The following is a 115343-nucleotide window of genomic DNA, read 5'->3' as shown; positions in this document are numbered from 1 at the left end:
TGGAGCTTGATGAAGTTGCTGGGTGTGCGCCGCAACGTCGTACAAACCTGGCTGTATATCGAAGTGGCCTTGATGTTCGGCTCCGGCATTTTAGGCTTGGGCCATCATTATTTCTGGATCGGCACGCCGGAGTACTGGTTTACCATCGGCGGCTTCTTCTCCGCGCTGGAACCGATTCCCTTAGTCGCCATGGTGGTGCATTCGATTTACGATGCCGGCGCGCATAAATTCAAAAACAGCAACCACCCTGCCCTGGCTTGGATCATCGCTCACGCCTTCGGTAACTTCCTCGGCGCCGGCGTTTGGGGCTTTATGCACACGCTGCCGCAAATCAATTTGTATACCCATGGCACCCAATGGTCGGCCTCGCACGGTCATTTGGCCTTCTTCGGCGCTTATGCGACGATCAACATCGCCTTCTTCTACCTGGCGGCGCAACAAGCGCGCGGTAATGTCTGGATGGGCGGAGAGCTAGCCAATGGCTGGCGTTGGAAAGCCGCGGCGATTTTGCTGAACTTGGGCGTGATGGGCATGACAGTGGCTTTATTGATCGCCGGCTACGAACAATCCTTTATCGAACGGGCGGTCGAAGGCTCAACCTGGGCCGGCTATTTTGCCGCACAAAATCACCCTTGGTTCATGCAAGCAATGATTTGGCGGATGGTATTCGGTTTGATGACCGCAGTAGGTGGCGTCTTATTATTCTGGGATTTACTGGAAATCGGCAAGGGCGAGCAACGGCCGGCGGCGGTTATTGACAGCGAAGCAGTAACCCATTAGATCAACGGTGCGGCTTGCCGCTGGGCAAATCCGCCTAGTCTTCGTAAGCTTAAGGCGAATACGCTGCCGTATTCGCCTTATAAAGGCTTTATCTCAAACCGGAGAACATTGCGGACACGCGGTTGGCTTGGCAAATCTCTCACCGGCCTTCTTCGCCGCACTGGTCACGCTGCTGATCGAACCCAGATAATAAATGGCCTCTTTAGCAGGTAGCAAAGAGCAGCTGGATTTATGAATCAGGTGATCGCCATTTTCTTGCGCGCTTATCTCAATAAAAAACTCTGCCATTGTCTATTCCTCTTGATATAGGTTTTATAAATACCGGTCCGAACCGGTAGAACCGTGTTCAAAAATCGAACTTCTGTAGACCATCGAACATTCGGCCTGAGCGATGTTATGAAAATGACATGAATCACAGCTAATCCAGGCCATTTTGCGGCTCAGTTAACTGGCAGCAAGAAATAGACCAGAACAGGTCATATTGAAAACCAAAACCAGCCGGTACACCAGCCCCGCTCATTCAGCGTTAAGCGACACCTTATTGGGGGTATGTGTTAAACAACATAAAGCACCCGACAAATAAGATTCCTCCTTACCGTTAACGCCACACAAACACTATTAATCCAAGCATCTGCTGATAGTCGCCCCCACGCAGACTGGCCTATCGCCTTTCCGTTATTTAAGCCCTATCTCAGTGGCTGATTGTTGCATTCAAAATTTCTTCTACAATTTCTACTCAGTTTTCACGTTATGAATACAGGGGGAATGCGTATGCTGAATCGTTTTTCGATAGCCACCAAACTTCAACTGATGTCTTGGTTTGCGTCTCTACTGCTGGCCGGCCTGGCGTTACTTGGCTATCACGCATTAAATTTTCTCGGAGATGCAGCACACCGTATGGGACAAGGAAAAGATATTGTCGCCGACATTCTACCGCCCCCTTTATTTCTGGTTGAAGCTCAGTTAATGGCCGAACAGCTTTACCATGACAAAGATAAAGAACCGAAGTATGTGCGATTAAAAGAACTGAAAATCGAGTATGACACCCGCAATCGCTATTGGGAGTCCACACAGGGTATTCCCGCCCAACTAAAACAAGCCATATTGGGCACGCAACGCGAACAAGCTGATCAGTGGTGGAAAGAATTGGAGGAACGCTATATTCCAGCAATCAAGGAAGGTGATGTAAAAACAATGGACCTGGCGATGGAACGCCTGGATCAACAGTACGAACGACATCACGAAGCATTGGAAGAAACAGTCAAAATTTCCAACCAATATTCCAATGAAACCTTGGCAAACCTTAACCAGACCGTCGACAGCACAACCTGGTATCTGGTGGGACTGGCATTACTGGGCGCAATAGCGTTCGTGATAATGGCCTACGTGATTATTCACCAAATCCGTTACAGCCTTGATCAAGCGGAAAAAGTCACTGGGGCTATCGCCGCCGGCGACCTGACGGTGGTAATTCCCGATGTAGGCGACGATGAAATCGGACAACTTCTCAGAAAGTTGGCGGAGATGCGCAAGAACTTACACAATCTAATCTCCGATATGCACAACGGCGTATTCCAACTTAATCGATATTCGGCGGACCTGTTAGAGGCCGCCGCGCAAGAATCGATTATCGCCAATAACGGTTACGAGGCAGCTTGCAGCATGGCGGCCACTATCGAACAGCTCTCGGTATCGCTCGAACAAGTCAACGGTAATGCGCTGGACGCCAAGCAGGTTGCGTTCGAATCAGGACAGCGCGCCGAGTCATCCACAAAAGTCATTAGCTCCACCGCCAAAGAGATGCAAAAAATTTCAGCCATTGTTGTAAATGCGGCCGACTACATTCGCAATCTGGAAGCAATCAGCTCGGAAATAACCAGTATTGTTGATGTGATTCACGGTGTCGCCGAACAAACCAATCTGCTTGCTCTGAACGCCGCGATTGAAGCCGCTCGAGCCGGCGAATACGGCCGAGGTTTCGCAGTGGTTGCAGACGAAGTAAGAACCCTTGCCGAGCGCACCAGCACATCCAGCGGTGAAATTAAATTAATGGTGGAAAAAATTCGTCAAGCCTCCAAAGCCGCCGTGCAGGCTATGGAAAGTGGTGTAACCGGCGTTGAATCCGGCGTGGCGCTTTCCAGCCAGGCGGGCCAATCGGTCAACGAAATTCTCGATGCCCAATACCGCGTCACATTGTCGGTAGACGGGATTAGTGGCGCACTGGGCCAGCAATCGGCTGCTACACGCGATATGGCTGATCGGGTGGAACAGATCTCGCAAAATGCCAATTCGCTGGCTAAAACTGTAGAGAAAACCAAGCAAAGCGCGGAACAATTGGCACAACAGGCGGCAAGCCTAGATAAGTTGGCAGCACGATTCAAATTGTAAGAAGACTGTGCTTTTCAGACGCAAACTTAAAATTTATCCAAGCTTGGGGCACTTGGATGCACGTTAATCTTAGCCTGCAAAACCTCAAACTGAAGAATCTCACTTAACCAACAATACCCGTCCCAGGAGGCTTCCATTTTCCAGAGCCATCGTTGGCCCGGCACCGCAACGCTCGATCAACCCTGCAAGTTGCTGCCCCAGCACTTCATGCCGTTGTTGTTCGCCCAACATCGCCTGTTTGATCTCCGCTCTCACCTCCGCCAAAGCCTGCTGCAAACCTTTCTGTAAGCCTTTCAACGCCGCTTTCTGCAAGGATGGCTGGATTTTTTTGTGCAAGAAAAACGGAATAAGCCAACTCAAGCCAATCAGCAACACGCTATGCACCGCAAAGTCAGTACCCAAATAAGCAGTGGCAGTGGCGTCGGCGGCACTGTGGTAGTAGCCGGAGAATACTTGATAGCCCACTGCGCCCATCGCCGCCAGAGGCAAGACAGTTTCGCAGATCGCGGTGAATTTCAACAGGAAACGCTGAGCGCCGTTGCCGGGCTGCAATAACGCCTGTCGGCCAGCCAATTCGGTTTGGGCGGTGAGATTTTTGTCGGTGTGCTCGCGCACATTTTGTAACGCGTTCTTCAAGGGCTTGCTGGGAATATTGGCTTGCGCGGCTTGCAACACCAATTCGTCCAGCAAATCGTTCAGGCGGTTCTGCGCCCAGTCGTCCCACAATTTGATGTCCGCTGTTTGGCCCAAGTTCTCCGCCCAGAATTGCGCGAGTTGCTTGATCGGCCAGGCTAGACCTTGTTGCAAGCTGGCTTCGGTATGCTGCCATAGTGCATCGAAGTTCTGCTGTAATTGCACGTAGTCTTGCGCGGAAAAATCCTCGGCCAGTTGTTGCAAGGTCTGCTTTAGGTGCTGGCGGCGCAATTGTTCGCTGCGCTGTTCCAATTGGGCGACGCTATGCTGTCCAGAGAGTTGCCGCAACTGCTCCAGCAATGCGGCGAACTCGTCGCCGTCCGGTTCGCTGCAACTGGTGCGAAAGATTAAAGGATCGGTAAAACCGGCCTTACCCAGCTGCTGTTTAAAATCGTCGTATTGCACCGACTGGCCACGATCCCACTGATTCATCACAAACAGCCAGGCGTGTTTCGCACCTTCCGCCAGCAGCAGCTGCCAGGCTTTGTTATCGCGGTAGCGCTCTGGGCTGACTACATAGAGTAAAGCGTCGATATGCGGCAGCCATTCCAGTACCAAACGTTTGTTGCCGAGTTCAACGCTGTCGAAATCCGGCATATCAATCCAGACGATATGGCTGTTTGCCGCATCGTTGTGCTGGCTGATCTTGATGCTGTCCAAGGGCAGCCCGGCCGGCAACTTGTTAATCGCCAGGCTTTGATGGTGATACAAGGTCACTTCCCGCGAAGTGGGGCGCTCGATGCCGGCCCGGGCAATGGCTTGCCCTGCCAAACGATTCAACAAACTGCTTTTACCGACACCGGTGCCGCCCATGAAGGCAACAATCAACGGTCTGCTATCCGGATCGGATTGACTCGCGGCAAAGAGGCTTTCCGTACTGCGTGCGTCTATCGTGGTCAATAATTGCGCCCGTTCCGCACTCAATCGGCCTTCGGCTTGCGCGGCTGCGGCCCATTGCCGGGCTTGAGTCAGCAATTCAGAGTAATCGTAAGCCATGTTTCTTCTCTTTCAGCGCCAGTTCCGCGGCGTGGCATTGTTGTTCGGAGATATTAAAGCGGGTGGGCGACAGCACGCCTTGCGGCAACAAATACAAGCGCTGTTTCAGGCAGGCCTCGAACAGCGCGGTTTTCACGGTATTGAGCTGATGCTGTTTTAATTCGGCTTCGACCTTATGCATGTAGCTGCCGATGGCGCTTTCGGCTAATAAGGACGTAATGGTCAGCATCAATGGGGTAATCACCAAATCATGAATACCGATACCGCCGGCCTGGATCGCCAGCAATAAAGCGCCGGCATCCGTGGTGACGCGGGTAGCGCGCAGGCTGTTCAAAACCATAGGCTGTTCTTGCAGTTTTACGTATAAACGCTGCGCCGAGGCTTCTACATCCTGTTGAAAATCGCTGTGATAATCCGTCACCGCCTGGCGATAAATCTGTAACAAATCGCCGCGTTTTTGTCTCAGCGCCATCGCGGTTTCTTTCCACCAGCGACTATCGGCCGGCTCGGTTTCGGTTTTCTCCAGCAAACGGTCGGCGATTTGAATCAACAGATGCTCGCCTAACTGATTCAGTACCCCGAGTTCCTGATTGGGATTGATAGGTGTGCCGCCGCCCAAGGCAAATAATTTACGAAACGGCCAGGTCATGGCCCTTCGGGTCTTGCCCAAGGCCTTGGCGATGCCGGGGATTTCCAGCAAGGTCAGCAGATTTAACAAAGCGTTTTGAAAGGTTTCGTAATGATGCGGATGGTTCAGATAATCGCGCTGGTACTCCTTAACTGCCTGCGCCAACGCTTGATCGACCAGGGTTTGCCAATGATGCTGAGCATGGTGCTCGGCGAACACCGGTTGTAGCCAGTCCAGCCAATAGCGGCTAAGTAATTGCTGCTGACGAGCGGCGTGTTTATGCCGGGTAACCTTTTTCGCCAGATCCGCGAATGCGTGCGCAGCCGACTGCGGCCAGCTCGGCACGGCCGGGGCTTTTTGGAATAATAAGGGCACCACGATAGGCAAAGTATCTTGCCGGGTTTGCAGCCACTTTTGCCGCAGCGAATCCAGAATCACCGGCTCGCTGCCTTCGTTAAGTTTATTCACGCAAATCAAGGTAGGCTGCTGGAAAACCTCGATGGCTTTCATCATTTCCCAAACCGATTGATCGGCGTATTTTTCTTTACTCACCACCAGTACCACGATGTCCGCCAGCGCGATGGTGCGGATCACGCCTTCCCGATAATCAGCGGCGTCTATTGAATCGAAATCAGGCGTATCCCAGCAGACGCAAGCCGGCAACAAAGCCGAGGCGCCGGGGCTTGGACTCAAGGAATAGCAATCGTATCTTCCCGGCCGCAGCTCAGTTTGCTCCAAACGTTGAAAGCGGCCGAAATAATGTTGCATGCCGTCGCAGTCGTCGGGCGTCAGGCCGTGGCAAAAGCCTTGGGCCTGTACCGTGTAACCGGCCAGCGGACTCACGCCGGCGGCGTTGGCATCTAACAGCAGATTAACGACGGAACTTTTACCGGCCTGCGTCGGCCCGATCACGGCGATTTGCAGCGGAAAACCGGGGTTTTGGTCCAGCAGCTCGCCTTTGCGAATAAAGGCTTCGCCGTGCAACAATTGCTCTATACGTTGCTGATAATCCAGGTACTGGGGATTTTTTTTATCCAGCTGCTGTAGCACAGTTTGGTAACGCTGTTTGAGAAGTTGGATAAATTCCAGCATGTGGTAAGCTTGTGTTTTTAATTACCGAGTAATTTGGTTTGTTTGGTAACCCGCGTTGCAACCATTATAAATACAAAATTCGGGTTTGTTTATTTAGCCACTGGGGGGCTGCATCATGAAAAAAGCGTCAACTGTTTTGGTTTTTTTAACCTGTGCACTTTTGGCTGGTTGCAATAAAAGCAATCAAATCAACGGCAGCAGTTTAAAAACGGTCAATCGATCAATCAGTCAAATCAAGGAAAAATTGCCGCTAGACCAACGCATCGAGTTTGAAGTGTCTTTCTGGACCTTACGCGATGAAATCCGCAATAACAAGGAGTTTTTGGACGCTATCGATGGCAAGACACCGGAACAATTGGTGGAATCTGGCAAAGAGTTATTTGCCAAACGTAAAGCTGCCGGCAGCAAAGACTACGAAAAGTACGACAACTGGGACCAAATGATTTCCCAATACTCGCAAGAACGTATCGATCAAAACCGCAAGAAAACCCCTGACCAACGTGACAAAAACCCACCGGCACGGGTCGATTACAAAATGCACTCCATGTAATTTATCTGCGCACCGGGGCCGGCAGTTGTTTCTGTTCCACCAGAACCGCAACAAACTGGCTGGCCTCGCTGATGGTTTTCTCCATCACCTCGATCAATCTCGAAATATCCACACCAATTTCCATGAACTCGTGCCGCAGTGCAGCGATGGCATGGGCGTTCAGGTTGTGTTTTAAAAACAGCACCTGATCCTGAAACGCCGCCAATACCGGATGCATGCGGTTTTCCGCAGTTTGCAAGGCTTTTAACAACCGAGCGTATTGTTGCCGAGATTTTTTCAACTGCTGCTGGCTGCGCGCCTTCAAGGCCCGGTTGCTATATAAAGCCAGCTCGGCTTCCCATTCGTTGAACAGAGCCTCGCTAATCTCTTCCACTGCCTGAATCCTTTGACTGACTTGATCGGCCTTACCCTTGCATAGATCGTAGCGGCGCTTAAGCTGCTGATAGCGTTGTTCCATCGAACTATCCTGCACATTGACGATGCTTTTAAATTTATCCAGTGCATCGACGAATTGATCCCGGCTGTCCTTCAAGCTCTCGCAAGCCTGCCCAACCTGCATCACTACGATGTCGCGCTTTTGATGACCCAACAAGGACTCGCGGCTTTGGTAGTAAGCCTTGCGCAAACGTTTGTTCAGAATGGCTTTGATAAAATTAATCATGGTGGGACAGGAAACGGTCTTTATTAATCACTTTGATTTTGTAGTGTGCCTGGGCGGTGAAGCGTGGAAAAGCAGCGTCGAGTATGCCTTGTTGCTGTAAGCCCAGCAAACTCGCTTGCTCCGGAATCGCCGCCGATTTAACGATAATTAGCTCATCGGCGTTGATATAGCCAGCCAACCAGGCCGCCAAACTATCGGACGTTATATCCCAACTAGCGGCAATCCCGGCTTGATCTAATTGCTCGACTTGCGGAGACCAGATCAGCACCGGTTTGAGTTGCGACGCACAACGTATACTTTCCGCATCGGCGACGATTACAAACTCGGGCATTAGGCTCTGGATCAACAAGGCCATTTGCTGCATCGCCAGAATTGCCATCCGGTGTGCGGCGATATCGTCGAAACGCCATTGACTTTGCGCGATACGCACTTGTTCAGCAAACGGTCCGCCGCCGGGCACAATAACAATTGGGCCGGCGCGATTTGCGATTGCTGCCAAACAAGCGGGCAAGGCTGCTGTTTCCAGTAAGCTGCCGCCCAGCTTGATCACACAAGTCATGCGCTGAATTGTTTGAGCAACTGCAATAAGGCGGCGGCCTTGTCGAAGCATTCCTGATATTCTTCGTCCAGCACCGAGTCGTTGACAATGCCACCACCCGCCCAAAAACGTATCGTGCCGTGATTGTGGACCAGAGTACGAATCGCGATATTGGTATCCATATTGCCGTCAAAGCCTATATAACCAATTGCACCGCAATAGATGCCGCGCCGATGCGGTTCCAACTCCTCGATGATCTCCATCGCGCGGATCTTCGGCGCGCCGGTAATCGAGCCACCCGGGAAACAGCTGCGCAATAAATCGATGGCATGTTGACCGGCGGCAAGCTGGCCCGTGACGGTGCTTACCAAATGATGTACGGTGGTATAGCTTTCTACCGAGAACAGACTAGGCACCCATACCGAACCCTTCTTGCAGCTTTTGCCCAAATCGTTGCGCAACAGATCGACGATCATCACATTCTCAGCCCGGTCTTTGGTGCTGGATACTAAGTCTTCGATCTGCGCCTGATCTTCTTCCCAGTCGCTTCGACGCGGCCTGGTACCTTTGATGGGTTTGGTTTCCACCGCGCCGTCGGTAACTTTTAAAAAGCGTTCCGGCGAAGAACTTAAAACCTGCACATCCGGGAAATTGAGATAGGCACTAAAAGGTGCGGCGTTGATCTGCCGCAATACTTGATAAGCTTGCCAGGGGTCGCCCTGACAAGGGCTTTCGAAGCGCTGGGTCAAATTAATCTGATAACAATCGCCCTCTTTCAAATAATGTTTGATACGCCGAAAAGCCGTGGTGTAAGCATCTTTGTCCATATTGGCAACCGGCGCGTGCAGCACTTTAAATTCCGCAGTGTCAGCCGGTTTAGAAATCGCGCTGAATTCGGCGATTAGTCTTTGCTGCTCGCTTTCCGGTAAATCGATACTGACCAACCAGCTTTGCCGACGCTGATGATCGACAATCACCGCCCAGCGGTAAATGCCCACCGCCATTTCCGGCAGTTGTTCGGCGTCGGCGGCCATAGCCGGCAGTCGCTCTATGCGTCTGGCAAGATCGTAAGCAAAATAACCGATGGCCCCACCGTTGAACGGCAAACCGTCCACACTGGCCAACGGCACACCTAATTGCTGTTTCAATAACTCGAAAGGATCCTCCGCGCTTTCGCTAATCACGCCATCGCGCTCGATAAGGGTAATATTGCCACGCGTTTGCAGGGTTGCGATTGGGGCGTAGGCGATGATGTCGAACCTATCCTGCTTGCTATGCGGCTGGGTGCTATCCAGAAATACTGCCCAAGGCTGCTGCGCCAGCGGGGCAAATAATGTTGCACTGTCTTGAAAATAAGGCAGCGATTGTTTGATGGGTTTTGCTAAAGGCATTAAGGGGTGCTGTTAAACGGCCGGAATGTGCCGCAAGGACATGATTTGCAATACACCGATTTTACCCCAGCCACCGGCTTTAACCAAACCGGCCGGCAAGATAAGCCACGGCGGCGGCCGGCGCGCAGTCGGCAGCATCAATACCATTGGTTTTAGGGGTTGATGACAGCAAATCGTTAAAGTCCAGATACTCAACTCCCAAATCTCGAGCAATGTCCCGCGCCAAAAATCGGCCGACGCCAGCACCGACAAATTGGATTGCCGAGCGCGATTTTGCCTTTTGCAACTGCCTGACACACGCCTGACTAATTTTGTGATGTTGCTTGGCTTTAAGCTGCTCGGCAAATGCCGCCCAGAGTGCGTGATCGCTCTCACTGAACTCGTAACCGGTCAGTCGCGACAAGCGCCGGGCGCTGGCCGAAACCGACTTTTCCGCGCCATCGGCGGTATCGCTCTGATCGTGAGCTTCGTTTAAATCGCCGGTCAAGCGATACACATCGGCCATTGTCGCAAAATACTCGGCCATCAAGCCCATTTGTTGACCGTTGAATTCCGCTTCTTGCGCAATTGCCATTACCGCCGTGCGGACAATGCCGGTATACACTAGCTCGCCGCAGACCAAGCGCTGATAGTCGGTAAAGCCTTGGACTTTGAGCTGATGATTTTCGACCAGCAAAATATCGGTAGTGGTACTGCCTATATCCACAAATAAGGCATTTGGCAGGCGCTTTGCCACCAGTAACAAGCTGGCTAACCAGTTAGCGGAGGCGATGTCCATGCAATCGGCCGACTGAATTTGCGCTGCCGGCAAAAAGCCGCGCAAGCCGGCAAATACAGATACCCTCTCGGCGTTGAAATGCTCGCAAACTGCCTGAACGATAGCATTGACCCCCTGCTCGCGACTGGTAAAACAATCCACTAGCTCGCCGGTCATCGTCACGGCATGCTGGCAAGCTTGCAAATCGAATTGGCCGGCTAAATCGGCCAAGGTACCATGCAAGAAATCCACGCCCTTCCATAGCGGACAAGCCTGCTGAGCAACTGCCTGGACATGCCCGGACTCATCGAGCAACGCCAATTTGACGTGCGCACCGCCAATGTCCCAACCTGCAATCTGTTTGTTCATTCTGCTTTTTAATTGATACTGATTTGAACCGTTTCATTTCGACAGGCCTGCAACACCGGGTCGGCATGCCGCAGGCGCAAAACCTGTTCGGCGACGTTGATGCCGGTCGCTTGCTGGATACCGGCAAAGGAACTGGTCAAACGCGGATTGATTTCCAAAACTAATGGACCTAATTCGGCGTTCTCGATAACATCAATACCAACATAGCCCCACAAGCCAGGCATGGCTTCGGCGATTTGCTTTATCAGCTTATGATAAAAATCCAGCTTATCGGTTTGCATATTGACTAAACAGCCTTGCAAACTGAATCTGCCTTGCTCCAAAACGATTTCCTGGTGGTTGTAGCAGATAAGCCAGGCTTGACCATGCTTGAACAAACAAGACAAACTGGCGGCCTGACCGTTGGTATAGGGTTGTAAAACGTAATGTTGCGGCTCACTCAATCCGGCAACGGCGGTTGCCAACTGCTCGGCTTTAATTACAAAACTATCCATGCAACCAACGCCGTCGGCGATTTTCACTACGACATTATCGTCTGGGCCATCCATCCCCTGACCAAGTAAACGAGTTTCCACCATCGGAATTGCCCGTTTTACCAGCACTTGGTAGGTCGCAAATTTATCGGCACAGATTGCCAGCGTCGCTGGGTTGGATAATAAAACCTCGACGTTCGCGGCAATAGCAAGCTCGGCTAAGCTTTGCAAAACACCGTCAGTTTCCGGCGCGATTGGCCAAAACAAATCGGTTTCATAAAGTAAATCCCGCAGCAGCGCAAAGATGTCGCCATTGGCATTTACTCTTACAATTTCCACTTGCGTCAGCATATCCGGTCTGGCACAACGTTCGTCAAGCGGTATGCATAGCTGAATATTTTCCAGACACTTCAGTTCGGCGATTAAAGCCTGTAACATCATCGCGCCTTCCGTCGCCAACGAAGCAGGCAATGCCTGTCCGACCAAACCGCCGCCGGTAATATATTCAAATACTAGAATTTTCAATTCTAAAACTCGCTTGGCCTATGCAGATTATTCCAGTCATTGATTTGAAAGACGGCCTGGTGGTCCATGCCGCAGGAGGCGACCGCAGTCGTTATCAACCCGTACATCACACTTCCTCACTATGCGATAGCAGCGTGATAACCGAGGTCGTGACCCATTTTTTAAAGCTGCATCCATTTCAAACGTTTTATATTGCAGACCTAGATGCTATTGGCAGCAACGGCAATCACAACAATGCCATCGACGTCTTGCTTAGCCAATATCCAAACAAGGAGTTTTGGCTGGATAACGGCAGCAGCCCCCAAACCGTATCTATGGCCACTCAACCCAGCAAGTGCAAACCGGTCATCGGTACCGAATCGCAAATACTGCCAGTTTCTTTAAAAAACACCGATCTCATCCTGTCGCTGGATTTTAAACATAACCAGGCTTTAGGTCATCCGAGTTGGCTTGAAAGTCCTGAACTGTGGCCGGACAACGTTGTGGTGATGACCTTGGATTTGGTAGGCAGCAATAAGGGCCCGGACTTTGCAAAACTCAGCCGGCTTTGCAAGGATCATCCCGATAAACATTTTGTCGCCGCTGGTGGGGTCCGGGACGTTACAGATCTCATGCGACTAGAAACTATCGGCATTGCCGCTGTGCTATTGGCCAGCGCCCTGCATAACGGCAGTATCGACGCCGTCGCACTGGAAAAATTTAGGCAAAAAAATACCCCGGCAAGCCGGGGTATCTTCGACAGCCTTTGAAACTAAAAACTTAAACGTTGTTAGCAGCAAATGGGTGTTTTGCACCAGATTTAGCAGCAACTACTTCTTTAGCAGTTGGAGTGCCGGCAACAGCGCGAGCGATTGCTTCTTTGGTAGCTTTGTAGTTGAATTCTTCGATTTTTGCATCGTCTTCAGCCAACCAGTGGATGAAAACACCTACAGAAATGAACAAATCGTCAGCTTCATCAGCAGGAATAGTGCCGTCTTCAACGGAATCAGCAACCGCCATAGCAACAGCGCGTTGAGCTGGTCCAAACATTTGAACGGCTTGTTTTGCACCTTTGATGGTTACTTTGTTGAACAGGATGGTTGCTGGTTTAACCAACAGGTTAGGAGCAACAACAGCCAACAGAGTTGAAAAACCGTCTTTGTTGTTTGTCAAAGCGTTTGCGAAAGCAGTTTCAGCTGCTGAGCCGCGTGGGCCGATGATCAAATCGATGTGAGCAATTTCGTTGCCTTCACCAACCAAAGATTCGCCAACGCGCAAGTTATTGATTTTTGCCATTTTAAATTTATCCCCTAAAGATAAGATTGAACCAAAAAAATAGACACTTTCGTGTCTCAAGATTGTAGTTTCTGCTTAGTTCCCTCTATAACCCACCGGTTCCTTCACCGATAAGTTGTTCCAGAAGCACCACCAGTACTGTCGCTACAGTTATGTCAGCTGTTGTACCCGGATTGATCCTTTGTGCCTTAAAAGCTTTGTCCAGATCATACAATACTGGCAAAAGCTCTTCAGGCTCACAAGCTGTTTGCATTGCTCTATCGAGCTTTTGCATCTCAGCCTTGATCCACTCTGAATACCGCTCTCCATACTTCCGCTCAATATGACTATCGGGATATTGAGCCAACATTGCGGCAAAAACCGCTAACGCCGCCCAAGCACAATCGCCAGACAAAACGAAAGCACGATTATATCGTAAAACGCCGAAATCAAAAACGTCTTTAAAAATAGTTGCGTATTGCAGCGCGATTCTATCCCTGTCGGCGGCGAATGCCATGGCTTCCGTCAGCGTCACATCGGCGGGTTTCTGAACATCGTGTTGCGCGGAATCGCCCAAGCCGGCCGGAGCGGCCAAGGTGACAGCTTTAAAGACCCAATCGGCATCCCCGCGGCTGGTATTTTCCAATAATTGCCGTAAACCATCGCGCAAGTTCTCGCCGGATGCCAGCTTAGCAGCGACTTGCAACAAGGGTGCACACAACAGAATAATGCCCAAATTGGTATTGCACGCCACTGCTTCTCGGGTTGCCTTGACGGCGTAATAAATTTTTTCGCCCAAGCCGTATTCCGGATTGGTGATCGGCTCGCTACTGACGCGAGCACTGACGCGGAAATCTTCGACCGTCATATCGTCTGCGGCACTATAAACGCTGACATTGCCTGGCTTGAACGCTTGCAGCTCGATTTCACAGGCTTGCAGGTAAACGTCCATCAATTGCTGCCGACTCAGCATACTTGGTCCTGTACACAATAACGATCAATTAAATCGGCCACCAGGCATTCGGCGATATTAATATCGCAAACGCTTTGCAAGCCTTTCCAGGCCGGCACGCTGTTTACTTCAATCACCCGATAATCACCTTCGACATCCTGGATCACGTCCACACCGGCGTAATCCATTTTTAACGCGGCGACTGCAGCAATCGCCAGTTCTGCCAAATCGGGTTCCAGTTCAATACATTCGCAAGACGCGCCTCTGGCTACATTATTCAGCCAGGAAATTCCGCGCCGACGCATCGCAGCGACCGCCCTGCCGTTAATCACGAACACCCGAACATCGGAATAACCGTCGCCCGCGCATTCGACAAAGCGCTGCAAATAATAAATACCGCGACTGCTGGTCAACCACAACAAATCGGTGGATTTTTCGATACGCCGAATGCCCTCGCCTTGCGAACCGAATAAGGGCTTACTGATTAGATAATAGCCTTCACGTAACTGTTGCTCAGCAATTACCAATGCTGCGTCACGATCCCGCAACACCCAGGTCTGTGCGGTTGCCAAGCCAACGTGTTGCAATAAAAAACTGGTCATACCCTTATCGACGCTACGCTCGATCGCGCCGGCATCGTTATATACCGGCACCCCCAGTATCTTTAAGGCGTGCAAGACATCCAAATAAAACACCACCTCTTCCAGTGAACCGCCGGGCACGCCGCGCACGAATACCGCCGACGGCAATTCTTGCTCAAAACCCGGCATTAAAATGGGTAAATCGGCGACCGTTAACTGCAATTTGCAGGCAGTCAGCGATACATAGTCGGCGGCATAACCGCGCTCGGCAAAAGCCAAGCACAACTGCTTGCCATGCCAACCGGGATCATCGGTAATTATTGCAATTCGGCGCAAGGGAAGTGTGTCGAAAAAGTTAGCGATACAAGCTAACCGACCCTGCGCGGCAAGGCCAGTCAGATGTGGAAAAGAGTTAGAGCGAATTAAGCCCCGAACGAAAGGTCAAGCAAGGCATTGTCCAATTTACCGGCGCGGAAACTTTTGCCGGATTCGACCGCGGTGACGATAACGCTGGCAGGGCTGAACAACATCGCATCCACTTTGAAGAAATCATATTCGTAGGCTTTGAAAATTTCAGCAAACGGCTTGCCGTAATCTTTTGATGTCGAACTTGGCAATTCCTTAGCCAATTTTTCCGCCGCTTCATCACTGCCTTTCACGAACAAATGCACTTGGCCGGCAAACAAAATCGCGTCATTGGTACGCCCCATCGCTTTAACAAAGTTAGGATGCGGAGGACAAATCGGCGCACTGCCGGAACCGTCGACGATGTTTTCCAACGGGAAATGCAATGCATGGGCTTTGTGCATTGCCACTTCCAACACCCGGCCGACTACTTGTACGCCGCCAGCCAGACTGCTGGTTGGCGTAACGATGATGGTCAGATTGGCTGGCGATACGCCACAAGCCGCCGCGACTTTCTCGACGATTTCCACCGGTGGTAACGCATCGTTTTCGATGACTAAAGCGGTTTGTTCCGCGCTATCGCGGTATTCCAATTCCTTATAAAGCTCTTCCACCGGCTCGACCGCACCATCCTTGACTTTGGTGGCCATCGCCCGCGCCGGACCTGAACCCAGAGCATAATATTTGCCATGCGACAAACTCCAACCCGCATATTGACTACCCAGGCAAGACAGCACCGGGTTGCTCGCATGTACGTTAATGGTCAGCGGCCAGTGGGTGGTGTACGGGCTTTGCGAGATCGTCGCGGTACCCAAACCGCCCATGCAGATTTCGGTGATAATCCGTCCGGCTTCCAAACCGCCCGGCACTTTGATACCGGCGTCGATAATGGTGCAGCCGTTTTCCAGCTTTTCGATACCCAACCGTAATTTATCTGCGTTATCCAGCAGTTGTTGAACCAAGGGCTGGGAAAATTTATTGACGCTTGCCTGGTATTGCATGAGTTTTAAAGACCTGTTTCCAAAAGATTTGCAAGGATGCGTTGTTGGCGATGCAGATTATCCAGCACCTGCCCCGAGTTTTTTCCGCTGGCAATAATACTGCATATCGGCTCGCCTGTGGCAACAATTGCGCCGGGATTCGGCCTATCTACTGCCCATGCCGGCCACTCCAGTCGCTGGGGAATCACCACGTTTTTTTGCGCATAAACAATCTGATAAGCACTCGGCTCCGCCGATAATGCGACACTATTGTCCCGACTGTTTTGACAAGCCTGTAGATGTGTCAATAGCAGTGATTTACCGTAAAGCTGGGCGCTAGCGGAAATCCGCGCGTTGATTTCCAACACGTAACATGTGCCGTCACGTAGGATAAAATCCATGCTGTTTAAACCGCGCAATCGATAGGCATTAACAAGCTTATCCAACCAGTCGGCAATATCAGTCTGAATAGATATGGAAACCTGGGCATGGCTGACAATCCCCTGAAACAGAAACGATTGCCCGCCATCCGACTTTACAGTCCATTGCTCGTTAAAACCGATTAGCTCAGCCCCATCACGCTTCGCTGCAAACAACACGGACATCGAACGGCCTTCGATATAGCGCTGCCAATAGCCGTCGGCAAACTCGTCATTATTACAGAGTCTAATCCCCAAGCCGCCCTCGCCGCGCCAAGGCTTTAACAACCAGTCAAAACCATCCTCAGGCTTCGTAAACACCACCGGCGGATGCGGAATTGACAACGAATCGAGTCTGGCAAAAAAATCACGCTTGTCCTGGGCCCGTTGAAAAGTGGCTGCAGAATTCCCAATAATCCGCCAATCCTTTTCCAGACTGCTCAAGGTTTCCGGGTAAGTTTCCAAACCACTGCCGAATAACAATTCGGTTAAGCCGTAAATCTTCCGAACCGCTGCCACTGCACCCCTAACATCATCCCAGGCCAGTGAAGCCACCTGATATGTCTGCTTTGCCATTTGCCGAGTATCGCTATCGGCAAAGCAATCAATAGACACCACTTCGCATCCGGAATCGATGCACATTTGCACCAACATCCGCGCCGATTTGGCAATTACTAACAAACACTTAGGTACTAAACAAGATTCCATTCGGCTGCGACATGAAAGTGGAACGGCAAAAAACGCTGGATTTTAAAATATTTTCTGTAATAATACGCGGCTGTTGGAGAGCTGGCTGAGCGGTCGAAAGCGGCGGTCTTGAAAACCGTTGAAGGTTTATCCCTTCCTGGGGTTCGAATCCCTAGCTCTCCGCCATTATTTTTAATTAAGGCCTTGATAAATAACGATTTATCAAGGCCTTAATTTTTTATACCCTACTCCCTACCCTACTTTTGATTCTAATAACCATCACTGCTTCCATTTCAGTGTGCGTTATTTGATACAGGATCATTATCAGCCATTTGTGGAATCCGCAGACGATTCTAGTCAAAGCTCGCAAAGTTATAAACATCCCTGCCGTAAAGCCACGACATCAGCAAAATTCAATCAAGCCAAGCCTTATTTCACTTTTTAACTCATTTGATTGCGCTCAATACGCATTTTTGTATAGGGAGCTTTCAATGGCGATTAAACAATGCCCCGCTTGCGGCCAGTCTTTTCAACCACGTCCACAAGTTCCACTCCAAACCTATTGCTCAGCGCCTTCGTGCCAACAGCATCGTAAACGACAATGGCACCGCAACAAACTGAAAACAGACCCTGATTATCAAGAAAACCAACAACGGGCTCAACAATCCTGGATAGAGCGCAATCCCGATTATTGGCGTCAATATCGTAAATCTCATCCAAAGTATGTTGATCGTAATCGTACATTGCAGCGGACACGCAACGCCAAAGCCAAGACTAATCCAATTGCAAATATGGACGCGTCAACTCCAGCAAAGCTGCTGCCATCGGGGATTTACCGACTAAGTTTGGTGACAGAAGCCAATATTGCAAAGATGGACGCTTGGATTGTAGAGATTACGGCACATGCTTGTGAATGTCGGCAATAAGCCCGCGTTGCAAAGAGATGACTGGATCGGCAAATCACTCAGATTCTTATACCGTATTGTCAGTTCTCTCTTGATAAACCCTGGATTGGCTGTCCCCGCTGATAGCTCAAGTCCACCAGTGGCTTAGCGAGAGCCTAATTTTCATGCGCACGGGGATCATCAGGTTTGATTAATCAAATTGAATCCAATGAAGAACACCCAGAAACGCTCAAAAAATCACGCGCGGTGGAATATGTTCGAATGTCGACCGAGCACCAGCAGTACTCCACAGAAAATCAGTCTGACAAAATACGAGAATACGCCGCTCGTCATGATATTGAGATCGTCCGAACCTACGCCGATGCCGGAAAAAGTGGTTTGCGCATCGATGGCCGCGTTTCATTACAACAGCTGTTGAAAGATGTCGAAAGCGGATCTGCCGACTTTTCGATGATTTTGGTTTATGACGTTAGCCGCTGGGGTCGATTTCAGGATGCTGATGAGAGCGCATATTATGAATATCGGTGTCGGAAAGCGGGTATTCAAGTTACTTACTGTGCCGAACAGTTTGAAAACGACGGTTCACCTGTTTCCACGATTGTCAAAGGCGTTAAACGGGCTATGGCGGGCGAATACAGTCGAGAATTATCGGCTAAAGTTTTCGCCGGGCAGTCCAGACTGATTGAACTCGGTTTTCGTCAAGGTGGTCCCGCTGGATATGGTCTCCGCCGGGTATTACTCGATCAAAACGGTTGCATTAAAGCCGAACTGGCCAGAGGCGAACATAAAAGCCTGCAAACCGACCGTGTCATCCTCATGCCTGGTCCCGAGTCGGAAATCCGCATCGTCAATTTGATGTATCACTGGTTCATCGAAGAAGGCTTGGTAGAATCCGAAATTGCCGAACGCCTCAATGGCATGGGAATACATACTGACCTGGACCGGCAATGGACTCGCTCCACGGTGCAAGAGATCCTGACCAACGAAAAATACATTGGTAACAATGTCTATAACCGCATTTCCTTCAAGCTCAAAAAGCTGCGAGTGGTTAACCCTTCTGATATGTGGATCAAAAAAGAAGGCGCATTCGAACCTATCGTACCGCCTGAACTGTTTTACACCGCGCAAGGCATGATTCGAGCCAGAGTTCACCGATATACCGATAAAGAATTAATCGAGCGTCTGCGAGCACTTTACCAGCGCAAAGGATTTCTGTCGGGATTGATCATCAACGAATCCGAAGGCATGCCATCCACGTCCGTTTACGCGCATCGTTTCGGCAGCCTGGTGAGAGCCTATCAAATGGTCGGTTTTACGCCCGATCGGGACTATCGATATCTGGAGGTCAACCAATTCCTTCGTCGTTTTCACCCAGAAATCGTCAATGAAACCGAACGCCAGATTATGGCATTAAGTGGCGCCGTCAAACGCGACGCTGGCACGGATCTGCTGCAAGTCAATAATGAATTCAGTGTTTCCATAGTATTGGCGCGTTGCCAGAGTACCGAGAGTGGTCGTCATCATTGGAAGGTCCGGTTTGATACCAGCTTGGCTCCTGACATTACCGTGGCGGTTCGCCTTGATGAGACAAATCACGCCGCACTCGATTACTACCTATTACCGCGACTGGATTTCGATCAACCCCGCATCCGTCTCGCCGAACATAATCCAATCGAATTCGAAAGCTACCGTTTCGACAGTTTGGATTATCTGTACGGGATGGCGGAACACACTCGTTTGAGGAGAGCAGCATGACCGAAACAATCAAGACCGGCCAAATGCAAATGATCCCAATTGACTTGATTGATGTCCTCAATCCCAGAGAGAGAAACAAACGGGTGTTCGAGGAGATAGTCACCAATATTCAAACAATCGGGCTCAAGAAGCCGATCACTGTGACACCGCGACCCGCAACAGACGGCACCGACCGCTACCTTTTGGTGTGCGGTGAAGGCCGAATGAAGGCATTTCATGCTTTGGGTGAAGCAACAATTCCTGCCCTGGTTATCGAAGTCAGCGACGAAAATGCATTCATCATGAGTTTGACCGAAAATATCGCTCGCCGCCATTATCGACCGTTAGAGTTATTGGCGGGTATTCAGCAGCTTCACGAACAGGGATACGACAAAAAAGTCATCGCCCAAAAAACCGGACTCTGCGTCGAGTATGTCCACGGCATACTCACGTTGCTGATGAAAGGCGAAGAACGTTTGTTGGTTGCCGTGGAAAAAGGCAAAATCCCATTGAATGCTGCCTTATCCATTGTCGGCGCGGGCGATGATGATCAAGCCATCCAGGCCGCCCTTCAGGAAGCCTACGAGACTGGAAAGCTACGCGGAAAACAATTGATACAGGCGCGACGAGTTATCGAACGCCGACAAACATTAGGACCTTCGGTTGCCAAAGGTACGCCACGAAAAGCGCAAGATGTCACGACCGCAAGTTTGGTCAGAGTCTACCAAAAGGAAGTCGACCGCCAAAAACTGGTCGTTAAAAAGGCCCAGTTGACTCAACAACGCTTGTTGTTCGTCGTCAGCGCCCTTCGTGAACTATTTGCCGATGAGAATTTCTCGACGCTTCTGCGCGCTGAGGGCTTGGACTCTCTGCCGAAATATCTCGCTGAACGCGTGTTGTCGGGAGGTCGTATGATATGACCAAAATATCTTTAGGATTCAGTTTAGAACCGATTTCAGTGCCGGTAGATAAGATCCTGCCCTCACGCAGAACACCTACTGGCGTTACCACCTCGCGAAAATATTTGCAGATACGCACATCGATACAGGAAATTGGACTGATTGAGCCACTATCGGTCGGGCCTGCCGATGCTAAAACCGATCAACTTATTTTACTGGATGGCCACATCCGGCTGATCGCATTACAGGAGTTGGGGCATCTCGAGGTTCCATGTCTGATTGCTACTGATGACGAGAGTTACACGTATAACAGTCGCATCAACCGATTGTCGACGATACAGGAACATCACATGATTCGCCGCGCTATCGAACGGGGCGTCACTCCAGAAAGGCTCGCCAAGGCTCTAAGCGTTGATCCCCGTACCATTGAACGCAAAGCGGCATTACTGGAAGGCATATGCCCTGAGGCCGCAGAACTATTGAAAGATCACCAATTCCCAACGGATTTATCACGGGTATTGCGAAAAATGAAACCGACCCGTCAACTTGAATGTGTCGAGCTCATGATCTCAGCCAATACCATCACCATAAATTATGCTGAAGCACTATTGGTCGCCACTCCGTTATCAATGCTTGTCGAAGGCAAAAAGCCCAAAAAACTGAGCGGTCTGACTACGGAGCAAATTGCCAAAATGGAGCGAGAAATGAGCAATCTTCAAGAACGATACAAAATGGTTGAGCAGACCTACGGGCAAGATGTCCTCAATTTGGTGTTGGCTAAGGGCTACTTAGCCAAATTACTTGAAAACCCAGCAATAAAACGGTTTCTGCAGCAAAGGCAGCCGGAATTCTTGGCTGAATTCGAGGCCATTGTTCAAACAGTATCACTGGATCAATGACGAGCTGGATTCGCAATTTAGCTTAACGCTGTTCAAAGCTATGACACCGCCGCCATTTATCTACCATAATCCGCCAGCCGAATTCGGTGCATCGTTGTTCTTGCCCCTGTAGGAATCGACAACTGGCACATCGCACGAACCCCCGTGTATCGCCATGGTGAATTCGCAGAGTATCTTCGGCCAGTTGCAGGGCGTAAGACAGGATTTCAGGGTTTGCGGTGCATTTGCTGAGAAACTCGTCGATGACCGATGAATCGGTTTCGCCGATCGCTTTCAGGTAGGCCAGGAGTCTGGCTTGATCTTGATTTTGAAGCTTGTTGAAGTTGTTTTGTTGGTATTCGGTATTTTGAGATGTTACTGGTATTACCGGTGTTACGGCCAGATCTGGCACGGGTTGCAGGGGTATTACCGATTCAGGATCGGGTAACACTGGTGTTACCGCTGCAATATTTTCATTTTGCTTTGCGTGATGTTGATCATCCGGCTGAGACTGCCCGTCGGCTGCCTCCGCCAGATAATGCCGTATCACGTTAGCCAGCATGGTCGTCGTCAAACTGAATCACGTAAAACCAGCCCGAGCCGCCATGGACTTTGGCCTGGGTGACATGCTTTTTTGGGTTGGGTCCGGATTTTAGGACACCTTGGCCGATCAGCATTTTGACCGCCAGTGCCAGATCGGCATGGCCAATGGCCTTTTTGAAACCCGCCGTGCTGAACAACCATTGCCGGCCGAGTTCGATTGGGCGCCAATAACCGGAACGCTCGCCGTGCAGGCGGTTGGCATCGTCGGTTTTGGTAAAACGGCTGTCGCCATACAGTTCGACGTATTGCCGTAACGCGTTGACCAATTGCTGGGGTTCCAGTTCGCCGGTTCCTCGCTGTTGACGCCAATGGTTGAAGCAGATCAGTGCCGCCTCCATGGCGATGCGTTCTGGCCAGCCCGTGACGCCATATTCGGTTGCCAGTTCCCCCGCCAGACCAATCAAGGCAAAGTTGCGGGCGGCGCGGGCTTCCTGCGCTGATAAGGGACCGAAGCGCTGTTCGAAAATGCGAAAACACTGATCCAGGTAAGCGGCAAAATCGCGTGGATCGCGGGTCAAGCGTTCCAGAAAGGCGATGCCGGCGGTGCCATAGTGCTGCGATGTATGTTGATGCAATGCCATGGCAAAAGCTCGACCACTGCCGTAATCATGCAGGTCGTCAAAAGCACCGTGTTGACCAAACACCGACAACTGCAGAAAGCGCACTAGTTCGCCGGCTTTGACTGGAATACCGGCCTTATTCAGATGGGCTTCGATGGAGTCTTCGCCGTTGGACAGAATCGCTACCCGCCAATGCTGATGCGCCATGGCTTTACCATTGATCGTGGCCCGTTGCTTGCCGACGCCATTGGCCAGCAGATACAGCGACTTGCTGACATCCTGGGCATCGGCCTTACTCATTTCATCCAGACACAGCAAGCCGTCGTTAACCTGGACGGCGGCTGATTCCAGGCCATTCAAGGTGGCCGTCCAGGAACGCTGGAAACGTTTCGGTTCACCCCAGACACTGGCGGCGACTTGCATGCCGCTGGTCTTGCCCTGACTGGAGGGCCCATAAATATGAATGGCCAGACTGTCCAGATGGCACTTATCCAACAAGGGGCCACAAAAGGCCAGCGAAACCATTAACAGTAAATAAGGATTACCAGGGCATAAGCCCGCCACCTGTTGTTGCCAGCTGGACAAGCTACCCGCTTGACGATACAAGTTACTGTTTACATTTCCCTCGGACTGCAGAATTACGGCATCACTGGAATCGCCGATACTGCGGTCCGGCAGCACATAAAGGTTATCAAACCAACCGGGCTTCGCTGTGATCCAGACCGTTCGGTCAGGCTGTTGCTGACACAGATATTCCGCCAGACGACTGCGTTGCGCGTAGTGAATATCCAGGCCTTGGTCGAACAAGGCTTTCTGCAGCTCATCGCCTCGGCCAGCCAATAAGCGGCACGGCATGTTCCACTGTTTGAGTTGTCCCAGACGATCGCGAAATTCCAGTAATAAACCGAAGTCGCCACCCAGCCGGTTACGGGCAATGGCCACCGCCTGCAACACGCCACAGATTCGGACATCGCGCAGCGCCGGCGGCTCCTTGGCCGACGACTTGCCGAGAAAGTGGTAATACACACCGGCTGGCCACCTATAATCAGGACCGCAGGTGTGTTCATACACTTGGTAACAGGGCCGACTAGAGGCGTCGGGAAAAAGTGCTGCCGCATCCTTCTCGGATTTGGCAGCACCGATGGATTGACGGGCTTGTTGGATCTCGGCTAAATCGGTGGACGACAACTGCGATGGCAAAAATCGGCCGATGGCGGTTACCAATCCACCTTCGGCCTCGTCATCCAATAACGATTTGGCGTCAACCTCAGCCATCGTTGTCCCCATTAAGGCGATAAACAACAATCTCCTCCCGCACTTGAACCCAACGCTCACCAACCGGTAAACAGGAGTCGTATTCAAATGCCGATTGACTGAAATCCACCCAACTAGGCAAGACGGCAACACATTCGGCACCAGAGCCCAGCAGCACCTTGACCAGCACCAATACCTCATCGTGACCGGCAGTCTGATCAATTTGCCACTCGACGATAAGCATCTGGCCCAGCACCGGCCAACGATACTGGGCCGGTGCTGAGTCAGAAGGACAAACCAGTGCCCATACGGTGGGATTGGATTGCCAATGACGTGCGCGCTGCCAGGCACCACGACCGAAGCAAATCATAATCGGCCAGGGTGGCGACGTGGATTGCAGTCGGGCGATCAGCTCCTTGCCAAATGGCGGCAACGGCAGTCGTTGATCAGGCATTCGCGTTGCCGGTACATTGAGCGCCTAAACGTGCAATGAGCTCGGCAATATCCTCCACCCGCCAGGCCGTCATATTGGGACCCATTTTGATCGGCTTGGGAAAGATGCCTTTTTTGATGCCATCCCACCAGGATGATTTACTCATAGGCAGCAATCCAGAAATGGGCGGCTTGGCTTTTGGATCACCAATAATTTGTTTCAAACGTAGAAAACCAGTTTCCGGTAATTTACTCATGTCTATTAACCTCAGAATCATTTGAAAAAAATGGGGCGATAGTCATTAATACAAGAGACCTATCCCCCTGCTCAGACCGTTGCCGGTCCAGTCTGCAATCCATTGGATTGCGTAATGTCGCGTCGGACAGAATATCCAAATCGAGTGGCGACTCGCTTGCAGCTAATGACGAATTTGGCATCAGCTGCAAGATCGGAGAATTATTTTTGTCTGATGCGATCTGCGGACGTATTTTTCAGCAAAAATTTTGAAATCGACTTGCAATAAATTGCTATTTCGCAATTTATTGCAGGATTAATAAAAAAATTTTCGATGGATGCCGGCCAATGCCTGATAAACGGGGGTCAACGCGATGACAGCCGTCCGGAAACGTCCTGGGGAATATTGTGAAGCGTAAACTTGGAAGGTCGTCTTCGAAATCGCGATAGTTATTGCGATTTGGACAATTGGCGAAATTTTTTTTTGGAAAACCGACTGCGCCGCGTCTAAAAAATTACCTGGTTTTGATTACCTGACACCGAGTAACTAAAGCACTTTGCTGATAGCGCATTGGTAGCTGATGAACAAGTGACTCCACCTTATTGTTGGTTCGCTTAATACTTTGCCCCCTTGAACCTTCGTTACTGAAACCTCGGATTAATTTTCTCGCAGGTAACTATTGATGTTGGTGTAGCATTTGGCTTTATTTATTAGCATAGCTTTGAATTAGGGAAGAAAATGCAGACAACACCGGAAATTGGCCAGCTTGCTATCGTTCGCAAGCGTCCCTTCGTTGTTACGGAAATCATTCCGGCAGCACCCGGAATTGGACGAGATAACCCCAACCACTTGATCAAACTCTCGTCGGTCGAAGACGATGGATTGGGAGAGGAGCTGCAAGTTATATGGGAGCTGGAGCCAGGCACATCGGTTTACGAAAAATCTACGCTTCCGAACCCGGACTCATTTGATCATCCCAAACGCTTGCAAGCCTTTCTGGATGCAGTTCGCTGGGGAGCCGTTTCGCAAGCTGATGACAAAGCGTTACAGTCACCTTTTCGTAGTGGCATTGAATTAGACGACTACCAGCTCGATCCCGTCGTTCGGGCACTGTCCATGCCGCGCGTAAATCTTTTGATTGCTGACGATGTCGGTCTCGGCAAGACTATAGAAGCAGGACTAGTCGTGCAGGAAATGATTCTGCGCCACCGTGTCCGTTCTGTATTGATTGTCTGCCCCTCGTCTTTGCAAGTGCAATGGAAAGAGGAGATGCGCGATAAATTCGGTCTCGAATTTCGTATCATCGATAGCAATACGATCAGTCAATTGCGCCGTAAGCGCGGCATCCATGTCAATCCATGGACACATTTTCCGCGGTTGATTACTTCCGTTGACTATCTGAAACGTGAGCGTCCGTTACGGACTTTTCGGGAAACCTTGCCAGCAGGCGATCAACCCACTTACCCGCGGGCATACGATTTACTCATCGTCGACGAAGCCCACAACATTGCCCCTTCTGGCCGCGGCAAATACGCTACGGACTCGATGCGCACCTTAGCTATTCGCTCATTGACTCCGCATTTCGAGCATAAATTATTTCTCTCCGCGACACCGCATAACGGTTACCGCGAAAGCTTTGCGGCACTATTGGAATTGTTGGACAGCCAGCGCTTTGCCCGCGCCATAACCCCCGATCGCTCTCAATTAGACGCCGTGATGGTTCGGCGCATGAAATCCGAGCTTAAATTGCGCTGGGATGGCAGCCGTCGTTTTGCCGAAAGACTCGTCAAACATTTGGAAGTGCCATATACAAATGAAGAACGACTGGCTCACCAAGCCTTGCAGCATTATTCGGAACTGCGTCTTAAACACGCTAGCTCAGACGGCGAACGCATGGCTGCCGAATTTGTCTTGAAACTGCTCAAAAAGCGCTTGTTCTCTTCGCCAGCTGCTTTCGGCAGCACGCTGGAAAAACACATCGCATCCGTCGGTAAGCAAAGCGGCAAAGTGATTGCCAACCGCGATATTGCCGACTTTTCCGATGACTACGCAGACGACGATGAATACGAACTCGAAACCGGCGAAGTCGTCAGTTCAGTCAGTCAATCGTTATCAGCCTTGACCAGCGAAGAGCAAAGCCTACTCAGACAGCTCAGCGACTATGCTGTCAAAACCAGTTTGCGACCGGACAGCAAAGCCGAGACCCTGATCAACTGGCTCAAAAACTCTTTGCGCCCAGGCGGACTATGGAATGAAGAACGTGTGATCATCTTCACCGAATACCGCGCCACACAAAAATGGCTTTTTGACCTGCTTGCCCGTGAAGGCTTCGCCGAAAATGAACGCCTGGAGATGATCTATGGCGGCATGGACAATAAGCAGCGCGAAGCCATCAAAGCGGCTTTCCAGACTCACCCCAAGGATTCCACTGTTCGCATCTTATTAGCGACTGATGCTGCATCCGAAGGTGTCAACTTACAAAATTATTGTTCCAAGCTGATTCATTTTGAAATCCCCTGGAACCCTAACCGTATGGAACAGCGCAACGGCCGGGTGGATCGTCACGGTCAAAAAGCGGACGAAGTGAATATTTATCACTTTGTCGGCAAAGGCTTTGATAAGGCTCAATCTACTGCCAAGGTGGGCGACCTGGAAGCCGATTTAGAGTTTTTGATGCGCGCTGCGCTCAAGGTGGAAACCATACGTGAAGACCTTGGCAAAGTTGGCCCGGTAATCGCCACACAAGTTGAAGAAGCTATGCTCGGCAAACGCCAGCGCCTTGATACCAGCCGTGCTGAGCAGGATGCTGAACCCGTGCGCCGCATGCTGAAATTTGAACGCAAACTACGCGAGCAACTGGAAAAACTGGCCGCTCAGTTACACGAAACCCAGCACGACCTCAATCTCACGCCCGACCATATCGAAAACGTGGTTCGAGTTGGCTTGGAACTCGCCGGTCAGCCTGCACTGATACCGGTCGAGATAGACGGCATTTGGCCCGACCCGACCTGTCTGCGGAAAACTTGCCCGGTATTTCATTTACCGGCGCTATCGAATAGCTGGGCGCAATGTACCGATGGACTGGCTCATCCACACAGCAAAACCATTCGCCCGATTGTTTTTGATGCCGCTTTGGCAACCGGTCGTGACGATGTGGTTTTGGCCCATCTCAATCATCGTTTGGTGCAAATGTGCTTGCGACTGTTGCGTGCCGAAATCTGGTCACTGGACAGCCAAACGCAGCATTTGTCGCGTGTCTCGGCCTGCATCGTTGATGATTCCGCCTTAAGCCATCCCGTGGTGATTGCGCATGGCCGAATTGTCGTTTTAGGTGGCGATAATCATCGATTGCATGAAGAAATCATCACCGCCGGCGGCGCCTTAATTGAAGGCCGCTTTAACCGATTGAATGTCGGCGAAACCAAAGCTGCTTTAGAATCAGCTACCGATACATCCACACCTGCTGCAATAGAAGCCCGCTTCCAATCGCTATGGCCAAAACACGCTGATAGCTTACTGGCTGCCCTGGAAGCGCGACGCGTCGACCGCACCAAAAATCTGGAAAAAACGCTGGAAGAACGCGCCGAAAAAGAAGTCAGCAAACTAACCACCACCATGACCGAACTACAGCGCTCGATTCAAGCCGAACTCGCTCCCCACCAAATCGAACAATTAGACCTGTTTCTCCTGGGCGACGATCTTGGTAAACAACAGCGCGAACGCGATCTATCGGCATTGCGTAGACGACTAGAGGAAATTCCCGAAGAAATTGAACGCGAATCACGACATATCCGCTCGCGCTTTACTAATCCCCATGCCCGACTATTCCCGGTCGCGGTTACCTGGTTAATCCCGCGTAAAGCCGTACTCGAAATCACCGGGGGTAAAGCATGAGCCAGCCGCCTAACGTTTCGCGTCATCATGCCGACTGGTTGTCGCTGGTCGAAGTCTCCGGGCCATTTGTTTCATTGCCGGTATTACTTATAACCTTTCCGCAAGGTCTGGACGCTCGCGATCCGGCGCAAGCCAAAGTGTTACGCGCTGCCTATGAGGAATGGCAAGACAACCCCAATGGCCCCGGCAAACAGCGTGCCTGGATACTGCATGTCCTAACTCAGCTCCTGGGGTATCCGCAAGATCTGATTGCCGAAGGTCAAACTCTACCTGCTGGCCTCGAAGCCAGCTTGCCGGAAATGGGCGAAACCCTGCGTCCGGATTTTGCCTTAGTAAGCCCTGCTGGTTCCCACAAACCGGGCCAATCGCAAATGTTGATAACGATTTACCCGTCCGAACAGGCACTGGATAAACCGGTGATGGGTAAACTCTGGAAAGCCACACCCGCCACCCGCATGATGGAATTGCTGCACGGTGCCGATGTGCCATTAGGGTTGGTCAGTAACGGCGAACAATGGATGTTGGTCTATGCGCCCCGCGGCGAAATTACAGGTTATACCTCCTGGTATGCCAGCCTCTGGTTAGATGAACCCATTACCCTGCGCGCTTTCCATTCCCTGCTGAGCATCCGTCGCTTCTTTGGTGTCGCCGAAGGCAGCACGCTGCAAGCCATGCTTAAAGAAAGCGCACAAGATCAGCAGGAAGTCACTGACCAACTCGGTTACCAAGTCCGGGAAGCGGTTGAAGTATTGGTGCAATCCTTCGATGCCTTGGACAAGGAAAGCAACCGTGTCTTATTAAAAGGCGTCAGTGCCAAAAGCCAGTACGAAGCAGCACTCACCATCATGATGCGTTTGGTGTTTCTGTTTTCTGCCGAAGAACGCGACCTGCTGCATTTGGGCAAACCACTGTATGACGAAAACTATGCCGTTTCCACCCTGCAGGAACAACTCCAGGAAGTAGCCGACCGTTACGGCGAAGAAGTGTTGGAAAGACGCTACGATGCCTGGACTCGACTATTAGCCACTTTTCGCGCGGTACATGGTGGTGTCGATCACCAGGATTTAATGATGCAAGCCTACGGCGGCTCGCTGTTCGATCCTGACCGCTATCCTTTTTTGGAAGGCCGCAGTATCGGTAGCACCTGGCGTAACAGCAGTGCCGAGCCGTTGGCCGTCAATAACCGCGTGGTTTTGCATCTGCTCAACTCCTTGCAAAGACTGCGCACTAAAAATGGTCCCGCAGGCATGTCAGAGACCCGCCGCGTATCATTTCGTGCCTTGGGCGTGGAGCAAATTGGCCATGTCTATGAAGGTTTGCTCGACCACACCGCGGTCCGGGCCCATGAAATCGTGTTGGGAATTGCCGGCACCCGAAAAAAAGAGCCGGAAATACCCTTGTCCGAGTTGGAAGCCTTACTGGCGGACAGCCAAGATAAACTCATCAATTTTCTCAAAGACGAAACCGGCCGATCCGTGTCAGCGTTGCGCAAAGCCTTGGAACAAGGCAGTTTGCTTGACGGACACAAGCTATTGCTCGCTTGCGGCCAGGATCAAACCTTGCTGGAACGCTTGCGACCCTTTGTAGGCATTATCCGTGACGATTCCTTTGATCGACCGCTGGTGGTCTTGCCCGGTAGCACTTATGTCACCACCGGCACCACCCGGCGCAGCACCGGCACCCATTACACCCCGCCGACACTGACGGAACCGGTGGTTCAGCACACGCTGGAGCCTCTGGTGTATCAAGGCCCCGCCGAAGGTTGGCCGCATGAGCAATGGCAACTCAAATCGCCCAAACAAATTCTGGCACTCAAAGTCTGCGATATGGCGATGGGTTCCGGCGCCTTCCTGGTACAAGCTTGCCGCTATTTGGCTGAGCGTTTGGTGGAAGCCTGGGAGAACGAGGAAAAACGCCATCCCGGCGAAGTATTGACCAGTCCGGAAGGTGAGTTTTCCAAAGCCGCGCCCAGCGAACGCTTGATTCCACAAGATGCCGCAGAGCGCATTGCCATCGCCCGCCGGGTAGTGGCTGATCGTTGTCTGTATGGCGTGGACATCAACCCAATGGCCGTAGAAATGGCCAAGCTGTCGATGTGGCTAATTACCGTCGATAAACACCGCCCGTTTACGTTTTTGGATCATGCCTTTAAATGCGGCGATTCGCTATTGGGTATTACCTCACTATCGCAATTGGAAAACTTCAGCTTGCGGCCAGACGAAAACAAGCAAACTTCGTTTGCAACGCTGAATTTGTGGCGACATATTGACGACGCGAAAAGCAAGCGCGAAGCCCTCGAAGCGATGCCGTCTGATACGCCAGAGCAGATCGCAACCAAAATGACGTTGTTTGCTGAAGCAGAAGAAGCGGTCGCCAAACTAAATGCCGCCGCCGATGTCTTGCTTGCCCTGGAATTGCAGGGATTAAGCGGAAGAGCCTACGAAGGCAAACGGGATGAATTGGCGGATCACATGATGGTGTATTGGGCACAAGGGCTATCCGATTTACGAGGTTACGCGGGGCAGCAAGTGGGCGAACGCCATTGTTTTCATTGGGCGTTGGCCTTCCCTGAAATTACCGGCGCCGGCGGTTTTCATGCTTTCGTCGGTAATCCACCGTTTATTGGGGGGCAAAAGATTACAGGTACCTTGGGTACAGATTATCGTAATTACTTGGTATCCCATTTGGCTGATGGGCAAAAAGGCAGTGCGGATTTGTGCGTATATTTTTTCCTGCGCATTGGGCAATTGTTGCAAGAAAAGGGCTCGGCGGGATTGTTGGCCACTAACACTATCGCCCAAGGTGGTAGTCGAGAAGTGGGCTTGGACCAAATGACAGCAGCAGGTTTTAGCATTCCGCGAGCAGTGCCATCTATGCCTTGGCCGGGTGCGGCGGCATTGGAAGTAGCAAATGTTTGGATTTATCGTGGCGTTTGGTTTGGTATGTTCAGTCTAAATGACGTGGTGGTGTCCGGCATTACGCCATTTCTAACTCCGCCCGGACGTTTACAAGGTAACCCTGAGTGCTTGAAGGCTAACGAAGCTAAATCTTTTATTGGGTCCTATGTCTTAGGTATGGGGTTCGTCCTTGAGCCTAAATCAGCCGCGGCCTTGATTGCACAAAACGCGAAAAACAAGGAATGCTTATTTCCGTATCTTAACGGCGAAGATTTAAACAGTCGCCTAGATCAGTCGCCGTCGCGTTGGGTTATCAATTTTCATGATTATCCGCTAAAACGCACTGCCGACGGCGTTTGGCTGGTTGCAGACGAAAAGCAAAGAAAGGCGTGGTTGCAATTAGGGATTGTGCCTGCCGATTATCCAGAACCTGTCGCCGCCGATTACCCGGATTTGTTGGCGATTGTTGAAGAGAACGTGAAACCAGAGCGGATGAAAAATAATCGAGATGTTTATCGTATTCGTTGGTGGCATTATGCCGAAAAGCGTCCAGCTCTATATGCCACTATTGCAGAGATGGCTCGGTATCTCATTCATCCACTTACTAGTAAGCATCACAATCTAGTTTTTTATAGTCATGGTCAGGTTCCAAGTCACATGACTGTTATTCTGGCTATTGATTCTTGGGCTGAATATGCACTTCTTCAAAGTAAAGTTCATTGGAAATGGGCTTTAGAATACGGTAATAAAATTGGCGCTGGAAAGGATCCTCAATACACCCCATCCCAGTGCTTTGAAACATTTCCATTCCCAAGAAACTTTAATCATTTGGAAACTATAGGTGAACGCTACTACCAGCATCGTCAAATCATCATGCAAACCCGCCAAGAAGGGTTGACCAAAACCTACAACCGGTTCCACAACCTTACAGAAACTGCCGACGATATTGTCGAATTGCGCCGTTTGCATGAGGAAATGGACAACGCCGTTGCTGCAGCCTATTGTTGGCAAGATTTACCACTCGACCACGGTTTTCACGAAACCAAACAAGGCCTACGTTACACCATAAGCGAAAATGCCCGCCGCGAAGTCCTCGACCGCCTGCTGGAACTGAATCACCAACGCTACGCCGAAGAAGTCGCTGCCGGTTTGCACGACAAAAAAACCGCCAAGTCTGCTGGCACTGGCAGTGACCGCAAGAAAAAAACCGAGCCTGCTGTAGCCAATGAACCCGAACAATTCCAACTTTTCTGAACGTCATTCAGAAGGAGAACCGCTATGACCGCCCAATATTACGAAGCCGTTGCCGAAATTCCGTTAGACCATTGTCTGCACTTGCAACTGCCGCCGGAAATACCCGCTGGCCCGGTGCGAATCGCGATTATTTATGATCGGGCTATCGATAGCGCCGGACAAGACATTAAAAACCTGCTGGCCGCGATGCCGGATGTCGGCGACGATGTTGATTTTTCTCGTTCTCGTGACATGGGCAGAGAGGTGCCGGAATGGGATTCCTGATCGACACCAACGTCTTGTCGGAATTGCGTAAGAAGGATCGCGCCAATACCGGTGTTAAACAGTGGTTTTCCAGTGTGGATGGCAAAAGCCTGTATTTGTCAGTATTGGTCATTGGCGAGGTGCGTAACGGAATTGAACGCCTGCGCCGTCGCGACCCCGCGTCCGCAGAAAATCAGGATCGCTGGTTATCCAAGGTAGAAAACGACATGGCAGGCCGCATTTTACCGGTGACCACTGCTATCGCCGACCGCTGGGGCCAACTGAATGCCCCTGATCCCTTGCCGGTCATTGATTCCTTGCTGGCTGCTACAGCATTGGAACACAACCTAACGCTGGTCACACGCAATGTCGATGATGTACAGCGCTCCGGCGTCAAATTGTTAAACCCATTTACGGATTGAATAGGCCAAGTATGACCGATGACAGCGCCGCTGTAACCGCCCTGGCAACCTTACCTAACACAACCCCCACGACGATTCGCGATGAACTCACGCAGATGGTCATTCGCGATCTTCTCGGCCCTGCCGGCGGTGTTGAGGAAGAGTTAAATCAATACGAAGACCATGCCTACCAACGTTATTTAGTTGGTATGTTGGCGCCGAAGGACAAGGAGGTTGCTGGCGGCGAATTGGACGAATTGGCAACGGGCGACGGTGACGAGGGCGAAGAAGGCAACGCCGATGCGGGCGTACCCGCGGGCAGCACGTATTTTCCGTCTTCAATGGGTGTAAGTTTTGTGGTGGCATCCGAAACGGCTGAAATTCTGGTTGCTGCCGAATGGGGGCAGTATCAACGGATCAAAAGCGATAATCAGCAGAACAAAGACGGCAATCCTGCCAATGTCTGGAAACGCAGGCCGGTGGTTGCGCCAGAATTACCGTTAGTGTTGAAGGAAGGCAATATTGCCCCACAAGCGCTTCATCCCGACCACCCCTTGGTGTTGCTACAAGGACGCATCCGTTCTACTGCTGACGGTTGGGTCGTTACGTTATTCATGATCAATCAACAGGAAGAACGTAAAGGCCGGAACGAACCAAAAGATGAGGTATGGGTATTTCAACCGAAGCTAAAAGTGTATGCCGCGAATAGCCAGCCGATTTTCGTACAACGCAAAAACGCCAAGCTTGATCTGTCGAAAATGGACCCGTTGACGCGAGAGGAATCCGAAACTTTGGAAATGCTCTACCGGCATCAACGAGAGTTTGCCGTTGGTCACGGCATTTCGGTACATGCCACGTTACCTGAGCTTTTGGCAGAGCGTGCCAGCCAGGTGGAAACCGAATGGGTGCCTTGTTTTGAAGTGCCACAACAAACGCCGCGTTCTGCCGCAGACGATGAAAATCTTGCCGGTTTGAGTATGGATATGAAGGCCTTGGCTGATTTACCCAAGGAAGGCTTGATTGCCAGCTTGCGCCATATTGAGACGGCCTATCGGGTGTGGATCAAGGCGGAAGCCAACAAGCTGACCTTGCCCTCTGAGAAACTAGCTGGCCATGAGGAAACGGCGCGTCGAGCCGTGGAGCGTTGTACACGGGCCTTGCAACGGATTAAGGCCGGTATCGATCTGATCGAAAACGATGCGCTGGCGGAGGAAGCGTTTCGATTTGCCAATCGGGCGATGTGGCAACAACGTATTCACACCACCTTTTCCCGAAAGGTGCGGAAAAAGGAAATCAAGCTGGAAGATGGCACTTCTTCGTTGGATATTGCCAAAAACCGCAGCTGGCGTTTGTTTCAGTTGGCATTCGTGTTACTCAATTTACCGAGTCTGACCGATTTACATCACCCTGATCGTAGTCATGAGACTGACGCAGTTGCAGACCTGCTGTGGTTTGCCACGGGTGGTGGTAAAACCGAAGCATATCTAGGCTTGACCGCCTATACCCTGGCATTAAGGCGATTACAAGGCGAAATTGAGGGGCGACGCGGCGACCATGGCGTGGCGGTTTTAATGCGCTATACCCTGCGCTTATTGACGTTACAGCAGTTTCAACGGGCGGCGGCGTTGATGTGCGCCTGTGAATCGATTCGTCGGGCCGATATTGGCAAATGGGGTGAAATACCCTTCCGTCTGGGGCTTTGGGTGGGTAACAAAACCACCCCAAACACCCTTGCCGCTGCAGCCAATTCTTTAAGGCAGCGCAATGTCGGTGGCAGACCGTCGGCTTCAGGTACGCCGCAACAAATCACGTCCTGTCCTTGGTGTGGTTGTGAAATCAAGGAAAAACATTTGCGGGTCTATGAAGCACCCAGCGACATTGGCCGCTGTGTCACCTATTGCGGTGACGATTTAGGAAGATGCGAGTTTTCCGAAGCCAAAGCGCCCAAGGAAGGTTTGCCGGTGATGGTGGTGGATGAAGAAATCTATCGCCGGCCACCCTCGCTATTGATTGCCACGGTCGACAAGTTTGCGCAAATGCCCTGGAAAGGCGAAACGCAAATGCTGTTTGGTAAGGTTACTGAGGTTTGCGATCGGCACGGGTTTTTGTCACCGGAAATCGATGATGGGCAATCCCATCCCTCCCGTAACGGTTTGCCGTCAGTCAAAAATCGGCCGCATGGGGCATTACGACCACCGGATTTGATCATTCAGGACGAATTACATTTGATCAGCGGACCATTGGGTTCAATGGTCGGGCTTTACGAATCAGCGGTTGATGAGCTGTGCTCTTGGCAAGTCGGCGGCAAGAAGGTACGGCCTAAGGTTGTGGCTTCGACGGCGACGATTCGTCGTGCGCCGGATCAGGTGCAAAAACTGTTTGTGCGTAAACTGGAAGTGTTTCCGCCGCAAGGTACCACTATTAGGGATAGCTTTTTCGCTATTCAAAGGCCAACGGGAGCAGAGTATCCTGGTCGGCGGTATTTAGGCATCAATGCCTTTGGTCGCCGTTATCCGGTGGCTATGATTCGTAGCTACGTGGCGCATATGGCTGCGGCGCAAGCGCTTTATGATAAATACGGTCGCTTGGCTGATCCTTGGATGACGTTGGCTGGATACTTCAATTCCATACGCGAATTGGCCGGTACGCGTCGACTGGTCGAAGATGATATTCGTGCTCGTCTCCGTGATGCCGATCAACGGGGATTGGCAAAGCGTCGGGTACGAATGGGCGCCGTTGAAGAGCTGACTTCGCGTAAATCTGGCTCGGACATTCCAAGAATATTGGACCGTTTGGAGGCTGTATTTGATAAGGAATTGGAAGCACAGCGTGCTGCTGAGCGTAAAGCTAATCAGCCTGTTAGTTCTTCAATGCCTTACGATGTAATTCTGGCAACCAACATGATTTCGGTCGGTGTCGATATTGACCGCTTAGGCCTCATGCTGGTCGCCGGTCAACCCAAAAACACTTCTGAATATATTCAGGCTACTAGCCGCGTGGGGCGTTCTTCGGACGGACCAGGCTTGGTCTGTACGGTATTCAACTGGGCGCGTCCACGCGATTTATCGCATTACGAACGTTTTGAACACTACCATGAAACTTTTTACAAGCATGTCGAAGCCTTGTCAGTAACGCCATTTTCCGCGAGGGCACTGGATCGTGGTTTGTCGGGTGTCATGGTCGGTTTGATGCGTTTGTGGGATGAGCATTTGAACGAAAATGCTGCGGCTGGTCTGGTAGCGGATACAGACGCATTTTGGAACATGATGGCTGATGTTTTAGCAAAGCGAGGCGTTAATGCCACTCATGATCCTGCTGTCGCCGAACGCATCAAGGATATGCTGGATAGGCGTCGGGATGAATGGTTGTGTCGGGTGCATAACCAAAAGGATCACCAGCTTTGTTACCGTTCCGAAGGAGGCGCCACTGTCGGCTTACTGGAGTTGACCGATGATAAAGAGTGGAAGCTATTTACCTGTCTGAGTTCGCTGCGTGACGTGGAAGGCACCGTCGATCTGGTGCTGGATCAGCGCACCACAGGTTTACACACGGATTAAGGAAACGACGATGAACGAACTTGGAGAACTGCGCCCCAGCCAGTTAATTTTTACCTTTGGCATTGGCTCATTAGTCGATTTGCCGAACATGTCGGCTCTGGTAATGGGACTGGACGACTGGGATACTCGGTATTGTAAGGAGATCGAGGAAGATCGCTTGATCGCCGCGGTACAAAAGCGCCTCGGTGCACAGATGAACAGGCTTTACATGCCACCAATAAAGTTGGATAGCATGGACCGTGATCCGACGGCGCCGGCCATCGGTGTGCCGGTGGTGCCATTTCCGCGCTGGATGCGCTGTTCGTTATGTGACACCTTGGCGACTGTCGAGTCCGGGGTTTTTAAATTGATTCAAGACCCTTATCGCCCGGATCGGACGGAATATGTCCATCAAGGTTGCTTGAAAAGTTTGGGTGGACGATCTCCATCGGCCTTGTCGGTACGTTTTTTATTGGCATGCCGCGAGGGCCATTTAACCGATTTTTCTTGGTCAAGTTTTGTGCACAAAGGCAATGTCCCTTGTCGGCCGGCGACATTGAGCATGCGGGAGTTCGGCGCCTCGGGTGACGCCTCTGACATTATTGTGAAGTGTCATAAGTGCGGTACAGAACGGCGTATGGCCGACGCATTTGATCCGGCGGCCGAATATGCATGCACGGGTCATCATCCACATTTGCGCCTGGTTGAAAATGACTGCAAAGAAAAAGCAAAACCCATTTTGCTTGGTGCGTCGAATAGCTGGTTTCCCATAGCTCTTTCTGCGTTATCTATACCTCGTGCCACTGACAAATTGGGGAAATTGGTTGAAGAACAGTGGGCCAAGCTGATGAACGCGAATTCGTTAGCGAAACTGGGCTTTTATCGAGAGGAGCAACAGACCTATCAATCGCTAATTCCCTTATTTGCGGAATTTTCTGACGAAGAAATCTGGGTAGCCATTGAGGAAAAACGCGCAGGACAACAGAGTGCCCTACCTGCCGAAGATTTGAAGCTGCCCGAATGGATGGCTTTCTCAAATCCGGAGTCATCCAAGGAAAATCGAGACTTCAAATTAAAGCGAGTATCACCGCCAAAAGGGTTTGAGGCGTTTCTCGAAGACACGGTCTTAGTGGAACGAATCCGTGAGGTGCGGACTTTGTTAGGATTTACCCGAATCGAATCTAACGCTGATTTTGCCGAAGCAACGATCATTCAAGATGGTCGTATGACCAAACTCTGTCGAGAAAATCCAAGCTGGTTGCCGGCAGCGGAAGTACGTGGCGAAGGCTTATTTTTGCGCATCCGAGAAGATGTTCTTGTGGCCTGGCAATCGAAAGATGAGGTCAAGCAACTTGAGCAAGAGTTTTTCGAGTCACATAAAGCATGGCGCCGACTGAGAAAACTTGAACCTGTGCAAGATGGCTTTCCAGGTATCCGACTGATTCTTTTGCACTCGTTATCCCATGCTTTGATGCGACAGATCGTTTTGGACTGCGGCTATACGGCTTCCAGTGTTCGTGAGCGATTGTATTCGCGCAACCCTGGAGAAGATGGCGGACCTATGACTGGCATATTGTTGTACACCGCGGCGCCGGATAGTGAAGGTACGCTGGGCGGTTTAGTCGAATTGGGTGATCCACTCACTTTAGGGCGGCACCTTCAACAAGCGCTAGAGAGTATGCGCTTATGTGCGTCTGATCCGTTGTGTTCGGAACATAGACCCGATACGCTGGGCCGAGGCATTCACGGTGCTTGCTGCCATGCTTGCCAATTTACCGCGGAAACGTCGTGCGAACGAGGCAATAGGTATCTGGATCGATCAGTACTTGTCGATACATTTTCCGCCCGCGGCACAGCGTTTTTTGAATGACCAACGTGCGTAAAGATTTATTTGTATTGATTGACAAGCTAGTCAAGAAAGCACCGGTTGATTGGATGAATGCCGTATGCGAAACACTTAGGTCGATTGATGCTGATGCGTCATCAGACAGGATTATCAAAAAACTACCGTCAACGAATAATACCGATCTTTCATTTCTGGTTGGTGAAACGGTGCGAATGGCTTCCAACACCATGTCTTGGGAGGCATTGAGTTGGGCTCTTGATTCGAGTTTTGAAGTTTATCAACAAACCTTAGCCTCTCAACGTATCGAATTACTTTGGTCAGGCCCAACGCCGGTTGCACAGATTCCTGCCCGCCGAATCGATCAGGCTCTTTACGATTTAATTGCTGCAGCCAAAAGTGAAATTTTGCTGGTTACATTTGCGGCGTCGAAGATTCAGCGGCTTGTAAGTGAATTGGTCAATGCTCGACAGCGTGGTGTAAAAATCCGGTTGATCCTTGAGTTCGAACAAAGCTCCGAGGGGCAATTAAGCTACGATGCGTTGAAAGCTTTTCCAGAAACCTTTGTACAGAATATTGAAGTTTATTGCTGGCCAGTAGAGAAACGCTATAGAAATCAAGCCGGACGTCCAGGAAAACTTCATGCGAAGTTAGCAATTGTTGACGATACGGTTTTGATTTCCAGTGCAAACCTGACGGATGATGCGTTTAATCGAAATTTGGAAGTTGGAGTGATGATCCAAAACAACGAGTTTCTTATAAATACGAAGAACTATATTGGGTCGCTGATTTCATGCGGAATTTTAAGCCGGCTAACAACTATGGTCCCGATAGTACTGGCGCCGAACCACACTGAATAACCTTCGTCAGTTAGCGCTGCAATCAAAGCGGTTTGCAGATAGTGGAAGAATTTATCGAGCGGTAAGCGCTATATGGCTTGGGTTGCGGCTAATTGATTGCAGTTGCTGGCGTCGGTTCTGATCACGCCAGGCGCCAAGTTATGGACGTTGGACAAACGGTTGGCGAGACAGGCAGGAGCACTTTGACATTAGTTATCAAACTTCGTCGACCGCGTATTGATTTACATTTGTTCCGTGCGGTTCATTACCTCACGCTACGAGATAATCAGGAACACTATTTTATGTACCAACCATAGACGTAGTAATCGTAAAGGCAAGCAACTTTTCGAAAATACGTGGCGTAGTTTGAGTTTGAAGTTTCAAGCTTATCGATGTTGTCAACAAGAAATTCTCTCACCGTTTTAGCATCAAATTTTTCTTTGGAAACAAATGAAAGAAAAATTGCCGCTTTCTCTGCTGGATTAGTTTCAATAATTTCTTGTGCTGTTTTCTGGCGCTCGGTTTTAACAAACTGCCGAGCATAAATAGTACTAGTAAATTCGGCAGGAGTCTTTTCTATATGTCTTGTAATATCAAGCTGTCTGTTTTCGCATTCTTCAAGCGAATTTATGCCTACATCTCTTAGATATTTATAAATGGGCAAATACTTGCAGTTTTTGGACAAAGTTGGAATTGTAGATTCCAAAATCTTTGAACCGTCTAGCTTACGATCCTCTTCTATAATTAGGTCTCTAAATAAATCGATTGCACTTAACCCTTGATAGCCAATTTCGGAAGTATTGCCACCGGCCACTCCAACACCCACAACGAACTCAACATCCTTTGAGTTCTCTATGTTATCAATATCGATAACTCGCATCTTTTTTTCCGGCACCGCAGACTGCACTAACTCATAAAGTTGTTCCTTGCAAAATCTCAAAATTCGAGCAGGGATCCTCCGCTTTGTTGCATCTAAAGCTTCGTAGACAGGCAAAAAGTCGTCTGATTTAACTATGGTGATAGGGAGTTGAGCGCCATCAATAGTTATCAATGTTTTGCTGTAACTAGGCTCAGCTTCATTTGATCTTTGTATAAAAACCAAGTTATCTCGAAGTTTATTTATATTTTCAGTTCCTAAACAAGAAACAATAGCTTTTAGTAATGCAGAAATATTTTTATCCGAAAGCGAATACCCAATAAATACAATTGGATGCTCAACAAAAAGTGTAATTATTTTTGCCGCCAGATAAGGGTTTTTGTCTTCAAATAAGTCATAATCTTCGCGAGTAAGTACCAATGAGGATGGCCGAGAGGCTGAGCCATGAATTTTGTATATTTCCGCAATTGATTGTGGATGGGAAAACAATAGCTCACTTTGACCCACATATACGCGATAATCTGGAAATAACTTTTCCAGGAATAGATCCCAATTCGTGGTTATTATTCCATCTACATTGAGCTTAGATAATGCGGCAACTTCCTCTGGATAAGCGGTTTCCGTAAAGCCTACATCCGCAATTACATTTAAATGGTTGCAAATTTCGATTCGCAAAGCGGACGTCTTATCGCGTAACTTGCTTTTGTTCTTCTCTCGGCTAATTTTAAATTTTTCATCCTGCCACCATTTATCGTGAAAATCCTCTGCAATCAAAGATGCAACTTTAGGTAAATCCCCATTTGCCGTTGCAAGATAGTATTCATATGGTTTCAGACCTTCTGTGAATAATTTTAGGAGAGAACTCCAGTCTTCCAAATTGAGATAGCGTCTAGAAAAGCCTGAGCCAATAAATAGAAATGGCGCAGACCCAGCTTGTTCAAAATGAGCGATCAATCTATTTTTTAGCTCGTCCAAAATTATTCCTCTTTGTAAGTTTTTTAGGTATAGGCTTTACAGCCTTTAAAAAATAGCAGGACACAGTTATTATTTATACTAGTTCGCACGATTAAACAGTATAAATAATGCACAAACAGATAATCAATTAATATAACGCCTCTAGTATAATAACTTACAAAAATGTGATTAGTTATTTTTACGGTAACAGAGAATTAAAATCAATACGCTTGCACCCCAAACTTCAGCAACAACCTCGGCAAAATATCGTCCAGATTCAGCACGTCCTTGTCGGTCAATTCAATCAGATTGAAATTATATTTCTGGTAAATGGCGAGTTTTTCCTGTTTTCGGGCTTGGTATTTGGCGTCGTTTTCGTAGCCCCAGAATTCGATATACACCTTGCCGGTGGGGATGTAAAAGTCGCAGTACATTTCTTCCTCAATCGGCAGTTTGCGCTCGTAGGCGTGAACGATTTCCGCCATGTACAGCCAGTTGTCGATCAGCATTTCCGCCTTAGAGCGGACGAAATGACCATCGGTGGTTCGGTGGGTGGCTTCGAATTTGTGACGGAAGCTGTCCATCTTGTCGGTATCGGTCTTGGGCTTATCGACGCCCTTGATGTTATCGACGTTGTCTTTCAATGCCCGATTGCGGGTGATTTTTTCCGGCCAGCGCACGTAAGGAATGCCGGAACGGCTGTCTTCGCCTTGCTCGGCACCCATCGCCAATCCCTGCTCGGTGACCAACCAGCCTTTCAAGCCCTTTTTGATCCAGCCGAGTTCTGAAAGGATATAGTTCATTTTGTTGGCGGACAGCTCAAAGTGTTGCCCCAACACGGTGGCGGTCAGCAACTTAGCTGCTTCCGGTTTGGCAGTCGCGGTTGGCACTTGAAAATCCTCGGGCCAGGCGACGTATTGGCCGTATTTACCGGTTAGATAGACACCGCCGGCGGCACTGGCTGCGTCAGTTAACTGCCATTTGTCTTCTTGTTTTTCGATTAGGCCCAGCGCAGTCAACTGCCCAAACATTTGCTCTTGGGACACCCCGCGCAATTTGGCCAGTTGGGTGGTGGATAGGCGTTTCTCGTCACTCATCTCTGTATTTCTCTAGTTAGATCAGACCAAGTTTAGACCATGCCCGTAGCCGCTATTAAGCGGCGTTGACGGTTGATTTGACCTTTGCCGCCTGCAAATCGATAAATTGCTCGGTATGCGAACAGGAAAACGCCGCGTTTTTACGGTAATGCGAGCAGCCCCAGAATTGGCCATGTGGGCCTTTGCGCAGTACCATGGCACCTTGGCAACGTGGGCAAACGGGTTCTACGAAGTCGCAACGGCGATTTTCACAAACACGAAAACGGCCTTGGGTTTTCAAGCCACCGCCACACCATTGGCAAGCCCGTTGTGTGTGATTGCAGAGTGGATATTGGTTGCAGCCGAAGAAACTGCCGTACTGGCTGTCTCGTGGCACCATCCAGCCAGTTTTGCACGCTGGACAGGGAATGTCGGCAATTTGCTCTTGAAAACCGGGTCCGCTAAATTCGTCGACTGTAACGGCATAGTCACCGTCGATTAATTCTCTGACGAATGGCGACGGGTTAAGGCCGTTCGTGACCAAATACACGTGATGCCGAGCCCGCGTCAGTGCCACGTAAAACAGGCGCCGTTCTTCGGCATGCGCGAAGGCCTCGGCCTGAGGCAGCAATAGCTCTAGCAAGGGATGGGTAGCTTTTTCCGATGGAAAGCCGTGTTCGCCCTTTTCCAAGCCAAACACGATGACGTAATCGGCTTCTTTGCCCTTGGAGGCATGTACCGTCATGAATTGCAGTGACAGCTGCGGATAGCACCGCTTTAAAGCGGCGACATCGGGCCGTTTAAAGTTGAAACGCGCTAACAGCAGAACACTCGCGGATGGCTTGGCCTTACCAGCGATGACGTCGAGTGCCGCCTGTATGCCGGTTAAATCCTGATCGGTTTTGATTAGCGACACAGCAGCCTGCTCGACAAGTCGCAGGCTACGAATCTGTTTGTTGATCTGGCTGGGGTTTTGGATGACGAAGCGCGACGCCACTTCACCGATTTTGTTATTGAAGCGAAAGGTTTGATCCAGCACGCTGGTCGCCGTATCGCCAAAGTGGGTTTGAAACTCCTTGGTCAGCGCAACGTCGCTGCCGGTAAAACGGTAGATGGATTGCCAATCATCGCCCACGCTGAACAGGCTGGCTTCCGGTTGCTGGGACATCAAGGCTTTCAGTAAGCGCGCCCGGCTAGCCGAAATATCCTGAAACTCGTCCACCAATAAGTATTGGTACGGAGACTGAAAGCGTCCGGATTCGACGTATTCAATGGCTCTGCCAATCATATCGTCAAAGTCGATGGTGGCGTTGTCGCGCAACTGTTGTTGGTAGGCTTGGTAGATCGGTTCGAATAAATATGCGGCAGCGCGCATGCGTTCCTGGTCTTCATGCTTGTCAGCCTTTTCGACCAGTTGTTTGATGCTGAGGTAAGCGGCTTTGAACAAACTGAGGATTTGGGCCATCAGTTTGCTAAATTCCGATACTTGGCCTAGCTGATTGAGTTGGTTCAATAATTCATTTTGCGGCAAAGGCTGGAACTGAACACCAGCAGCCCGTAATTTTTCACTGAGAACCTCGGTCAATCGTCCTTGTTGTTTCTGGTAGCTGTAAGTTTCGATCAACGGGGTTTGATATTTCGCATGTAACGCCCGCTTCCAGGTCATGCCGGCCAAGTAGTTTTCTTGATTGATAAACGGCGGCGTTTGATTCAGCTCGTTGACCGCAAAGTGTTCGATGTAAATGCCGTAAGCCGGCAGGAAGAAATCCGGTTGGTAGACGCGATAGTCCGGGCCCGAGGTATTGACCTGATAATTGGCTTCGTATTGGTAGACAATGCCTTGTCGATACAAGAAATTGGCAATCTCGCACTCCTCGTAGCTTTTGACGAGCTCGCCCTGTAGCGTACGCATATCGTTTTCACGGATGTACGCGTTGTAGTCACCCAAAGTCTTGAAATTGAATTGGCTTTTGTAGGGATAGGCAAAGCGCAAAAAATAGGTCAGCAGCCGCGAGCGATAACGTTCATCCTCCAGCAAACTTTGAATTTGACTATCGACAAACGCGGCTCGCAAGGTGTCGTCTTCGGCCATTTTGTCGATGGCCGGCATGGCACCTTCAACCTGGCTAATGATGTCTAAACCCAGGGCATGAAAGGTTTTCACCGTCAGGTTTTGAATCCCTAGTTTGGACTGGATGCGCTCTTCCATTTCGTGCGCCGCTTTGCGGGCATACGCCAGCATCAATATCTGTTCGGGTTTTGCCAGGCCTGCGTAAATCAGATAACCCGCGCGACCGATCATGGTGCTAGTCTTACCGGTACCCGCGCCGGCCAGCACCAAGTTATGCTGCTCGTCGATGATGCAAGCGCTACGTTGCGCTTCGGTCAGTGGATTGGTTTCGACCTGATCAAAAAAGGCTTTGAATTGCTGGGCTTGTCGATCGATAAACGCTTGGTTCAATCTGGCGATTTGTTCGTGCGTGTTGTCTAGCAATGGCCGGACATACTGATAGTCCGGGTGCAGTTCATTTGGCAAATGCTGTAAACAATCCGGACGATGGAATCCTGTCGCTAACGCCGCATGGCGATTAAACCAATAATCCGCCACGGCGCGACGAATATAACGTTGGCCGGAAAATACCAGTTTGGCTTCTTGGGCTGCTTGTATCAAAGCGGGTGCAAGCTGCTGATAGAAACGCTGGATGTGCTGAATAACGTGGCGTTTTAACGCTACTTGCAACAACGCCGACTGCTTTTTGTCGACGCCGCCAAATCGTAAGGTTTGGCCATCCAGCTGAGAGATCAGCAAAGTATCCCAAAACCAACCATTTTCGATGCCAATACCAGGCTTAAGACTCAATAGCTGGAGCTTGTGTTGCTTTTGGTACTCATCGATTAACACCAGTATTTTTTGCTCGAGGGCAACGCTGTGAAAGCGGCGATCTTTAGCAAACCACTTGGCCCAAGGACTGAGTTGATAACGTGGTAACGGGTTAGGCGTTGGTGTCTGCATATATCCTTACTAAATCAAAATCCTAATGTCGAATCAGGACTACCAAGTAAATCGAGTGGCCAAAACAACGAAATTAACATTTTTAGGCCGGAGCAAGCAAAGTAAAAGCCGTCGCGAACGGATTTTGCCGGACTTTGTTGATAGCGGTTTTAGTCATCTGTGCCGTCTGAAATTGTTTTGAGAATACACAACGGCTTGGGCGGCTGCCCTGGTTTGTCCGTCCATTCCCAAATTACGCATAACGCCAACCAATAGGCATGCGCGGTTTTCGGCGCCAGGTCGCGATGGGCTTTCCAGAAGGCAATCACATGACGTTTGCCGATTTCGTGCAGGTTGTGCGGTCGCTCGGTCTGCTCGATGAATTCGACTAACTTGATCATCCGGCCGACCTGCAAGCGGCGATGGGCTTTGGCGCCTTGGCGGACATAATGGTGGGCCAGCGCCTGGATCTGTTTAACCAATATAGACACGCACCACCTCCAGACGCTCATGGCCTAGTTCCTGAGACAGGATGCTGCGGGCGCGTTGATCCAGTTTTTCGGCGGTGGCTTCGTCAATGTGCAACTGCATTGCCATATAGGCATGCCAGGCCGATTTTGCAATGCCAGCCTTAATCGGCGCCGGCACGCCGGTTAATACCTGGTAACGCTGCTGGGCATAATGGTGGCGCTGGCCGTGAAACTGGAATGGCTGCTGTTGTGCCTGGCGATAGCAGTGGTCGCGAAAGTCGACATAGCGCAGATTGGCGGGAATCATTGACGCCCCATCCTGCAGGCTGGCGGCTATTTCCAGTGCCGCCATGGCTTCCGTTGATACCGGCACCTGGCGCCGTTTACCGCCTTTGGTGCCGCTGAAGACTGTTATGCGATTTTCCCGTTGTGCCTGACGAAAAGCTTTTTGTGCATCCAGCAAGGCCGATTCCTTGAAACGCAGCCCCAATGTCCGTTGCAGATTGAGCAAGGCGACAATGCGTTCGTCGTCGACGCTGACTTGCAACTGGTCGTGCTGCGACTGCGGCATGGCTTTGCTGGTTTCCGAGATGTAGCACCGTTTGGGGATGCCGCAATCCCGGGTCGGACTGACCGTTTGCCATTGGCCTTGCGTTGCCGACGTCATGATGCTGTTGACCGCCGAAACATACAGTTGCGCGGTCGAGGCTTTCAATTCATCACGTTCCACCCGTGCTTTCAATGCCTGGCCATAAGCCATCACGTGTTCGCGGTTAATGTCTTCCATGCGTTTAATGCCATTGGTTTGTTCCAGCCATTTGGCAAACACCGACCAGCGCTCGGCGAGCGTGCCGCGCGTAGCGAAGGCCTTGCCGGATTGATGGGCGCAGGTTTTGCCGGCTCGGTTCAGGTTGCGACTGCCCAAGCCGAGATTACGGCCGCGCTTTCGACCCGGCGGCAACGACCCTGGCGCTCGGTCATCGGGAGGACTGACACACGCGCATGGGTCAGTCTGGTTTAGTTGGTATTGGTCAGGTCGATCGATTGACATGGTTAACCTCCGATAAAAGTGGACAACTGACTCCCTTGTCCAAAGCGGACTGGCACTGATTTCATGGACAATGCCATGCGTATCAGCAGTCGGCTTTGAGCAAGGGAGCCGGGGCGGCCTTGGTAAAACAGGTTTTTCTTTCGTCATGAGCGGGGGACCCCGGCTCCAACCCCACTTCGGTATACAAGGCCAAACTCATGACGATGAGTGTTGACGCACGGGTTGCCTACCCGGCGGAGGTGTATACCCAGTGTGAGGTGCGCGGCTTATGACTCGCTGCGCGGGCGAGTAATTTTTGTCGGTCGGTGACGAACTCGGGGTGCTGGCCAGACGCATTCAGCGTCCAATTGCGACGCTAAACTCGGCCCCTTACACGTTCGAGACAGACTGACCCGGCAAAACCCGCGACTATTACGCAGGTATCCGGTTGATTTACTTGATGGAAATGCTTAAATCCCGTTCTGTTTCTGTATTTTAGAAACGGCGAAACAGCAGGATTGGGCTTTTACCGGAGAGCGTTTTTTTGAACGTCCGGGTATGACATGGAAGGGAATCCGGATCGAATCCACATGACTGAGCCAACTGCTTCGCCGGCAAAAGCGTCCGCCGGTGGCACAGGTCGATCAGAAAACGGGAGGTCGGGATTCTTTAGAGAGGTTCAACCGCCTTACTCTGGCGGGCAGGCAGTCGCCTGTCGCCGATCCAGGGGGGGACGATTGATATAAAACCCTAGCTATAAGATTGCCACCACTGAAGTCGTCAAAAGACCTTTCAGTATCCATTTTGCGGAACCGGGGTTCCTGACAAAATTTCTGCGCGCCTGCACACGCGCAACGGCAACACCACCTTTCGAAACTCTACTCGCGCGGTCTAATGGTTTGCGCCATCAAAGGCGCTTTTGATTACTCAGCGATCGGCAGACGATCGTTGATGGATTTTTAAATTGCTTCACTATCGACAGCGACCGTGCCTTTCATCAAGGCGCATTTTCCCTGCCGACCCAAATAGAGCGTTTTCAACGCCCCATCTGCACCAAAAATAAATTTAAGCGTGGACGCATTGCCCTAAGGCCCAACGGACACAGTACATCCAGCGGCGTTCCTCTGCCATCCCACTAGGGACTCTATAGCTGGTACGTCTTCGCTTTTTATACTGCCGAAGCGCAGTCTATGAAAATTTCGTCCCGAAAAGTTCTACGTGCGAGGTTATTTTGGAGTTGGAATTGAGCCGCTGTCAAATGATTTTTTCATTTTATTTCAATTGGTTAATCTACAAATACAGACTGGACGTCGATGGATTTTACTGGACAATTCAGCTGTAAGGACAAGGATGATTTTCGGGTGATTCGCCCGTGAAAATTGAGGCGGCGCCAAGATCGGTTAATTCGATTTTGAAGAAAACACAGACTTTGTCAACCTGGATAAGGTTTATAGAAATCTCCACAAGTAATACCGGTATTACTTGGTATTAAAGAGACATATCCTCTGTAGCCCACGCCAGATAAGGCGGTAATACCGGTAATACCAGTAATCTCACTTCACTATAAGTTCAACAGTTATTGCGCTCGGGTTTGCCCAGAGAGGCACTACAGTCTATCGTGATGTTTAAACAGGTCTTTTATAGATCATAAAATGCTATATTAGTGATCGATAAAATCATTTTGTATTAATCATGCTCTGGAATTGGCAACTGACGGATTGGCCGCACTTCACCTATAACGCGTCACAGCTGGACGATTTTGAAAAGCGCTTATTGCTTGGCGCTGGCGTGTCATTCGGCGCGGTTAAGCATTTATCCGAAGACGACAGACGGCAGCTGACTATCGAGCTGATCAGCAATGAAGCGCTAAAAACGTCAGCCATTGAAGGCGAATACCTCAACCGGGACAGCCTGCAGTCATCAATTTGCCGCCAATTCGGTTTAATCACCGATCATCGAAAAGTCCCGCCGGCCGAGCAAGGCATCGCAGAGGTTATGGTCGATCTGTACCAGCACTTCGCAACGCCTATGACTCACGAGCAACTATATCAATGGCATTCCTGGATTACCGCCGGTCGCAATGATCTACAGGATGTCGGATGTTATCGAAGCCACGAAGACCCGATGCAAATAGTCTCCGGTCCCATTTACGCGCCCAAAGTGCATTTCGAAGCGCCACCGTCCTGCCAGATGACGCGGGAGATGGATCAGTTCATTGACTGGTTCAATCGCACGTCACCTGAGGGAAACACGCCTTTGCCTGCATTACAACGCGCTGGGATTGCCCATCTTTATTTCGTTAGCATCCACCCGTTCGAGGACGGCAACGGTCGCATCGGTCGGGCGATTGCCGAAAAGGCATTGGCTCAATGCCTGGGACAACCAACATTAATCGCGCTGGCGTTTACCATCGAACGCCACCGCAATGCGTACTACACTGCCTTGGAAATGGCCAACAAGCAGATCGACGTGACTGATTGGCTGGTGTATTTCGCCGAATTGGTGACGGCCGCTCAGGATTACACTCACCAATGGATCGATTTTTTAATTCAAAAAACCAAGCTCTACGACCGCGTACGCGGACAACTGAATCTGCGTCAGGAAAAAGCCTTGGCCAGAATATTTCGGGAAGGTCCAGATGGCTTCACTGGCGGACTCAGCGCGGACAAATATCGAAGCATCACAGGGGCACCATCGGCAACGGCCACTCGCGATCTGCAGGATCTGGTCTCCAATGGAGCATTGATTCGAACGGGCGAACGGAAACATACGCGCTACTATTTGAATTTAACCGGATCACTACCTTGAAGTCTAAATACCCTGCTCGCAATATCTGGCCCAGTCGGCCATAAGCAGTGATCGCTTTTCCATCAAATCCCCTCGGCGATACGCTGCCTCCGCCTGATTTTTAATCGTGTGAGCTAATGCCATTTCAACTACTTCATTGGGATAATGGGTTGTTTCAGCGGCCCAATCCCTAAAACTAGATCGAAATCCATGAACCGTCAGTTCCGGGAGGCCCATGCGTTTTAATAGTTGCAGCATGGCCATATTCGACAAACCTCTTTTTAATCCGGGGAACACAAATTCATTCGTTTTGAGTAGACTCATCTCCTGAACGATAGCTATTGCGCGAGGTGGCAAGGGTACTCGATGAGGTTTTTTGGCTTTCATCCGTTCAACGGGAATTATCCATGTCTGACTGATCACATCTATTTCATCCCAAGTTGCGCCGATGGATTCATTAGTTCGGGCGGCGGTAAGGATCGTAAATTCCAGACATCGCGCGGCTATGCCTTGTTGATTTCTTAGTTTTACAATAAATCCCGATATATCCGTGTAAGGCAATGCGACGTGATGTTCGACATTTTGAACTTTGGATGGTTTAGGTAATATCTTGTCGAGATGACCACGCCATCGAGCTGGATTTTCGCCTTCACGATATTTGCTAACAGTCGCCCAATCCAGCACCGTCTCGATACGACCTCGTAATCTACTGGCCGTTTCATTTTTGGACGTCCAGATTCCTTCAAGACATTTAACAACCAATGCCGTATCGACTTCCATGACCGGGAGTTTGCCAATGGTTGGATATGCGTACTGTTCTAGGGTATTGGACCATTGCTGAGCATGCTTAGGATTTTTCCAGCCATGGCGATTAATCCCAATGTAAGCGGCTGCACATTCTGCAAACGTCATAGATTTGGCGACGGACAAATGAAGCTCGCGTTCAATTTTCCGTTTTTCCGCCAAGGGATTCAGACCTTGCTTGAGCAGCTTTCGATATTCAGATGCTTGCTCCCTGGCTGCTTCCAGCGAAATATCGCCAAAACTACCCAGACCTATCTCGGTAGCCTTTTTATTCCTGACAAATTTGAAAATCCAGCTTTTTGAAAGTGTCGGACTAACCTGTAGGTAAAGACCACCACCATCACTGTGATATCCGGGAGTTTTGATAGTCACAACCCTGCGTGCGTTCAGCTTATTCAATGTCCGGCTCATAATTCCTACCCTACTTCCTACCCTACTTTCGGCATCGGATTGGAGTATATTTTATCGAACCAAGCTGGACAATAAATTTGTAACTTATCGTTTTTTAACAAGAATTTAGGACAACAAAAAACGATATCGGACTTCTGTTAGGCGGACTAGCTCTCCGCCATATTTCTAAAAAGGCCTTGTTTAACAAGGCCTTTTTTGTTTACAAGACTCAAACAAGCAATATTTGCTACAAAACGATGCTAGGAAGAATAGTATCTGGATTGCGATCCGAACCCTGTATACACTTCCAGCTGACGCGAAGGCAATCCCCATTAAGCCGAAGGGATATAAAAATATCAGGGAGGCACCCACCATGCTTTCGAACATACCCTCGCAAATCTCGAAGGTGCATTCAACAACCTTGACCGCACCTCCAAGACATTTATCTATGCCCTCCCAGCCGGCAGCCACACCTTCCGAATATTTTTATATACATCCGGGAAGTTTTTATACCTATGTCGATGCATTAATTTTCACTGAAAACAACACCAATATCAGGCCTAATATCTTTAAATATTTGTTCATATATTGCACCCCACACTGATTATAAATACACAGTTATCAACGCTTTCCCATTAAGAACACTCAAATATTTTTTAAGTCCATGATGTTTATTTCTGGTTTATTGCCTGTTCAACAATATGCTTTGAAGCTTCTTCCAATAAAATCTGGGTTGACGTTTCTTCGCCGCCAAAATTGCGGAAAGTTTCGTACTTTGTTCCGGGCGCGATTTCCAATCCGGTAAAACGTTCGGCGCCATCGTAATCAACCAACACTTTACCGCTTTTTGTATATTTAGCGTTGTAAACCAACGAGCCTCGGCCGGCGCCAAAGCCCACCGTCAAACGTAATGCCGCATTACCCGGATCAAAGTCTGAAATTGCCACCTCCAAGTGCGTTGCATTGTCTTCGGTGACTAGATTAAACCCTTCGGTTAAAAGGGCGGCCTGAATATACCGGGTAAGTTTATCGACAATATCCGCATTTGCGCCCGTGACTTTTACCGTAATATCTTTCCCATAACTGGACACATTTTCAGAAGAACCCGTATTGAGATGATGCGTTGAACACCCGGTTAAAAGCCATGCCGATAGAATCAAAGAAAATATTTTCACCGTTACCTCTTTTTCTGGTTACCCTGCAAGGCGTGGTAACTCTGCTTTAGCCGCACTGCGGCGATTAGGCCCGCGGCGCGGGCAGTAAAGGCAGTAAATCCAACCTTAAAACAAGCCTCGCATTAGTGAATCACCGTTTGTACAAACAGGCAATTCTGCGGGCACAAAAACCCTGCCGGCCTGATTTATATAGTCTGCCAATAAAGCCCGACGATACCGATTATCTGATCACCGCTATTGAGGTTGGGAAATTGCGCACCGAGTACTAAACGCCAGTTACCGACCAACGGGTAAATCAGCTTGACGGTTTTACTACCGACGGCGTTGTTTCCAGACCAATAATCGCCGTTCAGCCTTAGCCCATCCCACAACGGAATTTCAGCGCTGAGGTGCATACCAACACTGTCGTGGTTGGCTATACCGGCGTTGGCATAGTAAACGCCGGTATCGATATCCACATCCCAATCCGGCAGATGGCGTTGATATTCCAGATAAGACAGGCTCATAAAAACGTTATTGGGTTGGACGATGCCAATACCGCTTTGCGTGCCGACAATGATTTGCAGGTTTTCCGTGGTCCAGTGTTTTTCCACGTTAAACAAAATATCCGGCTGGAACGGCGCCGCCGGCGATGTAGTCGACGCAAACTGCGCGTTCAGAACACTCAAACCCACGTCCCAACCGGCCGCCAAACCAAAGTTCGCCGATAAATTAGCCACCGCCGCGTTGAAAAATATATTAGTCTCTTGTTCCACATCAATGGCTGCCGGCTCGGTGGTATCGATGTCGGGTAAATTACGCGTGGCCCTTTTTCCCGACGCGGCAGACTTTTCCTTCGCTGCCACATCGACAACACCCAACACCGCCCACGCCAGCCACACCAATGCCAAGGCCGTTGATATATTGAAATATCTTGTCGTCTGATTCATTGATTGATTGTAAGCGCTCAGCTGAAATGTGCTGAATGCCAATGTTTTCTTTTGACGACGCGAAAGGCTGCTGGCTCGCGAACCGGCATTAAATCAGGATTCGCAACAGAAAATCATTGTTGATGCAAACCGGCGGTCCCGGGCGGGCACAAGAACCGTGCCCACCCTAACCGGCTACCTCCATGCTATTGGTTAAGTGGAGAATCACTGCTATAAGGAACCTTACCGGCTGGAATATAGTTTGATGCAGGCTCCAAATGAAGGTCCTGATCATCAAAGAAAATGTGCGGTTTAAATGCTCGCAATACTTTGGCTTTCTCAAGACCACCAAGAAAAAATACCTCATCTACATATACCCCCCAATGCCTTAATGTTTTAATTACTCGCATTTCAGCTGGTGCATTTCGAGCTGTAACTATTGCAATCCTAACTGGCGAGTATTCGACGCTAAAAGGAAGTCGCTCTTGCAGTCGAGATAACTTCTTCAATAACGATGTATAGGGGCCTTCTTGCATTGGAATATCTTTTTTTGAGTCTTCATTCTTATGAAATCCTCCAAGACCATCGGCTTTATAAACAATTTCACTACTATCGTCAAAAAGAACGGCATCTCCATCAAATGCAATTCGTACTTGGCCTTCAGGTATTTTTTCAATATCTTTAGGAGGTTCTTTCAAAATAGCCGCTGCACAACTTCTTGCATCAATTACTCTCTGAGCATCTTTCGCATGAGTAGTAAGAAACAAATCAACATCGTATGCGTCAAGATAATCAACGACTGATTCCCCTCCTGTAAATGCATGACGCGAAATTGGCAACTGAAGTCTTCGAATATTGTTAAATACTCTTACCCCTGTTTCTGGGCTATTGCGTGACATAACAACAACTTCAACAAGAGGACTTGTATCACCTTCATTTTTGAATTTGTTTAACTCCAGTAGTGCTTTAACCAATGGCATTGCTGTTCCATCTTCAAGATGGGTCATTCTCTTTCTGAAGCATGTAGTTACGATACTCGGAGATTGCTGTATCTTTATCCTCATCAAACTTTGCTCTAAATACTTTATCAGCGTCACTTAAGTCAAACAACGCTGTTGCAGTTATTCCAACGACCAGAGTATCCGATAAATCCAATGCCATATTCAATAATTCCAAGTTTTACAAAGTAAAATAAATTCTTACGCATAAGAATTAAATATCACCCACACTTACTCTCCCCACAATTCAAACAAGTCATACACCCATCCATCAACACCATCGCCTTGGTGCTGCACTTATTGCACAACACAGCTTTCTCCGGAAACGCCTGCCCCTCCGACGCCCCATGCTGAGCTTCAAACTCCCGGCGCTTTTCATCCAGTAATTGCTGGTGATGATCGCTGAGTTTGTCCGGCTTGATCATGCCGATGTGTTTCATGTGCGATTCGATGGCGTGGCCGATCTCGGCGACCAGAGACGGCATAAAGACACCGCCTTTTTTGAAATAGCCGCCCTGTGGGTCAAATACCGCCTTCATTTCTTCCACCAAAAAGGTGGCGTCGCCGCCTTTACGAAACACTGCCGAAATCAAGCGGGTCAGCGCCAGTACCCATTGAAAATGCTCCATGTTTTTGGAGTTGATGAAGATTTCGTAAGGCCGGCGCTCCTGATGAACCGTGCCCTCATTCAGGATGATGTCGTTGATGGTGATGTACAGGGCGTGCTCAGACTGCGGGGTTTTGATCTTATAGGTGGAACCCAGCAGCATCTCCGGGCGCGCCAGATTTTCGTGCATTTCTTCCAGCGAAGGTTTTGCCACTTCGGCTTCCGCCTGCGCAGCTGCTTCCAGATTTTCTTTGGTCAGCACTTTGTAGCCGACGATTTTTTTGTTGATTTTGTGTAGGGTCATGGGGGTATCTCATATTCTGTGTAGGTTGGGTTCACCCAAAGGGTGTAAAAGGCGCCAGCCGTAACCCAACACTCATCAAGGCCAAATGTTGGGTTACGCTAGGCTTTTATGCCCTGCGGGTAAACCCAACCTACGTATTTTGATTATCAAAACTTGCCGTAATAGCCTTCTTTCAAGGCATCGAACAAGTTGGCGGCGGTATGGATTTCACCGTCGTATTCCACGTCTTCGTTGCCTTTAAATTCCACCACATGGCCGTCTTCCAACGTGAACTGGTAGGTGGTGTTTTCCAAATCGGATTCTTTCACCAACACGCCCTGGAACACTTCCGGGTTGAAGCGGAAGGTGGTACAGCCTTTCAGGCCCTGGTCGTAGGCATATTCGTAGATGGACTTAAAGTCTTCGTACGGATAATCGGTCGGCACGTTGGCGGTTTTGGAAATGGACGAATCAATCCAGCGTTGCGCGGCAGCCTGGATATCCACATGCTGTTTCGGCGTCACATCGTCGGCGGCAATAAAATAAGCCGGTAATTGTTGGTTTGGGTCTTCGCTATACGGCATCGCATCCGGGTTGACCAGATGGCGGTAAGCCAGTAATTCAAAGGAAAATACGTCGATTTTTTCTTTGGATTTTTTGCCTTCGCGGATCACGTTACGTGAATAATGATGCGCAAAGCTGGGCTCGATGCCATTGCTGGCGTTATTCGCCAAAGACAGTGAGATGGTGCCGGTCGGCGCAATCGAGCTGTGATGGGTAAAGCGGCATCCCACTTCCGCCAGTTCCGCGACCAATTCCGGCAGTTCCTGCGCGACTTTTTGCATGTAGCGGCTGTATTTGGCGTGCAATACACGACCTGGGACTTGGTCACCCAGTTTGTAGCCGTCGGCTTGCATTTCCGGGCGTTTGTGCAGCATTTCGCCGGTGACGGTGAATAGCTGGTCCATGATAGGTGCCGGGCCTTTTTCTTTCGCCAGTTCCAGGCCGGCTTTCCAGCCTTCCAAAGCCAACTCTTTGGTGACTTGTTCGGTAAATTCCAGCGATTCTTCATCGCCGTATTTCATACCCAGGATGGTAATAGTAGAACCCAAGCCCAAATAGCCCATGCCGTGGCGGCGTTTGCCGACGATTTCTTCACGTTGTTTTTCCAGCGGCAAGCCGTTGATCTCGACCACGTTATCCAGCATGCGGGTAAAGATGCGGATGGTTTTGCGGTAGCCTTCCCAATCGAAACGGGCCTCTTTGGTGAAGGGTTTGTCGATGAAACGGGTCAGGTTGATCGAGCCCAACAGGCAACTGCCGTAAGGCGGCAGCGGTTGTTCGCCGCAGGGGTTGGTAGCGCGGATGTGCTCGCAAAACCAGTTATTGTTCATTTCGTTGACCTTGTCGATCAAGATAAATCCTGGTTCGGCATAGTCGTAAGTGGAGGACATAATGATGTCCCACAAACGGCGGGCCGGCATGACTTTGGTAATGCGGCACGCCACCAGACCGGCCTCGTTGACCACATAACCTTTTTTATTGGGCAGATCACGCCAGACGATTTTGTCGGTATCGGTCAGATCCAGTTTGTCGACATTGGCTTCGCGCTCGGTAACCGGAAAGGACAGCGGCCATTGACCGTTGTTTTTAACGGCTTCGACGAATTCGCTGGTAATCAGCAGCGACAAGTTGAACTGGCGCAAGCGGCCGTCTTCGCGTTTGGCGCGAATAAAGTCCACCACGTCAGGATGTGCTACGTCGAAGGTGGCCATTTGCGCACCACGACGGCCACCGGCGGACGATACGGTAAAACACATCTTGTCGTAAATATCCATAAACGACAGCGGACCGGAGGTGTACGCACCGGCACCGGACACATATGCATCGCGGGGTCTTAACGTAGAAAATTCATAGCCTATACCGCAGCCGGCTTTCAGGGTCAGACCGGCTTCGTGGACCTTGTGCAGAATGTCGTCCATCGAATCTTCGATGATGCCGGACACGGTGCAATTGATGGTGGAGGTAGCCGGTTTGTGTTCCAGCGCGCCGGCGTTGGAGACGATGCGGCCTGCCGGAATAACGCCTTTACGCAAGGCCCACAGAAATTCTTTATAGTGTTTTTCTTGCAGCGCCTTGGTTTTCTCCACGCTAGACAGGGCTTTGGCGACGCGCTTGTAGGTTTCGTCTATGGTTTCGTCAATCGCTTTGCCGTCCTTGGTTTTTAAGCGATATTTACTGTCCCAAATATCCAGGGAAGCACTTTGTAGCGGGATTTCGGTGGTGTCTTGCGTCACAACATGAAGTTTTGCGGTCATTCGTGGATTCCCTTTTCTAGTTGAATGGTTATTGGCCTATCTCAGCACTCCGGCACGGCTAAGATATTGATGTTTATTGGGTTAAAACCGAAAAACACTACAGCCTGGCGACATACTGCATATAGTGTCTATGTGAAAATTCTAGCACAACATATTGTGTTGTCAGCGGGAAATTTTTACTAAATAACCCCGTTTGCGGCTTTGTTTTTTTAACTCAAGGAGTTAGCGGCGGCATTTAATTTTAATTTCGCTTTAGATAGCCCGGCCATAAGATCACTGTTGTGAAAACAGCAAATCGATTTTTTACGATAGCCAGCTATTGCATAGTATTTTTGGCATGCTGGCACATGCCCGAGATGAGCCAGCATGAATGCGTGAGCCTTGACTCAGCCGGTAATTTTTTAGGGTTCTAGGCAATTTCGCCTAAATATCCAGAAGCGCCCGTTACCCAGGCAAACATCTGGGGCGAACCCATTTTTAAGGGTTTCGACATTGTGAGCGGGCTTGTGATGACCACAGAAGTCCATAGACAACTATGCGCCGGGAAAATAGCTTACTACCCGATCATACAAGCCGGTGGCATCGTCAAATTGGAGGTTTTGGCTTGGGGAATGGCGGACCAGCAACACCGTCGGACAAGTTTCAATCTACCCGCCCCACGATTTGACAGAGCTACCCATTGATCCATTCACAACCAGGATTCACGACATCAATTCCGGTGACTCGCATAAACCATCGATTCAAGAGGGCGGAAACGGGCTATATCTCAACCTCGGCAGTGCCGGTCTAAATTACCGATAGCCGTTGCCAAGCTTGGCATCAAGGATACGGCAGTCGAGCTGGGGGTTTGAAACCGTTTACCAGAATCTGCTATCTTTCTCGCCCCGATATCCTATCGCCGCAAAACTGGCGCTCTTTACCGATAGTTTTAACATCCAAAATTGATCCATGAGTTTTGACTTTAACGCTTACCTAAGCCGCATCGGCATAGCCAAACCGGAGGCCACCCTCGCCGGCCTAAGCCAATTACAGCAAGCGCAACTGAGCGCTATTCCGTTTGAAAACATCAATCCGCTGCTGGGCTTGATACCTGATTTGGAAACAGCGGCGTTGATGAAAAAGATCGTCGCCAATCGACGCGGCGGTTACTGTTTCGAATTGAACGGATTATTTGGACAGGCGCTGTCTGAGTTGGGATTCAGTTATCAGCCGATTATGGCCAGAGTGCGGATGGGGCGTAATGAAGGTGGACCGCGCCTGCATTTAGCGTTTATCGTGGAAGCTGAAGGCGACTCTTGGCTGGTCGATGCCGGCTTCGGCGGGCCTAGCCATTATCGGCCGCTACGCCTGAGTACCGAGCAGGCGCAAAGCCAGGACGGCAATCAGTTTCGGTTGCGCCAGGAAACGGCATCGGGAGAAACCGTGCTAGAGCGACTGCAAAACGGCGATTGGTTCGCGTTATATAGTTTCGACCGCGCTAAGGTACAACGCTGCGACCTGGACGCGGCTAACTTGGTGTGCACAACCTGGGATCAATCACTACTGGCACAAAATCTGTTGATCTGCCGCAATACCGCCGAGGGCTGGGTGCAATTATTTAATACCAATTTTTCGCGATACCAAGCGGGTGAGCAAATCAGTCATACAATCAAAAGCCGGGCGCATCTAAGCGATTTGCTGAGCGAACAGTTTGGTATCGAACTTGATTATCAGCAGTTGCACCCACTCGCTGAACGGCTAGCTTTAAAGTAGCTACGAATAGATTGTGCGGTGCGCTTTGGTTGCATTGGAGTTGGCCTTCAAGCCAGTGCCATCTTTTTGGCTCAAACGTTTTTTATCTGAAATGTCTCGCATCGCTGCCGCATCTGGATAAAATATCGAATGCGTTCTAGCAGCAAGGCAAACCGGGAGTTAAGACAATGGCTTTGGCATTGAAAGATCGGGAATCCCACACTTACGGCGACTATCTAAACTGGCCGGACGATGTGCGTTACGAATTAATAGACGGCGATGCTTATTTGATGTCACCCGCGCCGGATTTACCGCATCAGGACGTGGCGGGGGAGATTTATTTCCAAACTCGGCAAGCGCTGCAGGGCAAATCTTGCCGTGCGTTTATCGCACCGGTCGATGTACGTTTACCCAAAGATCAGGAAGCCGACGAATCTATCGATACGGTCGTACAACCCGATGTGTTGGTGGTATGCGATGGCAATAAACTCGATAAACGCGGCGTGCGCGGTGCGCCGGACTGGGTCGTGGAAGTATTGTCGCCCTCTACCGCCGGTCATGACCAAATCAAAAAACGCCAGCTCTACGAACGCCACGGTGTGCGTGAGTACTGGCTGGTTCATCCCGTTGATCGGGTATTAACGATATACAGCTTGGCAGATGGGGAATTTGGCAAGCCGCAAATGTATCAATTGGAAGGCGAAAACCAGGTTGGCATCTTGCCGGACATTGTCATCCGTTGGGACGAACTGGCGTCGCGCTTGCCTACGGATTATTGAATAGCAAGCTTGGGATTACCGAATAGAATCGTGGGAGATTTTACTTTTTACCTCGGATAGCCTGGTGGGTGCTGAGGGGTTCGAACCCCCGACCCTCGCCTTGTAAGGGCGATGCTCTCCCAGCTGAGCTAAGCACCCGACTAAAGGCCGCGCATTTTATCCAAAACTCGAGCTGCTGCAAAATGTTTTGTTAACTTTGCGATGCAAATACTCTTGCCACGCGTGCAGTTGCCAACAGTTTGCATTCTCCGGACAGCAAGCCAGTACGAGCAAACTATTTCTATACAAAGTTATGCTCACCACCCAAAAAACCATCCCCTGTACGCAAACCGCAAACGCTGTCCGTGTAAGCTTATTTTCCGGATGTATTGAAAAATCCCGGTTTTAAGTTACTTTTATGTAGGCTTATGACTACGAAAGATGAAAGCCTGGATGGTCAATTATGTTTCAAGCCAAATTTGGCGAGGCACATCCAAGTCACCGGAGACACGTTCTACTAAGCGCTAAACCAAGCGCAACGAAACGGAACAATCGAAAGCAGTGACAGGGTTAATAATCCCGGCGCGAGCAATACTTAAACCCTTATACGTTTATCGACAAAAATCTGATGAGTAAAGGCACCACTTACATACCGATTTACGATTTCTCACCGAGCATTAACGCCGGTTATCTAAAACAAATCCTGCCGCTGCTGGTGCGGCATAATGTGGCGGCCAATCCCATCAATTACGCCATTTGGTACGACTATGTAGCCGGTGATAACCCGACCTTAAACAAAGCCGTTGACTTGTTGCTCGCAGAAAACCAAGCCTTCGATTATGACAACAGCGTGGAGCTTTACAAATCACACATTTGTAATGCATCTTTGGAATCTTTTGAGCAAATCAACCGACAACTGCACAAAGTTATCGAACAAGCCACTAGCGCGATCAACGAAACTTATAACAAGGCCGAACAAACCAACGATAGCTTCCAGAAAAAATCTGTCATCTTGGAGAATTTCTCCGCGTCCGACGGATTGAAAATCGTCTTGCAGGAAATCATTCAGGAAACAAAAGCCCTGGCAATCACCAGTCAGGCCATGCAGGCCAAGCTGACCGATGCTAACCGTGAAATGGAACAACTACGTGCAGAGCTTACACAAGCAAGGCAAATCGCCACTACCGACGGCTTAACTGGCCTATTGAATCGGCGCGCGTTCGACATGACCTTGGCGGAAATTATCGAACAATCCGCACCCAATACCGCTTGCCTGTCGATGCTGGATATAGACCATTTCAAACGCATTAACGACACATACGGCCACACCATCGGCGACAATGTCATTAAATATGTGGCCTCTTTAATGAAGAAACACGCTGAAGATCATCATCATGTGGCGCGTTACGGAGGCGAGGAACTGGCGATTATCATGCCCAATACCAGCCACGAAAAGGCGGTAGAAATATCCGAAAATATTCGCAACGCGATGGAGACCAGCCGCTTGCAGCGCAAAAACGATAACCAGTCACTGGGTAAAATCACCTTGTCGATCGGCGTTGCCAGATTGCAACCGGGCGACAATCCGGAAAGCTTTATCGTCCGCGCCGATAACGCCCTGTATAAAGCCAAGCAAAGCGGCCGCAATCAAGTAATACATTCATGAACATTTCAGAATATCCGCCGCAGCCGATTAGCGTTCGCTGAGGCGTTGTACCACCAAACTGCCCACCATATCGCCCTCGACATTTACCATGGTCCGCACGGTATCGAGTAAGCGGTCTATGGGTAACAATATGGCAATGGCTTCGGCCGGCAAACCTACCGACTGCAACACCATTATCATGGTCACCATGCCGGCGCTGGGAATACCCGGCGCGCCGATGGCGGCGATCATCGTGGTAAAAAACACGATCAATTGCTGAGCCAAATCCAACTCAATACCCGCCAAATTAGCCACAAATAGCGCGGCAGCCGCTTCGTAAAGCGCGGTGCCATCCATGTTGACGGTTGCACCCAACGGCACCACAAACCCGGCAATACTGGGTTTGACATGCAGATGCTGTTCAACACAGCGCAAGGTGACCGGCAAGGTCGCCGAGCTGGAACTGGTGGCAAACGCGGTCATCAATGCTTCCCGAGAACCGCGAAAAAACTTTAACGGCGTGATTTTGGTAACTAGAAATAACAATAGCGGCAACACGACGAAGCCATGCAGCAATGTCGAGCCCACCACAACCGCTACAAACTCGGCTAGGCTGCTTAACAAAGCCATGTTCTGCGTCGCTAGCAACTGTGCCAGTAGTGCCATGATGCCGAACGGCGCCAGCCGCATGATCCAGCCGACCAAGCGCAACATCAATTCCAAGCATTCCTGCATTAACAGCAATATGTTTCGATAACGGTCCCCGCCAACTACCAAAGCTATGCCCAGCAACAACGCAAACATCACGATCGCCAGCACGTTGGCTTGCGCCAGCGCCGCGAACGGATTGACAAACAAGCCGTGTAAAAAACTGGCGATGAATTCGGCAAACGTCATCTGCTTGGCGGCAAAACCCTGGCCGGCATTCTGAAACAGGTCCAGATTCAGGCCCTTACCCGGCTCGAACCAATTGGCCGCGCCCAAGCCCAACAAAATGGCCAAGACCATGGACACTGCGAAAAATCCCAGCGTAGACATCCAAACCCGGTGCAGTTGGCTGTGCATGCGCAAATTGGCGACACCGACCGCTATAGAGGTAAATACCAAAGGCACCAATACCATTTTCAGCAAGTCCATGAATAAGTTACTGAAGAGACCGCAAACGTAGATACCCTGTTTTGTAAGGGCTGCTTCCGGTCCAAGCTTGGCGAACCCTAATCCCAGCAGGACGCCAAACACGGCACCGAGAAAAATCTGTGTATTTAATGCGACTTTCAATGCAGCCTCCTGAAAATGCGCTCATCGTAAAGCGTCAAAGTATTGAGATTTATCATAGCAAGCCCGGCAACCTATGATGTATTGGCCCGGTCACTCAGCAGACGTGATCCGTCATGATAGCGGCGAAGATTGGCTTTTGGCTTATCTACTTCGGTAAAATCAGCTGCTATGACGACAATCACCGACAACACCGAAACTTGTTTATGCGGCTCCGGCCTGCATTATCTGGAGTGCTGCGGCCGCTATCACAGCTGCGAACACTTCCCGCCAACGGCAGAAGCCTTGATGCGCTCGCGTTTCAGCGCTTATGCCCAACGCAACGTGGACTATTTATTAAATACTTGGGAAACAAGCAAACGCCCCGCAGCAATCGATTTTTCCAAGGAAACCGCGCAGTGGCAAAAACTCGTTATAGTCGACACTAAGAAAGGCGGTACGCACGACAGCAAAGGCATGGTCGAGTTTAAGGCTTTTTACCGACAGGACGGCGAAGACTATTTCATGCACGAAATCAGTCGTTTCGTTAAGACGGATTCGCGCTGGCTCTATCTGGACGGCGTCATCAAAGCCGCGGGCAAAGTCGCGATAAGCACGGACACCGGCCGGAATGCGCCTTGTGCGTGCGGCAGCGGCAAGAAATTTAAACGTTGCTGCGGGCGCTGAAAACCAACCCGCTGAACCGTCACTAAGTCAACGAGCCGCATCCACAAAATTCAATTGCTTCCAGGCTTCGTACAGCACTATGGCAACGGTATTGGATAGATTAAGACTGCGGCTTTCCTTACGCATCGGCAAATACAGCTGCAACGCGGCCGGATGTTGATTCAGAAAGGCGGTTGGTAAGCCGCGGGTTTCCGGACCGAATAACAAGGCATCTCCAGCTTTATATCGTACCTCACTGTAACCGGTGTGACCTTTGGTGGTTAATGCAAATAAACGCTGCGGCTTGGCTTTTTCGACGTAATCGTGCAAGGAACCGTACTGGCGGATGTTCACCCATTCATGATAATCCAGCCCGGCGCGACGCAGACGTTTGTCGTCCAAGTCAAACCCCAGAGGCTGGATTAAATGCAGATGCGCACCGGTATTAGCGCATAAACGGATGATATTGCCGGTATTGGCCGGTATTTCCGGCTCGAACAAGACAATATCCAGCATTGCTTTAGTATTTTTCCACGTCCACCGGCGACAGTTTCCAAATCTCGCGGTTGTATTCGCTAATCGTTCTATCGGTGGAAAACTTACCGCTGGCCGCTGTATTCAGAATACTCATTTTGGTCCAGCGCTCTTGATCACGCCAAGTTTGCTCGACGCGCTTTTGCGCTTCCAGATAACTGCGGAAATCAGCGATAGTCATCCACGGATCGTGCGGACTTTTAATCGAGGCAATGATGTCGTCGAAAATGCCCGGCTCGAACTGATTGAAATGTCCGCATTCCAGCAAGCGCATCACGCCTTGCAAATCGCTGTCCTGATTGATGAACCATTGCGGATCGTAATGCGGCCGGAGCGCCTCCACTTCGGTTTCGGTCAAGCCGAACAGGAAGAAATTGTCGGCACCGACCTCTTCACGAATTTCGATGTTGGCACCGTCCAACGTACCGATGGTCAGCGCGCCGTTCATCATAAATTTCATGTTACCGGTACCGGACGCTTCCTTACCGGCAGTCGAAATTTGTTCCGACAAATCCGCGCCCGGACAGATTTTCTCCATCGCCGACACGCAGTAATTGGGCATAAACACCAATCTCAGCTTGTTGCCTACTTCCGGATCTTCATTAATGACATTGCCGACATTGTTTATCAGCTTGATGATTTTTTTCGCCATCACATAGCCGGGCGCGGCCTTGCCGCCGATCAAGACGCAACGATCCACCCAGTTTTGCGTATCGCCGCGTTTTATCCGATCATAAAGATGAATCACATGCAGCACATTCAAAATTTGCCGTTTGTATTCATGGATGCGTTTAACCTGCACATCGAACAAGGCATCGACATTGATCTCAATGTCGTGTTCTTCTTTTTTGTAATCAACAAGACGCTGTTTGCTGGCCCGATTTAAGTCGTACCATTTTTGCCTGAACGCGGCGTCTTCGGCGTAAGGCGCTAATTTGGACAGCTGAGAAAGGTCGGTAATCCAGCCATCACCAATAGTTGCGGTGATAAACTCGGCCAATTCCGGATTACAACCGGCCAGCCAGCGTCTGGGGGTCACACCGTTAGTTTTGTTATTAAATTTTTGCGGCCAGAGCTCGAAAAAGTCTTTAAACAAGCCCTCCTGCAACAACTTGGAATGCAATTCGGCGACACCGTTGACCGAAAAACTACCGACGATGGCCAAAAATGCCATCCGCACCTGTTTTTGATGACCTTCTTCGATGATGGACATCCGCGCCATACGTGGATTGTCGCCTGGCCAACGCGCGGACACTTCCGCCATGAAATGCGCGTTGATTTCAAAAATAATTTCCATCAAGCGCGGCAGCAAATGCTGCATCAGATTGACCGACCATTTTTCCAAGGCCTCGGGCAACAAGGTATGATTGGTGTAGGCCATCGTGTGCCGAGTGATGTGCCAGGCTTCTTTCCAAGGCAGACCGTGAATATCCATCAGCAAGCGCATTAGCTCGGCCACCGCGATGCTGGGATGGGTATCGTTGAGCTGAAAACAGTTTTTTTCGGCAAATTTACTGAAATTATTACCGTGGCGACCCACCCAGTTAGCGATGACGTCCTGCAAACTGGCGGACGCCAACAGATATTGTTGTTGCAGGCGCAAGGCTTTGCCGTTTTCGTTCGCGTCGTTGGGATACAACACCATCGTAATATTTTCGGCGGTGTTTTTCTCGGCCACCGCTTCGGCATAATCGCCAGCATTGAACTCTTGTAAATTGAACTCTTCCGTGGCGATGGCTTTCCACAAGCGCAAGGTATTGACCGTGCCGTTTTTATACCCTGGCACCGGCGTGTCGTAAGGCATGGCAATCACGTCATGGGTATCCAGCCAGCTGGTGCGCTTGTTGCCTTTTTCGTCGATGTGCGTTTGCGTGTGGCCGCCAAACTTGATGCGGTGCATGTACTCAGGACGCTCGATTTCCCAAACATTGCCCATCCGCAACCAATGATCCGGTTTTTCGACTTGCTCGCCGTTGACGATTTGTTGCGAAAACATACCGTATTCGTAACGCAAACCGTAGCCGGTGACCGGCAATTGCAAGGTGGCGCAACTGTCGATGAAACACGCGGCCAAGCGTCCCAGACCACCGTTACCTAAACCGGCATCCGGTTCGCTTTCGATGAGTTCCTCAGCTTCCAAACCCAAATCGTAAAGTGCTTGCGTCACGATATCGTCAACCCCGAGATTCAACATGGCGTTGCTCAGCGAGCGCCCCATCAAAAACTCCATCGACAGATAGAAGGCTTTTTTACAGTCGGAGTCCCGATAGACGTTGTAGGTTTTTTTCCAGCGTTCGACCAGACGGTCGCTGATCGCCAAGGACAAGGCCTCGTAGGCGTAATGCGGAGAACGGCAGTTTTGATCGCGCCCGAGACGATGACTGTAATAGTGTTTGAAATCGGCGATGAAATGCTTTTTTTCCATGCCCAACTTGGGGAGCTTGGTAATATCGGCGGCGGGATTACTCTTATTAAAGACTCTATGCGGCATAGTGCTTACCCTTGAGGACAGTGAAAATTAAAAGCCGTGGGCCGCTTGATTGTGCAAGGCTGAAAGCGATGCAGAAAGGCCCTCTAAATCGAATTGTCGGGCAGCCGCGACGCCCGGTTTGAAGCGTCGCGGTTAAACATTAGTTCAATTTGCCGTGGCATTGCTTGTACTTTTTACCCGAACCACAAGGGCATGGGTCGTTACGGCCCACTTTGCTGCCGAGTCTGACAAAAGGCTGCTCCGCGCTCTCCGAGTCTGAGTCAGACTGAGCTGCTTGTGCCGCCGGCTCTTCTTCAAAAATGGAGTGAGCTTCCGCGTGTTCGTAATGCATTTCCAGCGGTGCTTGGCGTTGTTCGTCGATAGCTTGAACATCCTCTTCACGCGCCACCTGCACTTTGGCGAGTATGCCTACCACTTCCTGTTTGATATGCGTCAACAGGCCGGTAAACATTTGGAACGACTCGCGCTTGTACTCCTGCTTGGGATCTTTTTGCGCATAGCCTCTGAAATGAATACCTTGGCGCAATTGGTCCATCGCCGCCAAATGTTCTTTCCAGCTATTATCCAGCACTTGCAACATGACCGATTTCTCGAAATGCCGCAGCACTTGCACGCCTACGGCCTCTTCACGGGCACGACTTTCTTGTTCGGCTTTTTCGATGATCAACTGGCGCAATTTCGGTTCGTTCAGTGTACGGTCGCTCTCCAGCATTTCCATTAACGGCATCTGCAGATTAAACTCTTGCTGCAAATGCGTTTCCAAACCACGCACATCCCATTGCTCTTCCATGGTTTTCGGCGGGATGTATTCGGTGATGACGTCGTTCAGTACGTCGGCACGAATCGCGTTGATAATGTCGTTGATGTCTTCGGCAGCCATCAATTCATTGCGCTGCGCGTAAATAACCTTACGTTGATCGTTGGCGACGTCGTCGTAAGCCAGAATTTCTTTGCGAATATCGAAGTTACGATTCTCCACCTTGCGTTGCGCGCTTTCGATGGAACGCGTCACCCAAGGATGCTCGATAGCTTCACCTTCTTCCATACCCAGTTTTTGCATCAAGCTGGCTACCCGTTCGGACGCGAAAATCCTCATCAAGTCGTCTTCGAGAGACAAATAAAACCGTGTGGAGCCGGGGTCGCCCTGCCGACCGGAACGGCCACGCAATTGGTTGTCGATCCGCCGCGATTCGTGGCGTTCCGAACCGATCACATGCAGACCACCGCTAGCCAACACTTTTTCATGTCTTTCCAGCCAAGCAGCGCGTACTCGCTCTTTATCGGCTTCGCTGGCATCCGGACCCAAGGCTGCCAGTTCGGCATTCAGATTACCACCCAGCACGATGTCGGTACCGCGACCGGCCATATTGGTAGCGATGGTGACAGCGCCCGGCATACCGGCATTTTCGATAATGTGCGCTTCGCGCTCGTGCTGTTTGGCATTCAAGACTTCATGGCGGATGTTTTGTTGTTGCAGCATCCGGGAAATCAATTCAGAGTTTTCTATCGACGTCGTACCGACCAAGACCGGCTGGCCGCGCTGCACGCAATCCTTGATATCTTCGATGACGGCGTTGTATTTTTCCCGCGCCGAAAGATAAACCAAATCGCCTTTGTCTTTGCGTATCATCGGTCTGTGGGTAGGAATAACCACCACTTCCAGACCGTAGATTTTGTTCAACTCAAACGCTTCGGTATCCGCAGTACCGGTCATACCCGACAACTTGTTGTAAAGCCGGAAATAATTCTGGAAGGTAATCGAAGCCAGCGTTTGGTTTTCGTTTTGAATGGTCACGTTTTCCTTGGCTTCCATCGCTTGATGCAAACCCTCGGACCAGCGCCGACCGCTCATCATTCGGCCGGTAAACTCGTCGACTATAATAACTTGGCCATCCTTGACCACATAATCCACATCCTTCTGGAACAGCACATGCGCCCGCAAAGACGCATTCAGGTAGTGCATCAAGCGGATATTCGCGGCTTCGTATAAGGTCGAGCCGTCGGCTATCAAGCCGTGCTCCGCCAACAAGCGTTCCACATGTTCGTAACCGGCTTCGGTTAAATGAATCTGCCGGGACTTTTCGTCCACCGCATAATCACCGGGCATTTGATCCTGTTTCTCCGGATCGTCGGCTTTTTCCTGTTTGGTCAGGTAAGGAATGATTTGATTGGTCTTCAGGTAAATATCGGTACTGCCTTCCGCCTGGCCGGAGATGATCAACGGCGTTCTGGCTTCGTCGATCAGAATCGAGTCAACCTCGTCGACGATGGCAAAATTCAGATCTCGCTGGACTTTTTGTTCCAGGCTGAAGGCCATGTTGTCACGCAGATAATCGAAACCAAATTCGTTGTTGGTGCCGTAAGTAATATCCGCCGCATAGGCAACCTGGCGTTGCTCGTGGGTTAAATCGCTGACGATGACTCCGGTGGTCAAGCCCAGGAAACCGTATAGTTTGCCCATCCATTCCGCGTCGCGGCGGGCCAAGTAATCATTGACGGTAACGACATGTACGCCTTTACCCGGCAAGGCATTCAAATAGGCGGCCAGAGTGGCCATCAGGGTTTTACCCTCACCGGTTTTCATCTCGGCTATCTTGCCGCTATGCAAGACCATACCGCCGATCAACTGCACGTCGAAATGCCGCATGCCAAATACGCGGGTCGAGGCTTCCCGCACGGCGGCAAAGGCTTCTGGGAGTAAATTGTCTAAGTCTTCGCCTTGGGCCAGGCGGTCGCGAAATTCCTGCGTCTTGGCTTGTAACGCCGCATCGGATAATTTTTCGTATTCGGCGGCCAGCGCGTTGACTTTCTTGACTAACTTGCGTTTCTTCTTGACCAGCCTGTCGTTGCGGCTGCCAACTACCAATTTAACCAGCTTACCCAGCATGATATTTCCAGAGTGAGAGTGAACCAAAGTTTGCGATTATAAACGGTATGGGGCAGCTGTGACCAGAAAACAAGCCCGGCAAGCTAGGACGATTGACCAGCCGGTTTTTGTAAATCGGCTATTTAAATACCGCTATCGGCCATTTAAAACGCGATTTTTGCTTTGCAGCCGCAGCCTAACTCCACAATTGGGCGATTTCCATCAAAGCAAAGTCTGCGCGCTCGCTGGAACATGGACAAGCCTATCGATCAGCGTATAATTCGCCGGCTTCGGCCCTTGTGGCGACAAGCATTCGACATCATTACTGGCTTTAAAAACTTATGAAAATAGTGATTCTCGGTGCCGGCGTTACCGGCTCTTCGGTTGCCGGCGCATTGGCCAGTGAAGAAAACGATATTGTCGTTATCGATAAAAATGCCCAATTGCTCACCGCATTGAAGGGCCGCCTGGATATAGCCACCGTCGAAGGTAACGCTGCCCATCCCAGCGTGCTGGAACAAGCCGGTATTCAGGACGCCGACATGGTGATTGCGGTTACCGACCGCGACGAGACCAATATGCTGGCCTGTCAGGTGATTAACACCCTGTACAGCAAACCCAAAACCATCGCCCGGGTGCGCGCCATCGACTTTCTAAACCACCCGGAATTATTTGCGCCGGGCGGTATTGATATTGTCATCAGCCCTGAGCAGGTGGTCACCGAATCCATTCATAATCTGATCAAATACCCCGGCGCGCTGCATGTGTCGGAGTTTGCCGACGGCTTGGTCAGGCTGTTCTCGATTCGCGTGGTGCCGACCGGCTTTCTGACCGGTAAACGCATCCATGCCGTGAAAGAAAAACTGGCCGACAGCATGATCCGGGTCGCCGCGATTTTCCGCGACGGTAAAGCCATCGCGGTAAACGGCGAGGCGGTGATCGCCACCGGCGACGAAGTATTCTTTGTCTGCCCCCGCGATAAGGTCCGTAAAACCTTGGTGGATCTGCATAAACTGGAATCGCCGATCAAAACCATTATGCTGGCCGGCGGCGGCCACGTCGGCAAGCGGCTGGCAATTGCCTTGGAAAAAAACTACCACGTCAAAGTCATCGAGCAAGACATTGAGCGAGCGCGGGAAATCTCCAACGATTTGCGTAACACCTTAATTCTACACGGCGACTGTACCGACGAATCGCTACTGCAAGAAGAAATGATCGAAGACATCGATTTGTTCTGCGCGATTACCAATAATGACGGCATCAACCTGATTGCCGCCGGTCTGGCGAAAAAACTCGGCGCCAAAAAAGCCATCTGCCTGATCAACAACAATTCCTACCTGAAATTATTGGACGGCACCGAAATCGATCTGGCGATTCAACCAAAACTGGAAACCTTGGGCGGCATCCTCAAACACGTGCGTAAAGGCGACGTGGTCGGCGTCAGCTCGGTATGTGGCGGGAGTGCGGAAGCAATTGAAGCCATTGCTCACCGCAGCAAGAATTCCAGCTCCGTGGTTGGCTTGCGGGTAGATCAGGTCAACTTACCGGACGGCGTGATATTAGGGGCGCTGATTCGCGAAAAGGAAGTGATTCCGGTGCATCACGACACCGTATTCGCGGAAGGTGATCACGTAGTGATGTTTGCGCTGAACAAGAAAATGGTCAGAGACATCGAAGGCTATTTCCAGCCGATCTAATCCGCCAAATCGGCATCGATAAAAGCCAGTGCCCGCTGCGGCAAACCGTCTTTGCTCTCGCCTTGCAAAGACCTCTGACTGTCTTCATGTACCGCTGTCATGAACTGCAACAATTGCATTTCAATTTTCATTTTTTCCTGCGGCTCTTGGGCATCCCACATTCGATTCAATAACTGCTTGGCGTGATGGTGGATCGTGAACGCCACTGCTTCCGGTAGATGGGCATAACTACTGCGCAAAGACTCCTTCAGCTTATCCAGTGATTGCAGATATTGCTGATAGTCTCTTAAATCTTGCTGACATTGGGTTTTCACCATCGCCAGCTCGTTGCTGTTGCGGGCTTTGTTGACGGCCAACTCATGAGCCAATTGCTGCGACTGTTTTTTCAGTTGCGCCACCAAAGCCTGTTCCGCCAGCGCCTTGGTTTGCCGCAGTTCGGCGACATCTTCGTGCCTGGATAAATGCCATTGCAGATTGTCGTCGCGACTGCGCCGCAAAAACGCCAGTGCGTCACCCAGCCAGCGACTAATCGGCGACATGGAGCTGTTGGCGTAAAGCCAGCATCGCCGCGGAATCGGCTTGTTTACGATACGTGCGCAAGGATTTACGCAGATTTTTATATCGAGCGGCCGGCAGTTGCGCCCGCACCGCTTGCAATTCATGGCTAATTGCCACAGATAAGGCCCAGGCCTGTTTGCGGTTATCGGCTACCAGCAGGCGTTGCCGCTTGAATCTGTGCCAATAACTTAATTGTCGGCATTCGGCAGACTTGCGCCGCGCCAGATCTTGCTGGCGAACCTGTAAAGACAATAGTTGCCGCACCGCCGCCGATTCGCGGCTGAAATACCCGCGCAGTTCGCGGCAAACCGCCTTAAATAACATCATCAGACCAAGCAAAGCCAACAAAACCAAAGCCAATAACATCACTTTACTGGCTAACAGATAAAACAAACCCATCAACAAAGCCAAACCAAACTGCAAACAGACAAACCCTAGCACAAACAGCAGCATCGCCAGGCTGCCTATCAGTAGTCCGCCATAAAAAAGCCGTCCGAACATGGGCATCAAGGCCGCTCAATAAACTCCAGCGCATTGCCGTCACGGTCGCGGCAAAACAGCGCCTTGCGGCCGGAAATACTCACCGTATAAGCCGTACCGGTCCGCTCCAGATCTTCGCGCAAAGCATCAACCGAATCGATATGCATCGCCACATGCCGATCACGACCGCCATGCGCCGGCCTGCCGGTTGTTGGATCGGGATTATCCAATTCCAGCAAATGAATTTGCTGGGCGCCGATTTGCAACCAGGCACCGGGAAACGGCAGATTCGGCCGCTCAGTCTGCTCCATTCCCAACACATCGCGGTAAAAAAGCAGCGATTGCTCGGTATCGGAGACGATCAAACTGGCGTGATGTATCGTGAAATTATGTTTGGACATAGTAATCAACAGGTGAGTAAGACCAAGCGATTATACCGCCCGATTATTTTATCGAGTAGGTTTTCAACCAAGGCAAACTGGCAACGGTGCCAGCGGTCGGCCGGTACTCGGCCCCAACCCAACCTTGATAGTCCGACGTCGCGATAATGTTGAACAGGCTATCGAAATCCACGGCGCCGGTGCCCGGCTGAGCGCGGCCTGGGCAATCGGCAAACTGAATATGGCCGATCTTATCCAAATGTTGACGTAAAAATCCGGCACAATCTTCGCCCATTCGGCTCATGTGATAAATGTCGTATTGTATGAATAAGTTCGGATGATCGATTTGCTTTAGCGCATCCAGCATCTTCTGACTGGTGTCGAAAATAAAGCCAGGCATGTCATAGCTATTGACGGCTTCGAATACGATTTTGATACCCAAATCGGCAAAAGCTGAAGCGGCGTAAGCCAGATTTTCCAGCAAAGTCGTTTGATATTCGCCCAAGCGTTGTGGGTCCAAACAACGACCCGGTAACACGTTAATAACGTAGGGCTTTAATCGTTCGGTATAAGTCAGCGTCTGCTCTACCGCGGCTTTAAATTGATCGCGTTTTTCCGGAACCGCCGCCAAACCCTCGCCACCTTGCAGCAAAGTATCGGCATCGACATTGAACAACACCAACTGCAAATCCTGCTGATCCAATATATCGCAGATTTGTTCGGCGGGTAGCGAGTAGGGAAACTGGATTTCCACTGCATCGAAACCGCACTGTTTAGCCGCCTGAAACCGTTCCGGCAACGGCAGTTCAGTAAACAATAAACTCAGATTGGCGGTAAAGCGCAGCATCAGTCTTGGGCGTACAGTTTGATGAGCGTCGCGGGATCTTGCTCCAAAAAGCCGCCACTGCCGTGCAATTGCATTAGTTGCGCAGCCAAGCCCGACATAGGTATCGCACTACCCTGTTTGCCGGCTAAATCGACGGCCATATTTAAATCTTTCAATAAAGTTTTCACGCGCCACTTTACCGGTTCGAAACGCTTATCGGCCATTTCCGGTCCGACGATTTGCAGTGGCTTGGAATCGGCAAAGCCACCGGCCAGCGCTTCGGGAATTTTTGCGGCGTCGACACCGGCGGCTTTTGCCAGCGCCATCATTTCTGCTATGACTAGCACATTGCAACTGACGATCATCTGATTGCAGATTTTAGTGGTCTGACCACTGCCAATTGGCCCCATATGCGTCAAACGGCTATACAGCGGTCGCAATACTTCTCTGGCAATTTCAATATCCGGTTCAGCACCACCAGCCATAATCGCCAAACTACCCTGCTCTGCCCCGGCCGTACCTCCGGATACCGGCGCGTCCACCCAGCGCATGCCGCACGCGGCCTGCAATGTCGCCGCGATACTCCGGGTGGCTTCCGGATGGATGCTGGACAAATCTATTAACAATTTATCGGCAGCGCCGTTAACAATAATTTGTTCCGTCACCACCGCTTCAACGGCCATGGTGTCGGCCAGGCACAAAATCACCACATCGGAGGCTTTTACCAATTCACCGACACTGCCGCAGACCTTAGCACCCGCACCAGCCACCACATCCAATTTGGCAACCGTGCGATTCCAGACATTGACCTGAAAACCGGCCTCCAGAAGCCGCAGGCTTAGCGGTTGCCCCATCAGGCCTATGCCGACGAAGCCCAGCGTGTAACGTTGTTCTGCCATAGTGAAACTCGCAGTTATTCGAATAGTGCCGGACTTAAATCCAAACGCTCGCTGCCGCGCCCACTCATCAACTGTTGATACACGATTTGAAAAGCTTCATCGAAATCGGCATTCACAAAACGCTGGGATAAATGCGCGCAGATTGCATATAAGCCCGAATAATGCACGGTCTCGCCGGAAGTACACAGGTTGATTTTCTCGGACAGCACCCGCATCACTGACAGTACCGAACCATCTTGCCGCCAGTTGGCGGACACGCTTACCACCTCGTCACCCCTGCACGCGATGGCCGCCAGCGCATTAAAGGATAAATCCACCAGCCCAGCCAAAATTTTGATCAGGTCACCGCTGGCAATGGCTTTAAATGTCTCGCTACCGCAATCCAGCAATAAGGCTTGGCGCATCACAATATCCATGTCGGACAAATGCCCGATTTCGCCATCGTCGGGCTGCTTGATAGCGAATTTCCGGTGAAAATCTCTAACTTGTTGTAAATGTTTGTTCATGATTCTGCTCCGGGGATTGGATTCAAAGAGTTCGGATGAAGAGTGGCGCGGCGCTAGACAATATATACAGCTACCGGCCTACCCGTTGATAGGACAGTAGCGAACAGGCAGAGTGCGCCGATTAATTAAATAGTGACAACGAGGAAAACGGTTTTAACGCAATTGCCGACGCGATTCAATCAACGACAAACTGACTATGACGATCAAAAGGAACAAGGATGTTTCCAGTAATAAAAACGCGGCTATTTTGAAATAAGCAAAAGCCGGATCGACATAACGCACCAACCACCCGGCCGCTTCATCGGCTATCGCCGCACCATAAACTATCGTGCTAATCCAGACTTTCATCAGCGTCGGCAACGAGGTCATCAGCATGAGGTGCGTCAGTGTCAATACCAACATGCCCATTGCAAACAAATGAAAATGACTGACTTCCAGCAAACTTTGATAGCTTTTCGGTTCGTTAAACTCTTGCTCGTTGCCCAAATAGTAAGAAACGACCGACTCCGGTGTGAGATTCATTTTATGGAAGTACATCAGACCATTGCTGATCCACAACAAAGCCACATAGGCCAAGAACATCAAGATCAGAGTATTGATCAGCAGCTGGCGATTCTGTTCGCCGGTAACAAAAAAACGCATCAGTGTGGCTTGTTTTGGATGAGAACTTGATAAATCGCCAGTACCTTACGGGCGCTATTAATTGCGGCACGGGTGCTGAGCGTCGCCCCGGCCACCCCTTGTATATCTTGATTCAGGCTCAACTCTTCGATGGAATGATTCGCCAGCAAGGCCATCCAGCGCTCAGGCGGTTGATATTCCGGCGGCTCATGAAACGCCAGCGTATGGACGTTACGCAATTTGCCTTCCGGCGTTAATACCACCAGCAAGGTTTCCGGCTTGGTTCTAACCGTGTGCGCTTCAATGGCGGCATAGCCGATCACGGCGCCTTGCTTCTTGCCCACATAAAAGCTGAACAGATTGGATTCCAGCTTGACCTTCGCAAGCTGTTCGATCTGCGCTACTTCCTCCGGCGTGGGAAACAGCGATTGCATTTCCACGGTCGCGTCGTCGCCGAAGGCCAGCTTCATTGCTTCTTCTTTGCTGTAGAACACAGTGGCATAAGCACTCAGAGTCGTCAGGCAAAAAGCCAGTAGAATCAGGAAGAACCGGGAATATTTTGAAAACAGCATACTTTGGAGAAATCCAATTAAGTGAATGACAGGGCGGCTATGATAGAGACCGGGCATCAATTTGCCAAGCCGCAGCAGTTGAAAATTGGATTGGTTATGCCGGTAAAACAAGGGATTGCCCCGTCAATCAAAGCAACGGGGCATGCTGATAACAATATCGTTGTTAGAAAATAAAGCCTACACCGAGGTTGAAATCATCGGGTGACGTACCTGATTTCTGATTGAAATTACGGTAATCGGCTTTGATCACCACATTGGGTATCGGTTTGTAGTTCATACCGACCTGGAAGATTTCGATATCCTTGGTGAAATCATCGGCATACCCCACTGGCACTTTGGCAACTGTATCCAAGCGTTCATAGCGGAAAAATGGCGCCAAATATTGGGTGGTATCGTGCAAGACATGCGGCAGAATGTCGTAACCGACCTCGCTGTACCAGCCGTAATTTTCCGAGCCAATGACTCCATTACCATTTGCAGCAGACAATATCGCCGCATTGCCAACATGACCAAAGGAACCCAGCGTACGGAATTCGAGACCGCGATATTTCCACTGCAAGTGCGCTTCATATAGCTCTGTCATCACATCGGCTTTCTCGCCAGCGAAAAACTGATTTTGACCAGACTTACCAAGATACGCAGATCCGCCGACACTTAATCCAGGTACAAACGCTGGCGCGTAATCTACTCGACCCACGTAGGCCAAATCTTCCGCTAATGCCTGACTGCCGCCTTGGCGGCCTTCTCGAATACCATTGGACGCAAATCCTCTAGCATTCATACCATTGACTACGTATGTGGTATAGGTCAATCCTGGCAACAATTCACCAAATAGACCGAGTCCATTTTCATGCCAGGTACTCGGAATAATACGCCGTTCGACTTCGGGACGATTGTTTCCGAAGAAAAATGGCGGTTCATGTATTTGGTTGATGAAGCCCATAGGCATCAGCAACATACCTGCCCGAACATTAGCCATTCTATTGATGAAAAAATCCAAAGACGCAAACTCTACCGAAACCTCACCCCTTTCTTCACTACCTTCACCTGTGGTTCCATGTTCGAACTCGATCTCGCTGTTAAACAGAATGCTGTCAGTAAATTTGTAACCCGCGTAAATAACCAAGCGCTCCAGGTCGGCATTATTTGAATTCCTGACATTACCATCTTCATCTCGACCGCCTTGGTCGTTGACTCTAGCCTGATAATTGGCCTCACCGTAGCCACCCAATGACAACCCTTTGCTGGCTTGATAAACTTTCGACGCCGCAGGACCTAAACCATAAGCACTTTTGTATTCCACTTTTTCCGGCACCACCAATTCGGTACGGAGCTTTTCCACTTCTTCCGTCAACACATTAGTTTTGCGCTCTAAATTGCTGACTTCGCCAGTTGGCGCCTTTTGGGCAACCGCCTCCAGCTTCTTAGTCATGCTATCAATCTGCTGCTGCTGAGCTTGAATGATCTTCCACATTTCATCCATGGTCTGCGGCTTTTCGACGGGAATCCCCGCAGCGTTTACCCCGGCACTGACGACAATCGCCGAGATCGCGGCGCTAAGTTTTGAGTTGAATGGCTTCATATCGGTCTCCAAGAATTTGAGACTCGAGTATAAAACCCCTACAACATTTAATGCAAATCATTCTCAAATCTATCCGCATTAACAGGCCAAATTTATCTCCCGCAAAATAGCTGTAATTAATAATTTAACGCCTGTAAGCAGCGATAAGCTCCAGCTTTTCGCAACGTTTCATTTGTTTGATCAACGCCTCCTTTCTGGAAGCCGAGACGCGGTCGTGCCCCGCTTCGACAAACACCAGTTGCCGAGGTTGTCGGCTTCTGAAATATTTGGCCCCTTTTTGCATCAGATGCTGGTGGAAACGTCGCTCAACATCGGTACTAATGCCGGTATATAAGCTGCCGTCATCACACTGAATGATATAGACCGACCAATTTGACACTGGCGCGCTATTCAGAGTCGGCGGATTTATTCAACCAACCATTCAGCAAAACCGCTACCGATACGCCAAAACCGATATAGGCATAGCGAACGATAAAGATCAGCGTAGTGCTCTGGCTGTGACTTGCAGCATCTTTGACACCGGGCGTAATTGCCAAAGTCCAGAGAAGCGCCGCCAAAAAATACACCACCACACCCGACACCGCCCATGAGACAGCCGGACGACCTGAGCGTGCCGCAGTGTTGAAAAACCAAATGCCGACTAACGCGGCAGCTATCGAACCTAACATGTGTTTTCCCGATTTTAATTAGTTTAGCGGCGAGACAATCGTTCGATTCCCAGGTTGGCCAACTGATCGGCACGCTCGTTACCAACATCCCCGGCATGTCCTTTCACCCATATCCAATCGATGTTGTGCCGCTGGATCGCAGCATCCAAACGTCGCCATAAATCTTCGTTTTTCACCGGTTTATTTGCCGCAGTTTTCCATGCCCGCTTTTTCCAGTTAGCCATCCATTCGGTAATGCCTTGCAAAACATATTTGGAGTCAGTGTGCAATTTGACGCTGCAAGGCTTAGTTAAAGTTTCTAAAGCTTGTATTGCGGCTACCAACTCCATCCGGTTGTTCGTCGTTTCAGGTTCACCACCGCATAGTTCCTTTTCTTTGTCTCGATATTCCAAGCGCACACCCCAGCCTCCAGGCCCAGGATTGCCCTTGCATGCACCATCTGTGTAAACAATCACTTCAGTCATGGTCAACCTATCTAAGTAAATTCGATTTCAAACCTAATCCAACCGCAGCCAAATTGCTTCGGCGTTGCTGCGTCGCGGTCAAAGGAATCAATGTATATTGCCTCTTCACCGCTTTAATGCCGTAAGCCATAGCAAACAAAGACGCAAAACTAAATTCGAATTTACCGTGAGCGATGGTATAGCTGTCTAGTCCAAACTCGGCAGTCGTTAACAATTCGAAGTTCATCAATTTCAACCAATCCAAAACCCGCGCTTTGGTAATGAAATGCGCCCGCCAAGATTCCGCAAGCTTCCGGTCCCATAAAAACTGGAAACGTACCGACATACTGAAAGGATTGAAATTCAGCATGACCAATTCGCCGCCCGGCTTTAACACGCGATTGACTTCGCGCAGGGTTTGAAATCGCCGTGCGTCAAACTCTAAAATGTGCGGAAGTATGACTAAATCCATCGATTCAGTTTGAATAGGCAAGTTAAAAGCTTTAGCGGTCACCTTCAACGCGCCAGCATCACCCAAGGCCTTGCCGTCAAGAATTAGATAATTCCTATACAAGGAAAAATCGACGAACTCATTTTCCCAACCTAAACCACCGATCTGGAGTTGTTGTTGCTTACAACTCACCGTTATTGATCTTCGCAGATAGTTGGCTTCCATGGTTTGCAGTAGCTTACCCCGTGGGGTTTGGTACAACGCAAATAGAAATTGTCTCTTCATTTAACCGCCGCTAAGGGTATGTTTTTTTGGCTATTTTAGAAAGCCATGCTAGGATCTAATTTTTTTATTTTAGCGAGTTCAGACAATGCCCCGCTCAATTTCCAAAAAATCAGGCCGTCATCTGTCTTATCTACTGCCTATTCTGCTAGCAACCGGTTGTAGCCAACATGCGCAAAAAGACCATCTAAGCCAATCATCAACTAGCAAGTTTTCCGTATTTACCCGTAATGGCAATGCCGGAAAAATCCACAACAAGCAGGTAGAAGCAAAAGAGCACGCCACCATCTGGGATAGGATGCTGTCTCTTTATGCCTTACCGGAAATCGATAATGCCAGAATCGACCGCGAAGTAAACTGGTATCTTAGAAACCCTGAATATCTGACCAGGGTACAACAACGCGCCGAGCCCTATTTATATTTCATCCTCAACGAAATTGAAGCGAAAAATATCCCCGGAGAACTGGCACTGTTACCTGCGGTTGAGAGCGCTTTCAGACCTGACGCAATGTCGCCAGCTCAAGCATCCGGTCTCTGGCAATTCATTCCGCCTACCGGGCGTCTTTACGGGTTAAAACAGAACAGCTGGTATGACGCACGACGCGATGTAGTGCAATCGACTCAAGCAGCCACCACCTTCCTGAAAGAACTGAGCGAGACTTTCAATAACGACTGGTTACTTGCTCTCGCCTCATACAACGCCGGCAAAGGCAATATAAAAAACGCCGTGGATAGAAACCTCGAGCGCGGACAGCCTACCGACTTCTGGTCCTTGGACTTGAACAACGAGACCTCAGCTTACGTACCCAGGCTGCTGGCAATCGCCAAGATCTTTGCCAACCCGGAAAAATACAACGTCAATCTGCATCAATTCGCCAACCAACCTTATTTTGAATTGGTCGATGTAAAGTCCCAGCTCGACTTGGGTAAAGCCGCCGAAATGGCACAAACCCCGCTAGATGATTTCTTAAAGCTCAATCCTGGCTATAACCGCTGGAGCACCGATCCGAACGGCGCGCAACATCTGCTGATTCCGGTAAGCAAAGCCGATTCTTTTAAAGAAAAACTGGCTGAATTGCCACACCAAGAGAGAATCAAATGGGAACACCATACGGTGGGCAAGAAAGAGACTCTAAAAAGCATAGCCAGCAAACACAGCACCAGCGTCGAAGAGATTATCAATGTCAATCATCTTGACGACGATACGGTTGCCCAAGGCTCAATCCTGTTAATCCCGGTCTCTTTTCATTCACAAAAGGGCGAACCAACCACACCGGCTGTTGCTGCAGTATCGCAACAATCCACACCAACGCCTGCTCAATCAAGCAAACAACAATATACGGTTAAGAAAGGCGATACCCTATGGGATGTCTCGCAACGTTTTTCTGTTGATAAAGACGATATTGTGAGTTGGAATAAATTACCCAAAAAAGCGGCGCTGAAACCCGGCCAAAAACTGACTATCAAGAAAACCAGCAGCAGTATAACCGTGGCATCGACCGCGCCTTCCATCAAGCAAATCAGCTACACGGTGAAAGCCGGCGACACATTGGCACAGATATCAAAGAAATTTAATGTCAACGTCACCGAGCTCCGCAAATGGAATAACGTTCCCAAAAACAAGGCGGACATCAAACCGGGCTCTAAGCTAAAAGTAATGATTGAGGCCGGCCATCCGTCCACCTAGGGCTTCAGATAACCCTGCGTACAGTTCAAATCGATTTGCGAAATTAGATCTTTCTGATTCGCCATAAGGGTAAACTTAAATCAGCAATTTAGGTTTACCCTTACGCTTCGCGAGATCAAACAGCCCTACTAAAGCGATCAGCACAGAAGAAACTAATCGCTACATCCCAGAGAAATAGCGATTCGACTTAAGATATTGAATTAACACAGACGGCATAGCAAACTTGGCACCGCATATTGCTACTGTGCCAGAGCTATAACCTTAAGAATTGATGGCGTCCCCACGGGGGTTCGAACCCCGGTTACCGCCGTGAAAGGGCGGTGTCCTAGGCCACTAGACGATGGGGACTAAGACTATTTTTTAAGAATGACTTCTTTAATACGAATTGCCGGCTTAACCGACTTTAGCCAAATTGGCGTCCCCACGGGGGTTCGAACCCCGGTTACCGCCGTGAAAGGGCGGTGTCCTAGGCCACTAGACGATGGGGACTCAGGACTAAATCAACTATTATTTGGTGGAGCCAAGGAGGATCGAACTCCTGACCTCTTGCATGCCATGCAAGCGCTCTCCCAGCTGAGCTATGGCCCCGTAGTTGAGTCCTCGTATTATACGGATATTCAGAACTTTGTCTAGGACTTTTCTACATTCTTTATGTATCGGATGGCTCGCTCTATTCTGCGCAAGGTTTTCTCTCTGCCTAATAGAGCCAAAGTCAGATCAATAGCCGGCGATACACCACTGCCACAAACCGCTACGCGCAGGGGTTGCGCGACTTTACCCAGATTAAGCTGCAATTGCTCGGCACTATCCAATACCACTTGATGAAGGCCTGACGCTTCCCAATCGCCGATAGCGTTAAATTGCGCCAGTAAATGTTGCAATACATCGTCCACGCCCGCTTTGAAATTCTTCTTGGCGGCTTTTTCTTCGTAAGCGTCGAATTCCTTGTAAAAGTATTCGCTTTCGGCTGCCATATCCACCAGGGTTTTGCAACGTTCGCGTTGCGCTTTAACCACATCCACCAATCCCGGACCGGTGGTCGGATCGATACCGCGCTCCCCCATGTGCCAAGCCAAATGTCTGGCAACATGCGCCGGATCGCTGTTCATGATGTATTGGTGATTCAACCACAACAACTTCTCGGTGTTAAACGTGGACGCGGAAACGTTGACTTTTTCCAACTCGAACAACGCCACCATCTCTTCCAAGGAAAACAATTCCTGATCACCATGCGACCAACCCAATCGCACCAGATAGTTCAACAAAGCCTCGGGTAAATACCCGTCATTGCGATACTGCATCACGCTGACCGCACCGTGGCGTTTGGACAGGCGCGCGCCATCCGAACCTAAAATCATCGGCACGTGTGCATACACCGGCAATTGCGCACCCAAGGCTTTCAGAATATTAATCTGCCTGGGCGTATTATTGACATGATCGTCACCACGGATCACATGCGTAACCCCCATATCCATGTCATCGACTACCACCGTCAGGTTATAGGTCGGGGTGCCGTCGGAACGGGCAATAATCAGATCATCCAGCTCCTTGTTAGCGACAACGATACGACCTTTCACCAGATCGTCGATGATAACCTCGCCCTGCTCCGGGTTCTTAAAGCGCACCACCCGCTCACCTTGCGGATTTTCAACACCGTGCCGGCACTTACCGTTGTAACGCGGCTTTTCCTTGTTGGCCATTTGCTGCTCGCGTAAAACCTCCAACTCCTCGCGACTGCAATAGCAATAATAGGCATCACCCTGCGCCAGCAATTGCTGAATCACATCTTTGTAACGATCAAAACGATGCGTCTGATAGAAAGGGCCCTCGTCATATTCCAAGCCTAACCAAGTCATGCCTTCCAGAATTGCATTCACGGACTCCTGACTGGAACGCTCAAGATCGGTATCCTCGATTCGCAAAATAAATCTGCCGCCGTGTTTGCGCGCATACAACCACGAAAACAAAGCGGTTCTGGCACCGCCAACATGTAAATAACCGGTAGGACTGGGGGCAAAGCGGGTTCTAATACTCATCGTCAATTATTTAGTTGTTAAAAATTTCTTGGCGTATTCGCCGGGAATGGAGCGCGATGCGTTTAATCGCATCGCTTGATAATTAAATTGTACGCTGCCTTTGGCTGCGTCGTTTCTGCCTAATATGGCCAGGGAGGTGGCATGTCCTTGTTTAGCAGCTTTTTCGTACCAATCGGTCGCCTTATCTCTGTCGCTGCTGACACCCATGCCTCTATCGTACATCGCCCCCATGACTACCTGGGCATCGAGTAGACCTTGATTCGCGGCTTTTTCCATCCACTCCGCAGCCTTGTGTTCATCCTTCTCAAAGCCCTCTCGGCCGAGTAAATATAGCGACGCCAATTTGGCTTGCGCCTGCGCATTACCGTGCTCAGCCATTTCTTTCACGCTGTCAGCCTTTACCGCACTAGCAAGTAAAAACATCGCACAGAAAATTAAAATCTTGCCCATTACATTCTCCAAGGAAGCCTACGGATTAAAAACAAACCGGCATTATTTCACGGCGCCTGGATAAGATGAACGCACTATTTAAAAATAAGGGATTGATGTTAGACTTAAGACACCAAGGCGGTACGCTAGGCCTTGTAGATGCAGAATAACAACCTGGAGAATTAAAACATGAAAAGAAACCTTTTATTCACGGCCACTCTGGCCGGAGCGCTGCTTTCCGGTTGCGCGACGCAGTCGAGCAATAATTTCCAGGCCTTCCAGCCGGAAGACCTTAACGCACTGGTTAAATCCGGAAAACTGGTACAAAAAACCAACAGCTTTTTCGTGGTTAATGATTCATCTTCGTCAATGAGCCGCACCTATGTAAATTCTACCGATTACAGTGGCACCAAGCTGGATGTCGAAAAAAATCTGCTCAACAAGTTTAACAAATCCATTCCGGTCATGCCGCTGACATCCGGTTTACGCAGCTTCGGTTTTGGTCCATGCCTATCATGGGGCTCGACTTATCTCAATCAAGCCGTGCAGAATTACACTCCAGCCGGTTTCGAAAGTGCGATTACTTCTCTCGAATGCTCTAGCGGCGGCACACCACTGGCCACTGCGCTAAGCGATTCCGGCAAAGATATCACCGCTGCTCCCGGCAATATTGCCTTAATCGTTTTTAGTGATGGTATCGAGGAAGTCTCGCCCCTACCAACTGCCGAAGCGCTTAAATCCCAATACGGGGACAAGCTGTGCATTTATACAGTTTGGGTCGGCAATGACCAAGATGCCGCGGGGCAAACGGTGCTGCAAGAACTGGCCAATGCATCGGGTTGTGGATTCTCGACTACTGCCGAAGCGATTACCACCTCTAAAGGCATGAGCGATTTCGTTAAAAACGTCTTCCTGAAAGCGGGCACACCAAAAGTGGCCGATTGTTCAACACAAGACGACGACAAAGACGGCGTAAGCAATTGTGTGGACAAATGTCCTGACACCCCAAAAGGCGCCATCGTCGATAAAGACGGTTGCTGGGCATTTCGCGGCTTGTTATTCGATTTCGACAAATCTAACGTCAAAGCCAAATACGGCCCACTGATCCAAAACGCCGTGGAAGTGATGAAAATGAACCCTGGTTTGACCATTGAGATTCAGGGCCACACCGATAGTTACGGTAAGGATGCTTACAACCAAAAACTGTCGGAACGTAGAGCTAATGCGGTCAAAGCCGAGCTGATCAAACAAGGCGTGGAAGGCAAGCGCCTGACAGCGGTTGGCTTCGGAGAGTCCAAACCGGTCGATACCAATGAAACCGATGAAGGCCGTGCCTACAACCGCCGTGTCGAATACAAACGTACCGACCGCTAAACGATAAGCTTCCAGCTTAACGACACAAGGGAGGCCTAGCTAGGCCTCCCTTTTTTAATGTCCAGACCAGTCGAATCGACTGCCACCTCATATTGGTGCCGCGTGGCGTAATCGTCAATTTATCAAAGCATCCGCAGGTATGGAAGCACAATGGCGACACAACACGTTGGCGTAGTTTCAGCCGCTAAAGATCCACAAATTCTTGCCCCGTTGGCGCGTTCGCAAACATAGATGTAAATTTAAAACCTTGTTGGGCATATTCCAGGCCAGGGTTCACAACGCTTTATGTCTGGAACCTACCTTCGATACCTCCGCCCTCACCCACCTATCTGCAAGGTATGCACACGAAACCATGGCATGCCTATAAAATACCTTAAATCGAGTATTCCAAAATTTCGCCAGTGAATTCGAAAGTTTTTGATATGCATGATTTTGGATTTTTGGCGTATAAACCAAAGCGAGCAGCATATCTACAGAGGCTGAAAAAGCGAACGAGCTATTCGGCTTAAAGCTTTGGAATATTTTGTTTTCAGTGGTCGAGTTCGGTAGAGTCGAGATGTGGCGCGGTAGAATTAGGTTTAGCTTGTCTGTTTCCGCCTCTTTCGTTTGACGGTGCCCAAATAGCCTTGCCTTAACCCCGTTTCCACACCCCGCTCATCGAACCGGACTGGCAGATTTCCCGCATCCGGCTCTCGGACAAGATGTCACGCTTTCGCCCACGGATCGTCGCGCCCCAAGCGGCTTAAGCGTACCAAACCAAAAGGGTCTGATAGAGGTACGAAGATGGATAGCCTCCGCCTGCTCGCTTTCTCACCTTATACTTGTTGCGTAACCACCGACGCAACCGCGCTGCCGTGTAATTATCAAGCGCACGATAGGCACGATTGAAGGTTCCTACCCTAAAGTAGTTCGCCCAACCGCGTAGCATGCGGTTCAATTTATAGATCAGCAACGTGGTGTCATGCCACGCCATTGAATAAGCCGTCAACGCCTGAACCTTCTCGACCATGCGCCGAATACTTTTCTTGGATGGCCGGTAGCCCAGATAGGGCTTACCGTTTTGCGGTCTATATAACAGACCGAATGTGTAACCCAGAAAATCGAACACACCTTCCGGCACTTTGCAGATTTGCGTTTTCTCCTCATTGACCGTGAGCTTCAACCGCTCCATGATCTTACGCATCCATAACAAGGCTTCTTCAGCCTTGCCACGTCGACACAAGATAACAAGGTCGTCGGCGTAGGTGACGATTTGACTGCCGAGCCCCCGTTCCAGGCCCAGTTTCTTCCATGCCAATACAAACCGCCGCATGTATAAATTCGACAGTAAGGGTGATATGGGTGAACCCTGCGGGATACCGCGTTGCTTATCTTTGGCCTCGGTAGTGCGTATCGTCCGCCCATGTCGGTCGGTTTCTTCTACCGCACATTCCAACCACATCGTGATGAGATGCAACACACGTCGATCTACAACACGGCGAGCTACCGATTTCATTAGCTCGGCATGTGGAATACTCCCGAAGTAATCCGCCAAGTCGGCATCAACGACGTCCAGATGACCTTTAAACATATGGCGATTGATTTCGCCCACCGCTTGCTGGGCATGACGGCCCGCTCGATAGGCATATTGCTCGTCGGGTAAATCCGCTTCGAAGATCGGCTCCAATATCAGCATCGCTGCCGTCATGCAGACCCGATCTCGTAAGGTCGATATACCCAGTGGCCTCAGTTTGCCATTCGGTTTGGGGATATAAACACGTCTGATAGGATTCGGTCGGTAATTCTCCTCTCTGAGCGCAAGCGCCAGTTCCGCAAGCCATCGCTCCCGGCCATACGTTTCGACATCGGCAAAGTCCTGACGATCCACGCCCGGCGCACCTTTGTTGGCCCGGCAACAGACGTAGGCATGCGCCAAGATGTCTTCCCGGTATATCTTGTCGTACAGCGCATAGAAACGATAGTCAGCTTCAGCCTTCGCTTTTGCGTGTAACGCCATCTGTAGTTTCTGAACTCTTAACGGAGTTGATAGGTTACCCAATCTCCTGTCCTTTTCCACTTATTGCGTTGATCTTGAACTAAGGCCCCTTCCCTCCACCGGCATTACCCGGCTTCCCCGGTACTACAAGCCTCTCCGCCACCCTACAGCGCCCGGCCTGTCCCTCGCGGGCGTCCGGTTGGTCATCGCTGACCACGCCGCAGGGCTTCCCGTGTTGCGTGCGCTTACCTTGTGTACATGCTGTCACCACTACCCCGGCGCAGCGACTGGGAATACTCTTCGCTCGTTTCCCCAACCGTATCAGCCTTCCCCGGAATGGCTGCCGGGTCGGCCTGCGCATCGACCTTTTCGAGGCTTGCTCAGTGTTCACTCGCGTTACGGCCTGCACACTCGCTGAATCGCCTAAAGCGATCTCTTTACATCGAAGGCTTCAGCCACTTCGTTACCTCCATGACTGCTCCGATTGCTTCCGGCCGGAGCGATTTAGCCGGGTGGGTCTCTCACCCACTGATAAAGCGCCGCCTTTGCACGGCGCACACCCAAACCGGCCTGTCCCGTTTCTCCAAAGCGGACTGTCAGTCAACTCCAGATTCATGAACCTGGAGTACTACAAAGCAGTCGTTGGCAACCTCACCCAAGCCATTTCCGACCTTCAAGGTTGATTTCTGAATGGCAAGCTTCTGACATTTCTGAGCAAATGTTAAATTAGTGAGTTTCTTATCTAGCTCTTGATATCACACAGCATCGCACATATAGAAATATTATTCCGATCATTCAACCTGGACTCGTCGGTAATTTTACTTCTGAAGTTTTTGTTTTGTCAGTATTTGTATCGCAAACATATATATCAACACGTCGATCTGATGCTAAATCAAAATCCGTGGCTTTTGATGAGGGGTGTTTTGGAGCAACTGCGAATACTGAAATATCAGGCTTATATTTTTCTACATAACCTTCAGTTAACCCGCTTATGTAATTTGAAACCTGTTCCGCAACCCAATACCCTCGTTTCTTTGCAAGCAATGTATTAGACTCATGAAGAAGCATAACTGCGTTTCTAAGCATCCGTTTGTCCGCGCTACCCATGAGAACAATGCAATTCCTCGAAGGAAAATAAGGATGGTTATTGACAATATTATTTAGTTGCTGTTGAATATCAAACAATGGAATTTTGTCTTCGCCTGTTTTAAATCCTTCGATTTTTCCAACGAACTCGAGTTTAGCAAGATTATTGCTGCTATTTTCGGATATCTGCTTAATTGGAAGAGTTTCATTTATGGTTTTGCTGATGGTTATCCCTTCAAATGTTAAATTAACAGGAGCCTCCATTTTTTCGACAAAACTTAATTTATCAGCCAATCTAAATCCTCCTACATAGATTGCGCCAATTATTAATGAAGAGCTTCCAAAAACTACGCTCCAGGCTCCCTTCCTTAGGGCAAACGCTCCGACGCCAGCGATAAGAAACAATAAAGCAGGCACCCAAAATACCAAGTTATCAGGGTTTTCATTATCTTGAGCACTCCCAGTATTCCCAGTATTCCCAGTATTCCCAGTATTCCCAGTATTCCCAGTATTCCCAGTATTCCCAGTATTCCCAGTATTCCCAGTATTCCCAGTATCCCCAACATCCCCAACATCCCCATCATCCCCAGTATCCAAAGCCCCTACAGAGTTACCACTAGAAGAGTCTGATGGCTCTAAAAGTAATTTAGGAACAATAACAATACTTAAGATAAAAAGGATTGTTATTGCAATTATGGAGTAATGATATTTTTTTGATCGGATTGTTTTCTTTTCAAAAAAGAATATTCTTTCCCTTAGTTCATTAATGTCACTAACAATCTTTCGGTATTCATCGTTTAGCACCTCAGACTGTCGGCTAATCTCGTTAATAACGACATCTGAAATGGGGTCGTTATCACGCCATTTATATTCATTTTGTTCTAGTTTTTGATTGTGTGATCTGGCCGAACCAATGAACTGTCTTATTTTTCGCCCGATCGTGAGTATATCATTGCGAAGTTCTTTATCACTGAAATGTGATATATTAATAATATTTGCTTCACGCGAGCCAAAATAGTCTCTGTAGCAAGAAATTTTTGAAAGCCTTATATCTCTATCTAATTTCAAATTTTTAAATGTGACAGCTTGGGATGATATTTTTTCTAAATGACTAAAGTCATCAAGATCATCTAGCACCAATGTGCACATTTGCAGTGCAATGTCCCATTTTTGAGTTTGTCTCAAGTAATAAAGTAAGCCGGGAATTACCACAAACAAAATAAATGCCTCTAGAGTAGTATTGACAAAGTATTTGTTTAAAAAATATAGTAGTTCTGACATTGATGACCTTATAGCAAAATGAGTGGCTTACAAAAAGTTAGCATGTCTTTGGAATAAAGAATTCAAGCGAAGAAGTTCGATCGAAATATTCAATAGAACTGCAGGGTGATAGGTTGGTCTGCCAGTCATCCGATTGCCCCCTAAAAACCGAGTTGATTAAGATCCAATTCATCAATAAAACATCAAATACTCATACAGGATTGATCTCGATGAAATAGTCGCCCAAACTCTCTGGCAGCAAGGCGGTCTAGGTGCAACAACCGCTTTTAATGAATCTATTCATCAACTGGCTCCAATCAATAAATCCTGACGCAAATTATACCAAGACCTGCGTTTTGCACAGTTAGGTCGCAATATTAGCAATTTTTCACCCAATACCGACCATTCGACGAGATAAAACGATGTATTAATCATTGAAATTGGAAAGCCGCTCCAACCGGCAGTCCATTGGCCGTAGTAGTGCAGTGATAATGCCAATTTGCTCGCCGAATACCGGACATTCGGCTGGGTCACAGGATGCCTTAACTAATTAAATTGGATGGTGCCCCTACGGTCGGGTTGTGGCCGAACTCAGCCCATCCCCTCAGCAAACAGAAATGCAGCGCCCTTAGACGCCAGGTCAGTACCTGACCAGCACCGTTACGTTAGACAGCAAGCGCCGCAGGCGGATCAGGAGTTCATCGCTCGGACGTACGCGCCAGTCGTCACCCAATTGCAGGGTGGCTTTGTCGGTGGCAGTGCGATACTCGATTTGGATCGGACATTGGCCGCCGCAGAATGGCGTTAGTGTGGTCTGTAGGCTTGCCAGCCAACCCGGCGGCAGGTCGCCATTGGCCAGGTCTATCGTCAATGTAATTCCGCGGGCATATAACTCGCGCGCTTCTTCCATGCTGTAGAGCTTCTCGGCAGTCATCCTCAGACTGTTGGTAAAGTCGTCCATTGCCAATGAGCCTTCGGCAATCAGGATTGTGTCTTTGCTGAGCAGGTTGCGATATTTGTCGTAAATATTGCTGAAGGCCGCCACTTCCAGCCGGCCGGTACGGTCGTCCAGCGTTGCAAAACCCATCATCTTGCCCTGCTTGGTTTGCCGGGTACGCATTTCCACGATCAAGCCGGCAACACGCGCTTCCATTTTGCCTCTGGAGCGGCCGGCATCGACTTCCAGACTGGCGAGCGAACCGTGGGTAATATGCTTCAATTCCGGCAGATATTCGGCGATAGGATGACCTGTTAGAAACAGACCCAAAGTTTGCTTTTCCGCTTCCAGCTTTTCTTTTTCGGTCCAAGGCTCGACCACGGTGGAATAAGCTTCCGCTTCACCGTCGCTCACTTCCACTTGCACCGCCAGACCGAATAGATCGTTTTGACCGGCCAGCGCCATTTTTCCGTGTTGTTCGGCAACTCGCAGCGCTGTGGTCAATTCGGCGAGATGCGCCGCGCGATTTGGATCGATAGTATCCAGCGCTCCGGCTCTGATCAATGCTTCCAGAACCCGGCGATTGACCTTGCGTAAATCGACACGCTTGCACAGATCGTACAAACCCGCAAACGCTCCGTTGGCGGCCCGCTCTTTTAACAGATCTTCAATTGCATTTTCGCCGACACCCTTGATCGCACCGATACCGTAAACAATCTGCCCCTGGTCGTTTACCGTAAAACGAAAGTCGGAAACATTAATGTCCGGCGGGCAGATCTCCAGCTTCATTTCCCGGCATTCGTCGATCAACACCACCACTTTATCGGTGTTATCCATATCCGAGGACATTACCGCCGCCATGAACGCGGCCGGAAAATGTGCCTTCAACCAGGCGGTTTGATAAGCAACCAAAGCGTAGGCCGCCGAATGCGACTTGTTGAAACCGTAGCCGGCGAATTTCTCCATCAGGTCGAAAACGTATGTCGCGATGGCTGCGTCTATCTGGTTTGCCACCGCGCCCGACATGAATTTTTCCCGCTCTTTTGCCATTTCCTCCGGCTTTTTCTTACCCATCGCCCGCCGCAACATATCGGCGCCGCCCAAGGTGTAACTGGCCAATTCCCGAGCAATCTGCATCACCTGCTCCTGATACAGAATAACGCCATTGGTAGGTTTTAGAATCGGCTCCAGCAAGGGATGAGCGTATTCGGCCTTGGCACCGTGTTTGACATTGATATAGTCGTCGACCATGCCCGATTCCAACGGTCCGGGACGGAATAAAGCCACCAGCGCGATGATGTCGTCAAAGCAATCCGGTTTCAGTTTTTTGATCAGCTCCTTCATACCGCGCGACTCCAGCTGAAACACGGCCGTGGTCTGGGCGTTCTTTAATAATTCGTAACTAGGCAGGTCGTCGCGCGGAATCTGGGAAATATCGACCGGCTCTTCGCCACGTTGCGCGCGCTGGCGATTGATGGTTTGCAGCGCCCAATCGATAATCGTCAGCGTGCGCAAACCCAGGAAGTCGAATTTGACCAAGCCAACCGCTTCGACATCGTCCTTATCGAACTGCGTCACCAGGTTGCCGCCGCCCTGTTCACAATACAAGGGGCTGAAATCGGTTAGCTTGGTCGGCGAAATCACCACGCCACCGGCATGTTTACCGGCGTTACGGGAAATCCCTTCCAGCGAACGCGCCATATCGATCAGCGACTTGACCTCTTCCTCGGTATCGTACAATGCCTTCAATTCGGCACTGTCTTGCAGGGCTTTGTCCAGGGTCATGCCGATTTCAAATGGGATCAGTTTTGCCAACCTATCCACGAAGCCGTAGGCATGCCCCATCACCCGCCCCACGTCGCGAATCACCGCCTTGGCCGCCATCGAGCCGTAGGTGATAATCTGTGACACGTGATCGCGGCCATAATGGCGAGCTACATAGTCGATCACCTCGTCTCGGCGCTCCATGCAAAAGTCGATATCAAAATCCGGCATCGATACCCGTTCCGGATTCAAAAACCGCTCAAACAGCAAATCGAATTCGATCGGATCCAGATCGGTAATCTTCAATGCGTACGCCACCAAGGAACCGGCACCGGAGCCCCGCCCCGGCCCCACCGGTATCGCATTGTTCTTGGCCCACTGAATAAAGTCGGCGACAATCATGAAATAGCCGGGAAAACCCATTTGGGTGATCACGTTCAGCTCGACTTCCAAGCGTTCGTCATAGACTTTGCGGTTCTCCGCGAAGCTGGCCTTGCCTATCGGCGGATACTGGATCAAGCGTTCTTCCAGGCCTTGCCGAGAGGCTTGTTTAAAATACTCGTCCAGAGTCATGCCTTCGGGGACCGGAAAATCGGGCAAATAGTTTTCGCCAAGCGTCAGCTCGACATTGCAGCGTTTGGCAATTTCCACGCTATTGGCTAAGGCCTCCGGAATGTCGGCGAACAATTCCGCCATTTCCTCGGCAGTGCGTAAATATTGTTGAGCGGTATAGTTTTTCGGCCGGCGGCTATCGTCCAGCACCCGCCCCTGATGAATGCAAACCCGCACTTCATGGGCGTCGAAATCATTTTTGCTGATAAATCGCACATCGTTGGTGGCAACCACCGGCAAATCTAACTCGGAAGCCAAATCCGCCGCTAATTTGATGTAACGCTCCTCGTCCGCTTTACCGAGCCGCTGCAATTCCAGGTAAAAACTGTCTTCGAACAAATCCCGCCAATATTCGGCACAACGTTTGGCTTGCTCGGCATTCTCCGCCAACAAGGCCTGACCGACATCGCCGTCCATCGCTCCCGATAACACGATCAAACCCTCATGATTCTCGGCAATCCAGTCTTTCTGCAACATTGGAATCCCTTGATGCTGCCCTTCCTGGTAGCCTCGGGAAATCAGCTCGGTCAGTGTAACGTAGCCTTTTTTATTGCGCGCCAACATGGTCAAACGAAACGGCGAGGCCGGTTCGTCGGGGTTGAAAATCAGCACATCGGCGCCGATCAAGGGTTTGATGCCGGCACCTTGCGCTGCTTTATAGAATTTAACCAGCGAGAACAAATTGCTCTGTTCGGTAATCGCAGCAGCCGGCATTTGATACTCAGCCAGTTTCTTCACCAACGGCTTAATTCTGACGATACCGTCAACTAGCGAGAACTCGGTATGAATACGAAGATGAACGAAACTCGGCGTCATGGCTGTTTAAACAAGATACTTTTTAACAGGGGCAAACGATTTTCGATGCTGCGGGGTGATCCCAAGCTGCGCTAATGCCGCCAAATGCTGCTGGGTAGGATAGCCTTTGTGGATAGCAAAAGAATAGCCGGGATACAGCCTATCCAGCGTCTGCATTTCCTCATCGCGGGCGACTTTGGCTAATATCGAAGCGGCGGAAATTTCCTCGACCAATAAATCGCCTTGCACGATAGCTTCGCCAGGTATATCCAATATTGGCAAACGATTGCCGTCCACCTTGACCCAATCCGGGCGATAGTTCAATTGCGACACAGCTCTTTGCATCGCTACCATTGTGGCTTGCAGAATGTTGATATCGTCGATTTCACTGGCTTCGGCGCGGGCAACGGCCCAGCATAAGGCGTTGGCCTTGATCTGTTCGGCCAGCAACTTGCGTTTCTTTTCGGTGAGCTTTTTAGAGTCGGTCAATCCGGGAATCGGTTTGGCAGAATCGAGAATCACGGCAGCGGCAACCACCGGGCCGACTATGCAGCCGCGGCCAACTTCGTCGATACCGGCTATGCGTGGGGTGTTATCGGAGGATACCGCGCGTGACATTACGTAGAAAGCTGACCATATTGGAAAGTTCGTTGCTTTCGCCGGCCATATCTTCCATTTCTTCGATGGCGTCTTCCAGACGCAGATTGTTCTTATAGAGGATCTTATAGGCTTTACGAATCTGCCGAATCACTTCCGGCGGCACGCCGTTACGTTCCATACCGACCGAATTGATGCCGTGCGGGCGAGTAGGTCTGCCACCTACCATCACATACGGCGGAATATCCTGAGTGATCGCACTACCCATCGCCGAAAAGCTGTATTCGCCGATTTGGGTAAACTGATGCACCAACGTAAAACCGCCCAAAATAGCGTGATCGCCGAGATGCACATGGCCGGCAATCGAGGCGCCGTTAGCCATGATGACATGATCGCCGATTTCGCAATCATGCGCGACATGGGTATAAGCCATGAACAGATTGTCGCTGCCGATCAAAGTCAAACCTCGATCTTGCTGCGTCCCACGGTGCATCGTGCAAAATTCGCGTATCACATTGCGGTCGCCGATTTCCAGGCGGGTGATTTCATCGGCGTACTTTTTATCTTGCGGGTCTTCGCCTATCGAGGTGAATTGGTAGATAGTATTATCTTTACCAATGGCGGTAGGGCCTTTAATCACCACATGCGGCCCGATCTCGGTACCTGAATCTATCTGCACATCCGGGCCAATAACCGAGAATGGCCCCACTTTAACATCGTCGGCCAATTCGGCATTGATATGCACAACCGCTCTGGGATCTATCATTTAAGCCTCTGCGGCCACAGCCGCACACATGATTTGCGCACTGGCGGCCAGTTCACCATCCACTTCCGCACGGCAATCGAACGACCATAGGTGACGCTTGTGTTTGATATAAGTCACTTCCAGACGCAATTGGTCGCCGGGAACGACTTGTTTTTTGAAACGGGCATTGTCGATGCCCGCCAAGTAATAAATCGTGCCTTTGCCCAATTGGTCGTTACTTTGCGACGTCAGTAGCGCGGTGGCTTGCGCCAGGGCTTCCATGATCAACACACCAGGCATGATGGGCTGACTTGGAAAGTGGCCTTGAAAAAACGGCTCGTTAAATGTCACGTTTTTCACAGCCAGCAAACGCACGCCCGGCTCGCACTCAAGCACCCTGTCTACCAGCAAGAAAGGATAGCGATGAGGCAAGAGTTCCTGAATTTGTAAAATATCGAGTGTGCCGGCCATGAGTTATCTGTGCGAAATGAGGAGAAGCGGGAAGTTCGCTTAGACCAGGAACTCCCCCACTTAAGGTGCTGCATGCTTCCGCAATCAGGGAAGCATCGGGGAAAATCTTACTGCGACAAGTTTTCCAGTTTTTGCTGAACGCGACTGGTAACGTCAATTTGATCGTTGGCGTAAATAACACCGTCGGTCAGCAACAAATCAAAAGACTCTTCTTTGGCTAACGCTCTTACTGCTTCTACGATGCGTTTTTGCAGGTTGCCCAACTCTTCGTTTCTACGCATGTTGAAATCTTCGCTGAACTCTTGTTGTGCACGAGCCGCGTCGCGTTTTTTGTCCAGAATGTCTTTTTCGATTCTATGACGCTCTTCTTCGCCCATTACCGCAGTGTCACGACCCAACTTTTCTTCCAGCGATTTAATCTCTTTTTGCTGAGAAACCAGCGCTTTGTCTCTTGGTGAAAATTCAGTTTCCAAGCGAGTTTTTGCTTTGGCGGCTTGTGGCGCTTTTTCCAAAACCTTGGCCACATTGACAAAACCGATTTTCAGCTCTGCGTGACTCACGCCAGCAAAAATCATCAGCATTAGAAACAAAGAAATTCTATTTTTCATGGTCAAAACCATCTCCGGTTAATTTTTTGAGTTTAAGACAGAACGCAAAGGCGATTATAGGGCAAAACAGGCTCAAACTAAACTAAAATCCCGAGCCGAAGGTGAACTGGAAGGCTTGAGTTCTATCGGTACTCTCCGAATTAAGGGGTTGGGCAACACTAACTGCCAACGCACCGAACGGCGATAACCATTCGCCGGACAAGCCCACCGAATAGCGGAAATACTTGCGCAAATCGCCGGTATTGAGTCCAGGTGCCAAAGTACCCGCGTCAACAAAAGAGCCAATCCGCACCGATTTCATATCACTTAAGAACGGCACAGGGAAAAACAGTTCGGCTTTGCCAATCATCTTTGTAGAACCACCGATAGGACGGTTGTAGGTGTTGGCAGTATTGATTTCGTTTGTATCGATTACACCCAGGGTGTTTTGCATAAAACCGCGAACGTCCCCAGTACCACCGGCAAAGTAGTTTTCAAAAAACGGCAAACCGGAACTACCACCGTAGCTGCCGCCATGCGCCACCTCACCTAACAAACGGAAGGTAAAGTCGTTGGATAAGGGGAAATAATGCTGATGTTTATATCCGACTTTGAAATATTCCAGATCACTACCGGGTACAGTAATCAATCCGGACAGCCTCTGCTGTCCACCGCTGTGGGCAAAAGTCGCTCTATCCAAAGTATCGTGAGTCCAACCGGCAGAAGTTGACAGGGTATCAAAGCTTCTGGATCTGATAGCCGAGATATTATCACCCTTCTGAAACCCTAAGAATTTTAGAATCGTGTCCGACGATAAGTTCGTGTTTTCGATCTCGGTGCGCTTTAAATCAATATCAAAACCAATGCGGTCGAACTCATTCAACGGGATACCGAAGTTGATACCGGCATTCGTGATCGTTGTGTTGTAAGCCGCCAAGTTAGCCGCATAAGCATTTCGAGAGGTGTAACCGAGGTTGTAGCCCATCGCCACGCCATCCAACGTGTAGTAAGGATCGGAAAAACCCAGATTGTAGCGCGTCAAAATACTGCTGTTGTTAAAGGCAAAATCTACCCGCTTACCGGTACCGAAGATATTGTCTTGCGACACGTTGGCGTTAAAAATAATCCCTTGCACCTGCGAGTAACCGACACCGGCCTGCAAGTTACCGGAAGCTTTTTCCTTGATGGTGTAATTGACATCGATCTGATCGGCCGAACCCACTACCGGCGGGGTTTCTACCCCCACTTCCTCAAAATAACCCAATCTATCCAAACGGGTCTTGGTCCGTTCAATCTTGCTGCTGGCCGCCCAACTGGACTCCATCTGCCGGGCTTCGCGGCGAATCACTTCGTCACGGGTCTTGGTATTGCCTTTAACGTTTATTCGCCGCACATACACGCGTTTACCGGGATCGACAAAAAAGGTCATCGCCACGGTTTTTTGCTGCTCGTTAATCTCCGGCACCATATTCACGTTGGCAAAGGTATAGCCCTCGTCGCCCAAGCGGTCAGAAATGGACTTGGACGTTTCGGTAGCGTTTTTCCGGGAAAAAATCTCGCCCGGCCCGACCTTAACCAGCTTGATCAACTCTTCCGGCGGCACGATCAGTTCACCGGACAGTTTGACCTTTTCCAAGGTGTACACATCGCCTTCCTTGACGTTGATGGTGATGTAAATTTCCTTTTTATCAGCCGTAATATCGACCTGAGTAGATTCGATGGAGAAATTGATATAACCACGGTCCAGATAATACGAACGCAGTTTTTCCAGATCGGCGGACAGCTTTTGTTTGGAATATTGGTCGTCTTTGGAATAAAAAGACAGGAAGTTGGTCGTGCTTAATTCGAATTCTTTCCGCAATAGATCGTTGGCAAAGGATTTGCTGCCGACGATATTGATTTGCTTGATTTTTGCAACCCGGCCTTCGGAAATATCGATATGAATGCCGACCCGGTTACGCGTCAATTCCGAGACTTCGGTTTTAATTTTCAGGCCGTATTTACCGTGGCTAAAATATTGCCGGCGCAGTTCTTGCTCAACCTTATCCAGGATTTGTTTGTTGTAAACCTTACCTTCCGCCAAGCCGATTTTCTTCAAGGCTTCGGTCAAGTCTTCTTTTTTGATGTCTTTGTTGCCTTCGATCACCACTTTCGCAACCGAAGGCCGCTCGACCACATTCACCACCAGCGTACCGCCATCGCGTTCCAGCGATATATCCTTGAAAAACCCGGTGTTGAATAAGGCTCTGATGGCCGCGGCTTGCTTGTCTTCGGAAAAGGTTTCGCCGACATTAACCGGCAAATAGTTGTAGACAGTACCGGCGGAAATTCTTTGTAAGCCCTTGACCTGAATATCCTCAACTACAAAGCTGCTTGCATGAGCGGCCTTGCCGGACAGCATACTCAGCAACAGTATTTGTAATAGCGGTTTTTTCTTCACGCAGTCAACCATGGAAAAGGAACAGGCGCGATTGTAACACGCTGTTTTCGGATTCCCGCGCCTTCAATAGTAAATACTCGTAAATTCTGGCCGAAAAATTGCTTTCTTATTCAGTTTCAATTGCAAGGAAAAACAATTCAAAAAAAATTACAAAAAACCAACACAAGCTATTGAAATAAAACATTTATGATCAAATTAACCAAATGTATCGGCAATCAAGCTCCGATAAACGGCACGCGTGTAATCCGCTTCCGTAGCGGCAACTTGGGCATCGGTTCGCGCACTCACTCCGCCGGCTCCTTTCACCGGCGCAATCGCATTGGCCGCATCCAGTTTGTAAACCCCAGCCACGGAAATACCGTGATCGGGCGCGATCAGGCTATAGCAGGTATTCAGCCAATGCGCTTCAGCGATGGCGGTCTGATTGATTAAGCTCGTCACCGCCAACGCACACGCTTTGGCCTCGGAATTCGCGGCAAAAGCGGATTTAGGGATAGGCGCGTAGTGTGCGGCATCGCCGATTACATGAATAAACTCGTCGAATAGCGATTGCCCGGTCAGCGGCCGAACCGGACACCACCCCGTGGCATCTGCCAAACCATGCTGCAATGCTATTTGCGCGGCGGTTTGCGGCGGAATGATATTCAACACATCGCCTCGGAAGCGGTCGCCGAATTCGCTAGTCAGTACCCTATTCTGCTTATCTAGTTGGAGCAAAGGATTATCGGCCAAGCTAAGCCACTCGATCAGGCTATTGGTGGTGCCGTAACCGTAATGTTTCGTCCAACCGGCTTCGAACAGCGCTTGCTTGGAAAAGCTGCGCTTGGCATCGAGAATGAGAATTTTCGAACGCGGTTTATGCTGTTTCAGCCAATAGGCCATCATACTTGCCCGCTCGTAAGGGCCAGGCGGGCATCGATAAGGATCGGCCGGCACCGCGATTAACACCACCCCACCATCGGGCATCGCTTGCAGTTGCCGCGCCAACAGCAAGGTCTGCGGACCGGCCTGCCAGGCATGCGGAAATTGTTCTGCGGCAGCCTGATCGTAACCGGCCATCGCATCCCAGCGAAAATCTATGCCGGGCGACATGATTAACCTGTCATAGGTGACACTTTGTCCCCCGGCCAAGCGCAATTGCCTTTGTGCAGCGTCCAAACTACTAATGCGATCAACTAACAGCTTGACGCCATATCTGTCTTGTAAATCCTGGTAATCGACCGTCAATTGGTCGAGGTTCGCCAAACCGGCAAACAGCCAATTACTGCCGGGACAAGTGATATATTTGGCTTTGGGTTCGATCAGCGTGACTTGAATATTCGCGTCCAGCAAACGCAGATATTTCGCCGCCGTCGCGCCGCCGAAGCCGCCGCCGACCACAACGACATGCGCTTTACCGCCACTACGGAGCGGCACCCCGCCACAACCGCTAAGAACGCCCGCTCCCAAGCCGGCAATGCCTTGCAAAAAACGTCTTCGGGATAAGCCTGCCACTAATTGCGACTCAAGAATTTCGCAACAGCCGCAAGTTCAGCATCGCTATAAGCTTTAGCCAAACGCGGCATCAATGTGGCAGGCTTTTTGTCGTATTTAAAATCCAGCAAGGCCTGCTGGATCTGCTGAGCGGATAAACTTTTTAGCGAAGGGATAGAGCTTTTGGCATCCAAACTTGACTCGGCGTGACAATTCCGACAATTGAAGGCAATTGCTCGTGCATCGATTTCGGCATAAGCCATCGTGTTTAACGCACTAGCAAGCAAAGCCGCCGAGACATAGCAAATGCGCTTCATGCCGTTTAAGCAAGCAGTTTCTGCCGAAACACTTCGTACAACAATACGCCAGCGGCCACCGATACGTTCAGGCTTTCCACCTGCCCGGCCATCGGGATTTTCACCAGAAAATCGCAATGCTGACGGGTCAAATGGCGCATGCCGGTACCTTCCGTACCCATCACCACCGCCAGGGGCATATCCAGCTTCGTCTGAAACACGGTCTGCTCGGCTTCGCCGGCCGCGCCCATGATCCAAATGTTCTGCTCTTTCAACCAGCGCAGTACCCTGGCCAGATTGGTGACCTGATAAACCGGCACCGTTTCCGCCGCGCCACTGGCTACTTTGCAAACCGTCGGCGTAATCCCGGCGGCATTGTCTTTGGTGACGATCACGCCATGCGCACCTACTGCATCGGCGGTGCGTAGACAAGCGCCAAGATTATGCGGATCTTGCACTTGATCCAGCACCAGATAAAACGGCGTAGTGGTTAGCGCTTCGACATCCTGCTTAAGTTGGTCTTCGCTACGCATCGCCGGCAATTCCACAGCCACCACAATGCCTTGGTGATTTTTGCCATCGGCCATCTTTTCGAGTTTTTTGCGCTCGGTTTTTTCCGGATTGATGCCAAGCTTGATTAGATCGTCAATCACTTGCTTCAGACGCACATCCTGCCGTTGACTATCGATCCAGGCACGGCGAATTTTCTGTGGCGAATAATCCAACGCGGCCTGCACCGCATGAATGCCAAACAATTGGGTTAAATTCATGAGCGACGGCGTCTTTTGGCTTTTGGCTTACTTGGGGCTTTTTTATCGTTATCTGATTTAACAGTTTTGCTGTTAGCTGCAACTTTTTTACGGCTGGAAGATGACTTGGTTTTGGCGATTTTCTTACCCGACTGTATCAACTCGAAATCGATTTTCTTGTCGTCCAGATTAACGCGCACCACGCGAATTTTGACCATATCGCCCAAGCGGTAACGCACGCCGGTGCGCTCGCCGTATAACTGGTGTTTGCTGGCGTCGAAGGCAAAATAATCCTGTACCAAGGAGGCGATGTGCACCAAGCCTTCCACGTAAATCGATTGTAATTCAACGAAAAACCCAAAACCGGTCACAGCGGAAATCAAGCCGTCGAACTCTTCGCCGATCTTGTCCATCATGTATTCGCATTTCAGCCAGCTCACCACATCGCGGGTGGCGTCGTCGGCGCGGCGCTCGTTCGCCGAACAATGCTCGCCCAACAACACCATGTCAGGATGCGTGTAATAAAAACTATCCACGGATTTGCCGGCCAGACAATGCCGAATAGCCCTATGCACCAGCAAATCCGGATAACGTCGGATCGGCGAGGTGAAATGCGCATAAGCATCCAGCGCCAAACCGAAATGGCCTTTGGTTTCCGGGCTGTAGACGGCTTGCGACATGGAGCGCAGTAAAATGGTCTGAATCAAATGCGCGTCGGGACGCTCCTTTACCGACTCCAGCAAATGCATGTAATCCAATGGCGTGGGTTGAGCCTTGCCGCCCAGAAATAAACCCAGTTCGCCTAGAAAGGTTTTCAGCGCCAGTAATTTTTCCGGGCCTGGGCCATCATGAATCCGCAGTAGGCGCGGCATTTTTTTCTTGTTCAGAAACTTCGCCGCCGCCGTGTTGGCAGTGATCATAAATTCTTCGATCAGCTTATGGGCATCGTTGCGCTGCAAAGGCACGATTTCCGCGATTTTGCGCTCCGGCCCAAAGACGATCTTGGTCTCCTGAGTGTCGAAATCCATGGCTCCGCGCAACTCGCGCTGATTGCGCATCACTTTATACAAGCCGTATAAGGTCTGGAGATGCGGCAACAAAGCGGCGTGTTTTTTTGCCAGCTTCTGATCGCCATCCACCAGTATTTTTGCTACTTCGGTATAGGTCAAACGCGCATGGGAGCGCATCACAGCTTCAAAAAACCGCGAACGCAGGACATTCCCTTCTTCGTTGATCAGCAGTTCGCAGACCATGCATAAGCGATCCACTTCCGGGTTCAACGAACACAAACCGTTGGAGAGTATCTCCGGCAGCATCGGTATCACTTTTTCCGGGAAATACACCGAGGTACTGCGGTTTTTGGCTTCGGCATCCAGAGCGGTATCGACTTTTACATAGTGTGAGACGTCGGCAATCGCCACCAGCAGTTTCCAGCCTTTCGGGGTTTTCTGCGCGTACACTGCATCGTCAAAATCGCGGGCATCTTCACCGTCTATCGTGACCAAAGGCAACTTGCGAATATCCTCTCGGCCCTGCTTGGCGGACTCCGGCACTTGTGGAGTTAGTGCCTTGATTTCTTCCAGTAACTGGTCCGGCCACTGATTGGGCAAATCGTGCGAGCGAATCGCCATTTCAATTTCCATGCCAGGTGCCATATGCGCGCCCAGCACTTCGGTGATGCGGCCCAAGGGCTGGCAATGCTGGCTAGGTTGCTGAATGATTTCGGCCACCACGATCTGACCTTGCTTGGCATGACCAACATCTTCCTTGGCAATCAACACTTCGTGAGCGATTTTTTTGTTATCCGGCACCACATAAGCCACGCGGCCCTCGGTAAAAAACCGGCCGACCACTTGATGCGTATTGCGTTCGCTGATTTCAATCACTGCCGCTTCACGGCGGCCACGTCTATCAAGGCCGGCCACGCGCGCGATTACGCGGTCATTAGGCATCAGTGGCTTCATTTCCCGCGGCGACAAAAACAAGTCTTCGCTACCGTCATCGGGTTTCAAGAAACCGAAGCCTTCCGGATGGCCGAGCACCCGTCCGGCAATGGTGTTATCCCCGGAGCCCAGGCTATATTTTTGCCGGCTGTTAAAACTTAACTGACCGTCACGCTCCATGGCGCGCAGCCTGCGGCGTAGCGCTTCCAAGGCATCGGGAGTTTCCAGGGCAAATTGTTGGGCGATTTGTTGGCGGCGTAACGGCTTGCCGGCTTCTTGAATAAGCTGGAGGATCAGCTCGCGACTGGGTATGGGGTTCTCGTATTTTTCGGCCTCACGCTGGGCGTGCGGATCGACGAGTGCGTTAAAATCAGCTGTCTGATCGGTATTTGATGTCATTGAATCTGCTTGCTGGGTTCTGCCGCCTATTCCCTGTCGGAACCGGCCGGCAATCGTCTTTGTTATATAAAATCATAGCCTTTCTTCTTGTTCTGCGTGGGAATGACGTCGTCCAGAATACGCCGGCATTCGAACTGCCAGTAGCCCAAGCCGATATTTCTGCGGCCGTTCAAAATGATGGGAAAATTCTCATGTCCCATAAACATTCGCAATAAATCGCCGTCTTTCAAGCGAAAAGAATCCATGATAATAAAGCTTTTTTCGCCTTCGTTATCTCTTATGCCATAGATTAAGGCTTTCTTGCGCTCCGCGTCGGTGTCCGCCTCGAGCGCCTGATAAGCCACCGGGAAAGCTTGGGCGGCGATTACCATCACCTCGAATATCAGCTTGGAATCCTGCTTGGGGAGCAGTATTTTGCACACCACGCCGAGCGAGCGTTGTTGCGGCATCGCGTCTATCTTGCGGAAACTCACCAAGCTGCCGATAGACAGCACGCCTTCCTTTTGGAAATTACAAGACAAGGCGCGCTCGGAGTCAGTCTCGGCCCGTATTTCCAGACCGGTTTCCAAACCCGGCCTACCGGTTTCCAATAGATCATAGGTCGTTTCCAAACCAATAGCCACATATCTATCCAGCCGATCAGCAAAATATACCGTCCCTTGCGGCTCCTTCCCTTGCCAGCGCTGCATCAGATAGTCGAACAGTTCCGCCGATAGCTTTTGATGATTATTTTTATCGATCTCCAGCGAACTAAAGCGCGCTTCGTCCTTGCTGCACAACTTGTCTGCCTGCTTGATCACTTTACCCAACTTGGTCAGATTCAGGTAAAGCATGGCCGAGTCCGACCTGCGATCTGTTTGCGCGCCACTAAGCAAAAACGCCGGCGGCAGGTCTTCGTCCATTAAAATCGCGCATTGCACGGCTTGTTCGGCTACCGGTTTGGTTTCGATTTGCAAAAAATCGCTGATTTTCTCTAGAAACTCATAAACCAGTTGAAACTCTTTCTGCATCAAGCCGGAAGGATAGGCCAAACTTAACAGCAATATTTGTTTATAGCTGTCTTCGACTGACGACAGTTTGCTGAATATACCGCCCTGGTCGGCCACCTTGGAGCCAGCCTTATCCAGCTTCACGGCGAGTTTATACAACGAGTGCAAATCGATCCAGATCCAATCCGGCACCGGATAGCTCATCATGTAGTGACTTATCACTATCCGGCTCAAGCCCCGGATAGTCCGCTGTATCGCCAGCGCGGTAGACTTACCCTGTAACCAACCGATTTCGCGGCGGGTCAAATCCTTCACCACGCTCCAATAGCCGATGGTAAATTGTCTTTCGATTGCGCAGGCCAAGCCGAAGATTTTTTTTTCGCTTTCACCCTTTGGGAAACCGAACTTGATCAGTCGCGAGCGCAAATAATCGTCGATCAAGTAAAAGCTGTCTCTGAGTAACTCCAAGGCATGCAAGCGTTTTGCCGCTGGCATTTCCACCGAAATCAATTCACCCAACAACTCGTAAAACAAACGGGCAGCCAGACCGGGATTGGCAGTGGGCAGTTCCGCAATCCATTGCCGTAACGCATCGTCGGTAAACGACGCCGATAATTGGGGATCATTTTTTTGCTGGGGTATGACCAGAAAAAAAGAGTTTTTCACAAAGAATCCATTATTGATGAAAGTACTGGGTATCCCTCACTATGCAGGATGACATCCCAATAGGCGACAAAACCAACAGCGCGCTGCGTTGCTAAGCCATCAGCCATCGCCTAGAACAACCCTTCGTCGTCTATCATCAAATTTTGCAAGGCATTCACATCCTTTCTGAGTTGTTTCCTTGCCAATAACTTAGTTTGCACGCGTTCAGGAAGCTCGGTAAAAATCAATACCTGATTGGCCACCAGTAAATCCACCAAGTCGTCTATCACTCTGACCATATCGTTATCGGTGGCTGACAAGGCTTCCCTTGCCTTATCACTTGGGACCTTCTGCAAGAATACCGCTACTTCCGGGTGGTCGACATCAAGCCACTCGTCGCCGCTGTCGCGCAGTTGCACAATTGCACCTGCCTGATCTCGGACTATATACGGCACAGCTTACCTATCATTGTCATAATCAGCAAAATCTCTAACCTTACCGGTAAGCACTGGCAACGTAAAAACCGATCATCTAGGCGAGATAGTCAAAGCGCCCAGCGTGACACCAATGTCTATACCGCGACCCTTGCCGGAGAGTGCCAAAGAGATTTCGCCGCGGGTTAGCAGTTGCCCGTCTATCGACTTGGTGGCGCCGGCATGCCCTTCAAAAGCGACAAAGCTGCCATAGATTTCATTCAAATTTCTAACTTCGGAAAACACCCCGGTGCCCTCGATTTCCGATTTACCGATGGTAAAACCTATGCTCTTGGAAGCCAGTGCAACTTGTGCCCGCTGTCCGTTACTACAACTGATATTACCAAGGCCATCGTATTGCTTATAAACGAGTGACCAACCACTTAACTTGTAAGTCATCGTGCAGGATGTTAGCGATTGCGCGGCTGCCGGAGACACGAAAAACAGTCCGCCTAGGCTTAGCGCCAACAGCGGAATAAATCGAAAAAACTGGGTTGACATTAGAATCTCCATTTTTAAAAACCTTTAATACAAATCGACGCGCCACTATCGCTGCGTAAACGCCATTATATTACAAACAGTGTAAGCTTCCGTTTACTGTGAAGCGCTCAACGATAGCACCGACTTAATCCCATCGGCTGTTTCGGCCTGATTCAACTCGGTCGCCATTAGATACAGCCTATCTTTGCTGATCCCACCGGGCTCGGCCAGATACTGCGCGATATGGTTGGCTCTGGCAATCGCCAGATCGTTAAGGCGCTGCGGATCGGGTGGAAAAATGCCTTCCAGCTTCTGTTGCGCCAACGGGTAAAAGTCAGCGTCCGGATTACTCTTGATCCGTGGCTTGCCCAATAAGGATCTATCCATCTCCAGCGGGAAGACTTCGCCAAAAAACTTGGCCAGCAAGCGCTTGTAGTCATCGTCGGACAATTCAATGTATTCGTGCCGAACTTTCTCACCCTTGTCGCGCAACTCGCCGGACTTCATTTTTTTCAGTACATCTTTTACCGCTTCAAAACGCATCGCCGGCCAATCCATGTTTTCGTAGGCTATCCCTTTGATTTCCAGGGTCAACTCGGGTTTGCTGAGCAAGGCTTTGTTAAGCTGATCCAATTTAGCGGATTCTTCGACAGCTAATTCAGCACTACCCGGCGCAAAAGCCACCGCACTAAAATCTTTATCGTCATCCAATAACGAACCCAACGCCTTGAACGGTGACAGAGCCACTTTAGAGATAAGATTGACCAACACGTTGGCCAGCAAGGAACCGATACTGAATTTCGGATCTTCTAAACTGCCGGTGATTGGAAAATCCAGATTGATTTTGCCGTCCGTATCTTTCAGCAAGGCAATCGCCAAATGCAAGGGCAAGGACACTGCATTGGGATTTTCCACATGCTCACCCAACGTCAGCTGATCGATTAGCAATTTGTTCTGCACCGCCAACTCTGACTGCTTGATGGTGTATCGCAAATCCAGCGCCATTTGGCCTTTTTCAATTCGATAGCCGGCAAACTCAGCCATATAAGGCGTAATCAACGGCAAAGGCATATTGGTGAAATTTAGGGCAATATCCGAGTCACCTGTATCGAATTGATATTTGCCTTTGATGCCCACCGAGGCCATCTCGTAAACCTTACCCTTTAAAGCCAACTTGGCCTCGGCGTCTTTATCCGAGGAAAACCCGCTGACTTCACCGTTGAGACTATTCATGGCCGCCACGAACGGCAAAATCAAGGAGTAGTCGGAGAAATCGGATTTACCATCTTTCAATTCGATTTTACCGATACTGACTCGCGGCTCGGCGGATTTCTCGGCCGCCGCCTGTTTTGCAGGCGGTTTGGCTGCGGGCGCTGGTTTTGCAGGCGTTTGCGACACCAGCAGATCGTCTATATTGGTTTGACCGTCCTTTTTAATATTAAACCGCAGGTAAGGACGATCAAACATCACCCTGGCGAACTTGAAGTCCTGTTTCGCCAAATCGATGTCTATCCCCGAGACCTCTAAATTGGACCATTTCAAGAAATCCGCGTTCTTGACCTGATCCCGAGTCACCAAGCCTTCTAAATTGGCATCGCCTTGAAAGCTGAGTTGCAGCTGCTCGGCAACCGCCAATTGCAGATTGCCCTTCCCGCTAAAGTCGCCATCCACCAATTCCAGTTTCAAAAATGGATCCAGATAAGGCTGGAACACTTTAAGGTTGATATCCTGAATATCCAGCGTCCAAGACCCCGTAAAGGGCTGCAAACTCATCTCACCGTCAACTTTCAAACCACCGGTATTATTAAACTTGCTGCTCAATTGCACAGGCAATTTGCCGCCGTCCTGCGTGCTGAATTTCTGCAACTTGCAACTCAACTCGCTCAGTTGCAGCTCCAGCGGCTTCGGCAGACTGAAATCGGTAAAATGAATGTTGTAGTTGTTCAGTGCTAACTCATCCACTTTAACCAGCCACGGCTTGCTCTCCTCTGCAACCGCCGGTGTTGCCGATGGCTGAGTGGTGGCTGGAGCTGCGGTATCTCCGGCAAACAAGGCCTGGTAATTGACAATGCCGTCCGCTTGCAACCATGCGCTAATCGCCGCATCGCTGCTGGATACCGCACTAATCTCAACTTGCTGTTGATTAACATCGATATTAATTCCGCTGACAGCCAAGGCCGGCAGGCTGACTAAAGGCTTACCGTGATTGTTCTCGGTGATTTCCAGCTGCTTGATGTCGATGTTACCGTTGCTGATTTTTGTCAGTAAACCATGCGGCGCTTCGGCAAGCGTGTAATCGACTTGCAAGCCGAGCAGACCGTTGACGATTTCCACTGGCAGGATTTGTTGCAAAAATAATTGCCAGCTTCTTGCCAAACCAATCTTTTCCAGCTTCAGACGACCCTTTGACGCCAGTGGCGCAATCGAGAAATCACCATGCCATTCGATACTCCCGCCCGACTCCAAGCCCATGCTCAAATCGCCGACCGCGCTGCTTGCCGCTTGGGTGCTGAGCTCGTTAAGAGTCAGATTAAGCGGCAACAAGTTTTCCGATAGCACTTGACCGGTAACAGCGTCCTGCCAACTTATGCGTCCTTCTTTAATCGCAATTTGATGGACCAACAGCGCCAAGCTATCGCCGCCACTGTCTTTTGTGTCGGGCTGCGGCTCTGATTGTTTGACTTTTATATCCGCAAAATTGAACGCGCCATCGGCGCGACGTTCGATATTGAATTGCGGATTATTCAACTCGATAGCATCTAACACCACGCCGCCAAGCTTTGCCGATTCAACTGCGTCCAAATCGACGAATAAACGCTGGAAGCCCACCAGTTCTTTGCCGTCTTTAGGCCCCAAGGCAAAGCCTTCCACCATCAACGTGAACTTGAATGGGTTGAAGCGAATCTCTGATAGCCGGGCTTGTTGTCCGGTTTCTTCCTGCAGCAAGGCCGGCAGTTTTTTCAACGCCAGTGTCGGTACCAGGTAAAACCCCAAAAAGGCATAGAGTGCCAAAAGCGCGATTAGCCCCAGTGCCGCGATCAAGCCCTTTTTCCGCTTCATTGTCACCACCATGCGCTGGAAATTAGTGCAACTTATTCAATAAATCGGCTTCTATTCGACATCCGCCGAGATCCGGGTAATCGGCCAGATTTTGTTCGAAATCGCGGAAGGACGGATGTTGAAAAGCCAATCGGGCGATCTTGCCTTGCACTAACTCAAACTCCAAAGCCCCACCTTTTTCGCGCGGACTGCCGGGCTTGGTGACAAACAGCATAATGCCAATATTCGCCAAAGGCTGGCCTTGATCCTGAGCCGGACGCGCGCAACTGTAGGTCTCGACGTTCAACCCACTAAACACGGCGGCTAGCTGACCGGCGTTGATCAGCAAGCCTTCGTCGGCTACCGTCGGTACTTGCAAAAGCGCTTCCAAACCAAAGTTGCCCAGATGGTTTTGTAGTAACACCGTCCCGTTCCCACCTTTTTCGGTATTTAACAAAGGGTATAACTGCCGGGCGGCCTCGTCCTTGTTGGGATTTTGCAAGGCCGATAAAAATTGTCGCGCCGCCGATTGAATCGGGTTGATGACGCCTTCTTTTTTCTGCCGGGAGTTGGTCAGCGCCTCCCAATCCTCCTCGGTATTAACCGCCAGTTTCATGCTCTTCATCACGGCATAGTCTTCGCTCGCCAGACAGCCGGCGAAATCCTTAGCCCGGTATTGTTCCAGCAACTTCGGCCGAATTTCGTCTGTCATGGCCCGCTGTGCGGAGATATTAAAGTTTTTCCAATCCGGCGAGGTTTTACTCAGGAAATAATACAACACCGCATTGCGATCAAATTTATTGAAGCCCAAATCCTTCATCGCCAACTTCAAGCGCCGGCATTGGCTTTCTACATCCGGATAATTCTGCCAATCCGGTTGCAGATTGGGTTTGGCGGCCGGGTCTACCTGATCGATCAACTGCCGCAAACTCACTTCGCCGTTGGCGGTTTGGATCGGTACCCGCCACAATTCATCAAGTGACAAATCATGCGCATCGGGCGGCAGATCGCCGGAGGTTTTCAACAGCAATGAGGAGACAATTTCCGGGTACACCCGCAATTCGCCCAGCAGTTTGCTTTCGGAAGACCAGGCACTTAATCCACCTTCAACCACTTCGTAAACACCTAGACGGATTTGATTGAAACTACTGCTGTCGCCCGCAAGTACCACGCTGGCAGGCAAAGAATGCGTCTCGGAACTGTATTTACCGTTACCGGAAGGGCCGGCAGCCGGTGTTTTGGCCATCACTTGCGGATTGCTCTCCACCCAGTTGCCGGCCAGTTTGCCCATTACTGCCATACCGGCGCCGACGCCGGTGAAGGCGAACAAACTGCTGGCGGCATTAACGTCGCTGATCAACTGGGAAAGATTGGCTTCGTGGCTGTTACTGGTCAAAAAATTGTATTCGATCAGGGTGTCCTTACTGGAGTCGAGCCTTAACCAAGGCGTCAGAGAGGCTTTTTTGGTTTCCAGTTTGAAATTGCATTTGCCGGTGGTGGCTTGGTACAAAAAGCCGCTGGCTTCGCGCTTCAGTTTTAGCGGATCGTTATGAACGCTAAATACCAGCGCGGCGGATAGGTCGCCGTTTTCGTAGTGGCCACCTACATCGCTACAACCGCCTTTCAAGGCGTTATCCCCCTTGAAATCAAAGTCCGACACTAATTGCACATAGTAATCATCGCCACTCACCGTGGTTTGACCGCGTAGCGGCTTGATCGGTAAAGACTCGGTTTTCGGATAATCGACGGCAATTTGCCGGGTTGTGGCGCAACCGGCCATCAAACCGCTGGTTAGCAATGCAGTAGTAAGGACTGAAAAACAACGTATCGACATTAAATATCCTATGGTGTCGGGAAACCCAGGCAGGCATGTGCCCGATGCAGTATCGTTTAAATGTAGAATCGAGTTCTTAGGCGCCGCTTAATCGTGGTGCGATAAAATTTATCGTAAGGCATCTTGATGCCGCGGATAGACGCTATTCAAGCACTAATTCCATGCAAGTTAGCCGGGAATGATAAATTGAAGTGTGTTTTGTGGCTATTGTTTTGTTCGACGCTACGATAGCGCTTAGAGCGCGTCCTGTTTGAAGCGATGGATTTGCCGGCGTTGTTTTTTGTTCGGTTTATGCTCGCGCTCTGACGGATGCTGCAAGGATTGCTGCTGCTTATGTAACTCGATTTGCTTAAGCCGTTTATCGATACTGGCTTGGTCTTCGCTGTAAAGTGCCACTGCCTCTTTAGCCGGACGGCGTTGATTATTCAGATCGGTCACCGTAAGCTCCCAAGTGTATTGGTCCTTGGTGACGCTAATCAAATCGCCGACTTTCACTTCCTTGCCCGGCTTACAGCGCTGGCCGTTGACATGCACTTTGCCGCCGCTGACCGCATCGCCGGCCAGACCGCGCGTCTTGAAAAAACGCGCGGCCCACAGCCATTTATCGATGCGGACTTGATTTAACTCACTCAACGCTTAAACCGCTCTCCGTCCAGGCTTTAAAACCGCCCGCCATGCTGACTGCACCGCTATAACCCAGTTGATTCAATACCTGAGTAGCCAGCGCCGAACGCCCGCCAGTCTGGCAATAAACCACTATATCCGCCTGTTGCCGGCCTTGAAAATCAGGATGGCTGTCGATCTTGAACTCCAGCAAGCCGCGCGGAATATTGATGGCCCCCGGTAAATGTCCGGCGGCGTATTCGGCCGGCTCGCGCACATCCAGTAATAAACTGCTCAAGCGCGTTTGCGCAGTTGCCACGTCGATTTCAGTAATCTGCCGTTTGGCGGCAGCCACCAGTTCTTGGGCAGTAAGGCTCATAAAAACTCTCCAGTCGGAAACGGAATCAAGCTTCCATATGTTTTTTCAATTCTTTCGGAATCGAGAATACCACTTTTTCTTCTATACCTTTGTTTTCACGAACCTGGGTGGTTTCGCCGCCCCACTCCTTCAGCTGATTAATGACTTCCTGCACCAGCACTTCAGGCGCAGATGCCCCAGCGGTAACGCCCACCACGTTAATGCCATCCAGCCACTCTTGTTTCAAATCTTTATAGGTATCGATCAAAAACGCCTGCTTACCTAGCTGTTCGGCAATTTCCCGCAAGCGGTTGGAGTTGGAACTGTTCGGCGAACCTACCACCAAAATCAGATCCGAAATCTTTGCCAGATCGTGGACAGCATCTTGGCGGTTTTGGGTGGCATAGCAAATATCGTCTTTCTTCTGTTCCTTTATCGACGGAAACTGTTCACGCAATGCGTCGACCATTATTTTGGTGTCAGTCATCGACAACGTGGTTTGCGTCACATAAGCCAGATTATCCGGATTATTGACTCTCAGGTTTTTGACATCATCCGGGGTTTCAACCAGATAAATGTCGCCATGCTCGGTACACTTATCGTATTGACCCATGGTGCCTTCCACTTCGGGATGGCCGGCATGACCGATCAGAATCACTTCCCTATCCTGCTTGGCGTGCTTAGCGACTTGCATATGCACCTTGGTCACCAACGGACAGGTCGCGTCGAATACCGTCAACTTGCGCTCTTCGGCTTCTTTTTGGACTTGTTTGGAAACACCGTGGGCACTAAAAATCAAATACGACCCAACCGGCACGTCACTCAGTTCTTCGATAAAAATTGCGCCTTTTTCCTTCAAGCCGTCGACTACCGTACGGTTATGTACCACTTCGTGCCGCACATAAATCGGTGCACCGAAGGTATCGATCGCTTGATCGACAATTTCAATAGCCCGGTCAACGCCGGCACAGAATCCACGAGGGTTTGCGAGTACGATTTGCATATTCTTGAGTATTTTACTTGGTTAAGACAAAAGGATTTTAATCCAATTTTGTTTCCGAGACGATAATTCCGTCGCTATCGGCGTACAGATAGTGGTCTTTTTTGAAATTGACACCGGCAAAGGTAATCACCGAGTCTCGGTGCCCATGGCCGTGCTTACTGCTGCATAGCGGATGCGTATTCAAAGCCACCACGCCAATCGGCATTTTACTAATGGCTTCCGAGCCGCGAATACTGCCGTAGACGACGATACCCTGCCAGCCATTTTCGACTGCCAAAGCAGTCAAGGTATCCCCCAACAAGGCGCAACGCTTTGAGCCCCCACCGTCGATCACCAACACCCGATCAGTGACTTTTTCTTCCAGCACGGTCCGTACTAAAGTATTGTCCTCGAACACTTTTAAAGTAGTGATTTGCCCGCTGAACTGGCTTTTACCACCGAAATACCGAAACAAAGGCTCGGCAATCTGAAAGTTTTCTTGGGCGGAAAAACGGTCACATAAAGCGCCGGTAAGAAATGACATACAGCCTCCAAAGGCTAGTAATAACGCGCCAGCAATCCGTATTGGCAATCGGCGTCGGGCAGCGGAATCTTGACCTCGTACCCACCGCCGGACGCTTCCTGCATGGGCTGGCCGTATTTATCGACCATATTCTCCACCGTTATATCCCGATTACCATGCGGCAGGATCAATTCCAGTTTATCGCCTAGCGAAAACTTATTTTTGACGCTAATGTCCGCCCAACCGGTCTCGGCGTCGTAATGGGTAATTTCACCGCAAAATTGCTGCTGATGGCTTTTAGAGTAGCCGGACAGGTAATTTTGATGTTCGTGGGTGTGGTGACGCTGGTAAAAGCCGTCGGTGTAACCGCGATTAGCCAAATTATCTAAAACACCCAACAACTCGGGCTGGAACGGCCGGCCGGCCAAGGCATCGTCTATCGCCTGCCTATAGGTTTGCGCGGTGCGCGCCACATAAAAATGCGATTTGGTGCGGCCTTCGATTTTCAGGCTGTCGATACCGATTTCCACCAAGCGCTGCACATGCTCAATCGCCCGCAAGTCCTTAGAGTTCATAATATAGGTGCCGTTTTCGTCTTCCATGACCGGCAATAACTCACCCGGACGGCCTTCTTCTTCCAAGAAATAGATATTGTCGGCCAAAGGATGCCGATCAGCGCCGCCGCAACTGACGGTATTTAGCCCCTGGTTTAGATCATTCATCGAGATGACCGCACTATCGGCCAATAAATAATCGCCTTCGGCGTTTTCTACAGCTGGTTTAGTGTCGTATTTCCAGCGGCAAGAATTGGTGCAGGTGCCTTGATTCGGATCGCGATGATTGAAGTACCCGGACAGCAAGCAACGCCCGGAATAGGCAATGCATAACGCACCATGTACGAACACTTCCAGCTCCATATCCGGACATTGTTGGCGGATTTCGGCAATCTCGTCCAAGGACAATTCCCGCGACAGAATTACCCGCTCTACGCCCATGCTTTTCCAGAATCTGACACTGGCATAATTCACCGTGTTGGCTTGTACCGATAAATGAATCGGCATATCTGGCCATTGCTCACGTGTCATCATAATCAAACCCGGATCAGCCATGATCAAAGCATCCGGCCCCATAGCAATGATCGGCCCAATATCTTTAATAAACGTTTTGACTTTGGCGTTATGCGGAATCACGTTGGCAGCCAAAAAGAACTTTTTGCCCAATTGATGCGCTTCGGCTATACCTTTGGCTAGGTTATCGGCCATAAAATCGTTGTTGCGCACACGCAGGCTATAACGCGGTTGTCCAGCATAAACGGCGTCAGCGCCGAACGCAAAAGCGTAACGCATATTACGAATGGTGCCGGCGGGAGAGAGAAGTTCGATGTGTTTCATGTCTGTACTTAAAAATGAGCTGACAGGCATTCTAGCAAATTATCACCAGCATCAGGGTATCGCAAGCGTTGGCCAAAGAACCAGTAAAAACCTAAGCCGGAACGACTGCGGAATTACTTCGCGGGGACAGTCGGTCTATTGAAAAACTGCGGCATCCGGGAAAGAACCTTACGCAAAATAAACATCGGCATTCGCACGGACAGATTATTCTTTCGGCAAGCGTAATAAGCTTCTATGTTTCCTTTGATAATGCCGATCAGACTATTGTTGGAAATACCGCCGGTCCGCATTTTTATCCAGATTTTGGGAATATAGACAGCCTTCACCTTATTCACGGCTAGAAATCGCATAGTCAGCTCAAAGTCTGCTTGCCTGGAAAATTGTAAATCGAACCCGCCTAACTGCTCATAGATGCGGCGACGCACGAAAAAAGTTGGATGGGCCGGCATCCAACCTTTTTCGAATAAACCGCTACGATAGTTGCAAGAAGTCCAATATCGAACAATTTTTGAAGCATCATATCTGTCGACATACAACAAATCAGCGTAGCAGACGTCTACGGTGGGGTCGGAAAATATGTCGGCGACTTGGGATAATATCGTGTCATCGGCATACACATCATCGGCATTCAAGGTACCTATCACATCGCCGGACGCCAGAAAAATACCTTTATTCATCGCATCGTAAATACCGTGATCAGGTTCGGAAATAAACTTGGCCAGATGCTGACCATATTTACGGACTATATCGACAGTGCCATCGGTTGAGCAGCCATCGACTACGATGTGCTCTATAATATTAAAATCCTGCCGCGATACTGACAGCAAATTATCGCGAATAAACTCCGCCGCATTATAAGACACGGTGACTATTGATATTTTCATTAACCTGAGATAAATAAATACTTAAGAAGCTTGCAATAATTAATAGTCGTTTCTACCTCTAACAAACAGAACTCGTCCGTACACGAATAAGGCGAGCTTTATCAATCTTTAATAAAGACAATTGCTCATAACCAGAACACTAATGCCGAATAAATTTGCCCAACCGCACCCACACGAAAGCACAACCGCGCCTAAAGTCGCCAGTTAATACTCTCCCGATAAAAACCGATATGGCGCCGTAAGTTATTGCGAATCCTTTCGGCAGCTTAAAAATTGGCGCGACAAAACAATAAAAAGCCCAATGCCGAGAAAATCTGGCATTAAACCGTGAATAGGCAATACTCAAATCTTCGGTTCCGTGCAACCGTAGCCTTAACACAT

95 protein-coding genes and 5 tRNA genes (2 of these 100 cut by a window edge) are annotated in these 115343 nt (G+C 50.1%); 24 read left to right on the top strand and 76 right to left on the bottom strand.

The annotated features are described in order from the left end of the window. Positions 1-780, top strand: partial view of a cbb3-type cytochrome c oxidase subunit I gene (locus METH11B_RS0124735; RefSeq protein WP_026604340.1) — the 3' portion only. 726 nt of this gene lie to the left of the window's left edge; only the last 780 of its 1506 coding nucleotides appear in the window; the start codon falls outside the window, past its left edge; its stop codon occupies positions 778-780. A gap of 93 nt (positions 781-873) precedes the next feature. Here METH11B_RS0124735 and METH11B_RS0124730 read toward each other — a convergent pair whose 3' ends face one another. Continuing rightward, entirely contained in the window at positions 874-1068 is a 195-nt protein-coding gene (locus tag METH11B_RS0124730; RefSeq protein ID WP_020482196.1) for a hypothetical protein, read from the bottom strand. A 483-nt stretch (positions 1069-1551) separates the two neighbouring features. Between METH11B_RS0124730 and METH11B_RS27380 the strand changes: the two genes are divergently transcribed. Further along, on the top strand, positions 1552-3168 hold the full coding sequence (locus METH11B_RS27380) for a methyl-accepting chemotaxis protein (RefSeq protein WP_026604339.1): 1617 nt from the start codon (positions 1552-1554) through the stop codon (positions 3166-3168). Positions 3169-3267: 99 nt separating this feature from the next. Here the strand turns inward: METH11B_RS27380 and METH11B_RS0124720 are convergent, their stop codons facing one another. Then, positions 3268-4857: a GTPase gene (locus METH11B_RS0124720; protein WP_026604338.1), complete on the bottom strand. Its 1590-nt coding sequence runs from the start codon at positions 4855-4857 to the stop codon at positions 3268-3270. Then, entirely contained in the window at positions 4838-6577 is a 1740-nt protein-coding gene (locus METH11B_RS0124715) for a GTPase (protein WP_026604337.1), read from the bottom strand. The genes METH11B_RS0124720 and METH11B_RS0124715 overlap by 20 nt, the downstream gene beginning before the upstream one ends. Positions 6578-6692: 115 nt before the next feature. On the opposite strand from METH11B_RS0124715, the gene METH11B_RS0124710 reads away from it, so the two are divergent. Then, a complete protein-coding gene (locus tag METH11B_RS0124710) occupies positions 6693-7127 on the top strand; it encodes a DUF6694 family lipoprotein (RefSeq protein WP_020482200.1) in 435 nt (144 codons plus the stop codon). Position 7128: 1 nt separating this feature from the next. Here the strand turns inward: METH11B_RS0124710 and METH11B_RS0124705 are convergent, their stop codons facing one another. The 5 genes from METH11B_RS0124705 to METH11B_RS0124680 all read right to left on the bottom strand — a co-directional run bounded on the left by METH11B_RS0124705 (position 7129) and on the right by METH11B_RS0124680 (position 11841). Continuing rightward, complete coding sequence (locus METH11B_RS0124705; protein ID WP_026604336.1) at positions 7129-7788, bottom strand: DUF2959 domain-containing protein; 660 nt, start codon at positions 7786-7788, stop codon at positions 7129-7131. Continuing rightward, positions 7781-8347 (bottom strand): amino acid kinase family protein, encoded by a 567-nt coding sequence (locus METH11B_RS0124700; protein WP_026604335.1) that lies wholly within the window; start codon positions 8345-8347, stop codon positions 7781-7783. Before METH11B_RS0124700 ends, METH11B_RS0124705 begins: the two co-directional genes overlap by 8 nt. Next, the gene (gene pabB / locus METH11B_RS0124695) at positions 8344-9717 is read right to left on the bottom strand and encodes an aminodeoxychorismate synthase component I (protein WP_026604334.1); all 1374 of its coding nucleotides are present in this window, start codon (positions 9715-9717) and stop codon (positions 8344-8346) included. The genes METH11B_RS0124700 and pabB overlap by 4 nt, the downstream gene beginning before the upstream one ends. A gap of 79 nt (positions 9718-9796) precedes the next feature. Then, the gene (locus METH11B_RS0124685; RefSeq protein ID WP_026604333.1) at positions 9797-10843 is read right to left on the bottom strand and encodes a hydantoinase/oxoprolinase family protein; all 1047 of its coding nucleotides are present in this window, start codon (positions 10841-10843) and stop codon (positions 9797-9799) included. Between the two features lie 8 nt (positions 10844-10851). Beyond that, the gene (locus METH11B_RS0124680) at positions 10852-11841 is read right to left on the bottom strand and encodes an ATP-grasp domain-containing protein (RefSeq protein WP_026604332.1); all 990 of its coding nucleotides are present in this window, start codon (positions 11839-11841) and stop codon (positions 10852-10854) included. Positions 11842-11861: 20 nt separating this feature from the next. Between METH11B_RS0124680 and METH11B_RS0124675 the strand changes: the two genes are divergently transcribed. After that, positions 11862-12590 (top strand): HisA/HisF-related TIM barrel protein, encoded by a 729-nt coding sequence (locus METH11B_RS0124675; RefSeq protein WP_026604331.1) that lies wholly within the window; start codon positions 11862-11864, stop codon positions 12588-12590. Between the two features lie 10 nt (positions 12591-12600). Here METH11B_RS0124675 and fae read toward each other — a convergent pair whose 3' ends face one another. The 5 genes from fae to METH11B_RS0124650 all read right to left on the bottom strand — a co-directional run bounded on the left by fae (position 12601) and on the right by METH11B_RS0124650 (position 17140). Beyond that, the gene (fae, locus tag METH11B_RS0124670; protein ID WP_020482207.1) at positions 12601-13116 is read right to left on the bottom strand and encodes a formaldehyde-activating enzyme; all 516 of its coding nucleotides are present in this window, start codon (positions 13114-13116) and stop codon (positions 12601-12603) included. 85 nt (positions 13117-13201) lie between these two features. Then, positions 13202-14068, bottom strand: coding sequence for a triphosphoribosyl-dephospho-CoA synthase (locus tag METH11B_RS0124665; protein WP_026604330.1), 867 nt, complete (start codon positions 14066-14068; stop codon positions 13202-13204). Beyond that, complete coding sequence (locus METH11B_RS0124660; RefSeq protein ID WP_026604329.1) at positions 14062-14964, bottom strand: ATP-grasp domain-containing protein; 903 nt, start codon at positions 14962-14964, stop codon at positions 14062-14064. Before METH11B_RS0124660 ends, METH11B_RS0124665 begins: the two co-directional genes overlap by 7 nt. Before the next feature lie 86 nt (positions 14965-15050). Then, positions 15051-16034 (bottom strand): methenyltetrahydromethanopterin cyclohydrolase, encoded by a 984-nt coding sequence (gene mch, locus METH11B_RS0124655; protein WP_026604328.1) that lies wholly within the window; start codon positions 16032-16034, stop codon positions 15051-15053. 5 nt (positions 16035-16039) lie between these two features. Then, on the bottom strand, positions 16040-17140 hold the full coding sequence (locus METH11B_RS0124650; RefSeq protein WP_081733881.1) for an ATP-grasp domain-containing protein: 1101 nt from the start codon (positions 17138-17140) through the stop codon (positions 16040-16042). Between the two features lie 75 nt (positions 17141-17215). Here METH11B_RS0124650 and METH11B_RS0124645 point away from each other — a divergent pair. The 5 genes from METH11B_RS0124645 (at position 17216) to METH11B_RS0124625 (ending at position 21556) form a co-directional block, all read left to right on the top strand. Next, positions 17216-17305 (top strand) — tRNA-Ser (locus tag METH11B_RS0124645). 305 nt (positions 17306-17610) lie between these two features. Beyond that, on the top strand, positions 17611-18045 hold the full coding sequence (locus METH11B_RS28910) for a hypothetical protein (RefSeq protein ID WP_081733880.1): 435 nt from the start codon (positions 17611-17613) through the stop codon (positions 18043-18045). A 165-nt stretch (positions 18046-18210) separates the two neighbouring features. Beyond that, positions 18211-19779 (top strand): recombinase family protein, encoded by a 1569-nt coding sequence (locus METH11B_RS29890; protein WP_155931190.1) that lies wholly within the window; start codon positions 18211-18213, stop codon positions 19777-19779. Beyond that, positions 19776-20678 carry a plasmid partitioning protein RepB C-terminal domain-containing protein gene (locus tag METH11B_RS0124630; RefSeq protein ID WP_026604324.1) on the top strand — a complete coding sequence of 301 codons (903 nt, stop codon included), beginning with the start codon at positions 19776-19778 and terminating at the stop codon, positions 20676-20678. The genes METH11B_RS29890 and METH11B_RS0124630 overlap by 4 nt, the downstream gene beginning before the upstream one ends. Beyond that, positions 20675-21556 carry a plasmid partitioning protein RepB C-terminal domain-containing protein gene (locus tag METH11B_RS0124625; RefSeq protein ID WP_026604323.1) on the top strand — a complete coding sequence of 294 codons (882 nt, stop codon included), beginning with the start codon at positions 20675-20677 and terminating at the stop codon, positions 21554-21556. The genes METH11B_RS0124630 and METH11B_RS0124625 overlap by 4 nt, the downstream gene beginning before the upstream one ends. 22 nt (positions 21557-21578) lie before the next feature. Here the strand turns inward: METH11B_RS0124625 and METH11B_RS0124620 are convergent, their stop codons facing one another. From METH11B_RS0124620 to METH11B_RS0124605, 4 genes are read right to left on the bottom strand one after another with little or no spacing between them, the layout of a single operon-like run. Then, positions 21579-22109: a hypothetical protein gene (locus METH11B_RS0124620; RefSeq protein WP_155931189.1), complete on the bottom strand. Its 531-nt coding sequence runs from the start codon at positions 22107-22109 to the stop codon at positions 21579-21581. After that, positions 22087-23973 carry a DUF927 domain-containing protein gene (locus METH11B_RS27375; protein ID WP_026604321.1) on the bottom strand — a complete coding sequence of 629 codons (1887 nt, stop codon included), beginning with the start codon at positions 23971-23973 and terminating at the stop codon, positions 22087-22089. Before METH11B_RS27375 ends, METH11B_RS0124620 begins: the two co-directional genes overlap by 23 nt. Beyond that, on the bottom strand, positions 23966-24406 hold the full coding sequence (locus tag METH11B_RS29620; RefSeq protein WP_026604320.1) for a hypothetical protein: 441 nt from the start codon (positions 24404-24406) through the stop codon (positions 23966-23968). The genes METH11B_RS27375 and METH11B_RS29620 overlap by 8 nt, the downstream gene beginning before the upstream one ends. Next, complete coding sequence (locus METH11B_RS0124605; RefSeq protein ID WP_026604319.1) at positions 24399-24641, bottom strand: helix-turn-helix transcriptional regulator; 243 nt, start codon at positions 24639-24641, stop codon at positions 24399-24401. The genes METH11B_RS29620 and METH11B_RS0124605 overlap by 8 nt, the downstream gene beginning before the upstream one ends. A 717-nt stretch (positions 24642-25358) precedes the next feature. On the opposite strand from METH11B_RS0124605, the gene drmD reads away from it, so the two are divergent. From drmD to drmC, 7 genes are read left to right on the top strand one after another with little or no spacing between them, the layout of a single operon-like run. Further along, positions 25359-28514 carry a DISARM system SNF2-like helicase DrmD gene (gene drmD / locus METH11B_RS0124600; protein WP_026604318.1) on the top strand — a complete coding sequence of 1052 codons (3156 nt, stop codon included), beginning with the start codon at positions 25359-25361 and terminating at the stop codon, positions 28512-28514. Then, on the top strand, positions 28511-32665 hold the full coding sequence (locus METH11B_RS0124595) for an Eco57I restriction-modification methylase domain-containing protein (protein WP_026604317.1): 4155 nt from the start codon (positions 28511-28513) through the stop codon (positions 32663-32665). Before drmD ends, METH11B_RS0124595 begins: the two co-directional genes overlap by 4 nt. A 24-nt stretch (positions 32666-32689) precedes the next feature. Next, positions 32690-32929 (top strand): hypothetical protein, encoded by a 240-nt coding sequence (locus tag METH11B_RS0124590; RefSeq protein ID WP_026604316.1) that lies wholly within the window; start codon positions 32690-32692, stop codon positions 32927-32929. Then, complete coding sequence (locus METH11B_RS0124585; RefSeq protein WP_026604315.1) at positions 32917-33330, top strand: type II toxin-antitoxin system VapC family toxin; 414 nt, start codon at positions 32917-32919, stop codon at positions 33328-33330. Before METH11B_RS0124590 ends, METH11B_RS0124585 begins: the two co-directional genes overlap by 13 nt. An 11-nt stretch (positions 33331-33341) precedes the next feature. Beyond that, a complete protein-coding gene (drmA, locus tag METH11B_RS0124580; RefSeq protein ID WP_026604314.1) occupies positions 33342-36866 on the top strand; it encodes a DISARM system helicase DrmA in 3525 nt (1174 codons plus the stop codon). A gap of 10 nt (positions 36867-36876) precedes the next feature. Next, a complete protein-coding gene (gene drmB, locus METH11B_RS0124575; protein WP_026604313.1) occupies positions 36877-38715 on the top strand; it encodes a DUF1998 domain-containing protein in 1839 nt (612 codons plus the stop codon). Next, positions 38712-39548 carry a DISARM system phospholipase D-like protein DrmC gene (gene drmC, locus METH11B_RS28135; RefSeq protein ID WP_026604312.1) on the top strand — a complete coding sequence of 279 codons (837 nt, stop codon included), beginning with the start codon at positions 38712-38714 and terminating at the stop codon, positions 39546-39548. The genes drmB and drmC overlap by 4 nt, the downstream gene beginning before the upstream one ends. A gap of 274 nt (positions 39549-39822) precedes the next feature. Here drmC and METH11B_RS0124565 read toward each other — a convergent pair whose 3' ends face one another. The 5 genes from METH11B_RS0124565 to METH11B_RS0124545 form a co-directional block, all read right to left on the bottom strand. After that, positions 39823-41379, bottom strand: coding sequence for an SIR2 family protein (locus METH11B_RS0124565; protein WP_026604311.1), 1557 nt, complete (start codon positions 41377-41379; stop codon positions 39823-39825). A 200-nt stretch (positions 41380-41579) separates the two neighbouring features. Continuing rightward, positions 41580-42455: a hypothetical protein gene (locus METH11B_RS0124560; protein WP_026604310.1), complete on the bottom strand. Its 876-nt coding sequence runs from the start codon at positions 42453-42455 to the stop codon at positions 41580-41582. A gap of 55 nt (positions 42456-42510) precedes the next feature. After that, positions 42511-45447 carry a UvrD-helicase domain-containing protein gene (locus tag METH11B_RS0124555; protein ID WP_026604309.1) on the bottom strand — a complete coding sequence of 979 codons (2937 nt, stop codon included), beginning with the start codon at positions 45445-45447 and terminating at the stop codon, positions 42511-42513. 149 nt (positions 45448-45596) lie between these two features. After that, positions 45597-45917, bottom strand: coding sequence for a hypothetical protein (locus METH11B_RS0124550; RefSeq protein ID WP_026604308.1), 321 nt, complete (start codon positions 45915-45917; stop codon positions 45597-45599). Beyond that, on the bottom strand, positions 45901-46947 hold the full coding sequence (locus METH11B_RS0124545) for an integrase domain-containing protein (RefSeq protein WP_197026996.1): 1047 nt from the start codon (positions 46945-46947) through the stop codon (positions 45901-45903). Before METH11B_RS0124545 ends, METH11B_RS0124550 begins: the two co-directional genes overlap by 17 nt. A gap of 1671 nt (positions 46948-48618) precedes the next feature. On the opposite strand from METH11B_RS0124545, the gene METH11B_RS0124535 reads away from it, so the two are divergent. Continuing rightward, a complete protein-coding gene (locus tag METH11B_RS0124535) occupies positions 48619-49734 on the top strand; it encodes a Fic family protein (protein ID WP_026604306.1) in 1116 nt (371 codons plus the stop codon). A gap of 3 nt (positions 49735-49737) precedes the next feature. On the opposite strand, the gene METH11B_RS0124530 is transcribed toward METH11B_RS0124535, so the two are convergent. The 7 genes from METH11B_RS0124530 to METH11B_RS0124500 all read right to left on the bottom strand — a co-directional run bounded on the left by METH11B_RS0124530 (position 49738) and on the right by METH11B_RS0124500 (position 57196). Beyond that, the gene (locus tag METH11B_RS0124530; RefSeq protein ID WP_026604305.1) at positions 49738-50928 is read right to left on the bottom strand and encodes a tyrosine-type recombinase/integrase; all 1191 of its coding nucleotides are present in this window, start codon (positions 50926-50928) and stop codon (positions 49738-49740) included. Positions 50929-51578: 650 nt separating this feature from the next. Further along, positions 51579-52082, bottom strand: a complete 504-nt coding sequence (locus tag METH11B_RS0124525) for a DUF4410 domain-containing protein (protein ID WP_081733876.1) — start codon at positions 52080-52082, stop codon at positions 51579-51581. A 185-nt stretch (positions 52083-52267) separates the two neighbouring features. Continuing rightward, positions 52268-53011, bottom strand: a complete 744-nt coding sequence (locus METH11B_RS0124520) for a hypothetical protein (RefSeq protein WP_026604303.1) — start codon at positions 53009-53011, stop codon at positions 52268-52270. A gap of 185 nt (positions 53012-53196) precedes the next feature. Next, positions 53197-53997, bottom strand: a complete 801-nt coding sequence (locus METH11B_RS0124515) for a 5'-nucleotidase (protein ID WP_026604302.1) — start codon at positions 53995-53997, stop codon at positions 53197-53199. Then, a complete protein-coding gene (locus METH11B_RS29615; protein WP_197026995.1) occupies positions 53984-54151 on the bottom strand; it encodes a 5'-nucleotidase in 168 nt (55 codons plus the stop codon). Before METH11B_RS29615 ends, METH11B_RS0124515 begins: the two co-directional genes overlap by 14 nt. 58 nt (positions 54152-54209) lie before the next feature. Further along, positions 54210-54899, bottom strand: a complete 690-nt coding sequence (locus METH11B_RS0124505; protein WP_020481552.1) for a TSCPD domain-containing protein — start codon at positions 54897-54899, stop codon at positions 54210-54212. A 146-nt stretch (positions 54900-55045) separates the two neighbouring features. Beyond that, positions 55046-57196 carry an adenosylcobalamin-dependent ribonucleoside-diphosphate reductase gene (locus METH11B_RS0124500; protein WP_026604301.1) on the bottom strand — a complete coding sequence of 717 codons (2151 nt, stop codon included), beginning with the start codon at positions 57194-57196 and terminating at the stop codon, positions 55046-55048. A 948-nt stretch (positions 57197-58144) separates the two neighbouring features. On the opposite strand from METH11B_RS0124500, the gene METH11B_RS0124495 reads away from it, so the two are divergent. After that, positions 58145-58948 (top strand): arylamine N-acetyltransferase family protein, encoded by an 804-nt coding sequence (locus METH11B_RS0124495; protein WP_026604300.1) that lies wholly within the window; start codon positions 58145-58147, stop codon positions 58946-58948. 167 nt (positions 58949-59115) lie between these two features. Beyond that, positions 59116-59706 carry a Uma2 family endonuclease gene (locus tag METH11B_RS0124485; protein WP_026604299.1) on the top strand — a complete coding sequence of 197 codons (591 nt, stop codon included), beginning with the start codon at positions 59116-59118 and terminating at the stop codon, positions 59704-59706. 62 nt (positions 59707-59768) lie between these two features. Here the strand turns inward: METH11B_RS0124485 and METH11B_RS0124480 are convergent. After that, positions 59769-59844: transfer RNA gene (locus tag METH11B_RS0124480), tRNA-Val, on the bottom strand. 469 nt (positions 59845-60313) lie between these two features. Between METH11B_RS0124480 and METH11B_RS0124475 the strand changes: the two genes are divergently transcribed. Then, positions 60314-61351, top strand: coding sequence for a GGDEF domain-containing protein (locus tag METH11B_RS0124475; protein ID WP_020485739.1), 1038 nt, complete (start codon positions 60314-60316; stop codon positions 61349-61351). Positions 61352-61378: 27 nt separating this feature from the next. On the opposite strand, the gene METH11B_RS0124470 is transcribed toward METH11B_RS0124475, so the two are convergent. Continuing rightward, positions 61379-62608, bottom strand: a complete 1230-nt coding sequence (locus METH11B_RS0124470; RefSeq protein ID WP_026604298.1) for a dicarboxylate/amino acid:cation symporter — start codon at positions 62606-62608, stop codon at positions 61379-61381. A gap of 168 nt (positions 62609-62776) precedes the next feature. On the opposite strand from METH11B_RS0124470, the gene METH11B_RS0124465 reads away from it, so the two are divergent. After that, a complete protein-coding gene (locus METH11B_RS0124465; RefSeq protein WP_026604297.1) occupies positions 62777-63271 on the top strand; it encodes a YchJ family protein in 495 nt (164 codons plus the stop codon). Positions 63272-63298: 27 nt separating this feature from the next. On the opposite strand, the gene trmL is transcribed toward METH11B_RS0124465, so the two are convergent. The 3 genes from trmL to secA all read right to left on the bottom strand — a co-directional run bounded on the left by trmL (position 63299) and on the right by secA (position 69162). Continuing rightward, positions 63299-63766 (bottom strand): tRNA (uridine(34)/cytosine(34)/5-carboxymethylaminomethyluridine(34)-2'-O)-methyltransferase TrmL, encoded by a 468-nt coding sequence (gene trmL / locus METH11B_RS0124460; protein WP_020485736.1) that lies wholly within the window; start codon positions 63764-63766, stop codon positions 63299-63301. A gap of 4 nt (positions 63767-63770) precedes the next feature. Further along, positions 63771-66275 carry a glycogen/starch/alpha-glucan phosphorylase gene (locus METH11B_RS0124455; RefSeq protein ID WP_020485735.1) on the bottom strand — a complete coding sequence of 835 codons (2505 nt, stop codon included), beginning with the start codon at positions 66273-66275 and terminating at the stop codon, positions 63771-63773. A gap of 139 nt (positions 66276-66414) precedes the next feature. Continuing rightward, positions 66415-69162 carry a preprotein translocase subunit SecA gene (gene secA / locus METH11B_RS0124450; RefSeq protein ID WP_026604295.1) on the bottom strand — a complete coding sequence of 916 codons (2748 nt, stop codon included), beginning with the start codon at positions 69160-69162 and terminating at the stop codon, positions 66415-66417. Between the two features lie 320 nt (positions 69163-69482). Between secA and trkA the strand changes: the two genes are divergently transcribed. Further along, a complete protein-coding gene (gene trkA, locus METH11B_RS0124445; RefSeq protein ID WP_020485733.1) occupies positions 69483-70838 on the top strand; it encodes a Trk system potassium transporter TrkA in 1356 nt (451 codons plus the stop codon). Here trkA and METH11B_RS0124440 read toward each other — a convergent pair. The 13 genes from METH11B_RS0124440 to METH11B_RS0124375 form a co-directional block, all read right to left on the bottom strand. Then, positions 70835-71377, bottom strand: coding sequence for a hypothetical protein (locus METH11B_RS0124440; protein ID WP_026604294.1), 543 nt, complete (start codon positions 71375-71377; stop codon positions 70835-70837). The two genes, trkA and METH11B_RS0124440, sit on opposite strands and share 4 nt — an antisense overlap. Then, positions 71364-71903 (bottom strand): hypothetical protein, encoded by a 540-nt coding sequence (locus METH11B_RS0124435; protein WP_026604293.1) that lies wholly within the window; start codon positions 71901-71903, stop codon positions 71364-71366. The genes METH11B_RS0124440 and METH11B_RS0124435 overlap by 14 nt, the downstream gene beginning before the upstream one ends. After that, entirely contained in the window at positions 71903-72277 is a 375-nt protein-coding gene (locus tag METH11B_RS0124430; protein WP_020485730.1) for a VOC family protein, read from the bottom strand. The genes METH11B_RS0124435 and METH11B_RS0124430 overlap by 1 nt, the downstream gene beginning before the upstream one ends. Positions 72278-72320: 43 nt before the next feature. Continuing rightward, positions 72321-73103, bottom strand: coding sequence for a hydroxypyruvate isomerase family protein (locus tag METH11B_RS0124425; protein WP_026604292.1), 783 nt, complete (start codon positions 73101-73103; stop codon positions 72321-72323). Next, positions 73103-73981, bottom strand: a complete 879-nt coding sequence (locus METH11B_RS0124420) for an NAD(P)-dependent oxidoreductase (RefSeq protein WP_026604291.1) — start codon at positions 73979-73981, stop codon at positions 73103-73105. The genes METH11B_RS0124425 and METH11B_RS0124420 overlap by 1 nt, the downstream gene beginning before the upstream one ends. 14 nt (positions 73982-73995) lie before the next feature. Continuing rightward, positions 73996-74487 (bottom strand): nucleoside triphosphate pyrophosphohydrolase family protein, encoded by a 492-nt coding sequence (locus tag METH11B_RS0124415; protein ID WP_026604290.1) that lies wholly within the window; start codon positions 74485-74487, stop codon positions 73996-73998. A 153-nt stretch (positions 74488-74640) separates the two neighbouring features. Further along, complete coding sequence (locus METH11B_RS0124410; RefSeq protein ID WP_026604289.1) at positions 74641-75129, bottom strand: hypothetical protein; 489 nt, start codon at positions 75127-75129, stop codon at positions 74641-74643. Beyond that, complete coding sequence (locus METH11B_RS0124405) at positions 75129-75680, bottom strand: FMN-binding protein (RefSeq protein WP_026604288.1); 552 nt, start codon at positions 75678-75680, stop codon at positions 75129-75131. Before METH11B_RS0124405 ends, METH11B_RS0124410 begins: the two co-directional genes overlap by 1 nt. Before the next feature lie 163 nt (positions 75681-75843). Continuing rightward, the gene (locus METH11B_RS0124395) at positions 75844-77262 is read right to left on the bottom strand and encodes a hypothetical protein (RefSeq protein WP_026604287.1); all 1419 of its coding nucleotides are present in this window, start codon (positions 77260-77262) and stop codon (positions 75844-75846) included. Between the two features lie 124 nt (positions 77263-77386). After that, positions 77387-77641 carry a GIY-YIG nuclease family protein gene (locus tag METH11B_RS0124390; RefSeq protein ID WP_026604286.1) on the bottom strand — a complete coding sequence of 85 codons (255 nt, stop codon included), beginning with the start codon at positions 77639-77641 and terminating at the stop codon, positions 77387-77389. Between the two features lie 7 nt (positions 77642-77648). Beyond that, positions 77649-77930, bottom strand: a complete 282-nt coding sequence (locus METH11B_RS0124385) for a hypothetical protein (protein ID WP_026604285.1) — start codon at positions 77928-77930, stop codon at positions 77649-77651. 23 nt (positions 77931-77953) lie between these two features. After that, on the bottom strand, positions 77954-78394 hold the full coding sequence (rnhA, locus tag METH11B_RS0124380; protein WP_036276424.1) for a ribonuclease HI: 441 nt from the start codon (positions 78392-78394) through the stop codon (positions 77954-77956). A gap of 7 nt (positions 78395-78401) precedes the next feature. Next, positions 78402-79109 (bottom strand): class I SAM-dependent methyltransferase, encoded by a 708-nt coding sequence (locus METH11B_RS0124375; RefSeq protein ID WP_026604283.1) that lies wholly within the window; start codon positions 79107-79109, stop codon positions 78402-78404. 85 nt (positions 79110-79194) lie between these two features. On the opposite strand from METH11B_RS0124375, the gene METH11B_RS0124370 reads away from it, so the two are divergent. Next, the gene (locus METH11B_RS0124370) at positions 79195-80793 is read left to right on the top strand and encodes a lytic transglycosylase (protein ID WP_026604282.1); all 1599 of its coding nucleotides are present in this window, start codon (positions 79195-79197) and stop codon (positions 80791-80793) included. 272 nt (positions 80794-81065) lie between these two features. On the opposite strand, the gene METH11B_RS0124365 is transcribed toward METH11B_RS0124370, so the two are convergent. The 5 genes from METH11B_RS0124365 to METH11B_RS0124345 all read right to left on the bottom strand — a co-directional run bounded on the left by METH11B_RS0124365 (position 81066) and on the right by METH11B_RS0124345 (position 83279). Further along, positions 81066-81141: transfer RNA gene (locus METH11B_RS0124365), tRNA-Glu, on the bottom strand. A gap of 65 nt (positions 81142-81206) precedes the next feature. Then, positions 81207-81282, bottom strand: a tRNA-Glu gene (locus tag METH11B_RS0124360). 23 nt (positions 81283-81305) lie between these two features. After that, positions 81306-81381 (bottom strand) — tRNA-Ala (locus METH11B_RS0124355). Positions 81382-81422: 41 nt separating this feature from the next. Continuing rightward, entirely contained in the window at positions 81423-82829 is a 1407-nt protein-coding gene (gene gltX, locus METH11B_RS0124350; protein ID WP_036278294.1) for a glutamate--tRNA ligase, read from the bottom strand. A 6-nt stretch (positions 82830-82835) separates the two neighbouring features. After that, positions 82836-83279: a tetratricopeptide repeat protein gene (locus METH11B_RS0124345; RefSeq protein WP_026604280.1), complete on the bottom strand. Its 444-nt coding sequence runs from the start codon at positions 83277-83279 to the stop codon at positions 82836-82838. Between the two features lie 168 nt (positions 83280-83447). Between METH11B_RS0124345 and METH11B_RS0124340 the strand changes: the two genes are divergently transcribed. Continuing rightward, complete coding sequence (locus METH11B_RS0124340; RefSeq protein WP_026604279.1) at positions 83448-84632, top strand: OmpA family protein; 1185 nt, start codon at positions 83448-83450, stop codon at positions 84630-84632. Between the two features lie 742 nt (positions 84633-85374). On the opposite strand, the gene ltrA is transcribed toward METH11B_RS0124340, so the two are convergent. From ltrA to METH11B_RS0124220, 24 genes are all read right to left on the bottom strand, one after another. Beyond that, positions 85375-86628, bottom strand: coding sequence for a group II intron reverse transcriptase/maturase (gene ltrA / locus METH11B_RS0124335; RefSeq protein ID WP_026601969.1), 1254 nt, complete (start codon positions 86626-86628; stop codon positions 85375-85377). 774 nt (positions 86629-87402) lie between these two features. After that, positions 87403-88974: a hypothetical protein gene (locus METH11B_RS29320; protein ID WP_026604278.1), complete on the bottom strand. Its 1572-nt coding sequence runs from the start codon at positions 88972-88974 to the stop codon at positions 87403-87405. Positions 88975-89593: 619 nt separating this feature from the next. Continuing rightward, the gene (gene dnaE / locus METH11B_RS0124325) at positions 89594-93082 is read right to left on the bottom strand and encodes a DNA polymerase III subunit alpha (protein ID WP_026604277.1); all 3489 of its coding nucleotides are present in this window, start codon (positions 93080-93082) and stop codon (positions 89594-89596) included. Positions 93083-93088: 6 nt separating this feature from the next. After that, the gene (gene rnhB, locus METH11B_RS0124320; protein WP_026604276.1) at positions 93089-93679 is read right to left on the bottom strand and encodes a ribonuclease HII; all 591 of its coding nucleotides are present in this window, start codon (positions 93677-93679) and stop codon (positions 93089-93091) included. After that, the gene (lpxA, locus tag METH11B_RS0124315) at positions 93654-94424 is read right to left on the bottom strand and encodes an acyl-ACP--UDP-N-acetylglucosamine O-acyltransferase (RefSeq protein ID WP_020485709.1); all 771 of its coding nucleotides are present in this window, start codon (positions 94422-94424) and stop codon (positions 93654-93656) included. The genes rnhB and lpxA overlap by 26 nt, the downstream gene beginning before the upstream one ends. Further along, a complete protein-coding gene (gene fabZ / locus METH11B_RS0124310; RefSeq protein WP_026604275.1) occupies positions 94425-94874 on the bottom strand; it encodes a 3-hydroxyacyl-ACP dehydratase FabZ in 450 nt (149 codons plus the stop codon). A 107-nt stretch (positions 94875-94981) separates the two neighbouring features. Continuing rightward, on the bottom strand, positions 94982-95482 hold the full coding sequence (locus METH11B_RS0124305) for an OmpH family outer membrane protein (protein WP_020485707.1): 501 nt from the start codon (positions 95480-95482) through the stop codon (positions 94982-94984). 82 nt (positions 95483-95564) lie between these two features. Then, a complete protein-coding gene (gene bamA / locus METH11B_RS0124300) occupies positions 95565-97901 on the bottom strand; it encodes an outer membrane protein assembly factor BamA (RefSeq protein ID WP_442919026.1) in 2337 nt (778 codons plus the stop codon). A gap of 195 nt (positions 97902-98096) precedes the next feature. After that, on the bottom strand, positions 98097-99395 hold the full coding sequence (locus tag METH11B_RS0124295) for an NAD(P)/FAD-dependent oxidoreductase (protein ID WP_026604273.1): 1299 nt from the start codon (positions 99393-99395) through the stop codon (positions 98097-98099). Further along, complete coding sequence (locus METH11B_RS0124290; RefSeq protein ID WP_026604272.1) at positions 99395-99691, bottom strand: c-type cytochrome; 297 nt, start codon at positions 99689-99691, stop codon at positions 99395-99397. The genes METH11B_RS0124295 and METH11B_RS0124290 overlap by 1 nt, the downstream gene beginning before the upstream one ends. 5 nt (positions 99692-99696) lie before the next feature. Continuing rightward, a complete protein-coding gene (rlmB, locus tag METH11B_RS0124285) occupies positions 99697-100440 on the bottom strand; it encodes a 23S rRNA (guanosine(2251)-2'-O)-methyltransferase RlmB (protein WP_026604271.1) in 744 nt (247 codons plus the stop codon). Beyond that, complete coding sequence (gene rnr / locus METH11B_RS0124280; protein ID WP_026604270.1) at positions 100437-102761, bottom strand: ribonuclease R; 2325 nt, start codon at positions 102759-102761, stop codon at positions 100437-100439. Before rnr ends, rlmB begins: the two co-directional genes overlap by 4 nt. A 62-nt stretch (positions 102762-102823) precedes the next feature. Continuing rightward, positions 102824-104416: a hypothetical protein gene (locus tag METH11B_RS0124275; protein ID WP_026604269.1), complete on the bottom strand. Its 1593-nt coding sequence runs from the start codon at positions 104414-104416 to the stop codon at positions 102824-102826. Positions 104417-104526: 110 nt separating this feature from the next. Continuing rightward, positions 104527-104814, bottom strand: coding sequence for a hypothetical protein (locus METH11B_RS0124270; RefSeq protein WP_020485701.1), 288 nt, complete (start codon positions 104812-104814; stop codon positions 104527-104529). 108 nt (positions 104815-104922) lie between these two features. After that, on the bottom strand, positions 104923-105369 hold the full coding sequence (locus tag METH11B_RS0124265) for a hypothetical protein (RefSeq protein WP_026604268.1): 447 nt from the start codon (positions 105367-105369) through the stop codon (positions 104923-104925). Positions 105370-105462: 93 nt separating this feature from the next. Then, positions 105463-108408 carry a DUF748 domain-containing protein gene (locus METH11B_RS0124260; RefSeq protein ID WP_231499668.1) on the bottom strand — a complete coding sequence of 982 codons (2946 nt, stop codon included), beginning with the start codon at positions 108406-108408 and terminating at the stop codon, positions 105463-105465. Positions 108409-108430: 22 nt separating this feature from the next. Then, positions 108431-110221, bottom strand: a complete 1791-nt coding sequence (locus METH11B_RS0124255; RefSeq protein WP_036276420.1) for a hypothetical protein — start codon at positions 110219-110221, stop codon at positions 108431-108433. Between the two features lie 234 nt (positions 110222-110455). Then, complete coding sequence (locus tag METH11B_RS0124250) at positions 110456-110854, bottom strand: RNA-binding S4 domain-containing protein (RefSeq protein WP_020485697.1); 399 nt, start codon at positions 110852-110854, stop codon at positions 110456-110458. Next, the gene (locus METH11B_RS0124245) at positions 110847-111203 is read right to left on the bottom strand and encodes a rhodanese-like domain-containing protein (RefSeq protein WP_026604265.1); all 357 of its coding nucleotides are present in this window, start codon (positions 111201-111203) and stop codon (positions 110847-110849) included. The genes METH11B_RS0124250 and METH11B_RS0124245 overlap by 8 nt, the downstream gene beginning before the upstream one ends. 25 nt (positions 111204-111228) lie before the next feature. Continuing rightward, a complete protein-coding gene (gene ispH / locus METH11B_RS0124240) occupies positions 111229-112185 on the bottom strand; it encodes a 4-hydroxy-3-methylbut-2-enyl diphosphate reductase (protein WP_020485695.1) in 957 nt (318 codons plus the stop codon). A 37-nt stretch (positions 112186-112222) separates the two neighbouring features. Continuing rightward, positions 112223-112708, bottom strand: a complete 486-nt coding sequence (gene rraA, locus METH11B_RS0124235) for a ribonuclease E activity regulator RraA (RefSeq protein ID WP_026604264.1) — start codon at positions 112706-112708, stop codon at positions 112223-112225. Between the two features lie 14 nt (positions 112709-112722). Next, complete coding sequence (gene trhP, locus METH11B_RS0124230; protein ID WP_036276417.1) at positions 112723-114078, bottom strand: prephenate-dependent tRNA uridine(34) hydroxylase TrhP; 1356 nt, start codon at positions 114076-114078, stop codon at positions 112723-112725. Between the two features lie 113 nt (positions 114079-114191). Next, positions 114192-114962 (bottom strand): glycosyltransferase family 2 protein, encoded by a 771-nt coding sequence (locus METH11B_RS0124225; RefSeq protein ID WP_026604262.1) that lies wholly within the window; start codon positions 114960-114962, stop codon positions 114192-114194. 139 nt (positions 114963-115101) lie between these two features. Next, positions 115102-115343, bottom strand: partial view of a glycosyltransferase family 2 protein gene (locus tag METH11B_RS0124220; RefSeq protein ID WP_197026993.1) — the 3' portion only. It continues 790 nt past the right edge of the window; only the last 242 of its 1032 coding nucleotides appear in the window; the start codon falls outside the window, past its right edge; its stop codon occupies positions 115102-115104.

It is taken from the genome of Methylomonas sp. 11b (assembly GCF_000515215.1).
Taxonomy (GTDB): Bacteria; Pseudomonadota; Gammaproteobacteria; order Methylococcales; family Methylomonadaceae; genus Methylomonas.
Note: the sequence above shows the minus strand (reverse complement) of the source record. Positions and strands in the feature narration are given on the sequence as shown.

Coding starts and splice junctions, on each gene's coding strand:
- METH11B_RS0124730 (WP_020482196.1), bottom strand. CDS start 1,068: ATGGCAGAGTTTTTTATTGAGATAAGCGCGCAAGAAAATGGCGATCAC.
- METH11B_RS27380 (WP_026604339.1), top strand. CDS start 1,552: ATGCTGAATCGTTTTTCGATAGCCACCAAACTTCAACTGATGTCTTGG.
- METH11B_RS0124720 (WP_026604338.1), bottom strand. CDS start 4,857: ATGGCTTACGATTACTCTGAATTGCTGACTCAAGCCCGGCAATGGGCC.
- METH11B_RS0124715 (WP_026604337.1), bottom strand. CDS start 6,577: ATGCTGGAATTTATCCAACTTCTCAAACAGCGTTACCAAACTGTGCTA.
- METH11B_RS0124710 (WP_020482200.1), top strand. CDS start 6,693: ATGAAAAAAGCGTCAACTGTTTTGGTTTTTTTAACCTGTGCACTTTTG.
- METH11B_RS0124705 (WP_026604336.1), bottom strand. CDS start 7,788: ATGATTAATTTTATCAAAGCCATTCTGAACAAACGTTTGCGCAAGGCT.
- METH11B_RS0124700 (WP_026604335.1), bottom strand. CDS start 8,347: ATGACTTGTGTGATCAAGCTGGGCGGCAGCTTACTGGAAACAGCAGCC.
- pabB (WP_026604334.1), bottom strand. CDS start 9,717: ATGCCTTTAGCAAAACCCATCAAACAATCGCTGCCTTATTTTCAAGAC.
- METH11B_RS0124685 (WP_026604333.1), bottom strand. CDS start 10,843: ATGAACAAACAGATTGCAGGTTGGGACATTGGCGGTGCGCACGTCAAA.
- METH11B_RS0124675 (WP_026604331.1), top strand. CDS start 11,862: ATGCAGATTATTCCAGTCATTGATTTGAAAGACGGCCTGGTGGTCCAT.
- fae (WP_020482207.1), bottom strand. CDS start 13,116: ATGGCAAAAATCAATAACTTGCGCGTTGGCGAATCTTTGGTTGGTGAA.
- METH11B_RS0124665 (WP_026604330.1), bottom strand. CDS start 14,068: ATGCTGAGTCGGCAGCAATTGATGGACGTTTACCTGCAAGCCTGTGAA.
- mch (WP_026604328.1), bottom strand. CDS start 16,034: ATGCAATACCAGGCAAGCGTCAATAAATTTTCCCAGCCCTTGGTTCAA.
- METH11B_RS0124650 (WP_081733881.1), bottom strand. CDS start 17,140: ATGGAATCTTGTTTAGTACCTAAGTGTTTGTTAGTAATTGCCAAATCG.
- METH11B_RS28910 (WP_081733880.1), top strand. CDS start 17,611: ATGGCGATTAAACAATGCCCCGCTTGCGGCCAGTCTTTTCAACCACGT.
- METH11B_RS0124630 (WP_026604324.1), top strand. CDS start 19,776: ATGACCGAAACAATCAAGACCGGCCAAATGCAAATGATCCCAATTGAC.
- METH11B_RS0124625 (WP_026604323.1), top strand. CDS start 20,675: ATGACCAAAATATCTTTAGGATTCAGTTTAGAACCGATTTCAGTGCCG.
- METH11B_RS27375 (WP_026604321.1), bottom strand. CDS start 23,973: ATGGCTGAGGTTGACGCCAAATCGTTATTGGATGACGAGGCCGAAGGT.
- METH11B_RS29620 (WP_026604320.1), bottom strand. CDS start 24,406: ATGCCTGATCAACGACTGCCGTTGCCGCCATTTGGCAAGGAGCTGATC.
- METH11B_RS0124605 (WP_026604319.1), bottom strand. CDS start 24,641: ATGAGTAAATTACCGGAAACTGGTTTTCTACGTTTGAAACAAATTATT.
- drmD (WP_026604318.1), top strand. CDS start 25,359: ATGCAGACAACACCGGAAATTGGCCAGCTTGCTATCGTTCGCAAGCGT.
- METH11B_RS0124595 (WP_026604317.1), top strand. CDS start 28,511: ATGAGCCAGCCGCCTAACGTTTCGCGTCATCATGCCGACTGGTTGTCG.
- METH11B_RS0124590 (WP_026604316.1), top strand. CDS start 32,690: ATGACCGCCCAATATTACGAAGCCGTTGCCGAAATTCCGTTAGACCAT.
- METH11B_RS0124585 (WP_026604315.1), top strand. CDS start 32,917: ATGGGATTCCTGATCGACACCAACGTCTTGTCGGAATTGCGTAAGAAG.
- drmA (WP_026604314.1), top strand. CDS start 33,342: ATGACCGATGACAGCGCCGCTGTAACCGCCCTGGCAACCTTACCTAAC.
- drmB (WP_026604313.1), top strand. CDS start 36,877: ATGAACGAACTTGGAGAACTGCGCCCCAGCCAGTTAATTTTTACCTTT.
- drmC (WP_026604312.1), top strand. CDS start 38,712: ATGACCAACGTGCGTAAAGATTTATTTGTATTGATTGACAAGCTAGTC.
- METH11B_RS0124560 (WP_026604310.1), bottom strand. CDS start 42,455: ATGAGTGACGAGAAACGCCTATCCACCACCCAACTGGCCAAATTGCGC.
- METH11B_RS0124555 (WP_026604309.1), bottom strand. CDS start 45,447: ATGCAGACACCAACGCCTAACCCGTTACCACGTTATCAACTCAGTCCT.
- METH11B_RS0124545 (WP_197026996.1), bottom strand. CDS start 46,947: ATGTCAATCGATCGACCTGACCAATACCAACTAAACCAGACTGACCCA.
- METH11B_RS0124535 (WP_026604306.1), top strand. CDS start 48,619: ATGCTCTGGAATTGGCAACTGACGGATTGGCCGCACTTCACCTATAAC.
- METH11B_RS0124530 (WP_026604305.1), bottom strand. CDS start 50,928: ATGAGCCGGACATTGAATAAGCTGAACGCACGCAGGGTTGTGACTATC.
- METH11B_RS0124520 (WP_026604303.1), bottom strand. CDS start 53,011: ATGAATCAGACGACAAGATATTTCAATATATCAACGGCCTTGGCATTG.
- METH11B_RS0124515 (WP_026604302.1), bottom strand. CDS start 53,997: ATGACCCATCTTGAAGATGGAACAGCAATGCCATTGGTTAAAGCACTA.
- METH11B_RS29615 (WP_197026995.1), bottom strand. CDS start 54,151: ATGGCATTGGATTTATCGGATACTCTGGTCGTTGGAATAACTGCAACA.
- METH11B_RS0124505 (WP_020481552.1), bottom strand. CDS start 54,899: ATGACCCTACACAAAATCAACAAAAAAATCGTCGGCTACAAAGTGCTG.
- METH11B_RS0124500 (WP_026604301.1), bottom strand. CDS start 57,196: ATGACCGCAAAACTTCATGTTGTGACGCAAGACACCACCGAAATCCCG.
- METH11B_RS0124495 (WP_026604300.1), top strand. CDS start 58,145: ATGAGTTTTGACTTTAACGCTTACCTAAGCCGCATCGGCATAGCCAAA.
- METH11B_RS0124485 (WP_026604299.1), top strand. CDS start 59,116: ATGGCTTTGGCATTGAAAGATCGGGAATCCCACACTTACGGCGACTAT.
- METH11B_RS0124475 (WP_020485739.1), top strand. CDS start 60,314: ATGAGTAAAGGCACCACTTACATACCGATTTACGATTTCTCACCGAGC.
- METH11B_RS0124465 (WP_026604297.1), top strand. CDS start 62,777: ATGACGACAATCACCGACAACACCGAAACTTGTTTATGCGGCTCCGGC.
- trmL (WP_020485736.1), bottom strand. CDS start 63,766: ATGCTGGATATTGTCTTGTTCGAGCCGGAAATACCGGCCAATACCGGC.
- METH11B_RS0124455 (WP_020485735.1), bottom strand. CDS start 66,275: ATGCCGCATAGAGTCTTTAATAAGAGTAATCCCGCCGCCGATATTACC.
- secA (WP_026604295.1), bottom strand. CDS start 69,162: ATGCTGGGTAAGCTGGTTAAATTGGTAGTTGGCAGCCGCAACGACAGG.
- trkA (WP_020485733.1), top strand. CDS start 69,483: ATGAAAATAGTGATTCTCGGTGCCGGCGTTACCGGCTCTTCGGTTGCC.
- METH11B_RS0124440 (WP_026604294.1), bottom strand. CDS start 71,377: ATGTCGCCGATTAGTCGCTGGCTGGGTGACGCACTGGCGTTTTTGCGG.
- METH11B_RS0124435 (WP_026604293.1), bottom strand. CDS start 71,903: ATGCCCATGTTCGGACGGCTTTTTTATGGCGGACTACTGATAGGCAGC.
- METH11B_RS0124430 (WP_020485730.1), bottom strand. CDS start 72,277: ATGTCCAAACATAATTTCACGATACATCACGCCAGTTTGATCGTCTCC.
- METH11B_RS0124425 (WP_026604292.1), bottom strand. CDS start 73,103: ATGCTGCGCTTTACCGCCAATCTGAGTTTATTGTTTACTGAACTGCCG.
- METH11B_RS0124420 (WP_026604291.1), bottom strand. CDS start 73,981: ATGGCAGAACAACGTTACACGCTGGGCTTCGTCGGCATAGGCCTGATG.
- METH11B_RS0124415 (WP_026604290.1), bottom strand. CDS start 74,487: ATGAACAAACATTTACAACAAGTTAGAGATTTTCACCGGAAATTCGCT.
- METH11B_RS0124410 (WP_026604289.1), bottom strand. CDS start 75,129: ATGCGTTTTTTTGTTACCGGCGAACAGAATCGCCAGCTGCTGATCAAT.
- METH11B_RS0124405 (WP_026604288.1), bottom strand. CDS start 75,680: ATGCTGTTTTCAAAATATTCCCGGTTCTTCCTGATTCTACTGGCTTTT.
- METH11B_RS0124395 (WP_026604287.1), bottom strand. CDS start 77,262: ATGAAGCCATTCAACTCAAAACTTAGCGCCGCGATCTCGGCGATTGTC.
- METH11B_RS0124385 (WP_026604285.1), bottom strand. CDS start 77,930: ATGTTAGGTTCGATAGCTGCCGCGTTAGTCGGCATTTGGTTTTTCAAC.
- rnhA (WP_036276424.1), bottom strand. CDS start 78,394: ATGACTGAAGTGATTGTTTACACAGATGGTGCATGCAAGGGCAATCCT.
- METH11B_RS0124375 (WP_026604283.1), bottom strand. CDS start 79,109: ATGAAGAGACAATTTCTATTTGCGTTGTACCAAACCCCACGGGGTAAG.
- METH11B_RS0124370 (WP_026604282.1), top strand. CDS start 79,195: ATGCCCCGCTCAATTTCCAAAAAATCAGGCCGTCATCTGTCTTATCTA.
- gltX (WP_036278294.1), bottom strand. CDS start 82,829: ATGAGTATTAGAACCCGCTTTGCCCCCAGTCCTACCGGTTATTTACAT.
- METH11B_RS0124345 (WP_026604280.1), bottom strand. CDS start 83,279: ATGGGCAAGATTTTAATTTTCTGTGCGATGTTTTTACTTGCTAGTGCG.
- METH11B_RS0124340 (WP_026604279.1), top strand. CDS start 83,448: ATGAAAAGAAACCTTTTATTCACGGCCACTCTGGCCGGAGCGCTGCTT.
- ltrA (WP_026601969.1), bottom strand. CDS start 86,628: ATGGCGTTACACGCAAAAGCGAAGGCTGAAGCTGACTATCGTTTCTAT.
- METH11B_RS29320 (WP_026604278.1), bottom strand. CDS start 88,974: ATGTCAGAACTACTATATTTTTTAAACAAATACTTTGTCAATACTACT.
- dnaE (WP_026604277.1), bottom strand. CDS start 93,082: ATGACGCCGAGTTTCGTTCATCTTCGTATTCATACCGAGTTCTCGCTA.
- rnhB (WP_026604276.1), bottom strand. CDS start 93,679: ATGTCACGCGCGGTATCCTCCGATAACACCCCACGCATAGCCGGTATC.
- lpxA (WP_020485709.1), bottom strand. CDS start 94,424: ATGATAGATCCCAGAGCGGTTGTGCATATCAATGCCGAATTGGCCGAC.
- fabZ (WP_026604275.1), bottom strand. CDS start 94,874: ATGGCCGGCACACTCGATATTTTACAAATTCAGGAACTCTTGCCTCAT.
- METH11B_RS0124305 (WP_020485707.1), bottom strand. CDS start 95,482: ATGAAAAATAGAATTTCTTTGTTTCTAATGCTGATGATTTTTGCTGGC.
- METH11B_RS0124290 (WP_026604272.1), bottom strand. CDS start 99,691: ATGAAGCGCATTTGCTATGTCTCGGCGGCTTTGCTTGCTAGTGCGTTA.
- rlmB (WP_026604271.1), bottom strand. CDS start 100,440: ATGAATTTAACCCAATTGTTTGGCATTCATGCGGTGCAGGCCGCGTTG.
- rnr (WP_026604270.1), bottom strand. CDS start 102,761: ATGACATCAAATACCGATCAGACAGCTGATTTTAACGCACTCGTCGAT.
- METH11B_RS0124265 (WP_026604268.1), bottom strand. CDS start 105,369: ATGTCAACCCAGTTTTTTCGATTTATTCCGCTGTTGGCGCTAAGCCTA.
- METH11B_RS0124260 (WP_231499668.1), bottom strand. CDS start 108,408: ATGAAGCGGAAAAAGGGCTTGATCGCGGCACTGGGGCTAATCGCGCTT.
- METH11B_RS0124255 (WP_036276420.1), bottom strand. CDS start 110,221: ATGTCGATACGTTGTTTTTCAGTCCTTACTACTGCATTGCTAACCAGC.
- METH11B_RS0124245 (WP_026604265.1), bottom strand. CDS start 111,203: ATGAGCCTTACTGCCCAAGAACTGGTGGCTGCCGCCAAACGGCAGATT.
- ispH (WP_020485695.1), bottom strand. CDS start 112,185: ATGCAAATCGTACTCGCAAACCCTCGTGGATTCTGTGCCGGCGTTGAC.
- rraA (WP_026604264.1), bottom strand. CDS start 112,708: ATGTCATTTCTTACCGGCGCTTTATGTGACCGTTTTTCCGCCCAAGAA.
- trhP (WP_036276417.1), bottom strand. CDS start 114,078: ATGAAACACATCGAACTTCTCTCTCCCGCCGGCACCATTCGTAATATG.
- METH11B_RS0124225 (WP_026604262.1), bottom strand. CDS start 114,962: ATGAAAATATCAATAGTCACCGTGTCTTATAATGCGGCGGAGTTTATT.